Below are 115,343 nucleotides of genomic sequence, written 5' to 3' on the forward strand. Positions count from 1 at the left end.
ATGTTGAAAAAATACCTGAATTTCTTGAAGTTAATGTATCTAAAATGAATTGTGAAGATAAGCTATTTGTTAAAGATATCAAAATATCAAATGATGTAATAGTTACAACTGATCCTGATACATTATTAGCAGTTGTAAATCCTAGCTTATAAGTTTTAACAAAAGACTTACTATAAATAACATTTAAATACTTAATATATAAATAATTTTAAAATATAAATTAAGTGCATAAGGGGATGTAGTGAGATTTGTGTAAAAGCAAATCTACTACATCTTTTTTTGAATGGTTTTATGGTAGATTTGGAATAATATACTTATGAATATTAGAGGAGGATTACAAATGAGAGTACCAGATATAAATTATCAAGAAGAAATAAAGAAATGCAAAAGTATGGACGATGTTGTGGGTAAGAATGGGTTAATGCAAAGATTATTAAAAGATGTTATGCAACAACTACTTGAAGCTGAAATGGAAGAACATTTAGGTAGAGAAAAATATGAGAGAACCGATAACGATAGTGACAAGAATTATAGAAATGGGTATTCAAAAAAAGATGTTAGAAGCAGCTACGGGGAGATACCTATAGATATTCCTAGAGATAGAAAATCAGAGTTTGAACCAAGAACTATAAGAAAATATGAAACTGATTGTAATGAATTAGATAAAAAAATAATTGGTTTATATGCTCGTGGAATGTCTACAAGAGACATTCAATCCGAACTGGAAGAATTATATGGAATAGATGTATCTCCATCAATGATATCTAAAATAACAGATAAAGTAATGATTGCAGCTGCTGAATGGCAAAATAGAATGTTAGATCCTGTGTATCCTATAGTTTATATGGATGCTATTCATTTTAAAGTGAGAGACGAACATAGAATAGTTACAAAGGCTGCTTATATTTGCATGGGTGTTGATATGGAAGGCTATAAAGATATATTAGGAATATGGATTGGCGAAGCCGAAGGAGCAAAATTTTGGCTTAGCGTTTGTAATGATTTAAATAATCGTGGTGTTAAAGACATATTAATTGCATGTATGGACGGTTTAAGAGGATTACCAGATGCTATTAAAGCTGTTTTTCCAAAAGTATGTATTCAAAATTGCATAATACATCAAATAAGAAATTCAATGAAATATGTATCATATAAAAATAGAAAAGAATTTATGAAAGACTTAAAACTGGTGTATAAAGCAGATACAGAGGAGATAGCGCTAACGCAGCTCGATAGGCTAAAGAATAAATGGGATGATGTTTATAGTACTGTAATAGATTCATGGTATGAAAATTGGGATAGATTGTCTACATATTTTTCATATACTAAAGAAATTAGAAAAATGATTTACACTACTAATGCACTAGAAGGATTTAATAGGCAATTAAGAAAATTCACTAAAATTAGAACAGTATTTCCAACAGATGATTCTTTGCGAAAATCATTATATTTAGCAACAGATCAAGTTATGAAAAAATGGACTTCACCAATAGCTAATTGGGGAATAACTCTTTTAAAATTAGAAATAATGTTCAAAGATAGAATCGAGGAAGCGTTAGCAATATAGCTTGTACTTATTAGAAAATTACAGTATATAATACTTATTTTAGTGCATACTAAAATTATGAAACCACGTAGTTTTAGTATTTGTAAAAATATTAAAAATATAACTGGAAACATAATTTCCAGTTATACAATATATTAAAATATTTAATTTACACAAATTATTCTACATTCTCGTGCATAATAATAGACCAAATATTTCTATATATTTTTTTAAACTAAGTAGATATTTTTAACTATTGCTAATCATATTTACTTATTTAACATAATATAAGTTATATATTGGTCTATTATATTTTCTTACTTCTTGTGTACTATAATTATCTTTAAAAACATAACTTTAAGTAAAAATATCTCTACATTTTTACTAATATTTCATTTATTGCTTCACTTATTCTCATTCTTTCATCATAAACCCATTTAACATCAAACTTTAAATTAAATATTTTAGAGAATGAATAATACATATTAACCTTTTGATAATATATTTCTAAATCTTCTAAATTCCCTGTATAACATTCTGGTGCAAATACCTCTTCTTGTTTATTAATAAATACTTCATCTACATAATTTAAGAATGTCTCCATTAACTCATCCCTTGAAACATCAAAAGGTACTTTTAATAAATCCCATTGTTCCTCTTCTTTTAATTTGTATTTTTTAATTTTATTCAAAATCAAAATATATTCACTAATATCCATTTTAGTATAATAATCTAATTTTTCTTCTCTTGTACTCCAAAGAGCTAGCTTTTCATTTAAAGGTAAACTTTTTATTTGTAATATTGCCTCTGATGGACCAATTACAGCTTCTCTTATAATATTATCTTTAACTTCTAATTTAGATTTAATAAAATCTGCAGTTCCACCAACTCCTGCAATATATCCAACATCATATATACCTATTCTTCCTGCTCTTCCACCAACTTGTTTTACTTCTTGTGAAGTTAATTCCCTTACTTCTTCTCCATCAAATTTTCTTATACTCATGAATATAATTCTTCTTATAGGTAAATTAACGCCCATTCCTATAGCATCAGTTGTTACAAGAACTTTTGTTTCCTTATTTACAAATTGTTCATACTGCATTCTTCTAACTTCTGGTGGTAAATCCCCATATATTACACTGGTTTTTATTCCTTTTCTTGAATAATCCTCTGCTATTTCTAAAACTCTCTTTTTTGAAAATACTACAATAGCATCTCCCTCTTTAACATCATTATAATTGAAATTCTTATATTCAACTTCAAGTGGAATTGATCTTTTATATTCCTTTATCTCGTATTCATCATTACAATCACGTATCATTTTTTCTAATATATATTTTGCATTAGCAGCGCCACATATGTGAATTTCATCACATTGTAATCCTAATACCGCTTTACTCCAAGCCATTCCTCTATGAGTATCACTAATCATTTGAATTTCATCAATTACAGCTATATCATAGTGTTCTTTTAAATTAACTTTCTCTATAGTACATGAAACATGAGTTGAATTAATATTTATTATTTCTTCTTCTCCTGTTAATAAATCGCAAACTACTCCTTCTTTATTTAGTTTTTCAAAATTCTCTAATGCAAGAATTCTAAGAGGTGATAAATAAACTCCATTTTTTGCTTTTTTAAGACGTTCTATTGCATTATAAGTTTTTCCAGTATTAGTATCCCCTAAGTGGATATAAAATTTTCTTTTCATATGTCTAGCATGATTATATTCATCTTTAGGATTATCAGGGAACTTTTCTTCAAATTCTTTAGCCACTAACTTTGGTATATGCATTTTAGTTAAAACAGTCATTAAACCTTGATTTAAAAAGTTATTATAATTACCACGTATTACTTGATAAAAATCAAAATTTGTATTATTTTTCTTATTATAATAATCAAGCATTCTCTTTGAAACATATTCTAATACTTCTTCATATCTCTCATAAACTTCTTTAAAACCTTTTAACCCTTGATTTTCAAACTCCTTAAGATGTCTTAACTTTTTCCTAATAGCACTCTCATGTTCTATTAATGCTCCTGGCTTTGAATGTTCTACTATCTCTTCTATTTGATTTATTTGCCCTTTATATTTCTTAAATTCTCTTTGTGCTGCATTTTTTTTCATTAAAAAACCTCCAAAAATATACTTAAGAATTTATTTTCTTTGTATTTTCAATATATTTTTTTAATTTAGTTCTTTACTTCAACTTATGTTTTTAATTAAAAATTGCTTAAGCATATGAAAATAAATAACAAGTGAAAAATGCCACAGATGTTTTGTGAAATACAATGACTTAAGTTCTGCAAATAGTTGTGCTATTAATATATTCCAAGAAATAAGTAGTTCACAAAATAAACTATCATACTGACTAGTTATTTATTTGAATGTGCCTCAAAACATAATATATTTTTATTATATCACAATTATATATTTCCTTAGGCTAAGCCTATGCTAGTATGATGATTCTAAATTCTATTTTAAACTAATAAACTTTTGTTATTCATATATATAATTCCCTTAAATCAACTTTAATTATTAAATTTTTTAAAGCAAATTATTTGAGATTGTTTTGTAAAGTATTTGTAACAAACTTTGGTAAATTATGAATTAATATAATATTATAGAAATAAATAAAAAGCAAACAATTGAGAGGATGATACCATGAAAAGAAATTATATAAAAAAAATCATATTAGCAAGTTTAACACTAGTAATGAGTACATGTTTATTTTTAACTACTGGTGAAAAAGCCATTGCTTCTACTATAGATACAAATAGTTCTAAAGTACAAGTAATAGAAACTAACTCTTCTAATAATTCATCATACTTAGAGGAAGATGTTAAATTAGCTAATTTTAAAACTGAAACTAATAATGAAAAAATTAATATTATAAATGAAAGAATTAATAATGATATTAACTTATTAGAATATAATATGAAAACTGAGAGTAAAAAATATTTTGATATGTTTTCAAAAGAATTTACAACTTATCCATATGTATTAAATGTAAATTACAAGTTAACTGATCAATCACAATCATTAACAAGTTTATATATGGACATTTATTCATATACTGGCGGTGCTCATGGAAATACCTTAAGAAATGCATATACAATAGATAACAATACAAAAGATTTATTATCTTTAAATAATTTATTTGTTAATGGATATAACTATAAGAAAATAATAAATAGTGAAATATTAAAACAAATCACTAGTAATCCTGAAAATTTCTTTATTTCATCAAAAAACTTTGAAGGAATTAATGATAATGCAAATTTCTATATAAATGGAGATAATCTTGTAATATATTATCAACAATATGAAATAGCACCTTATTGTGTTGGAATACCTGAATTTAAAATTCCTTTAAAATTATTTGGCGAAAATTATATATATTATAATTCTATAACTAAATAAGCCACTACGTTACACTTTTTAGTTAAGATTGAATAGATGAGAGTTAGAGCTAAGGCTTAGGGTACCATTGACTTCCTAAAAATATATATTTTAAAATTCTAATACAGAATTTTTTCCTTAACTCTATACTCTCATCTAATATTTTACTTTGTTAAATTTAATATTCTACAATCTAATTAAAAAATCTATAATAAATGAACTGCATACTATAAATTTTTAGCCTAAACCTACTTATTTTTTACCTTGAACCTCTTTAATTTATCACATGTTTTTGTGCAATAATTGAAGCACAGAATGTAATTCTTTAGCTTCTATTTGTCCAGGTGCTGACGCTTTTTTAGAAGATCCAAAAGTCAAGCAAGATCCAAAAATTTCTCCTGAAATTCTACTTATAACTCCAATACTATTCATTGACATTGTTATTATAGGATTGTTTGGATACTTTTCTTTCATTTCATTTGTAGCACAAAGTAAAGTTAAAACATCACTTTCACTATTAGGCATAACTGCTATTTTAGGTAAGTCAGCCTTTAATTCAATCATTCTAAGCAATCTGGAAACTATTTCTTCTTTATGTGGTGTCTTATTAAAATCATGATTTGAAATAACAACTTTTATATTATTTTTATGACAAACATCTACTATTTCATTTATAACTTTATCTCCAATAAATAACTCAACATCAATTAAATCAGCTAATTTAGTTTTAGCTATTTCTGAATTTAATTTTATATAGTACTCAATAGAAACTTCTTTTTCTCCACCTTCAACCTTATTCCTAAAAGTAAAAAGAATAGGTATATTAATTAAAATCTCAGTTAATCTTAAAAGAGTACTTTTTACTTTTTCTATTTCTAAAACATCTTTAAAAAAATCAACACGCCACTCTACTATATCTATATTTAAGTTTGTTAAAATTCTAGCCTCTTCTAATACTTCTTTAATATTCTTCCCTACAATAGGTACACATATTTTAGGTACACCTTCACCTATTTTTACATTCTTTACTTGTACTACCTTCTTCATATTTGTTGCCCCCATATTTTCTCTATTCTATTAAATTACATAATTTTTATAAAATATAATAATTTAATATTTGTTTAGTATTTTTGATACTTTTGTTCCCATATTTTCTCCATTTAAATTATTATTTATCACTTCTATATATTTATCTTCAGAATTAACTATAGTTATTAATTCTTTATTGTCTTCTAACATTTTCACATTAAATTTCTTAATACTCTCTAAATTAAATTTATCAGTATGAACAACATCATATAATGAGCCCCATATAGTATATGATAACTGCTCTAAATATATATTTTTATCTGTAATAGTTAATCTATACTTATTACAAATTCCTGCAATAGGACATAAAAATAAGTTGATCATTAAACTTTTAACTTGTGTTAACTTACTACTTTTAGTATAACATCTTATTGTTGCTATTAAATTTTCATTAGCCTCTAAATTTAATTCTTGTTCCATAAATACTTCCCCCACAAAATCTACCATTCTATAATTATAAAAATTAAATCATATGAAAATAAATAACAAGTCAAAGATGCTAATTATTTATTTGAATGTACTTAAAATAGTTATTATCTTAAACTTATTCCTCTGCGTATCTCTTTAATATCTCAATAATTATATTTGTACAAATATCCATCCCCTCAACTGTTATATGCTCATATTCTCCATGGAATGCATATCCCCCTGTTCCAAGGTTAGGACATGGGAGTCCCATATAACTCAATCTAGCTCCATCAGTTCCACCTCTAATTGGTTCAACAACTGGTGTCACGTTTAAACCCTTCATTGCTTCCACAGCATTATCTATTAAATGAAAACATGGTTTTACAAGCTCAATCATATTTCTATATTGTTCTTTTAATATAACTTTTACTGTTCCTTCTCCATATTTTTCATTAAGAAGTTTTTCAGCTAATTTCATAATAGATTTTTTAACTTCAAATTTTTCTGCATCATGATCACGTAAAATATATTCCATACTAGCTTTATCTGTGTTTCCACTTAATTTTTCTAAATAGTAAAATCCTTCATACCCTTCTGTGTACTCAGGTTTTTCACAATTTGGTAACATAGAATTGAATTCTATAGCTACATTTAAAGCATTTATCATAGTATTTTTAGCACTTCCTGGATGAACAGATACCCCATTTATTTCTACCTTTGCACCTGCAGCATTAAAGTTTTCATATGCTATTTCACCTTCTATTCCACCATCAATTGTATAAGCAAAATCTGCTTTAAAATTTTTAACATCAAAAAGATCTGCCCCTTTACCCACTTCTTCATCTGGCGTAAATCCTACACAAATCTTTCCATGAGGTATATTTTCATTAATTATAATTTCACATGCAGTAAGTATTTCAGCAATTCCTGCTTTATCATCAGCTCCAAGTAATGTTGTTCCATCTGTTGTAATAAGTGTTCTTCCCTCTAAAGTTTTCAAATGTGGAAATCTTTCTGGAGATAAAACACTATTATTTCCTTTTAAAATAACATCTTTACCATCATAATTTTCAATTAATTGTGGTTTTACATTTTCTCCACATGCTGATGGTGCTGTATCCATATGAGCTATAAGCCCTATGCTTTTTCTATCTTCATAACCTTTAGTTGCTGGAATAACTCCATAAACATAGCAATTTTCATCACATCTTACATTTTCAAAACCCATATCTTTCATTTCTTCTACAAGTAAATTAGCTAAATCAAATTGTCTTTTTGTTGTTGGATGTGATGAAGAGTTTTCATCTGATGTGGTATGCACCTTTACATATTTTAAAAAACGTTCATAAGCTTTCATTTAAATTACCTCTTTCTTATAAATTTATTTTTAATATTTAATAAATTATATCTATTCACTATAGATTCTCAATTAATCTTATTAAATTTTCAATCTTTAAAAACTAAATATTAATTTTATCCTATTAGTATTTAGTTAAGATTTACTGTATGCCGATTTAGAAATTTCAATGCTCATAAAATGTTCATCATAATAAACATTAATATTCTCTAATTTTTCTTCTAATATCATTGAAGATTTACCAAAGCAGAATTTTGTATTTGGATAAGCAACAACTGCACTTATCCTTCCCTTTCTTGGCACTTTTAAAGTAGTAAGTACACAAGCCGTGCTACCTATTATTCCAGTACTTATATTTCCTTCTGCTTCTAGTACTCCCCCTCTAGCTACCGAATCTGACTTAGTAAATATTATATCTTTCATAGCATTTAAGTAAGATGTATATTCTCCATTACCATTTATTATTATATTTCCTGTAGATTTTATATAACAATCCTGGCAATAATTTATTCTTACATCTAAAGGTACTATCATACTTTCATTATAATATTCTAACTCATTTTCTAATACATTATTAAAATTATTTAACTCTTTAATAGAATTTAAATTACACATTCCATTCATTAAAACTTTATCTCTAATTAAATCTACCAATTTATTATACCGTATTTTATTCTTTATATTAGTAGATACTATATCTAACGATAACTTCTTGAAATCTTTAAATTTATCATCTATTACCAAATTCAAAGTTGTTCTGAAGTCAAATTTCATTTTTTCTAAATTAACTTGTTTCATAATATTGATTAGAAATTCAATATTATGTTTATATAAAATTAAAAGTTCAGAATAATCTTTTTTTTGTAAGTCAATTTGTCCACATAATATTTTAGAATTAATTGCACTTCCTAGTATATTAATTTCACCACCAGTGACTACCTTTGAAGTATTAACATTATGACTAACATCTAAAGCTCCTCCAGCATTAACACTCATATGATCATCAACACTATTATAAACTTCAATATCTCCATAAAAAGTAATATTACAGGTTTCCATATTTACACTTTCTACAGAATATACAGGATTCACTCCAATACTTCTATTTAAGATATGAGCTTTACCATCTATTAATGCTATAACATTATTTCCTTCTATCTTGCATCCATTAGATGTTTTTATGGGTTCATTTCTTATATACCTCTTTTTTTTAACTTGTCCAAATACATTCATCCCATTTTTACCTTGAGTCTCAGGGATTATTTCTGCTATTTTATCTCCTGCTTTTACATTTGAAATTCTAAATAAATTTTTATAATCTACTCTTTCTTTCGAATCTGGATCTGGAAAAAACATTTTTGTTGGTATAAATAATGGTTTTATTTCTGCTGGTACATCATCTACTGCTTCATCTCCATTAGCAACAATAATTTTTTCCCCATTACTTTCTGTTGCAATTTTTAAAGCTTCTTCATTAATTCCATATTTTACTCCTTTTTGTTTTAGTATATCTTTTAATTCATTTATGCTAAAAAATTCTGGATATTCTTCTTTTAATACCTCTGTAGCCAAAACTAAATTTAAAGAACATTGTTTATCTTTAAGTGTATATTCTATTTTGGGTACATAATTTACTACTACAAATGCTTTCATTTTATCTTTTGATATATCAACTATAACTTCCTTTTTTGCTTCTGTACTTACATTTTTGCATTCTATTTCATCACTTACTTTAACTTTATAAATATTATTTGCCTTACAAAGTTTCTTATTTATATACACTTCTACATTTTCACATACTTTTATGGTTATAGGTTGATATTCTATAGAACTTAGATCTTTATCAACCGTATCTACTATTACTATTTCCCCATTAACAACTTTAGCTCCAAATTCCATACTCTATTAATCCCCCAATTAATATTAATTTTACTAATGAACTTATTTATTGTATTATATCAAAAATTTAACATAACATTAATTATTTATACATATAAAAATATTATTAATCATATATTAAATCATATAAAGTTAAATTTTTTAATATTGAGAGGTTAAATAATTATGGAATTAATGTATGTTAAGTATAAAAATAATATGAAAACAACTACTATAAAAAGTAATAATAAATTAATCCAAACTAAATCAAAAGTAATACCTTTAAAAAATAAGAATAAATCTGTAAATAAAAAAACTCCATATAATAATATATCTATAAATAAAATAGTAAATGACGATAAAATAAATGCAGAAATAACTAATTTCTTTTTTAATACTGTTCATAAAAATTATTTGCGTAATAGAAAAAACTACTAATGGTGTGACTTATGATCATTTTTTATTCTTTACTGATACTCATGATGCCTCTATAAATAGCAATCCATCTTTGAATTCTCTGATATGCTACTCCAAGGCTTCGTGCTACTTCTTCAAAACTAACTACATTATTTAATATATTTTGAACAATTATCAATTTCACATCATTAGAAATTTTTATTGACATAAAAAATACTCCTCCTTATGATAGACATTTTTATTATTTCATGTGTCTACCATAGGAGGAGCATATCAATCTATTATTATTTAGATATAGTTTAACTTTTTTCTTATTCTGTTAATTAATAATTTGGTTCATCTAAATATATATATCCATATAAATCTTGTATATTATATAATTCTCTATATTTAAATAATGATCCATGCCAAGATGATTCTGATATATATACCTTACCATTTTCTATTTTTTCAACTACTGCAACATGTCCATATCCACCTGAACCTGCTAAAGAAGACTTCCATACTGCTAAAGCTCCAACTTTAGGTTTATTTCCAGTCTTATATTTTCCTGTTTTAAGATTGGCTTGCCACCACTCATATCCATTTCCTGTAAAATTTACATCAATTGGAGCTTTTCCTGTAAGCTCCCATATACGTCCCCATGCATACCATGTACAATTTCCTATTATTGGACTTCCATCACTTTTAAAAAATGGTGGTGAAAGCTTTATTTTGTAAAATATATTATTATTAGAATAATAATATTTATTATCTAAAGATGGCGGTACTGTTCTTTCTTCTCCAAATTCTACATTGAAATCATCTTTATTATTTTCTTCTATTTCTTCTTCGTTATCTTTTTGTATTTCTTCTTCGTTGTTTTCTTTTATCTCTTCTTCAACATTTTCATCAAAATTATTGTTAGTATCTTCATCAAAATTATCATCTTCAGTATTTATAAATTTTATCCACTCACAACTTGACCATCCTGTTAAATCTTTATATGAAATTTTATAGAAACCATCCACCTCATTTCCTATAACCTGTACTTTACTTTTTCTAGGAATAGTTCCTAATATTTCAGATGAAATTGATGGTTCTTTTCTTATATTCAACGGTGCACTTTCTGTTAAAACATATCCTTCTTTAATTTCTTCATTGCTTGTCCCATCGCTTTCTATTGAACCAGATATTTCTTTACTTATCAATTTCCCATATTCTGAGAAATCATATGACTCACCATCAATTACTAATTTTTCTGTTATCATTTCACCATTAGAGTTAAAATAGTAAATATCTCCATTATGATCTAACCACCCTGTATACATTGATCCATCATTTGATAAATAGTACCACTTTTCATTCATATCCTTTAACCATCCTGTAGACATAACACCACAGCTTGATAGATAATACCATTTATTATTATCTTTTAACCAACCTATATCCATTGATCCACGTGTAGATAAATGATACCATTTATTATCACTTTCTTTAAACCAGCCTACTTGCATAGTACCACTAGTATCTAAGTAATACCATTTATTATTATCATGTAGCCAACCCGTACTCATAATTCCATTAGAATCAAAATGATACCAATTATTATCTATGTTTTTCCATCCAGTTACTTTAATATTATTTTCAATCCAATTCCATTTATCTTTTGAATCCTTTTGCCATACAGCATATGCAGTAACAGAATTTAAACTTAAAAACATGGTAATTGTTAGAGATGTAAGTATTATCTTTTTTAGATATCTTTTTTTCACCTATTTTTTCTCCCCTTAAGTCAATTATTAATATATGTTGTCATTTGTATTAAAATATATAATATTATTTTTAATAATTTAATATGTCAAAAATAATTATATCATATATTATAGAAATCTTTGAGTTACTTTCCATAATATTTTAATTATTTTTAAACTTTTCATTAATATTTTTACATAATTTTTTATAATATTTATACATAATTTTTTATAATATTTATACAATACTTTTTTAATTAAATTTAAACTATCATTTTAATATATATTTTTATAATATATTAAAATATCTCTTTTAATAATTCATTAATTAACATAAAAGTGTTTTTATTATAATATTTTCCTAAATATTATAATATGCTATACTAAAATTGTTATAAACTGATTTAATTTTTATATTATTAAAAACACTATTATTTACTTATATAGATTTATTTATGTGAAAGAGAGGACTATATATGGATAAACTTGTTCAACAAGCAGAGATGTTCGCAAAAAAAATAGTACATACTTACTTTATAGAAAAAGATTTTAAAACTATACTTGGAAATATTGATGAGAGCAATATCTCTTGGATAAGAACAGGTTCGAAAGATATTCGTAATAATATAAATGAAGATTTAGATATTTTTCATCTTGAAAAAGAAAGTTGTAATTTAAAATTTCAAATTGAAAAAGAAATCTATGATAGTACCATTATTTCTGATGATGTTATTCTAGTATTAGGGAAAATCACTTATAGAAGCTACCTAAAAAGTAAAAAATTAATTAAAATCCCTACTCGATTAACTTTATTGTGCAAATTAATAAATAATGAATTTAAAATTTGTCATATTCATAATGCTGTTGTAAATGTCCCACAAAAATATGATGAATTTTTTCCTGAAACCCTAGAAAAATACACTTACAATCTTCTACAAAAAATTCTAGAAGAGAAAACTATTCAAATTGAACATATAACAAATAGCATAGATGGTGGGATTGCTACTATATCTTGTGATAATTTTTTTTCAATTAATTATGCAAATGATGGTTTCTATAAATTAATAGGTTATACTCGTGAAGAATTTAAAATTTTAATGGAAAATCAATTTATTAAAATACTTAATAAGGATGATATTCTTAAATTAAATGACCAATTATTAAATAACTCATCTATTAATAATAATATAAAATTTGAAATTAAAATACAGAAAAAAAATGGAGAAATAATATGGATTTTATTAAGTGGAAATAAATTTTTTACTGAAGATAACTTTGTTGAATTTATTTGTATACTTGTTGACATTACAGAATTCAAACAAATTCAACATGATTTAGAATTAGAAAAAAAACGTTATAAAATAATCGCTGAACAATCAAATAATATATTGTTTGATTATGATATTCAGACTTGCAAAATGGTATATTCAATTAAATATACTACAATTACAGGAAAAGATTATAATGTTCCTAATTTTATATATGAAACTCTAAAAAGTAATTTAATCTATAAAGATGATGTACCTAAATTTTTAAGATTAATAAGATTACTTTCTTCTGGGAAAGATTTTATATCAATTGATATTAGAATTAATACTGTTGATGGTAGTTTCAAATGGTTTAGAATTCAAGCTACTGTATTATTTGAAGAAAAAGAACCAATTAAAGCAATTGGAAATATAGTAAATATAGATAAAGAGAAACGAGAAACTGAAGCTTTAAAATTAAAAGCTAAACTTGATCCCCTTACTAAAGTTTATAACAAAGTAGTTACTAAGTCTTTAATTAAACAATACATAAGCACATCGGGTAAAGAAAAATGTCATTGTCTTATGATTATTGATATTGATAATTTTAAAGCTGTAAATGATAATCTTGGACACATGTTTGGTGATTCAGTTCTTTCTGAAGTTTCATCTAGCATAAAAAAAGTTTTTAAAGAGTCTGATATAATAGGCCGTATTGGTGGAGATGAATTTGTAATTTTTATAAAAAATATTAATTCATATGAACTAATATCTGAAAAAGCTAATGAACTTTGTGAAAGTTTCAAAAAGATATATACTGGTGAAAATAATAATTTTATAATTTCTTGTAGTATAGGTATATCTATGTACCCTACTCATGGTATTACATATGATGAGTTATTTAAGAAAGCAGATATGGCTCTATACAGTTCAAAAAACAATGGTAAAAATAAGTTTGAATTTTATTGTAATAAATTAGATTCTTTTAGCAAAAGCAAAAATCATTTTCTTAATTATTACACTGAAAATGAAAGTTATAAAAGATTTAGTCATATATTTGAAAATGACTTTTGTAATTATGTTTTTGACATAATATCAGAAACTAAAGATGTGAATAGCGCTATAAATTTAATTTTAGCTAAAATAGGTACTTCATTTAAATTAAGTCGTATAAGTATATTAGAAACTTCTAATAATGATAGTATTCTTGGTGTAACTTATGAATGGTGTGATAAAAATATTCTATCTTCAAAACATATTATGCAAAACTTAGAATTTAATAATTGGAAAACTTATTTGAATAATTTTTATTATGGAAAAAATCTTAATTGTTCTAATATTTATACTTATAATTTACCAAATAAACTAGAAAAAATATATGAAGACCTTAAAAATAAGTCTATTTTTCAAAGTCCAATTCTTGATAATGGTAAATTTAAAGGTTGTGTTTGTTTTGATATTTGCTATGAAAATCATATATGGACAGATTTTGAAATTGAATCTTTTACATCTATAACTAAAATAATAAGTTCCTATCTATTAAATATGCGTACTAAAGAACTTTTAGAAGATGAAAGATTATTAACTCAAGCAGTAGCTAAAAATCAAAGTTTATATACTTATATGTTAGAACCAGATTCATATAAACTCATATATTTAAGTCCTAATACTAAAGATTTATATCCTAATGCCAAAGTTGGTGAAGTGTGCTATAAATCCATTGGAAAAAATGATAAACCTTGTAAATATTGTCCCCTTCCTGAACTTTATAAAAACAAACAAAAAAGTAGTACAATAGAATTTTACAATGATTCTTTTGATGGCTGGATTAGCTCTACTGCTTCTGAAATAAATTTATCATTAGATAGAAAAGCTAACTTAATTTGTTTTTCTAATGTCACTAGTTTTATTGACAGGATAACATCAAAAGATTCATTAACAGGAGTTCTTACTTTATCTAAATTTGAAGTAATTGCAAAAAATTTATTAACAAGTATATCTAATACAAAATTTGCTCTTATTTATTGTGATATTAATAGATTTAAATATATAAATGAAACTTCAGGACATGCTATTGGCAATAAAGTTTTAATTTACTTTGCAAATTTTGTTTCTTCATTTTTAGATAGTGATGAGCTCATTTGTAGAGCTTCTGCTGATAACTTTATTTTGCTATTAAAATATGACAATTTAAAAAATTTAAAAAATAGGTTTAAAATCTTTAATGAAAACTTTATTGAGGCTCAAAAAAATTATTTTAATAATTTAAAAATTCCAATTATCTGTGGAGTATATTTAATACATTCAAATGATACGGATTTATCTTTAATAATAGATAGTGCTAATATTGCAAGAAAAACTATTAAAGGTTCTCATAAGAGTCGATATGCTTTATATGATCATAAGCTACATTTAAAAATTACTAAAGAAAAAGAAATTGAAAATTTAATGTTTTCTTCATTAGATAATAATGAATTTTTAGTATATTTACAACCAAAAATTGATCTTTTAACGAAAAAAATAGTTGGTGCAGAAGCATTAGTGCGGTGGATGAGTCCAAACAAAAAACTTATACCTCCAAATGACTTTATTCCTCTATTTGAAAAAAACGGCTTTATAACGGAATTAGACTTTTATGTATATGAAGAGATTTTTAAAAAAATGAACTCTTGGATAAATTCTGGTAAAAAAGTTATCCCTATATCTTTAAATGTTTCTAGAGTTCATATAAATGACATTGATTTTATCCCAAGATTAAAGAAATTAACTAAAAAATATAATGTTCCAACTAATTTAATAGAACTTGAATTAACTGAAAGTATCTTCTTTGATGATATTAAAGCCTTACTTAAAGCAATCACTAGTTTAAAATCTCTTGGATTTACTTGTTCTATTGATGATTTTGGTTCTGGATATTCTTCGTTAAATCTTTTAAAAGATTTACCTATTGATGTACTAAAATTAGATAAAGAATTTTTTCCTAATTCATCTATAAATTTCAAAGAAAAAGTAATAATATCTAATATAGTTAAAATGGCTCAAGATTTAAATATAGTAGTACTTTCTGAGGGCATTGAAACAAAAGAACAGGCAGACTTTTTAACAGAGATTGGTTGTAATATGGCTCAAGGATTTCTTTTTGATAAACCTATGCCTATAGATATATTTGAACAAAAACTTTGGAGCTAGATAAAAATATATGAAAGTGGTTACACCACATTTTAGGTGAAAGTTGAGAGTTATAGTAAAAACGTTAAGTTTTTTAAAAATATATTTTAAATTCTATTTTTAAAATTTTTACTTAACTCTCAATTGTTCATTCTTAGTTCTTAATTAATATTTAATTCATTTGATTTTCAAAATTTAAAACTCTTATAAGTTCCCACAAAATAAAAACACCTTTCTATAATCAAAAAATTAAGTTCTATAATTTACATAAAACTAATTTTCTCCTAAATGAACTTAAAGCACAATGAAAAAAATAGTAAGTCTATCTGCCAGTATATTTTCTCTCATGCTACGTGAACAAAATCCCATAATAGGTCCACTATGATAATACTTTATCTCCTTGCCTACTAAAAAATATTCATAGTAGTTTTGAACTTGTTATTTTATTTCATATGCCTAATTAAAATTCACTTTTATCATTGATAAATTGCACGTTAATAATAACATGTAAATATAATGAATTAATGGATTTATTATGTTTGTATACTATTACTTAATAAAAAGAGAGGAAATAATATGAGTAAACTTAAAGATAAAATAACTTTTTTATTAAACCCAATATTAAATAAGTTTTTAATAAAATTGTTTTATAATTCTAATCTTTGTGGATTAGCATTAATTAATTTTAATAATTCTTTTGATATATATTATGCTAACCCTGAATTTTTCAAGATTCTAACACTAAAAAAAGATAAACTTAATAAAGATTACAAAAATGACATTCTTTCTATTATTCACCAAGATGATATTCATTTATTCAATGATATTTTCTTAACTAAACATAATGTTGGAGATAATATTAAAATTGAATTTAGAGTTAATTTTAATGATGATAAATTTAATTGGTTACTTTTAATTGGACGTTGTATATGTAATAAAAATAATAATTGTCAATTTATATGTATTCTTAATGACATAACAGAAAACAAAAATATTCAACAAAAATTAGAACTAGAAAATTTAAAATTAAAAGTACAATTAGATCCATTAACTAAATTATATAATAAAACTGCTAGCAAAATTCTAATTGAGGATTCAATTAAACTTAATTCTTCTAATTCCTATGCTCTTATGATAATTGATATTGATAATTTTAAGTGTATAAATGATAATCTAGGTCATATGTTTGGTGATGAAATTCTTTTAAAAGTATCTAAAACTTTAAAATCTTGCTTTAATAATTGTGATATTATAGGACGCATAGGTGGAGATGAATTTATAGTATTCCATAAAAATTTTAACACTATTGAAAATCTATCTAACAAAGCATATGAAATATGCAATTCCATGAAAAAAATAAATATAGATTTAAATCATAATATTTCTTGTAGCATAGGTATATCAGTTTTTCCAAATGACGGTGATAACTATTATGAACTTTTTGAAAAGTCCGATCATGCCCTTTACTTAGCTAAAAGATACGGCAAAGATTGTTTTGAACTTTATGATAAGAATAAAATGGACATTTTTAAAGAAAGTGATATTTTTAATTTCCACTCAAAAAATAATTTATATAATAGATATAATAATACTTTTAGAAATAAATTACTCTCTTATTCTTTTGATATATTATCAGAAAGTGATAATATAGATGAAGATATAGTATTAATTCTTTCAAAAATAGGTGAATATTTTAATTTAAGCAGAATAAGCATACTTCTATATTCAAATGAAAATCATAATTTTATAATTACACATGAATGGTGTAATTGTAAAACAGAATGCTATGAAGATGAATTTAAAAATCTATTTTTCAATGATTGGATTTATTATTTTTCTAAGTTTAATGATGATGGAGTATTTATTTGTAATGATTATTATAGCCTTAACTTACCTGAAAAAAATAAAACTCTATATAATAAGCTTAATGTAAAATCTTTTTTACAATGTCTAATAAAAAACAATGGACAAATTGAAGGTTCTATTAATTATTATAATTGCTGTGAAAAACATTTTTGGACAACAAATGAAATGAAATTATTTACTTCAATAACTAAAGTAATAACTTCCTATTTATTAAAAATACGTGCTACTAAATATCTGGAAAAAGAAAAACTTTTTTTCCAATCAATAACAAACTCCCAAAATCTATATACCTATGTTTTAAAAGACAATAGTCATGAATTATTATATATGAGTCCAAACCTAAAAAATATATTTTCAAATGCAAAATGTGGTGAAATTTGTTACAAAACTTTTTTTAACAGCCATATTCCGTGTATGCATTGTCCATTATCTAAATTAAATAAAAATACACCTAATAATACAGTTGAATTTTTCCATCCTATCCTAGAAACTTGGATTAGTTTAACGGCTTCAAAAATAAAATTACCAAATAATACTAACGCAAAATTAATTTATTTTTCAGATATAACAAATTTCTTAGATAGAATCATCTCTAAAGATTCTTTAACAGGTTTAATTACATTGCCTAAATTTGAAGTTATGGCAAGTGAATTATTAAATAAAACTAATAATAAATATGCCTTAATCTATTCTGATTTTGATAAATTTAAATATATAAATGAAACTGCTGGATATTCTGTTGGAAATAAAGTTTTATTTAAATTTTCTTATATCATTTCTAAATCCATCTATAAAGATGAATTAGTATGTAGACCTTCTGCTGATAATTTTTTAAGTTTAATAAAATATAAAGATATTGATAGTTTAAAAAGTAGACTCATAGAATTTAATGATCAGATCATAAAGCTTCAAAAAGAAGAATTCAACCACTTAAAGATTTCTATAATTAGTGGAATTTATTTGGTAAACAACGTAAATGATACCTTAATTTCAATGATTGATAAAGCAAATGTAGCTAGAAAAACTATTAAAGGTTCACATAAAAGCCAATTTGCTTTTTATGATTCTAAACTTCATATAAAATCTACCAAAGAAAAAAAGATAGAAAATCGAATGATGGATGCATTAGAAAACAAAGAATTCACTATTTATTTACAGCCTAAAATAAATCTATCTAATAAAAAATTAGTTGGTGCTGAAGCTCTTGTCCGCTGGATTGCCCCTAATAATACAGTATTCTACCCTGCAGATTTTATTCCATTATTTGAAAAAAACGGCTTTATAACTGAATTAGATTTTTATGTATATGAAGAAGTTTTTAAAATGTTAAAAAATTGGATAGATAATAAATTAAAGATTATTCCTATATCTATAAATATTTCAAGAGCTCATATAAATAGTGATAATTTCATATCAAGACTAACCTCTTTAATAAAAAAATATGATATTCCAATGAACTTAATAGAATTAGAGCTTACAGAAACTATTTTTCTCGATAATATAAAACAAGTTTTACAAGTCGTAAGAGAATTAAAAAATCTTGGTTTTACTTTTTCAATAGATGATTTTGGAGCTGGATATTCTTCATTGAATATTTTAAAAGAATTACCTATAGATGTATTAAAACTGGATAAAAGTTTTTTCCCTAAAAATACTATAAGTAACAAAGATAAAATAATAGTAACTAATATTGTGAAAATGGCAAAAGAACTCAAAATAAATGTCTTATGTGAAGGAGTAGAAACACAAGAGCAAGTAAACTTTTTAAATGAAATTAAGTGTGATATGGTTCAAGGATACTTCTTTTCAAAACCTATTCCTATAAATAAATTTAAAGAAGAATTCATTCTAAATATGTAATAAAGTTAATTTACCAATTTACTTTAAAATATAAAATTTAAATCCTATAAGATAAAATCAGGGCTCATCTTATAGGATTTTTGTATTTAATAAAATTCTAATATAGTAACTGATATAATAAATATAAAAAATCAACTACAATATTACTTAATAATAAATATCTTTAAATTCTGTTTTTTCTATACTATAATTACTTATACAGAATTTTTAGGAGGAATATACTAAATGCAAAAACTTCTTAGTAAAATGCGACAAGCAATAAATGATTTTGATATGATACAAGATGGTGATAAAATAGCAGTTGGACTTTCTGGTGGAAAAGATAGCCTAACTCTACTACATCTTTTAAACACATATAAAAAATTTTCGCCACAAAAATTTGATCTTATAGCAATTACTTTAAATCCTGGAGATGTAGATAACTCACCACTACATACTTTATGTAAAGACTTGAATATGCCTTTTTATGAAATACAAACTGATATAAAAAAAATTGTATTTGATTTAAGAAAAGAAAAAAATCCTTGTTCTTTATGTGCAAACCTTAGACGTGGTGCATTAAATGATAATGCTGAAAAATTAGGTTGTAATAAAGTAGCACTTGGACATCATAAAGATGATGCTCTAGAAACACTTATGTTGTCAATGTGTTATGAAGGAAGAATTAATTGTTTTTCACCAAAAACAGTTATGCACAAAAATACAATAACCTTAATAAGACCTATGATTTACATAGAAGAACAAAAAATTAAAACAGTTGTTAAAAAATATAATTTCCCTGTTATAAAAAACCCTTGTCCTGCTGATGGTAAGACTAAAAGACAAGATATTAAAGAATTAATTAGTGATCTAAATAGTAAAATACCTTGTTTTAAGAAAAACCTTTTTGGTTGTTTAAACAATTCTGATCAACTTTTTATTTGGGATAAAGAAATGATTAAGTAAAGAGATGTATGTTTAAAAGCATACATCTTTTATAATATATATAACTAAATAATAATTACTATTAATATATTTATCTCAATAATAAAAATGAGTTATAATAAAATTATAGTACTAATATATATTTATTTAGTTAAACTATAGATATTATATTTAAATATTTAAGGAGTATATAATATATGATTTTTGATAAAAACACACGAATAGTTGAATTTATAAAGCGTCCTAACAGATTTCAGGGATATGTTGTTGTTGATGGGAAAGAAGAATTAGTACATGTACCAAACACCGGAAGATGTAAAGAAATATTAATTCCTGGTTGCAAAGCATTAATAAGAGAAGAAAATGGTGCACATCGAAAAACTAGATTTAGCTTAATTGGGGCTTACAAAGATGATACCTTAGTAAATATTGATTCACAAATACCAAATAAAGTTGTTGAAGAAGCTCTTATTAATAAGAAAATTAAAGGTTTAGAAAATTATACAAAAATCTATAGAGAAAAAACTTTTGGAAACAGTAGATTTGATTTTAAATTAGAAGATTCTTTAAATAATCAGTATTACTTAGAAGTAAAAGGAGTTACATTAGAGGAAAATGGATTTTGCAGATTTCCTGATGCTCCTACTGAAAGAGGTACAAAACATTTACTTGAGTTAATAGAAGTAAAAAATAATAATATTGGCGCTGGTGTTATTTTTTTAATACAGTTAGAGGGAGTAAAAAGTTTTTCTCCTAATGATGATACTGATCCTAAGTTTGCCAATGCCCTTAAAAAAGCTAAATCTAAAGGTGTAGATATTTTTGTATATGAATGTACAGTTAGTGAAACTCATATAGAATTATCAAAACCTGTTGAGCTAAAATTATAAAAGAGCAGCTTCTATCACTGCTCTTTTTAATTTAAATATAAGTTGCTTATTTATCTGAATTATTTTTTAATGTACCTTGAATATATATAGCTATTGAATCACTTCTATTTGTTAAAACTACTAAATTATCTATATATCATTACTAAGAACTCTCTTTTTTAAATCAAGCACTTTTTCTTGAATTAGTTTAGCTGTTTTTATAAATTCTTTATAAGATTTTCCTGTAGGATCTTCTAATCCCCAATCTTCTGTATGTTTAGCTGGAAGATATGGACACACTACATTACAACCCATCTTTATTACTATGTCTACTTTAGGTATATCATTTAATAATTTTGACTTTTGGGTTTTATTCATGTCTATATTATATAATTCTTTAATTATTTTTACCGCATCTTGATTTATTTTAGGGCTAACTTCTGTTCCTGCTGAATAGCTCTCAAATATATCGCCACAATAAAGTTTTCCTAAAGCCTCTGCCATTTGTGATCTACACGAATTATGTACACATATAAAAGCAACTTTTATTTTCATAATTTATTCCTACTCCTTTATAATTACTTACTATCTTTAGATTTCAATAAATCTTTGCAAATACAATTATCTGTTTCTGTAACTATATTCATTAAAAATAAAACAAGTTTATTACAATTAGTAATATTTAATTTATAATGATTCCAAATTCCTTCTTTTCTACACTCTACTAGTCCACATTCTATTAAAACTTTCATATGATGTGATAATGTTGGTTGTGTAAATTTAAAACTTTCTAATATATTGCAAGCACATTTTTCTCCACAAGAAAGAAGATCTAATATTTTTATTCTATTTGGATCACTTAATGCTTTAAATATTTTAGAATTTCTTTCATATACTGTATCCATAATATTAAAGAACCCCTCCTAATATAGATATCTGTCTATATATAGATTAATATAATTTATATATAACGTCAATAATTATCTCATTTGTATCTTTTTCCTTTTATTTTATGTTATGTTATAATTAAATTAATATGGAATTATAAGTATTAATTTAATTATAATGTATATAAATGCTAAGGAGATGTTAATGTTGATACTACTTTTAATAATAATCACTTTATTAAGTACCATATATAACTATAAAAAAACTACTAATAAATTAAATAAACAAAATAAATATTTTGATAAAAATAATTTTTTATTATTAGAAATAATTAATACAGCACTATATATGTTATTGATAATTTTTATTATTAAATTTAATCCAAGTAAAACACTTGTATTTTTAGCCTTTGTATTTTTTTTCATATGGTATTTAATATATATATCTATTAGAGATAAAACTTTAAATAATAAGTAATTACAAAAAAGGAGGATATCATTTGCTTAAAATAGCATATTTAGCAGATTATAAAGAAAATTCAAAAACAATAATAAATTGGCTTTGGAGTGAATTTGGTAACGAAACTAATCATGATTTTTATGAAATTATTATAAAACATAGTTTTAAAAAAAATACCCTTCCATTAACTTTTATAGCACTTCTAGACAATGAGTTAGTTGGTACTATTAGTTTGTGGAGAACAGATTTAATAAGTAGACAAGATTTATATCCATGGTTATCAGCATTATACGTTAAAGAAGAATATAGAAATCAAAATATAGGAAAAAAACTTCAGAATTTCGTATTAAATTATTGCAAAAATAATGGTTTTTCTAATTTATTTTTATATACAACTCTTGATAATTATTATGAAAAAACCGGTTGGAAATATTTTGAAGATGGCATCAGATATTCAGGTCAACATATTAAAATATATAAAAAAGAGTTATAAGAAAATCTTATAACTCTAAAAATCACAAACTATTATCTGTTATTTCTTTCTTTTTTAGCTCTTCTACAAGCTCCACATCTTACTGGATCATTTTCAAATCCTTTTTCTTTGTAGAATTCTTGTTCTCCTACTGTAAAAGTGAATTCTTGACCACAGTCTTTACATACGATTATTTTATCTTCCATTTTAAAATTCCTCCTTTTTATTTAAAGATTACTACTGACTCATATAATTCTCTAAAAGGAGAAATGTACTTATCTTGACGAAATCTTTATATATTACTTATATAGTATAACATCATTAATATTATATTGCAACATTTTTTATTGAAATTTATATAAAATTTTAACATAATTAAAAAATGTTATATTTTTCTAGATATACATAATAAAAAATCACCCCATTATGTAAAATCATCTACTATAATGGGGTGTATTGGATGTTTATTTATTAACTTTTATTGATTTTTTTAATATAGCAAGTATTATCATACCAACTACTGCTCCTGCTACTATTGCTGCAATATATCCAAGAGGATTACTTATAACTGGTATAACAAATACCCCACCGTGTGGTGCCCTTAAAGCACAGTTAAAGAACATTGATAATCCACCAGCTACTGCTGAACCAACTATACATGCCGGTATTACTCTTAATGGATCTGCTGCTGCAAATGGTATTGCACCTTCTGTAATGAAAGATAATCCCATTATATAGTTTGTGATACCTGATTGTCTTTCTCTTGCTGTAAATTTATTTTTAAAGAATGTTGTACATAGAGCTATTGCAAGTGGTGGAACCATACCACCAGCCATAACAGCTGCCATTATCTCAAAGTTTCCACTTGCAAGTGATGCTGTACCAAATACATAAGCTGCTTTATTTACAGGACCACCCATATCAACTGACATCATTCCACCTAATACTATTCCTAAAAGAACTTTACTTGTTCCACCCATTGAGTTAAGTCCATCTGTAATCATAGTATTTAAAGCTCCAACTGGAGGATTAACAGCAAATATTATAATTCCTCCAATTAATAATATTCCAAAAAATGGATATAACAACACTGGTTTTAACCCCTCTAAACTGTCAGGTAATTTATCAAATAATTTTTTTAATAAAACAACTAAATAACCAGCAATAAATCCAGCAAGTAATGCTCCTAAGAATCCTGATCCACCTTTATTAGCTAAAGCTCCTCCAACAAATCCTACTGCTAAAGCTGGTCTATCTCCAATACTCATTGCAATAAATCCTGCAAGTACTGGAAGCATAAAGTCAAATGCTGTTCCACCTACTGTTTTAAAGAATGCAGCAATCGGTGTATTCATACCAAAATTACTTGGATCAATACTGTAATCATCAAAAAGGAATGCTAATGCTATTAATATTCCTCCACCTATTACAAATGGTAACATATGTGATACTCCATTCATAAGATGTTTATATATTTGACGGCCAATACTTTCATTTTCTATATTTTCTTTTTCCGAAACATTACCACCACTATGATGATATATAGGAGCATTTCCACTTATAGCTTCATTTATTAATTCTTCTGCTTTGTGTATTCCATCAGCAACCTTAGTTTTTATAACTCTTTTGCCATCAAATCTGCTCATTTCAACATTTTTATCTGCTGCAACAATGATACATTCTGCTTCTTCAATTTCTTTTTGAGTTAAAACATTTTTAGCTCCTCCTGAACCATTTGTTTCAACCTTTATTGCAACGCCTAGATCTTTTCCTTTATTTTCAAGGCTTTCTGCTGCCATATATGTATGTGCTATTCCTGTTGGACATGCTGTAACAGCTAAAACTCTATATCCATCATTAGATGTTTTTTTAGGTTCTTCAGCTTCTTCTGGAAATTTTTCGCTTTCTTTTTCATCTATAAGTTTTAAAAATTTATCTTTATCTGTACAATTAACTAAACTATTTCTAAATTCTTCATCCATTAATATAGTAGATAGTCTAGCTAAAACTTCTAAATGTAAATTATCACTATTATCAGGAACTGCAATCATAAAAAATAATTTTGCTGGTTGACCATCTAATGAATCATAATCCACCCCATTTTTACATACAGCAGCTGCTAATGAAGCTCTTTTTACAGCACTAGTTTTTCCATGAGGTATAGCAATACCATCACCAATACCTGTTGTGCTTTGTGCTTCTCTTGCTATAATAGCCTTTTTATACTCCTCTTTATTATTTAAATTTCCTGTTTTGTCCATTAAATTTACTAACTCTTTAATACATTCTTCTTTTGAAGAAGGAGTAAAGTTTAATTCAATACCTTGTTTTTTTAATAAGTCAACTATTCTCATTAAATATTCCCCCCATTTTTACATTTTAGATAATAATTTTTCTACTTCTTGTTTTGTGGCCAATTTATCAGAAAATGCACTAGCACTACCCGTTGCAATTCCCATCTTAAATGCTTCATATATATCTTTATTTTTACTATATCCAGCTAAAAATCCTGCTACCATAGAATCTCCAGCACCTACCGAATTTTTTAGTATTCCTTTTGGTACCTCTCTCTTTACTGGTTCACCATTTTCAGGTAATAATATAGCACCATCACCGGCCATAGAAATAAGTACATTTTTAGCTCCCATTTCTTGAAGTTTTTTACCATAAGTTATTATATCCTCATCATTTTTTAATTCCACATTAAACATTTCTGCTAATTCATGATGATTAGGCTTTATTAAAAATGGTTTATACTTTAACACCTTTAATAATAGATCTTTAGTTGCATCAACTATAAATTCTACGTTTTTATCTAGTAAATTTTTCATTATATTTTCATAAATATCATCTGGCACACTATTAGGTATACTACCTGATAATATTAAGTAATCATCTTCTTTCAAATTAGAAAGTTTTCCATACAACTTCTTTAAATCATCATTTGTTATTTCAGGACCAGAACCGTTTATTTCTGTTTCTCCATCACTTTTTAATTTTACATTTATTCTTGATATTCCATTTTTTAATTTTATAAAATCACAATCAACACCATGAGCTTTAACTTGTGTTTCTATTTCATTTCCTGTAAATCCAGCAATATATCCTAATGCTGTATTTTCTACGCCTAAATTATTTAAAACTATAGAAACATTTATTCCTTTTCCTCCGGCATAAACCTGTTCATTATCACTTCTATTTAATGAATCTACTTTAAAATTATCAACTTTTACTATATAATCCAATGAAGGATTAAGTGTTATTGTGTTAATCATTCTTTCTTCACCTCTATTATATTAGTATCATATACTCTCTCTGTATTTTTTATTCTATTTGTAATTACTTCTGCATCTTTTATTGCTGCAAATGTTATAAAGCTAACTTCATTTAATTTAGATTCATCACATAGAACAAATGCTTTATTGCATCTTTTTATAGCTTCTGATTTTACCATAGCCTCATTTATATCTGGAGTTGTATACCCATTTTCATTTGTCACACCATTTGTTCCAAAGAAACCTTTTGTAAAATTATACTTTTTTAAATGTTCAATACTTATGGGACCAACAATTGCTTCTGTAACTGTTTTTAATTCCCCACCTAATATTAATGTTCTTATGTTTTTTTCTAATAATTTCTTAGCATGAACTATAGCATTTGTAACAACTATAATATCTTTTGCTTCTATAAATTGTATTAACGCTTCAGTTGTTGTTCCAGCATCTAAATAAATTAGTTCTCCATCTTCTATTAAACTTGCTGCATATTTTGCTATTTCAATTTTTTTATCTGTATTTAGTGATTTTCTTACATTTACCTTATAATCATGCTTTGCTGTCTCCGTTGTTATTAGAGTAGCTCCTCCATGAATTTTTTTAAGTAATCCCTCATTATGAAGATTATTTAAATCTCTTCTAACTGTAGATTCAGAAGCATCTAATAATTTAACCAGTTCCACAACTGAAATTATTCCCTTAGCTTTTAATTCTTGAAGGATTATATTGTATCTCTCTTCTGTAAACATTCTCACCACTCCACATCTCTATAATAAACTATTCTTTTGTAAAAATCAATCATTTTCAGTCAAAATAATTTAAATTCATTCAAAAAACATTATTTTTGTACCAAAAAGAGGTTCTTTTTCTTTTATTTTCAATATTAATGACTGTTTATGATCATTTTTAATATATATATAACTAATTTAAACCATATTTACTAAGATTTTTTTCATTCACTCATATTATATTCACTCATAATATAATATCATTTTTAGAAATTTTTTCAAATTTATTATATTATCTATAATAATTATTTAATAAGACAATATAATTATTTTTATATCTTTTTTCAATATTTATTTAAATTTAATTTAAAATCAAATTATTTATTTCATGTAATTTTAAAATCCTATATTTTTAATAATAAAAGGGATATATCCAGTTAATATTGATATATCCCTTTTTAAAATTATATATTTATTTTTATCTATAATTTTATTTTAATAATAAATTTTTCTTATCTCTATTCTAATAATTAAATATATCTGTTCAATTTCCCATTTATTAGAAAGTTATATATTTCATTTTCATCTAAGTATACATCCCCTATAAGGCCATGAGCTCTGTAAAATTCTTTATAATTATGAAAATCTGATCCTGCTGTATAAAGTAGATGTTTTCTTTTAGCTACTTCTAAAAAATATTCCGTATCTTTTTCTGTATTACTAAAATACTTAGCTTCTAATCCGTCAAAATCTAATTCTATGATTTTTTTAAAATCAGTTCTATTTATAAGTACTGGATGTGCAAGCACAACAGTTGCTCCAAAAAACTTTAATAGTTTTATACCTGAATCTACCGATAATTTATCTGATTTATCAAATCCTATATATTTTCCTAAGATTTTTTTTATATTCCCTATTTTATGATTCTTAACATCTTTTAAAATTTTAATAAGAAGCTCATCTTTATAACTATCATCCTTAAAATATCCTAATATATGAACTCTTCTTCCATTTTCATATTTAGTTGAAAGTTCTACTCCAGGAATCACTTTAACTCCAATATTTTCTCCCTCTAATACAGCTTCATCTATACCACCTGTATTATTATGATCTGTTAATGCAATTATATCAACGCCTCTTTTTTTAGCAAAATTAACAACTTGTTTAGGGGTACAACCACCATCTGAAGATGTTGAATGAATATGAAAATCTCCCTTTTTATACATGTTTAACTCCTTTAAAATGTTATACCACATTTTTATTGTATGAAATTTATAACTCAATAGTTATTATATATATAATCTTAAAATTAAGTCACTATACACTTAGCTCTCCATTTTCCTCTTCTCCACCTAATATAAAATATTAAACCTCTTAAACACTCATCACACATCATAGCAAGCCAAATGCCTACAAGTCCCATTTTAAATACTATTCCAAAAACATATGAAAGACCTGTAGCTACAATCCACATTGATAAAACACCAATAAATATTGGATATTTAATATCTCCTGCTGCTTGCATACCTCTTATTATGACAAGATTAAAAGCTCTTCCAAATTCTAAAAATATATCTATAAACAATACCTTCTTTCCTAAATTTAAAATTTCAGGATTTGAAGTAAATACTCTTAATAAATTATCACTAAATAAAAATAATAGTATTGATACTATAACTGAAACAAAAGCTGCTGGCTTTAATGTTTGCAAAACTTTTTTATAAGCTTCCTCTTCATCATTTCCTCCTATAAGATATCCAATTCTTATTTGATTACCTTGAGATACTGCTGATCCATATATAAATGAAAACCAAGCTAATATACCAACGTAAGCCTTGGTTGCAATGGAGCTTGTCCCCATTATATTTATAAATGTTAATATTACCATCTGAGAAAGATTATATGATACAGATTCTCCACCTGATGGCAATCCTATATTCATTAATTTTTTAAAAATTTCTTTTGGAAATGGATTTAAATATTTAAAAGATACTTGTTGTTTTATATTATGTTTAAATATGTATATTATAAACATAACACCTACAAATCTACTTACTACACTTGATATAGCAACTCCTTCTACTCCTAGTTTTGGTATACCAAAAGCTCCACTTATAAATAAAAAGTTTCCTAATATATTAATTACATTAAATACTGCTGAAACATACATTCCTTGCTTCATAAGTCCATTACTTCGTAATATAGCAGAATAAGTCATAAATATAGCTTGAAGAAATATTCCACCACCTATTATACTTATATACATTTTAGCATTACGTAATAATTCATCCGGCATTTGTAACCATTTAAAAAATATCCCATTAAAGCACAATAGTATAATACTAATTAAAATACTAAATGCCAAATTAGAAAATATAGCTACAGAATATATTTCGGAAACCTTTTCATAATTTTCAGCACCTAAATATTGAGATACTAAAATAGTTGTAGCCATTGTAATAATACTAAAAGTAATAAGTAAGAAATTCATAATTTGATTTACATTTCCTACTGCTGCAACAGCATTTTCTGATACCCTACTTAACATAAGTTGATCTACATTACTTACAAGCATTTGTAAAATAAGTTCTATAAAAATTGGCCATGTTAATTTAAACAAAGAATTTATGCTCTTATTTTTTTGTTCTAATACATTTATACCACTCATTTTTCTCTCCTTTATACATTTTTTCGCAAAACAAAACATGCTGAAGATTTAAATAAATCATCACCATGTTTTATATTACAATTCTTAATATCATTAATCAATAAAAATATATAATAATTTAAGTAATATTATAAAAGCATATTTAAATCTATATTAATATTTTTTTAAGCATCTGCCTTTTCCAGCGTATGTGATAAAAATCTGGCAGACACTATATTTTCTTTTTTACATATATAATCAATATCATTTATCTTTTATATAAATATAAATTCCCATTTTTAGGTGTATGTATCATTTTTCCTTTAAATCCTCTTTTCTTTAATTGTTTTTGAAGAGTGTACATAAAAAATCCATGTGTAACTATTAAAATATTTTCTGACTTTTCTTCCTTCGCTGCTTTCTCTAAAAAATCTAAGAAATCTTTAGCATTTAACTCAGTATTTCTCTTTAGCTCCTCTTGTGATGAATGATTAAAATACCATGCAAACCTTGCACTTATAGCCCAAAACCAAAATGGCAACTTAAAATTAGTATTAAATATAGGGCTTATTGGAACTTCCCTTATTAAATCACTTTGAATCACTTCGTCAGTATATATATCCTTAGCAGTGGTTATTGCTCTACTTAATGTGCTACAATAACATTTATCCCAATGAATATTTTGAAGTTCTACATCATTTCTTATAACTTCACTAGTATCATACGCCATTTCCCAATCTTTAAATTGTTTTGATGTCATAAGAAATCTTCTTTTATAATCAACTTTAAAGTGCCTTACAAGTCCAATTCTCATATCATCCCTCCATTCCTAATAACCATCAATTTACTTAGCCATCATTTTTTAATTTATGTAATCCATTTAAAATTATAAACACTATTTAATTAACATATCCATCTTTAAAAATATGTTTATTTATATATAGATACGTTTTTTATTTAAAGATAAATATACTGTTCTTATATCATTTATTAATATTTCCCCAAAGTGTTAAATTTTATAGTTTATTATACATCAAAATCTTTAATAATTTAAATTTTTATATAATTATTTCTTTATTCTTCAAATCCTCTAATGACTTTAAAACAAAATATTATAACAATTATTCTCGAATTTAAGAATTATATAATTTTCCGTACAATAAAAAAGTGTTTCAAAACATATTTGAAACACAAAGTTAAAATATAAAATTTTATAATAAACTACTACTATTCTTCATCCTGTTCATGTTTATAATGAACGTGTAATAGTTCTTTTAAACGTCCCTTTAGTAATCCATTATACAAAGATATTATTACTGGATTCTCTTGACTTCTTTTTATTTGCGTAACCTTATCGACTTTATAAAGACCGTTAGCTCTTTTGTACTTACCTTCTTTTAAACTAAATGGTTGTCCCGCTCCACCTATACATCCTCCTGGGCAGGCCATAACTTCCACAAAATCAAAATGTTCTTTTCTACTTTGAATTTTATTTATTAACTTTTCAGCATTAGCAAGACCACTTACTACTCCTATACGTAATTTTTTTTCTCTAAATGAAACTTCACAAACTTTTAATCCTTCTATTCCACGAACACCTATAAATTCAATTTCTTTTAATGCTTTTGAACTCTTATCTTCTATAACTCCACGAATTACAGCTTCAGTTACTCCACCTGTAATTCCAAATATGACCCCAGCTCCTGAATATAAAGAAAATGGCATATCTGAAGATTCTGGTTCAATCTTATCAAATTGAAAACCCGCTTCCTTAATCATTCTGCATAATTCTGTTGTCGTAATTACATAATCAATATCTTTGATTCCATCTCTTATAAACTCTTCTCTAGCTGCTTCTGCTTTTTTAGCAGTACATGGCATAATGGCTACTGATATTGTTTCCTTTTCTTCTAAAATATCTTTTTCTTTAAAATATTCTTTTATCAGTGATCCAAACATTTGCATAGGGGATTTACATGTTGATACATATTTCATAAGTTTTGGATGCTTGTTTTCTACATATTTAACCCAAGCTGGGCAACAAGAAGTAAATAAAGGAAATTTATCACTACCCGATTCCAACTTTTCTAACAATTCATTAGATTCTTCTATTATCGTCATATCTGCTGTTAAAGAAGTATCATATATCTCATCAAAACCTAATTTTCTCATTGCAGCTACTATTTTATCCATAACATTTTCACCAGGCTTTATTCCAAATTCTTCACCTAATGCAACTCTTACAGCTGGTGCAACTTGAGCCACTACCCTTTTTTTAGGATTATATAATTCTTTCCATACAGATTTTATGTCACTTTTTACAACGATGGCACCTGTTGGACATACACTTGCACACTGTCCACAATTTACACAATCTGTTTCTCCCAAACATTTATCAAATGCAGTAGTTACAACCATTTTTGCTCCACGATATGCAAAATCAATTGCTCCAACATTTTGTATTTCATTACACATTCTAACACAATCACCACATAATATACATTTACTTGGATCACGTATTATTGATTTAGAAGAAGTATCTAATTCTATTTTCTCATTTTTATTTTTAAATCTAATATTTTTCACACCAAAACGTAAAGCTAACTCTTGAAGTTTGCATTTCCCACTTTTTTCACACACAGTACAATCTCTACAATGTGATGCTAATAAAAGTTCTAGTATCATTTTACGATGTTTATGAAGCTTAGGTGTATTTGTTTTTATTGACATTTTATCTTTAGGCGGTGTAGAACAAGAAGCTATAATTCCTCCCCACTCATCTTCAACTACACACATTCTACAAGCTCCATAAATGGACAAATCAGAATAATAACAAAATGTAGGTAAATCAATTCCAACTTTTCTAACCAAATCCAGAATATTTTTTTCATTATCAAATTCTACCTTGTTACCATCAATTATCATATATTTTGACATAACATTATACCTTCCTTCCATTAATTCATACATTGTAAATTATTTAAACCATTTGTATTGCTTTAAATGCACATCCTTCCATACATGCGCCACATTTAATGCATTTAGATTTATCAATGGTATAAGGTTTCTTTATTTCCCCTGTAATAGCTCCAGCAGGACAGATTCTAGCACATTTAGAACATCCTTTACATTTGTCTTTATTTATTTCATAAGACATTAAAGCTTTGCATACTCCCCCTGGACATTTTTTATCTACAACGTGTGCTATATATTCATCTCTAAAATATTTCAAGGTACTTTTTACTGGTAATGATGCACTTTTTCCAAGACCACAAAGTGCCGTTTCAGATATGGTATCTGATAATTCTTCTAACATATCAAGATGCTCTAGTGTACCTCTTCCTTCTACAATATCAGTTAAAATTTCTAACATTCTCTTTGTACCTTCTCTACAAGGTATACATTTTCCACAGGATTCATTTTGAGTAAAATTCATAAAGAAACGTGCTACTTCTACCATACAGCTTTTATTATTCATTACAACTAGTCCACCACTACCTATCATAGCACCAACTTTCTTTAACGAATCAAAATCTAGTGGTAATTCTAAATGATTTTCACCAACACAAAGACATCCTCCTGATGGACCGCCAATTTGAACTGCTTTAAATTTTCCCTCTTTTACCCCTCCACCAATGTCAAATATTATTTCTTTTAATTTTGTTCCCATGGGAACTTCTATTAATCCTGTATGTTTTACATTTCCAGTAAGTGCAAAAGCCTTAGTTCCATAATTTTTTTCAGTACCAATATTCTTATACCATTTTGCTCCTTTATTTATTATGCTTGGAACATTACAGAACGTTTCAACGTTATTTAATACTGTTGGTTTTTCAAATAAGCCTTTTTCAACAGTTCTTGGTGGTTTAACTCTTGGCATACCTCTATTACCTTCTATAGATGCTGTAAGAGCACTACCTTCACCACAAACAAATGCTCCTGCTCCTTGACTTATATGTAAGTCAAAGTCAAATCCAGAATTTAAAATATTATCACCTAAAAATCCCGTTTTAATAGCTTGTTCTATAGCCATTTGTAGCCTTTTAACTGCAAGAGGATATTCAGCACGAACATATATATAACCATGATGTGATTTAGTTGCAATTCCAGCTATAATCATTCCTTCAATTACTCTATGTGGATCACCTTCCATCATACTTCTATCCATAAAAGCTCCTGGATCACCTTCATCACCATTGCACACTATATATTTTTCTTTTTCAGACTGTTTTAATACTTGAGACCATTTTCTTCCTGTTTGAAAACCACCCCCACCTCTTCCACGAAGATATGATTCAGATATTTCATTTACAATTTCTTCTGGTGTCATATCAAAAAGTGCTTTAGCAACAGCAGTATAACCATCAACAGCTAAATATTCTTCAATAGATTCTGCATTTATGTGACCACAATGTTCTAAAGCAATACGTGTTTGTTTTGCATAAAAAGGAATTTCTTCTTGCTTGCCATAACTTTTATCTTCATTTTTATAAATAAGACGTTCTATTATTTCATTTGATATTATGCTTCTTTCAACAATTTCTTCACAATCTTCTAGTTTAACCTTTATATATAGTATTCCCTCTGGTTCTATTCTCAAAAGAGGACCCATTTCACAAAATCCATGACATCCACTCTTTTTTAAACCAATACTATCATTATGTGGTTCTTCTTCTAATGAAATACTTATTTCAAGACCTCTTTGTTCTATTAATTCTTTCAATTTATCATATATTTTTAATGAACCACTAGCTACACATCCTGTACCACCACAAATTAATATTCGCTTAGCTTGTTTACCTAAAACCAACTTATATTTTTGTATTGAAGAATTCAACTCTTCTCTAGTATTAATTCTCATTAGTTGCTTCCTCCTTTAATTGTTTTATTAAATCTCTAGCTTTTTGCTTAGTCATACTAGGATACACTATATCGTTTACAGTACAAGCAGGTGCTAACCCACATGCCCCTAGGCAAGATACAGTTTCAACTGTAAAAAGCATATCATCTGTTGTAATCTTATTTTCTGAAAGCCCTAATATTTTTCTAAACTCCTCTAATATAGGTATAGAGCCTCTTACATGACATGCCGTTCCATCACAAATTTTTATTACATGTCTACCTTTAGGTTGCAACGAAAAGTTTTCATAAAAGGTTGCTACACCATATATTTTTGCTTCACTTATATCTAGTTTTTTTGCAATATAACATAGTGCTTCTTTTGGTAAATAACGATATTTTTTTTGAACTTCTTGCATTATTGCAATGACTGATGACTTTTGATAATTATGATAAGCTACAATGTTATTTAATTCTTTCATTTCTTCTTCCTTTAATATCATTTGTCCACCCCCACATTTTGTTAATTATTATAAATAAAAAAATGATTAAATAATATGGTTATACATATCAAATCACTTTTATAATCAGAATTATATATTATTTATATTTCAAATATACTCCTATCTGTTTAATCTTTATCACTCTATATTTTTATGATAGTTATTTATTCCATTATACATATTAAAACATATAATTTACTTATTTGTAAAATATATTTAATATTTCTTATACACTCATTTTATCTAATTCATATAAATTTTATCCTATTTCATTATTTACTATCACCTTATTAGTATAAAAAGTTAATTATAAGAAGAATATATTATAAAGATATAAAATTACATTAAAAGGTGACGTGTATGAATATATATTTAACTTTAACATTAATTCTTTTTATTATTAATTTTATATGTGCAATTTCTTTGGTATTTATTGAAAAAAGAGATACAACAGCTATATGGGCCTGGTTATTAATTCTATTTGTTTTTCCCTTTTTAGGATTTATTCTTTATTTATCTTTTGGTCAAAATATATCAAAGAAAAAGATTTTTAGCAAAAAAGCTGTTATCGATAAAAACAAAATAACAAAATTAATAAATGATTTAAATAAAAATATAAATAATGAAGTTGCCGAAGAATACTTAGATCTCATAAAAATGAATTTCTATACTAACTATAGTATCTATACAAAAGAAAATAAAATAAAAACTTATATCAATGGTAAAGAAAAATTTGAAGATTTATTTGAAGATATTAAAAATGCAAAATCTTTTATAAATATCGAATACTATATCTTTAGATTTGATACTCTTGGTTCTAAACTAATAAATTTGCTTAAACAAAAAGTTAATGATGGAATTGAAGTTAGATTATTAGTAGATGGAATGGGGTCTAAATGCTTAACAAAAAAACAAATTAAATATATTAAATCTTGTGGTTTAAAATTTTCAGTTTTTTTTCCAAATATAGCACCATATATTAATCTTAGATTAAATTATAGAAATCATAGAAAAATAGTAATTATTGATGGAGATATAGGTTATGTAGGTGGATTTAATGTTGGTGATGAATATATCAATAGAGGTAAACAATTTTCCTTTTGGAGAGATACTCATATAAGAATTTTAGGATCTGCTGTTATAGAATTAAATAAACGTTTTGCTCTTGATTGGGAATATGCTGCTAAAGAAAATATTTATGAAATTCAATTAAAGACAATCAATACTTCTTTTAAAGGAGATGTTGGAATACAAATAGTTTCATCTGGACCTGATAATATGGAGGAATATATAAAGAATTCTTATTTGAAAATTATAACAAATGCTAAAAAGTATATATTTATACAAACTCCTTATTTAGTTCTTGATCATCCTATGATTGAAGCTTTAAAAATCGCCTCATTTTGTGGAGTTGATGTAAGAATAATGGTTCCAAATAAGGCTGATCATTTTTTTATGGGTTGGGCATTAAGTGCTTCAATCGATAGTCTTATTAAATCTGGCATTAAATTTTACAAATATAAAAATGGCTTTATTCACTCCAAAACCATTGTTTCAGATAGTTCAGTATGTAGTATTGGTACTGCTAATTTAGATATAAGAAGTTTTAAACTTAATTTTGAAATTAATGCTCTAATTTATAATTCTGATATAGCTAAAAATTATGAAAATATATTTATAAAAGATCAAGAGAAATGTAAATTACTCACAATAAAAGAGTATGAAAATAGAGGATACAAAACTAAAATTTTAGAATCTATTTCTAGGTTAATCTCTCCAATTCTTTGATAATAAAAAAAATTTAATTATTTTTTTATTATTTTTTCTAAAATTTATGTTAAACTATATTTTATTATATTGTAATAACGATACAAATTTTAGAAAGGTGACTAAAAATGAAGATTGATATTGATAAAAAATTATTTAAATATGGATTATATACTGCTATTACAGCGATAACTATATATGTTGCATTTGCTATTTTGTTTAATATGGGTAATATTTTAGAAACTATCTTTAACATTATAGTTAAAATAACTTCATTAATCAAACCATTAATAATAGGAATTTTAATTACATATATTTTATTTCCTCTTACTAGAAGTATAGAAAATTTTCTAAAAAATAATAATATCTATAAGATAAAAAATACTGGTACTTGTCGTGCTTTAAGTGTTATATTTTCTTATCTTTCAATAATAGGAATAATACTTGGACTTCTTTGTGGAATTTACTTTATGATTGGTGGACAATTATCAAAAAATATTAGTATTTCTAATATAGTAGAATATATATCTACTTATTTAAATACACATTCATTTTCTAATTCATCAATTAGTTTAGCATTAGCAAACTTACCATTTTTAGATGCTTGGAAAAATCACATAGTAGAAATAGTTAATTTTATTCAGAATTATATTACAAATAATATAGGAAAAATGGCTTCTTTTGCAGTATCTATAGGAAGTAGTGTTGCTACCTTCTTTATTGCCCTAGTTATAAGTATTTACTTACTAAAAGATTATGAATATTTTATTAATCTTTGGCAAAAACTTTATTACTTAATTTTTAGAAATAGTCATTTTGGTAAAAAAACAAATTATATATTTGCAACAATTCATGAAGTATTTGGAAAATTTATTCGTGGTCAGTTATTAGAAGCTTTCTTTGTAGGAGTACTTTCAGCCATAGCTTTATCTATAGTTAGAATAGATTATTCATTTGTTATAGGTATAATAGTTGGTTTGTCTAATCTCATTCCGTATATTGGTCCAATAGTAGGTACTATTTTAGCTGCTATAATGGGATTATTAAGTGGAACACCTATAAAAATAGTTTATGCCATTATTGCAATGATTATTGTACAACAAATAGATAATAATCTTTTGGCACCCAAAATAGTTGGAAATAGCGTAGGTCTACATCCAGTATTTACTATGCTTGCAATATTAATAGGTGGTAATATAGGTGGATTATTTGGAATGCTTTTAGCTGTACCTTTAGCTGCTTCATTTAAAGTATTATTAAATAATTGGTATACTAATTATATGAGAAAAGAAAACTTAAAACAAAATAAAAATCTATAATTAATAAAAGAGATATCGTAATTTTAATAGATATCTCTTTTTCGTACTTAATTATTTAAGATTAAATAAAATTCTTGCTACCAAAATAAGATAGTTTAAATAAACAAATTTTAATCTTATAAATTTTCTTCATAGAATGTGAACACATTATTTAAATAACCCCTTAATAGCTCATCTCTTTCTCTGAAAAGACCATGCTTGGAACCTTCATAAAATATCTTATTACAATCTTTTGCATATTTTTTAAATTTATTTTGTCCACCTGATTTTACAAAATCATCTTTATCAGCTTGCATTAGCATTACAGGAATTTCAACTTTTGATGCATTATCTTTAGATGTAATTTCTTCAGTTGCATATATTGATGCTTGAAGCCAATTATATGAAGCACCACCTCTTTGCAAATCTTCATTATTTTTTACTATATTATAATAATATCTATATCTAGCATCTGATGACGTATCAGAACCCTTTAAATCATAAATTCCTTTATATTTTCCTTCACCTGCAATATATCTATCACCAAATGACAATGCTACACTTGTGTTTGCTATTAATTTAACTATAAATTCAGGTACTTTACCAGTATTTATTTCTAACATAGGTGAAGTTAAAACTACTGCATGAAAATACTCTGGATATTCTTCTAAAAACTTACTTCCAATGCCACCCCCCATTGAATGTGCAAATAAAAATATTTTTTTACCATTAGATTTAGGAATAACAACTTCGTCCATTAATTCTTTTAAATCTAAAACATAATTTTCAAAATCTTTTACATTTATTTGACTCTTATCTTTAACTCCAAGAGAACCAGATCTTCCATGCCCCCTATGCTCTAGTCCAAAAACTGAATATCCTTGATTCAAAAAATAATAAATTATCTCATTATACTTTTCTAATGATTCAGAAAATCCATGACTTATAACAATATTAGCCTTAGAATTATTTGACTTATACATTTCATAATATATATTAACACCATCTTGCCCTGGTATATAACCTGTCTCTTTTATATTATCAATATATGGTTCTACTATTTCTTTCATTTTATCTTCATAATTATTTTCTGATACATATATATCATTTAATGAATCCTTATCAAAAGCAAAAACTTGTTGATATGGTAATTCAAAATATAAAGTTATTAACACCATAATAGTAAAAATAGCAACTGTTCTTTTAATATTTTTGCACATTAAAATTCCCCTTTTCACTAATTATTTTTAGTTATAACTAAAATGTAATCGATTACTTTAATTGTAAACTTAATTTCTATATTTAACAATATTAAAATAAATTTTTATAAAATTCCCATTAAAATTATATTTAAAATTCTAAATTAATAGAAATTCCTTTTTATTTTAATAATTAAATTTCATTTGTAGTTTTATGTATTATTATTCATTTAAATAATTAATTGTATTATATTTCAAAAATTATTTTTTAGTTTTTTATTACATTTTTTCTATTTTTATATGTATAAAATTTAAATATAAGTTAATAATTTAAATATCATAACAATCTTCTCAATATATATTTGAAATAGTACTTTGTTTAATAAATATTTTTTATTAATACTAAGTACTATTTTTTATTTTAGTACCACATAAATCGAAAGAACCCAATTAAAGTACTAATATACTAATAAAGCAACATATATTTTTAATAATTATATTGTTTTAAAAACTAAAAATATTATTATTTTGTTTGTATACTTTATCATAAACATTATTTCTAAAATATATAAATTCATTCTCACTTATATTATATGGATATGTCATTATTTTTAGTGGTAATAGTTCATTTCCTACTTGCAATGGTAATTGAACATACTCAAAATCATTTAAATAAAATCCTAATCTCTTATAAAATTCTATTCTACGTATGCTTATAGCATCATTTGGATATTCTACCTCTAAATAGATGGGCTTATTAAAATTTTTTATATACTCTTTTAACATTTTTGTACCTAACCCATTACCTCTTAAACTTATATCTACTGCAAAATGTTCTATAAAATTAAATTTATCAAATTCCCATGTTGCTATAAATCCTAATACCTTATCATTACCATTCTTTATTCCATATACTTTATATAAAATTTCACTAAATATTTCTTTTTGTCCTTTACGACTTCTTCTTTCTATATTAGGAAAAGACTTATCCAATAAGTCAAAGAAGCTATCAAAATCCTTTTGTTCAATTATTTCTAATTTCCTATGCATAATTTTCTCCTCCATTAAACTAAGAACCCATTTAATATTAAGACTCTGCTTTAGAATATTATTTTGCCTATTGCATATATCAACACATATTTAAAATAGAGCCATTATTTTATATCCTAAATAGATAGTATTACTTTTAATTATACTTTAATAATACTTTTGTGGCAAAATTTTGATTTTACTTTAACGATTATTAAATAGATTTTCTTTTTATTCTTTAGGTTTTATTTCTTAATCTTTAAGTAAAAATATAATCTAAATTATTCACAAATTTAACAAAATATAATTTCCTAAATAAAAAATCTTATATGCTTTGAGCATATAAGATTTTTAAATTATATATTACATATTTAATTTTTTAGTTTAATTTCAGATAAAATATAAGATAAATTGAAACCAAACTTAAGATGCTTGTTTACTATTATAATAATTATAAATATAAAATGGTATTCCTATAAGCATTAATATAAATCCCCACATTGCTGTTTCTGCTCCAGAACCATAAATAGTCCATATAGAATATATAAAAGCTAAAAGTGGTAGAATTGACTTTTTTATGAATATTTTAAAAGTAAACTTTTGTTCTTCTCTAAACATAAGCATTATTTCTGAACTTACTGCTAATAAATAAACAGGTAAAAATGATAATGTTGCTAATATAGTTATAAAGGTAAAGGCAGATACCATACTCTTTTGATAATTCATTATAAGTAATATATTTACTAATACTGAACCAGCTATTAAAGAGTTTACCGGTGTCCCATATTTAGGATGTAACTTTCCAAAAAACTTTGGGAAAACACCATCAACTCCAGCAGCATATGAAACTCTAGCTGTTGATAATAACCATCCAATTGTTGTTCCTAAAATACATATTACAACTGCAATTGTTAGCCCTTTACCAATTGAACTTCCAAATATGTTTGTTAATATCTGTGTAAGCGGTGCTGAGCTAGTTGAAAGCTGTATATTTGACATAGCTCCCATACTTCCAACACTGATTAATATGTAAATAATAGATGCTATTATAATTCCATATATTGTACTCTTTTTAACATTTTTTTCTGGATCTCTTATTTCTCCTGCTGTAATTGTAGAACTTTCTAATCCAACAAATGCCCAAAGTGTTGATGTTGCTGCTAAGGGAATTGTACTTAATCCCTTATTTTCCGGCATAAGTGGTATTAAATTAATTTTATCAAAATTAAAAAAAGCAAATATTATAAATAATCCAAAAAAAGCGATTTTAAATACAGTAGCAAAAGTTTGAATTTTTCCTGCTTTTTTAACACCAACTATATTTATAATAGTAAAAATCCATAAAAGAGAACTAGTATATATTATAGATATTATTGGATTTTGAAGTGCAGGTATAATAGATGCACTATAACTAGACAACGCTACTATAATTGCAGCATTTCCAATCCAAGATCCATTCCAATATAACCAAGCACTTAAAAATCCAGTAAATTCTCCAAATGCTTCTTTAGTATATTGATACGCCCCTCCAGTAGCTGGGTATTTAGAACCCAAATTTGCAAAGGAAAGTGCTATTAATATAGAACCTATAGTTGTTATAATCCATGCTATTATTGTTGCTAATGGACCAGATACTTGAGCAAGGGTTGCTGGCAACATAAATACTCCTGAACCAATCATATTTCCACACACAAGCATGGTAGCCATAAATAGACTAATTTCTTTCTTCAAATTGTTATTTTCCATTTTTTCCTCCTAATGCTGGACTAAAATTACAATATAAAATTTAACCTTTAACATTGTAATTTTATCAACTTATCATCATTTGTCAATGTAATATCTAATGTTTTCATAAAAATCCATAATTTAATATTATTAAAAAAACTATTTTTATGATATATTTTGTATTTTTATAATATTTGAATTTGTAATTTGATTAATAGTTCATAAATTATATAGTATATTTATAAATTTCTGTTTATTGACAATTTACACAATATATTTAAAAGTAAATCAACTAATCTTCTTTTTTTCCATATTTATCATATAAAAGAATTCCTGTCCACTCGCATAAAAAACCTAATACCACACCTAAAAACAATGATGGCAGTAGCTTCATCCAGTCCCCATTAGCTGCAAATGTTGAAAAAGATCCTACAAAAGCTCCTGGTATAAATTTAAGTATGGTAATTTTAGATTGTATACATAAAAAAAATGTTATAATTATTGTCATAATAACTCCGGCTTGTGGAAATCCTAAGATAGCTGACATTTTTATACTTAACATTGCCCAAAATACTCCACTTAAATTTGTACATATAGCACTTTTAAATCCTTCTTTTTTACCGCCTGCTGCAAAAAATGTAGTACACCCTGCAAAACCAGCCCAAGCAATTAATCCAGTCATATCAGCACCTATCATCCATGCACCACAAAGTATTGCTGTGGTTAATGATAATGAAAATAATGAACTCATTATTATTCCCTCCTAATTAATATTATTTATAATTTCAATTTATATTTTTTCATAAAATCACGTAATAATATAAATTCATATTATTATAAAAATAGCTGTGTTTAATCTTAACAGATTTTTGACACAGCTATTATTATAAATGAATGATTTAAAAATTTATAGAATTATTTCTCTTTCTTTTCCATTATTTTTGAATTTTATTTCGCCTTTGCTTATAGCTGTAACTGGACATACAAGTGCACATAAATGACATCCAACACATCTATCTTTGTTTACCTGTGGTTTTCTTTCTTCTTCATTCCACTTTATAGCTTGATGTGCGCCATCATAGCATGAAATGTAGCATCTACCACAACCTAAACATTTTTCTTCATCTATTTTTGGATAAACTATATAGTCTCGATCTAAATCTTCTGCTGGAATAATATTTTTAACTGCTATTCCAACCATATCTTCTAATTTTTCAAATCCATGTTCATCCATAAAGTGAGATAATCCACTTATCATATCTTCTACTATTCTATATCCATATTGCATTACTGAAGTAGTTACTTGAAGATTGCTTGAACCTAATAAGATAAATTCTAAAGCATCTTCCCATGTTTCTATACCCCCAATTCCACTTATGGGAACATCTTTTAATTTTTTATTTTTCACAAGTTCATATATAAATCTTAAAGCTATTGGTTTAACAGCTTTTCCAGAATATCCCGAAACAGATGATTTAGCATTAACAACTGGTTTTGCAGTCATTGAATTTATATCAATACTAGTTATACTTTTTACAGTATTAATAGTTGCAAGTCCTGTTGCTCCACCTTCTATAGATGCAATAGCAGGTACTGACATATCTCCTATATTAGGAGTCATTTTCGCTAATATTGGCAAATGAGTTCCTCTTCTAGTTGCTTCACAATATTTCTTAACAAGTTCTGGATTTTGACCTACGTCAGATCCCATGTCATGACTTGTCATTTGAGGGCATGAAAAGTTACATTCTATCATGTCAGCTCCCGCTTCAGTTACAAGTTTAGCTAGTTCTTCCCATTCCTTTTCATTTTGTCCCATTATTGATGCAACTACAACTTTTGTAGGATAATTTTCTTTTAACCTTCTTAAATCATCTAAATTTTGCTCTAGTGAATGATCTGATATCTGCTCCATATTTTTAAACCCAACAAATGAAGTTGCTTCTTTTCTTAAAGCATCAAAACGTGGAGAAACTTCATTTGGCATAAAGAATCCTATAGTTTTAAACATTACTCCTGCCCATCCTGCTTCAAAAGCCTTAGCACACATCTCATAACAATTTCCTACTGGTGATGATGATAAGAAAAATGGATTTTCACATTTTACTCCGCAAAATTCTATTGATAAGTCTTTGATAATACCCATTATCTAGTACCTTCCTTTCCGTTTAAGTATTTATCTATTTTTTCTGCTGCTTCTTTTCCTAATTTAAGTGCATAAACAACTGTTTTATCACCATCGACTATATCTCCACAAGCAAATATCCATTTAATGTCAGTTGAATACTCTTTAACTTCTATAATTCCTTTATCATTAAGATTTACATTAGCTATTGAAGTTACGTCATCTTGTTCTTGTCCAATTGCAAATATAACATTTTCTGCTGGTATGTCTAAATTAGAATTATCAAACATTCCAACCCCTTTAAATCTTGATACCTTTCCATTTTCACCAATAATTTCATAAGGTTTAATTCCTGTAAATATAGGTATATTTAAATCAATTACTTCTTGAATACTCTTTCTCTCAGCTGGCATTTTTTCTATAGTTCTTCTATAAACTATTTTTACATCTTCTGAACCTAAATTTTTAGCTGTTATTGCACAATCTATAGCAACATCTCCCCCACCAATAACCGTAATTTTATTGCCTAAATTATATTTTCCTGTTGATTTTACTTCTTCTAAAAAATAAATACCATTTATTACACCATTTAAGTCTGAACCTTTTATTTTAATATCTTTACTTTTTTGCATTCCACATGCAATTAAAAATGCTTTGTACCCTTCTTTCTTTAAAGAATCTATTGTAATATCTTTTCCTATATTAACATTTGTTTTAAATTTTACTCCTATTTTCTTTATATAATCTATTTCATTATCTACAACTTCTTGTGGCAATCTTTCTTCTGGTATTCCATAAGTTAACCAACCGCCTAAATTTTCTCTTTTTTCAAATACTGTTACATTATATCCTAATTGTGCAAGCTTAGTTGCTGCTGCTAATCCACTTGGGCCTGAACCAATTATAGCAACTTTTTCTTTAATTAATTCTACTTTTTTTAATACTTCTAAACCTAATACTTTTTCATAATCAGTTAAATATCTTTGAAGCTTAGCAATTTCTATAGGTTTATCTATACCTGTTCTACTACAAGCTCCTTCACAATATTTTTTGGTAGGACATACTCTTGCACACACACCACCAAGTATGTTATTTTCTCTTATTGTCTCAACAGCACCTTTTAAATTTCTAAAACGAAGTGAACGAATAAATTTAGCAGGATTCGTGCCAATTGGGCAAGCTTGTGAACATGGTGCATCATAACATAATAAACATCTTGAAGATTCCTCTATAGCAAATACAGAATTGATTACTTCTTCATTGTTTTTTTTCATTTTATTATTTTTATACAAAATTATCCCCCCTAAGTTATGTGTTAAAAATATAATTTCAAAATTTAATCAATATTATTGAATAATAATACAATGTGGTAATTATATCATAAATAAATTCATTGTTTTACTTTGCACATTCATATTATGTTAATGTTTACATTGACTATTTGTTAAAATTGTTAATTTTTTGAAATTATTTTATAATTTCATTTTTATAAATACATTACATTTATTTATTTCATATTTTTATATATTTTATAAAATGTTTTAACTAAAACAAAACTATCTATTAAAACAATAAGTATGTTATTCTAATAGATAGTTTATTTTAATTTTTACTAATTATATAAATAATTTGTATATCATATAAATTACCATTTTATTTTAGTTATATTATTAATATTTAAAGCTCTTCCTATTACTACATTTAAATTATTATAATTAAATTTTATTTATTATATAGAGTAAACTATTGTTTTCTATTTATAGCAGAATAATATGCTATCCCTAGACCTATTGCTGCTACTATTATAATTGTTAAAAACATATAGCCTCACCTCCGAAAATTTTTACATTTCTAATTTTATAGAAATATATTAATTATCCTTAGTTTCTCCAATAAAGATAAATATATTTATAATAATTATTATATTTAGTTCCTCACTATTATCAGTATATAAATACTGATTTATTGTAAAATAATCGTAATCACTATAAAAAATTAACATTTATAAACTTCTTATAAACACTTACATGATTAAAATTAAAAAAAATCTATATGTTTGTTCTTTCCCATTTAACAAACATATAGATTACACTAAGTATTTGAGTTATTTTGTTCTTTTTATTAAAATTCTTCACCAAACAATATAAATTTTAATTAACTATTCATAAATAATACAATTAACCTTTTATCTTTCAGTACCTTTTTGGCTAATCTTTAAATTTTCTTCATTGTCTTTGCTATTTAATGTACTATTTTCACAATTATTTTTTTTATCATCTAAATTCATATTATTTTTATCTTCTGAATTACCATCATCTAAATCATCATCTTCTGAATTAGCATCATCTAAATTGCCATCTTTTGAATTACTATCCTCTGGTTTTATTTCCTCATCTGGCGGTAATACTATTTCAGGTTTTGTTTCTGGAATTTCTTCTTCATCTTTTTTTATTTCTATATCTTTTTTATCTTCTACTGGTTTTTGAACTTCTGGTGTTATTTCCTTTATTGGTTCTTCAACTTTATCTTTTTTAGGAATCACATTATTATCTAATGTTTCTTCAGCCTTATCAATATATTTATCCTTTGATAGATTATTGTTTATTTCTGGGTTTTCTTTAATTTCATCATCAGCTTTCCAATAAATACAATTTTCTTTATCTTTTATTAAAGATGTAATCTCTTTAACTGGTATTTCTTCAATTCTAGATTTTACATTTTCATCAGCTGAAAGTGAAGCTTCATATCTTCCTAAACTTATCCCTTTAGTTTTAGCTTCTTCTACAGCTTTCTTGTTTCCTTTAACAATAGCTACATTTTCAGTTTTAAAATTTGTTTGAATAGCATCTTTTATTTCATTTTCATAATTTTTATCTTCTCCCTCATCTAGTAAGGCAAAAGCAACTAACACTTCCCCTGTGTCACTTAAATATTTCTTTTCTACTAAAATATTTTTTATTTTTTCTATACCATCATTTATTTCCAAACCCTTTATAGATGAAAAATCAATACTTTTACCATCTGCATTAATCCCTTCAACTGACACTATTCTTTTCTTATTGTTAACTTCTATTTGAATACTTGGATTTATATCTAAACTCACTACAGCATATGCTTTACTAGAGCTTAATGGTTGGAAAAATGTGAATATAAGTAAAAATAACGCGGCAAAAGTTCCAAAAGTTTTAAATAAACTCATTTTATTAACACTTCTATTTTGATTAATATTAACCAAATCTTCTTCAAAATAAAAGATTTTTTGACCTAATTTCATACCATCTTTTACTTTTATACTTTGAATTCCACCACCATCATTCATTACTATAGCATAATCTTTTTTTATTTCCATTATTATTCCTCTGCTCACTATTATCACCTACTTCCTAATCCAATTTTTTAGTGTATTGAGATTTTTCTTAAATATTATTACTACTGAAATTATAAACTTCTTACTTCGTTTAATTACTTTTTCAGTAACAGAAAATCTAAGTACTACCTTTTTAATCGGCAATCTCTTTTTAACCTCCATAAAAGTTGTTAATTCTTCTACTTCACTTATTTTCTTTCCTAAATTAATAGCATTTTCTCTTGTTGCTCTTTGTTTTGGCGCCTCTTCAACTAAATCTTCAAAAGTAAAACCATATGACATTATTTCTGACTTTAATATATTTATGTCATCTACTAATAATCCGTTATCTTCCTCTTCTAAATATTCATCCTGAATTTCTATTCCTTTTTCAACAAGTTCCTCAAGAGATGAGCATGAATATTTATTCTGACTTTTCAAGTAATTTTTAATTCTACTTGATATAACAAGCTTTGCAAAAGGTAAAAAGTATCCTTTATTTTTCTCATATCTTTCAACAGCCTCACAAAATGCAAGCAATGCAATACTTAGTTCTTCATCATTTTCACAAGACACATATCTACCAGTAACATCAGATATACTTTTTATTATAAAAGGCATATGTTGATCTATCAGTTGATTTATATCAAGGTCTTGTCCAATATTTAAATCTTCTAAAACACATTCGAGCATATTTAAGCTCCCTTCCTGTTCATTATTATATACAAAAAATATTATTATTTTCGGTACTTTTTATTTCTAAATAAATAAAATTTTCTAAAATATAATACATTGTATTACTTCATAATTATATATTACCATATATTTTTTAACAAAGAAAATAATAAAACTTCTAATTTATAAGCGTTAATTTTAATTAAATTAAAATCAAATATAATATTTAACTATTTATATATAAAGCTTAATAATTTTTATTAATGTATAAATCCTACATTCCTTTAAGTTTAATTAAACCTAATTTTATTATTTTAATACTAAAAATAAAAAATATAGAAATTAAACTTTTAATTAAAAGATCTAACTCCTATATTTTTTACTAATCTATCTTATAATAAATATTATGTATTATAATTTTAATAACTCTATTAATGCTTCCATATTCATCTTATTTACTAATCCATCTTCTTTTAACTCTCCTGTTATTACATCTTCTATTAATTCTTTTTTATCTTCTTGAAGCAATAATATCTTTTCTTCTATACTTTCCTTAGTTATTAATTTAATTACTTGAACTATATTTCTCTGTCCTATTCTATGAGCTCTATCTGTAGCCTGATCTTCTATAGCTGGATTCCACCAAGGATCAAAATGTATTACCATATCTGCTGAAGTTAAATTTAATCCTGTTCCACCAGCTTTTAAAGATATTAAAAATAACTTTATATCTTGATTATTATTAAACTCATGTACAAGTTTAATTCTATCTTTAGGTGAAGTACTCCCATCTAAATATAAATATGAAATTTGTTCATATTTAAGTTCATTGCAGATTTTATTTAAAACAGATGTAAATTGAGAAAAAAGAAGTATTTTGTGATTATTATTTATAGCTTTTTTTATTAAATCTTTAGCTATATTGATCTTTCCACTTCCTCCATCATAATTTTCAACAATTATTGATGGATCTAAGCATAATTGCCTAAGTCTTGTTAAATACGAAAATAAAGTTATCTTATTATTTCCATTATCAATTTCTTTCAACTTCTTTTGTATTTCTTTAATATATGTTTTATATAACTTCTTTTGATTTTCAGTCATTTCTACAAAAAATTTATTTTCTATTTTATCAGGTAATTCCTTTATGACGTCCTTTTTTAATCTTCTTAATATATAAGGACTTATCATAACTTTTAATTCTTGTTTAGATAATTCATTATTATTTATGAATCTTTTAGAAAACTCATCTTTACTAAAAAGATATCCTGGCATTATAAAGTCAAATAAAGACCATAAATCAGTTAAATTATTTTCTACTGGTGTTCCTGTTAAAGCAAATCTATTTTTAGCTTTTAACCCTTTCACAATTTCTGTTACCTTAGCCTTTGGATTATTTATGTTTTGTGCTTCATCTATTATTAAATAATCACTTTCCGTATTCTTATACTTTAAATAGTCATTTCGTAAAGTCCCATATGTGGTAATTAACACATCATATTTTTCTTTGTTATTTAATGTCTTATTTCTTAATTTTAAATCACCATGTATAATACCCACTTTTAAACTTGGTGCAAATTTTTTAAATTCATCAGCCCAATTATATATTAATGATGTTGGTGTTATAACCATTGATTTCTTATTTTGTTCAGAAAGTAAAAATGAAATTACTTGAATTGTCTTACCAAGTCCCATTTCATCAGCAAGTATACCTCCAAACCCTAGCCTACTTAAATTTTTAAGCCATTTATATCCTTTTACTTGATATCCCCTTAAAGTAGCATTAAGGTTTATTGGAATAACTATTTTTTCTTCATTTATATTTTCTAATTTATCTACAGCCTCTTTTAATATTTCTCTACCAATAACATTATGTCTTTTATCATTTAATTTTTCATTTAAATAATATAGCTTACAATTATCAATCTTATACAAGTTATCTGCACTTATTATATCTATATTTAAACTTTCTACAATTCTAAAGAAATTTTCCATATCTTTATCTTCTAAATCAACAAAACTTTCATCATTAAGTTTTATGTAACTTTTTTTATCTTTCCAAGCTATATACATTTTATTTAAATCATTTCTATTAAAGTCATCTAATGAGAATTCAAGATAAGTATGTTGTTCATTACCTCTTTTTAAATTATAATTAATAAATGAACCATTAAATAAGTTAAAAGCTCTTTCTTCCCCTAAATTACTTACCATTCCTATTTGTTTAATCTTATCTAATCCATTTTTTAAAAATTCATAGTATTCATCATCATTTCCTTGGAATATAAACTCCCCATTTCTATAAAAAAACCTTAATTTATTCATTTCACTTTCTACATTTCTAACTTTTCTAGATCTTTTAATGATTATATTAGAATTTATATTTTCATGAGCATAATCTAATTCTAAATCTTCTCTAATTATTTTAACTTTAATACTTTTAGTATAACTATTTATTGAATGGAATTTAAAATTTATTAAACCATCTAAATCATCAATAATTTCTTTATCTATATTAACCTCAGAAGTTATATTATTTAAAGTTTCTATTATTTTATTTAACTCTCGTATATCAATATCTTTCTGTAGAATGATTTTTCCATATTTCTTTAAATCCTTATAAAAATTAATATAAATTTTTAATTGATTCATAGGTGGTATATATATATTTCTATCAAATAAAAATGAATTCATTTTTTTATTTAATGGTATAGGAAAATTTTTTTTAGTTGTTATTATATAATTCTCTCTTACCTTTTTTATTGTAAAACTAATTGGTAACGGAGCTGTTTTTACATCACATAAATAATTTTGATAATTAAATTTAAACTTTATTCTCTTTTCACACATAATATTTAAAAATCTTCTTATGTTTGCTGGAAATAACCTTATACTACTATCAAACAACTTTCCTCTACAAACGCTTAAATATTCTTCTAAAAATTCTATTATTTTTTTATCTTTTTCACTAAAATAATATTTTTTTTCACAATAAATAAGACCTCTAGCTATATAAAAATCTTCTTTATTTATATAACTCTCTATAAACTCTTTTATATTAACTAAATATTTTGTTTTATCACCTATAAAAAAACTTGTTTCAAAATAATTTCCATTTTTATCTTTTACTTCATTTAGTACTACATCTATTTCTAAAAGTTCTTTATTGTTTTCTTCATTTAATATATATTTAGAATGTGTTTTTTTTATAGTCTCTATATTACTCTTTTTATTTTGTTTTTTTACTTTATCAAAAAATGTTAAAACTATAGCTGATAAGTGCTCACAAAAAATTATATCATTTATATTTTCATTATACTTTTCTTCATGACATTCACACTTTGCTAATATAACTTTTCCACTTTTCAAATCTATTCTTAAATGTGGATTATATTCCTTACATTTTTCTCCTTTTATTTTTCCATATATATTATATGAATTTTTAAACTTTTTTCCATTAAGTCTAGATATCATTTTATTTTTTATAATATCTTTACCTTTTACCAAACTTATTTTGGATATACTTTTTAGTAATTGTAATTCTAAATCTAATAATTTCAAATTATCACCTACCGAATAAAAAAGCTCAGAGACTCTTAAAAGATCCTCTAAGCTTAAAAATATAATTTACTTATACAAGAATATCACATTTATAATTTTATATCAAGTTATTGGATATGTTTCTAGTTTTTGATTAACACATACCTCCATTTCCCCCACCACCGCCTCCGCAGGCATTCATATTGTTATTATTATTCATATTATTTTTATTATTTGAATTTCTTCGTGCATAATTAGATGCAAATTCCATAACTTTAGATTGAAGTTTATTTAAACTTTCTAAATATTCTATGTTATTCGGTTCTATTTCAGTAGCTGTTTTTAAATATGATAAAGCTGTATCAAACCAACCTTTTTGCACTGCTATAAATCCTTGTAAATAATTCCATTCAGCTGATTTTCTATCATCTACAACATTAAGTTTAGCTTCTGCTTCTAAAAAATTATTATTTTCAATTAAGTATCTAACCTCTTTATATAAATTTCCATTAATAAGTACATCATAGGCTATATTTATATCTCTGAAATTCCCTTGATTGTATTGATCTTGATCATCCTCTTTATAACTTGCTACTATTTCTTTATATCTTTCCTTTATATCTTCTTCACTAGCACCTTCATTTAATCCTAAAACTTTATATGGATTCAAATTAATAACACTCCTCTAAAAATTTCTTTATTCCTTAATATTAAATATATTTTTAATATTTAATATTATTACATTATAAATTCTTATTACTTATTAATTAATTTGTTTATTGATGCTAATTTTCTATATGTGCAAATTCTTAATTTAGTTTAAATAATATTTTTTTAATATTACTGCACGTATTGATTCATATTTTATAAATGAAGGAAGTTGTTTCTTTATTGCACTTATCTTCTCATATCCTATTTTTTCACATACATCAATAATTTGAACTTCTTCCTCTTTATTATATAAATCTTCTAAATTTAAATTAAAGTTAATTTCTCCAAATTCTTTTATATAGTCTGTAACATATCCTAAAATAGTTGAAATTGAAATTTCTATTTCTTCAAATATTTCAGATAGTTTTTTCCCTTCTTTCAACATATCAATTGCAATTTCATTATCTTCTCTGTGCTCTCCATCAATAATTACATTTCTTTTTTTTCTATTAATCCATGTTACCTCAATATGATTTTCTAAAATATAATCATTGACTGTAAAAATCAGCTTTTCTCCACATAATTCAATTTTCTTTGGTCCAACCCCACTTATATCTTTTAATTGATCAATAGTTCTAGGATATCTACCACTTATTTCTTTTAGAGATTTTTTTGACATTATCATCTTTGGAATTGTATTTTCTTTCTTTGCTATTTCATTTCTTAAGCTATCTAATCTATCAAATAACTTTTCATCACTATTAACCTCTAAATGAATATTTTCCATTTTAATTTCTTCTTGTTTTTTTGTTTTATCAGATAATTCAATATTATTATCTTTTACAAATTTTTTTATTTCACTTTCAAATCTTTCTCCATATTTTTTATATTTTATTTCTCCTACTCCAGATATATTGAGCATATCTTCTTTATTCATTGGATATTTAGCTGACATTTCTTTTAATGTGGCATCTCCAAATATAACATATGGAGGTACACCATTTTCTATAGAGAATTCTCTTCTTATTTCCTTAAGAATAGAATATAATTTATTATCTTCTTTAGCCTTCTTTTCAACTTTAAATTCTTTAAATATAACCTTTTCTTGTGATTTTAAAACTTTCATGGAATTCTGATTCAAACCTAAAACCGGATATGTTCCATTAACAACTGATATGTACCTATGAGATATTAATGTATTTATAAAATTTTTAAGTTCTTCATTTGAATAATCTTTCATAATCCCATATGTTGATAGTTCATTAAACTTAAATTGTAATACTTTTTTATTTTTAGATCCTCTTAATACATCCATAAGCATTCCTGTACCAAATTTATTTTTCATTCTATATATACATGAAAGTACTTTTTGAGCATCGATAGTTTTATCAACTAATTCTCCTTCATTTAAACAATTGCTACAATTTTCACATTCATGACCATAATTTTCTCCAAAATAATCTAATATATATTTTCTATAACATTCATTTGTATATACAAAATCAGTCATCTCATTAAGTTTTCTATATTGATTATTCTTTCTTTCAAAATTTTCAATAGATTGTTCTATTAAATACTTTTGTATTTGAACATCTTGAGGTGAAAATAATAATATACATTCGCTCTTATCCCCATCTCTTCCTGCTCTACCTATTTCCTGATAATATCCCTCTATATTTTTAGGCATATTATAATGAACTACAAATCTTATATTCGGTTTATCTATTCCCATTCCAAATGCATTAGTTGCTACCATAATGCCACTTTTATCATATATAAAATCTTCTTGATTTTTATTCCTATCTTTTTCTGATAACCCTGCATGATATTTAGTAGCTGAAAATCCATTATAATTTAATTCTTCATATATTTTATCAACTTCTTTTCTAGTTGCTGCATAAATTATACCTGAAGATTCTTTATTGTTGTTTATATAATTATATAAATAATTTTTTTTATCTCCTGATTTTATTACATTTATAAATAAATTTTCCCTATCGAATCCTGTAATAAAAACTTTAGCATTATTTAAATTGAGAAGTTTTATGATATCTTCTCTTACTTCTTCTGAAGCTGTAGCTGTAAATGCAGTAATTATAGGTCTATTTTTAAGTAATTTAATAAATCCCACTATCTTGGTATAGCTTGTTCTAAAATCATGTCCCCATTGAGAAATACAATGTGCTTCATCTATTGCAATTTGAGATATATCACATTCTGAAATAACATTTAAGAAATTAAGTGATTCTAATCTTTCTGGAGCTATGTATAATATTTTACACTTTCCATTTTTTATATTTTCTATAACATTATTTTCTTCAATACCACTTATTGAACTATTAATAAATTCTCCTTGTATCCCCATATCTTTTAAACTATCTACCTGATCTTTCATTAAAGAAATAAGTGGTGAAATAACAATTGTTAATCCTTTAAATATAAGTGCCGGAATTTGATAACAAATTGATTTTCCACCACCTGTTGGCATTATAGCTAATGTATCATTTCCTTCTAAAATAGTTGAAATTATATTTTCTTGCCCTTTTCTAAAAGACTTATATCCATAATACTTTTCTAAAAGTGATAATTCTTTACTTTTCATTTAAACAAATCTCCTTAAACCCTTCTTTTATTTAATATTTTGTAGATAAACTTATATACTACTAATATAAATTTAACATATTAATATTTAATTAAAATAATATATTTATTCTAAATACTTTCCTAACTATAAAGTATTTAATCATTTAATAATATTAAATATTTTATATGTAACCTTAAAATAAATCTTCATCTATAAAAATATCTATATTAATCTTTTATGTTATATATCAATACCTATTATTATATTATAAATTCTCAATTAATGCTTAACAAACCTATACTTATTATAAAAAAGGAATTAACTTTAAATATTCTTTAGTTAATTCCTCCATTATATTAATCTTTGATTATTAAATTCCAATATATTTAGTTATTAATTTTCTCTATACTTTTTAATTTGGGTTTTCCTTCTTTAGGGACATAAATATATATCTTTACAAGTTCAGCTTTTAATTTATAAGTATCACTTATTGATCCACATATAAATATATAGTTTGTCCCTTCTTTAACCTGACTACTAACTGTTATAGGTGTAAATTTTCTTTTTAAATTTTCTTCAAGAGCTGTCTCAAGAACTTCCCTATCTTGCTTTCTTACATATTTATGAACATTCCATCCATCAAAATGTTTATCCATCTCAACACCTCCATAATGTTTTTTATAAAAAATAACTTTTATTTAATATCTACAAATCATTCTCTCTTATTATATTGTTTAAAAAGTTGATTTGTGTATACTGCTGCACCTGTAACCAAAACACCCTGTATCGCTGAATTTACACTAAACCCCAATAAGAACATCGCACTAGTTATTCCAATAATTAACAAAATGAATGGAATAAATTTGTTAGGAATACTTTCAGTCCCCCTAATTATCATACCTACTATATAAAGTGCTGGAATTAAAATTAATGCATTTTCTGATATATAAGTCATAAAATCCATAAAACCCCTCCTAACTTTTTTAATTTTTAACTAGGAATAGCATTCTAATTTAAACTTTATTTTCTTACATATAATATGAATAAATTCTTTTCTTTGTACACACAACAAAAAACTAAATTAAAGATTTATAATTTAGTTTTTTATGTATACTATTATTTATTACTTTTATTATATAGTTAACCTTAAAAATTATAATTTTCTTATTTGATTTATATGTGAAAGAAGAATCTAAAACAGTATATTTTTTTCATTTATATTAATTATTAATATATTTAAAGGTGGTGTTTTATTAAAACACCACCTTTTCTATTCTTTTAATCATCACTACATGCACAAAAACTATGCTGTAAATCTACATATTCTTGCCAACTTAAATTTTTTAAATATTTGTCATAATGACATTCATTACAAAAATACCCTACCTTGTTTTCCAAATATTCATTATCTAATTCTTTTTTACAGTAAAAACATTGTTTTTCCAAATTATCACCCCTAGTTATAATATATTAAATTATCAAATTAGTAATAATATAAAATCTCTCTATTATATTTTAACCATTTATTGTGAATTATATGAGTAAATTATAACATATATTACTAAAAAAAGTCATCAATTCAAATTTCTTAATCTTATTTTAAGAAAAATAAATCAATGACTTTTTATAAACTTTATTTAATTTAGAATATTTTTCAGTGACTTGTAATTACGAATTTTAAACTAATACATTTGTATCATAGTAAAATTAATTTGAGAATGTTTGTGTTCCCATATATTTATTATTGTCTTTATCGTAAATAACACCTATACCAACTTTGTTATATGCAGGATTCATCATATTGTCTCTATGACCTTTTGAATTCCACCATTGGTTAAATAATTCTACTGGATCATAAGTATTGTATGCAATATTTTCACCAGTTGTATTATATTTATATCCTATTGCTTGTAACCAGTTTGTCCACTTAGTTCCGTCTGGATTTGTGTGATCAAAGTAATTATATTGAATCATATGGTTACTCTTATATCTAGCAACTTTTAATAAAGTATTATCCATAGTTAATGGTTGTAAACCAGCTTGTACTCTTTTTTCATTCATTAATTGAAGAATCTTATTTTCTGCATTACTTTGTATGCTTATAGAATATTTTTCTGGTAATTTGCTTAATCCTGATACATTTACAGAATCACCACTTGTAGGTTGCACATTTTCTTCCTTATCTACTGGTTTTTCTGGTGCAGTTGTACCTTCATTTACATTAGTGTTTGGAGTTGTTACATCATTTGATCCATTGTTGTCTTCTGTTACATTTGGAACTGTTATGTCATCTTTTCCTTTATTATCTTCTGATGTATTTGGAATTGTTGTATCATTTGATCCATTATTATTTTCTACTACAGTTGTGTCATTTGATCCATTATTAACTTCTGGTGCTGTTGTATCAGCTGAATCATTATTAGCTATTACTGAATCATTAAGTTTAGTTGGACGTTTCACCCACCCAAATTGTAAATTACAGCTTGTCTTATTATTTTTTATATAATTATTTAAATAATCTTCTAATTTTATTTCTCCATTTGAACCTAAGCAGAACCAAGTACCATAAACTTTGCTCCAACTTTTAGTAATATTACAATTATTATTTTTTCCTGCTGCGGATACCCCTAATGGATTTAGGCTTGTAATTGTTGCTACTGCTACAACGCCTCCTATTATTCTTCTTAAAAAAGCTTTCTTCATTAGTTTCTCTCCCTCGCTATTTATTTTTGGATGTATATGTAAATTTCAACATATGCCTTTTTATTAAAGGCTTTTTCATATATTCAAATTTGTTGCAACATCCTTGTCTCCTATACTAACATATATACGACATTTTTCAACCAATGAATAAGAGCTTTTAAACAGATTAGCGCCTTTTTATTATAGGATTCTTTAATAATTCTAAAGAATGCTTGTTTGTTTTATGTAGTTTTATATATTTTATTAAAAAATAAATATAAAATTTTAGCAAATTTTGTATTTATTTTTATATTGTAAAATGGCTATATTACTTATTCATTTAGTAATATAGCCATTTTAATCTTCACATTTTTATTGTTGAGACGCTAATTTTTTATAATTATTATATCTTTCTAAAGCATCCTCTTCAGTCTTTTTTAATAACTCTTCTGATGACTCTGGGAATACCTTAGCAAGTGAAGCGTATCTAACTTCACCCATTAAAAATTCTCTAAAGTTTCCTTTTGGTTCCTTTGAATCTAACGAAAATGGATTCTTTGTTCCTTTTAATGTAGGATTATATCTATATAAAGTCCAATATCCACATTCAACTGCTTTTCTTTCTTCTTCTTGAGAGTTTGACATTCCAACCTTTATTCCATGACTTATACATGGTGCATAAGCAATTATTAATGATGGTCCATCATAACTTTCAGCTTCCAATATAGCTTTAAGTGCTTGATTTTTATCTGCCCCTATGGCTATTTGAGCTACATACACATATCCATAAGTCATTGCAATCATTCCTAAATCTTTCTTTTTAGTTTTCTTACCTGAAGCAGCAAATTTAGCAATAGCAGCTGTTGGTGTAGATTTAGACGCTTGACCTCCAGTATTTGAATATATCTCTGTATCAAATATTAATATATTAACATTTTCTCCAGATGAAATAACATGATCAAGTCCACCATAACCTATATCATAGCCCCAACCATCTCCACCAAATATCCATTGAGATCTATTAACTAAAAAGTCTTTATCATTTAATATAACTTTAGCAAGTTCATTATTTTCTTTTTCAAGAACCTCTACAACTTTGTTGGCTCTTTCTCTAGTTCCTTCTCCACAATCTTTATTATCTAACCATTCTTTTAATACTGATTTTACATCTTCACCCATATCTGAATTTAGTGCTTTTTCTATATTATGCGCTATTCTTTCTCTAATAGCTTTAACTCCTAAGTACATTCCATAACCAAATTCAGCATTATCTTCAAATAAAGAATTAGCCCATGCTGGACCATATCCCTCTTGATTTTTAGTATAAGCTGTAGCAGGACCTCCTGCTGACCAAATTGATGAACAACCAGTTGCATTTGCTATCATCATTCTTGGTCCAAATAATTGTGTTACAAGCTTAGCATATGCAGGTTCTCCACATCCTGCACAAGCTCCTGAATATTCAAGAAGTGGAGTTTCAAATTGACTTCCTTTTACGGTATTTTTATTCATAGGATTTTTATTTACAACTTTTTTAATTGTATAATCCCATACTTCTATTTGATCATGTTGAGATTCTTGTGGTCTCATAATCAACGCTTTGCCTGGTGCAGGACAAACTTCAGCACAATTTCCACATCCTGTACAATCAAGTGGGGTTATTCCTATTGAATAATATAATTTTTCTTCACTCTTTAATCCCTTTGGTTCAACAAGTTTAATAGCTGAAGGTGCTTTTACTTTTTCTTCTTCATTTAGTAAAAATGGTCTTATTGTAGCATGTGGACATACATAAGAACATTGATTACATTGTATGCATTTATCAGGTAACCATTCTGGAACATTTACAGCAATTCCTCTTTTTTCATAAGCAGTAGTTCCAGCCATAAATGTACCATCTTCAATATTATGTTTAACGAAAGTAGAAACTGGTAAAGAGTCTCCTTCTAATCTATTCATAGGATTTACTATTTCTTTTATAAATTCAGGTAAATCTTCATTATTCTCTTTCTTTTCATCAATAGAGTTTTTCCATCCAAATGGTATTTCTATTTTTACTATACCTTCAAGTCCTGCATCAATAGCGTCATTATTCATTCTAACTACTTTTTCACCTTTTTTACCATATGAATTTACAACTGCTTCTTTCAGATATTTAACTGCATCTTCAACTGGTATTATATTGGTTATTTTAAAGAATGCTGCTTGCATTATCATATTTATTCTTCCACCCAGACCAATTTCTTGAGCTATTTTAATAGCATTGATTATATAAAATTCTATATTGTTTTCAGCAATAAATCTCTTCATACCGGCTGGTAATTTCTCATCTAACTCATCTTTATCCCATATAGTATTTAATAAAAATCTTCCATTCTTCTTTAATCCCTTTAATACATTGTATTTATAGACATACGATTGATTGTGACATGCAATAAAATCTGCATTGTCTATTAGATATCTTGATTTTATAGGTTCTTTTCCAAATCTTAAATGAGAAACTGTTATACCACCAGATTTTTTAGAATCATAGTCAAAATATCCTTGGGCATACATATCAGTATGATCACCTATAATTTTTATAGCACTCTTATTAGCTCCTACTGTACCATCTGATCCTAATCCCCAGAACTTACAAGAAGTAGTTCCCTCTGGAATTGCATTAATATCTCTATGCAACTTTAATGATGTATTAGTTAAATCATCAGTTATTCCTATAGTAAATCCATTCTTAGGTTCATCATTAAGCAAGTTATCAAAAACAGCAGCAATATGTGAAGGTGTTGGATCTTTAGAACCTAAACCAAATCTTCCACCAACAACTATAGGAGCATCTTTTTTACCATATAAACTTCTAACTACATCTAAATATAATGGCTCCCCTATTGAACCTGGCTCTTTTGTCCTATCTAAAACTGCAATTTTCTCAACTGTTTTTGGTATAACTTTTAATAATCTTTCAATTGAAAATGGTCTATACAGTCTAACTTTTACTAAACCTACTTTTTGTTTATTATTGTTTAAATAATCAACTGTTTCTTCTATTACATCATTAACTGATCCCATTGCTATTATTATTCTATCAGCATCCTTTGCTCCATAATAATCAAAGCAATGATATTCTCTACCTATAAGTTTAGTTATCTCACTCATGTATTCTTCTACAATAGATGGAATATCATTATAAGCTTTATTTACGGCTTCTCTTGTTTGGAAATATATATCTGGATTTTGAGCTGTACCTCTAGTTACTGGATGGTTAGGATTTAATGAATTTTTTCTAAATTCGTCAATAGCATTATAATCAACTAATTTAGCTAATTCATCCTGCTCAATCACTTCAATTTTTTGAATTTCATGAGATGTTCTGAATCCTTCAAAAAAATTAAGAAAAGGTATTTTCCCTTTTATAGCTGCTAAATGTGCAACTCCTGATAAATCCATAACTTCTTGTACAGAACTTTCTACAAGCATAGCAAATCCTGTTTGTCTTGCTGCCATAACATCTTGATGATCTCCAAAGATACTTAAAGAAGATGTAGCAAGTGCTCTAGAAGAAACATGCATAACGCAAGGTAATTTTTCTCCTGATATTTTATACATATTAGGAATCATAAGTAGTAACCCTTGTGATGCTGTATATGTTGTAGTTAATGCACCAGCTTGAAGTGAACCATGTGTAGCACCTGCAGCACCTGCTTCTGATTGCATTTCAACTATTTTAACAGGTTCTCCAAATATATTTTTTCTTCCTTGAGATGCCCATTCATCAACATGTTCTGCCATTGGTGATGATGGGGTTATTGGATAAATAGCTGCTACTTCTGTAAATCCATAAGATATATGAGCCGCAGCAGTATTTCCGTCCATTGTTTTAGTTCTTCTCATCTTTTCTACCTCTTTTGCTTAATTATTTCTTTAATGTAATATCCTAGCACTATATTTATAAATTAAAATAGTGCTAAATTAAAACATATAAATTTCTTAAAAAACTAATTTTTAACCTATGTATTCTCTAATAGTATTTGAAAAAAAATTAAGTATTATGTACATTTTTAAACTTATAAAAATAATAGAAAATAATGATTTTTATTATTACAATTAAAATATGATATAATTTATGTTAATTCAAGAAAATATATATTATTAGGAGGTACTCCTTAATGAAAAATTTATTTAAACATCCCTTAACTATAAGTTCTAGACAAACATTGATAGATATAACTTCATATATTAAAGAAGATATTAAACTTAGCAATATAAAAGACGGTATTGTTTTAGTATATTGCCCTCATACAACTGCAGGTATTACAGTAAATGAAAATGCTGATCCTGATGTAATTCATGATTTGATATATGGATTTGAAAAAGTATACCCAACAAAAGATAGTAAATATAAACATTTTGAAGGTAATTCCCATGCCCATATGAAATCTTCAACTATGGGAACTTCTCAATCTTTTATACTTAATGATGGTAATTTAATACTTGGGACATGGCAAGGTATTTATTTCTGCGAATTTGATGGGCCTAGAAATAGATCATTTTATGTTAAAATTTTAGAAGGATAATATGAAAAAGTATTTAAAATAGTTGTTATGTTTTAACATGATGTTGATATTATAGTATATAGCTCTTGTACAGAGAAATTTACTTTAATGATTCTAAAAAGCAAATTTAATGCCAATGCGCTCTTATACTAAAATATCAACATTTATTCAAAACAGATCCAAAATAATTAAATACCTTTTTATTTTATTAAGTTACTTGACTTGTGCATTGATTTAAGAAAATTTACCATTGGTTTATAATTCATATTTTACCAAAAGAAAAATTATATAAAAAAGTAGCATATAAACCTCAAACATGCTAGATTTATTGTTGCAAAACTAAAACCTAAGGAGATTTATATGCCGACAACAATATTAAACCAAAACGAATTTATTAGCAACTATATTTTAGAGTTAAATATTCCATATTCTTCTGCGTTAAAGAATCATATGGTAAATTTAACATCTGGAATAATCGTAACCGAAGGAAATAAGACTATTTCTTCAGCTTACAATAAGATTACATCTAACCGACACAGAAGTACTGGTTCAAGATTCCTAAGTTCATATTCATGGAATCATGAATATGTTACGGAAGAATGCATATTTCATGCAATCTCTGAAATTTCCAATACTTGTGAAGATAGTGATGTTGGATTCCTAATTATTGATGATACCTTGAGTAAGAAAAATACTTCAAGTAAAAAAATTGAAGGTTTAGATTTTCACAATTCTCATGCTGATGGTAACAAACCGAAGTGGTCTCACTGCTTAGTTACATCCCACTATAAGATTAATGATTATTCTATACCTCTGAATTTCAAACAATATCACCGAAAGGAATCTAGTAAAAAGCTATCTAAAAAATTTCTAGATAAAAATGAACTTGCAATGGAACTAATAAATGAATTTGCTCCTGCAACTAAAAACAACTATTTATTAGTTGATTCATGGTATACTTCAGCAAAAATTTTGCTTCACGGTTTAATAAATGGTTGTCACACTATCGGTAGAATAAAATCTAACAGAGTGATATATCCTGCTGGCATTAAAACAAATGTAAAAGAGTTTTCTTCATACATTAGAACTAATGAAACTAGCTTAGTTACCGCTAGTAACAACAAGTACTACGTTTATAGATATGAAGGAAAACTCAACGATATAGAAAATGCCGTTGTACTTATAAGCTGGACTAAAAGTGATTTATCTGATAAGCCAGCATTCATTATAAGTACTGATGTTTCACTTGATAATAAAACAATAATTTCATACTCCGAAAAGCGTTGGGATATTGAAGTAAGTTATAGATATCATAAAACAGCTCTTGGTTTTGATGAATTTCAAATTCAATCTTTAGAATCAATACATAGATATTGGAGTATGATATTTTTAACGTATACTTTCCTTGAGCTTTTCAGAGTTAAATAAGGTAAATTATATAAATTGAAAAATATCGGTGAAGTAATATTACACTTCCGAAACAACTATTTGGTAAAAATAGTTGCTTTTGCACATGAATGTGCAGATAACGGGATTAATCTAGAGTCTGCTATTTCCAAATTAGGACTAGTAGCTTAAATTTTTCCTATTTTCTGCACAAGTATAGTAAGTTATTAAAATTATAATGCTAAGACTCTAACTACATTTTCAACACATCTTTCTAAGTTTTCTTTTCCTAATATCAATGCTTCATCCATATTCGTAATACCTGTTAATATTCCAAATATAGAATCAATTCCTTCAGAATACAAAGACTCTACTTCTTTTCCAATTTTTCCCGCAAAAGCTATTGTTTTAACATTTTCTCTTTTAGCTATTTTAGCTACTCCAATAGGAGTTTTCCCAAAGATTGTTTGAGAATCTATACTTCCCTCTCCCGTAAATAAAAAGTCTGCTCCTTTTACTTTTTCACTTAAATTAGTATGCTTTATAACCAAATCAATTCCTCTTTTTAATTTTCCATTTAAAAATGCTAATAGTGCTGCTCCAAGCCCACCAGCAGCTCCTGCACCTTTAGTATATGCAATATCTTTTCCTAAACATTTTTTTATAACTTCTGCATAATGCAATAAATTTTCATCTAATTCTTTAACCATTTTTGGTGTTGCACCCTTTTGAGGACCAAAAATTGCTGAAGCTCCATTTTCTCCTATTAGAGGATTGGTAACATCACAAGCAACTTCAATTATAACCTCCTTTAATCTGCAATCTAAATTTGATAAATCTATATTTTCAAGGTTATTTAAAGAACCACCACCAAAAGGAATTTCTTTTCCATTATAATCTGAAAGTTTTCCACCTAATGCTTGAATCATTCCCGCTCCTCCATCATTTGTAGCACTTCCACCAATTCCTATAATGATATGTTTTATTCCTTTATCTAAAGCTGCTTTTATAAGCTCTCCCGTACCATAAGTTGTAGTTATAATAGGATTACGTTCTTCTCTTTTTATTAATTGTATTCCACTAGCTGTTGCCATTTCTATTACTGCTGTACTTTTATTTCCAAGTACTCCAAAACAAGCATTAACTTTTTTACCTAAAGGTCCTAATACTTCTACCTCACATATTTGTCCATTTGTTGATTCTACTAATGCTTCTACAGTTCCTTCCCCTCCATCTGCCATTGGAACCTTTATGCATTCTGCTTTAGGCATAACTTTTTTTATTCCTCTTTCCATAGCTTCACATGCTTCTTTTGAGGTCATACTTTCTTTAAATGAATCTGGTGCTAATATAAATTTCATATCTAATTCCTCCATAAATCAGTTAACTTTAATATTTAATAGTAATAATCTAAATTATTATTCCAAGCACTTTAATTAATAAAATAATTATGATAAATCATACTATTGCTTTATATAGGATAAGCTTTAATCTTTAATTCATGTTCATATTTATACTTCCACATGTTGAATAAAAAAGCTTCCATTATGATTTTTTTGTGTACATTGATTTATATGTAATTTATGGTATAATTTTAATTGGTATTTTATAGTATAACATAATTATAGGGGGAATTTTAAAATGAAAATTAAAAATTGGACAATTGAAGTTGATGGTCTGTCGCATACTATTGGCTATAAATCAGGATTCAGAAATTATATAATAGTTGATGGTGAACGCCAAAAAGTAAAATCTTCTAATGCATTTATTAATGTAATTGATTATTCTATTAACTTTGGTGATACCGAATGTAAATTAGTGGTTATTGGTAACAAAGTTGATTTAGCTGTCAATGGTACTTTTTTAGATAGTAATAAACCTTATGTACCAATAGATTCAACTCCTTCTTGGATTTGGGTACTTGTAGGTATAAGTACATTAGGTGGTGTATTAGTTGCTGGAATTTTAGGTTGTTTAATTGGTTTATTAATGAGTATGTTATATATTCAATTTGGACTTCAAAAGAAAAACAGTGCAGTAATTGGGTGGTTTGTATTTTGTAGCTTTTTACAACTATTAATTTTATTTGCTTTACATTCTTTATTAAGTTAATTTTGAAAGGTAAAAATACATAATTATGAATAATGAGTTTAACAATATAAAATCTGCTTCAACAAAAGTGGTTATAAAAAATAACTATTCAAGAAAAAAAAATGGGAAATCTATTGTTTCATTAGTTTTTGGAATTATTTCATTAGTTTTTTTCTGGAGTTTTATTTTCCCAATTATTGCAGGATTTCTTGGTATAATAATTGGCATTATTAGTCTGATTAAAAAATATGATAGTGTAAAATTAAGTATCTGCGGTATTGTTACATCTATATTAGGATTCTTATTAAGCCTACTAACTAATTTTAGTTACATACTAATGTATTTGTCGTAAATTTATAAAGGAATAGAACTAAATTAAATTTTTAGTTCTATTCCTTTACCTTACAATATAAAATTTATTTTTTTATATACCTTTAACTATATGTTACTTTTGAAAATTAAACATTGATGGATCTATATTAGCTAATAATTTAGCTAATTCATCATTATTGATTATTCTCCATTCGCCATCCACTTTTTCTAAATGTATATCTTGAGTTCTTTCTGTTAATTTAACATTATCTAAACACTCACTTAACATACTATCATACATTTTTTCATTTTCTTCATCTGATTTATTAGTTCCTGAAAATGCAACTGAAATTGCCTTTTTAAAAAACTCGCCTATAACTGCTGCTAAATCTGGAGCAGTTGCAGTTACATTTACTACAGCAGAATCTCCTTCTATATTTTCAGAATTTATTTTATAAGTTAAGTTCTTCATAGAATCAAGTATTTTCTTTTCTGATTCATTAAATTTACCTTTATCTTCTCCTGCTTTTTCATCTTCTTTTTCTATATTTTTATTTAACAATTTAGAAAAATCTGCATTTTCACCTTTTTTAACTTGTTCTAAATAATTCTTCACAGTATTAGTGGGTGTCTTTTTTTCTGCACAACCACAAACTCCAGCTAATAACATAAATACTAGAGTAATAGAAAGTAGTTTCTTTAATTTTTTCACTATTATTTCCCCCTTAAATAACTTATATCATATTATATTAAAATTATTACATAATATGATATTACTTACTTTAATACCTAATTATTATATCATATAAAATAAAAATATATAATAAATATGTTAACTACCCTCTGAAAATCTATATAATAAGCATGTATCGAAAAAGTTATCTATGTATAACACATAGTCTCTTTTTATTAATATTTTTACTAATTTATAATAAATAATTTACTGATTTTTTGTAAAATTAAGAAGCTATAAAAATATTTCAATTCCTATAGCTTCTTAATTATTCTTTAACTTATATAATTATTGGCAAGTAGCTTTTAGGGATCAACTACTAAGAACCCTCTATTTTATAGTTACTATAAAATAGTTATAATTATTTTATCACTTCATTCACCTTTTCTTAAATTGCTACATAAAAAAAGGTTATAAGAAAATCTTATAACCTTTTAAATCATAAATTATCTTCTATTATTTTGTGCTTTCTTAGCTCTTCTACAAGCTACACATCTTACAGGTTCATTATCGAATCCTTTTTCTTTATAGAATTCTTGTTCTCCTACTGAAAATACGAATTCTTCTCCACAATCTCTACATACTAATGTCTTATCTTCCATATTAAATTCCTCCTTAATTTTAAAGACTAATATTGATTTATATAATTCTCTAAAAGGAGAAATCTACATATCTATAAAAAATCTTTTTTAACAATATATTTATTATAGCATATTTCTAATTTTATTACAACATTTATTTTTAATTTAATATCTAATATTTTTTGCTCTATGTTTATATGTATTTTGAAATGTTTTCATTTCACAATTCTACTTAATTTGCTCTACAGTGTCCAATTTATTTTCATATAATAAAAAACGTCGAGAAAAACCCGACGTTTTTACTTTTATCCGATAGCTACATTCGTAACACTCCTCTTCTTCAAGTAGGAGATAACCACTATACGCTTCTAGATAAGTTCAACTAAATTCAGCTGGAGTATAAAACTTCACCTGAAAAATTTCACTTTATAATCTAAATGAACTTTTAAGTGATACTATTCTATTAAATACTAACTTTTCATCAGTAGTATATTTTGAATCTACTGTAAAGAATCCATTTCTAATAAATTGGAACTTATCTTGTGACTTAGCATTTTCTACAGCTGTTGGCTCAATAAATCCTTGTAATACTTTTAGTGAGTTTGGATTTATTTGTTCTAAGAAATGCTTTCCTTCATTTTCTTCTACATCATCTAATATTAACGGTTCAAATAATCTAAATTCTGCTGATTTTGCTGCTTTAGCATCTACCCAGTGAATAGTTGCTTTTACCTTTCTTCCTTTAAATCCTGAACCTGATTTTGTTTCTGGATCATAAGTACAATGTATTTCTACGACTTCACCATTTTCATTTTTTATAACATCTGTACATTTAACAAAATATGCACCTTTTAACCTTACTTCATTTCCAGGGAATAATCTAAAATATTTCTTTACTGGAACCTCCATAAAATCTTCTTGTTCTATATATAACTCTCTTGAAAATGGTACAAGTCTCTTTCCTTTACTTTCATCCTTAGCGTTATTTTCTATTTCTAACATTTCTGTTTCACCTTCTGGATAGTTTGTAATAACTAATTTTAAAGGTTTCATAACAGCCATTGCTGATGATGCTTTTAATTGTAAATCTTCTCTTATAAAGTATTCTAACATTTGAGAATCTACTAATGAATTAGATTTAGCTACTCCTATTGCATTGCAAAAATTTCTTATAGATTCTGGTGTATATCCTCTTCTTCTTAATCCTGATATAGTAGGCATTCTTGGATCATCCCATCCATCAACTATTCCTTCATCAACTAATTGCTTTAATTTTCTTTTACTCATAACTGTATTAGTCATATTTAATCTTGCAAATTCAATTTGTCTAGGAACATTTTCCATTTCACATTCCTTTACAATCCAATCATATAAAGGTCTATGATCCTCAAACTCTAAAGTACATATTGAGTGTGTTATCCCTTCAATAGCATCTTCTATTGGATGTGCAAAATCATACATTGGATATATACACCATTTATCTTTTGTATTATGATGTTCTGCATGAGCAATTCTATAAATTATAGGATCTCTAAAATTTATATTTGGAGAAGCCATGTCTATTTTAGCTCTTAAAACTTTTTCTCCATCCTTGAATTCACCTTTCCTCATTCTTTCCAATAAGTCAAGATTTTCCTCAACGGTTCTATTTCTATAAGGACTTTCTTTTCCTGGTTCAGTTAAAGTTCCTCTATATTCTCTCATTTCTTCTGAAGTCAGATCACAAACATAAGCTAATCCCTTCTTGATTAAAAGAATAGCTTTTTCATACATTGTGTCAAAATAATTTGATGCAAAGAATATTTCATCCCAGTTACCACCAAGCCATTTTACATCTTCTTTAATTGATTCAACATATTCAGTGTCTTCTTTAGTAGGATTTGTATCATCAAATCTTAAATTAAATTTTCCTTTAAACTCTTCTGCTAATCCTGAATTTAAAACTATTGACTTGGCATGCCCTATATGTAAATACCCATTTGGTTCTGGAGGGAAACGAGTTATTATTTTATTATGTTTTCCAGAATCTAAATCTTCAATAATTATATTTCTTATAAAGTTAGATGAATTAATTTCATTAGACATATTCTTACCTCTCCTATTAATTATTTTTACATCTAAAAGTAATTAGATACTTATTTATATATTTGCATTTATTTTCAATTATAATCTAATATACTAAAAATTTAAAATCGCTAAACCATTGTTTGGCATCGATTTTTTAGCCATGGACCATTTCCAAACATAATGCAGGAATAATGGTACGGCATATTATTATTTTTTATTCTTTAGTTGAAACTTATAAAACCTTTAAAATACAGTATTCTATAAGTTATCTACAAAGTTCTAGTAATATAGATTCCTAAAGAATAAAAAAATTCCACCTAAAAAGTTTCAATTTATATACTTATATTTCTAAAAACTTTTGAAATCTTTCTTTTACTTTATCTTGGCCTAATATATTCATAATAGTGTAAAGATCCGGTGTATTGCTTCTATGTGATATAGCTGCTCTTACTGCACCTGCAACATCTGAAATCATACCTTTATATTGATCTGGATTTGCTTTATAGTCTTTTCTTTTTGCACAGTATCCTAAATCTAAACCAATTGCTTTTAAATCTTCAAACCATTCTTCTTGACTAGCAGAATTAACATTATATTTATTCATATATACTTTTATTACTTCTTTTGCTGCTTCTAATGTTAATGTCTTTGGTAATTCAACTTGATTTACCTCTTCCTTGTAGAATAATTCATCAAAGAAATAGAATATTTTCTCTTTTACTTCATCCCACTTAGCATAATCTTTTCTTGGTTTTGGACCATCTTTATCTATATTAAATATTTCTTTACACATTTTCTCATTTTCTGTAACTAATTTATACATTTCTGCATCGAATTCTTTTGCCCAAGCTACATAGTTATCGTAAACTACATCTGCTTTCATTTTACAAATAACATTTTTACTTACATCATGTAATTTTACTATATCAAATAAAGCTCCTGATTTACTCATCTTGTCTAAATCTACTGGGAACTCATGATAATCAGCTGTAGGATTTTCTGCTCTCCACTCTTCGAAAGTTGAGTTTATGATATTTAATAAATATTCAATAACTGAAACCGTTGGATATCCAACTTCCTTATAATAAGAAACAGCAGCTTCAGCATCTTTTCTCTTTGATAATTTTCTCTTTGAACCATTATCACTTTTCATTATTGTTGGAATATGAGCATATTCTGGTCTTTTAAAACCTAACATTTCAAATAATTGAATGTGTATAGGTAATGATGATAGCCACTCTTCACCTCTTATAACATGAGTAGTTCTCATTAAAGAATCATCTATAGCATGTGCAAAGTGATATGTTGGTAATCCATCACCTTTTATTATGACAATATCTTGATTATTTTCTGGGAATGATATATGTCCTTTTATTAAATCATATAATTCAACTCTATTTTCTATATTTCCTGGTGATTTTAATCTTAATATATACTCCTCACCTGCTTCTATTTTAGCTATAGCTTCTTCTGGAGTTAAATTTCTATACTTAGCATATTTGCCATAATATCCTGGTGTTAATTTTTCAGCTAATTGTTTTTCTCTTAAAGCTGTTAATTCCTCAACAGTGCAAAAACATGGATAAGCTAATCCTTTAGCAACTAAATCCTTAGCAAAAGTCTTATATATTTCCGCTCTTTGACTTTGTCTATATGGACCATATTCACCTTTAAAAGTTTCTTGTCCTGTCATACCTTCATTAAAATACATTCCAAAGTTATGCATTGTTTGAATTGTGTCTTCAATTGCACCTTCAACTTCTCTTTTTTGATCTGTATCCTCTATTCTCAAATAGAAAATACCTTCACTTTGACTTGCTAATCTTTCATTTACTAAAGCTGCAAATACTCCTCCAATATGTTGAAAACCTGTTGGTGATGGGGCATATCTAACAACCTTTGCACCTTCTTTTAAATTTCTCTTTGGATATTTTTTAATATAATATTCTGGTGTCTTATCAACACTTGGAAATATTATATTTGCTAATTTTTCTAAACTCATTCTTATTCCTCCTAAAAAAACTATATAAATATAAAAACTTTCGTCCTAAAACCTTAGGACGAAAGTTAATTCCGCGTTACCACCTAAATTGATTAAGTAAACTTAATCCACTCATTATCTCTATATGGGGAGAATACCCTAAACCTACTATGCAATAAAGCTTTCAGTTTAAACTCCAGAGCTTCTTTCTATAGAATCAAATATTAGGCTTACACTACTCCTAACTCGCTTTAAATCAATGTCTATATACTCTTCTCTTTCAACGCAATTATCAATATTATTCTTTATAAAATATAGTATTATTATACATATACCACTTATTATTGTAAATAGTATATTTCATTTATATTTATAAATGCTTATATAAATAATAACCTAATTTAATTATGGTATTATTCATTATTTATTTTTTCACCACTCAAACTAAACTTATTATAATATTCATTAAAATATATAACGATTATAACGCTTTATTCAAACTAAATTTTAATTTTTAATTATCAATATTTTCTATAAATATAAGTAACAAAAAATCCTCTATCCTCTTCACTTTCAATATACTTAATTAAATTAAAAGACTTATTAATATATTGAAAATCCTCTTGTTGAATCAAATCCTGATTTCTAATTTTAGAATCTACTGGATGTTTATGTCCAAAACCACAAATAAACAAAATGCCTCCCTCTGTTATCTGATTTTCAATATCTAGAAATTGCTTCTTATTTAATCTATAATGATTGATTAAAACATTATCAAATATTCCAATATTCTTTAAAGAATTTGATACACTTAAATCAATTTGCCTCGTATTTACAAAATAATTACTTCTTTTAGCAAAATTCCTCAAACGTTCTAATGCTTTACTGCTAAAATCAACTCCTGTTACTTTAAAACCATTTTCAAGTAAATATAAAGCATTTCTGCCATCACCACATGCTATATCAAGAACAGAACCTTTTTTGAAACATGTTAAGTTTTCAACTATTGATCTTTCAGGACTTAATACATTATCACTTCTACTGGCAAATTTATCATCCCAGTATTTTTTATTTCCTATGTACTCCATCTTCTAACCTCCAACTGATATATACAATAAATTTACTATTATGAATCAATCATAGCATATTTTGTAAATATTATATTATTCAATTTTTAACAACAAATTTTTATTAATAACTATATAAAATATATAGATACTAATATTTATTATAAATAAATTTCTTTTTATGCTAAAATTTACATATGGTAAATCAAGGAAGGAATAAGTGAAATGATAAAGATAAAATTTAAAAAAATCCTAGCAAGTTTATTAATAGTAACCTCAATATTAACATTAACTCCTATAGACGCAAGTGCTTCGTGGAAACAAAATAGCATAGGTTGGTGGTATACAATAGATAATTCGTGGGCTACAGGTTGGATGAAAATCCATGGAAGATGGTATTATTTTTATTCTAATGGCTATATGGCTCATGACACCATAATTGATGGTTTTAAATTAGGTTCTGATGGTGCATGGATAATTACTCAACCTAAAACATCAACAATCAACTCAAATGAGAAAATTATTGATATTACTGTTGAAACTACCCAAGAATTTGTTAATGCCATAGGTTCTAACAAAAGAATTTTCTTAAAACCAGGAGTATATAATCTAACGAATATTAAACAAATCAATAACACAGATAATTCAGTTGTATGGGAAACTGTAGCAGATGGAAAAGAATTAAATATTCAGGGTATTAATAATTTAACTATTGAAGGATTAGAAGCAGGAAAAGTAGAAATAAAAACAACTCCTCGTTATGCTAATATAATGAATTTTACTAATTCTAGCAATATTACTATAAAAAATATTATTGCTGGTCATACACCAGCACCATATGAATGTAATGCAGGAGTAATTAAATTTAGTAATAGTAATGATATTTCAATAATGAATTCAAAATTATATGGCTGTGGAAGTATAGGTTTAGACTTAAATGATGTAAAGAGATTTCAATCGTCAAACTGTAAAATAGATCATTGTTCTTTAAGGGCAATACAAATTTATAATTCTCAAGATATTAAATTTACAGAAAATAAAATACTTAACCATGAAGCTTATAGTAATATAATAATGATAGATAAAACAAAAGATGTTAAATTTGAAAAATGTGAATTAGCAGATAATAATAATTTTGGTTGGAGTTTTATTGAGGCATCCGGTAAATCAAATATCTTACTAAATAAATGTATAATAAAAAACAATTCAAAGCCAGCAAACTCAAAATTCAATACTGATAAAATATATTTCTTTGATACTATTGATTACTTTGGAATTGGTGACAGCAAAATAACGGTAAAAGATTCAGAAATAAGTAATAATAAATGTGATTATTTACTTGATGATAATAAAAACGTGAAATTACAAAATTGCAATATTAATAATAACACTTGGAAATAGATTGTTATATATCTAGAGAATGTAGAATAATTTGTGTAAATTAAATATTTTAATATATTGTATAACTGGAAATTATGTTTCCAGTTATATTTTTAATATTTTTACAAATACTAAAACTACGTGGTTTCATAATTTTAGTATGCACTAAAATAAGTATTATATACTGTAATTTTCTAATAAGTACAAGCTATATTGCTAACGCTTCCTCGATTCTATCTTTGAACATTATTTCTAATTTTAAAAGAGTTATTCCCCAATTAGCTATTGGTGAAGTCCATTTTTTCATAACTTGATCTGTTGCTAAATATAATGATTTTCGCAAAGAATCATCTGTTGGAAATACTGTTCTAATTTTAGTGAATTTTCTTAATTGCCTATTAAATCCTTCTAGTGCATTAGTAGTGTAAATCATTTTTCTAATTTCTTTAGTATATGAAAAATATGTAGACAATCTATCCCAATTTTCATACCATGAATCTATTACAGTACTATAAACATCATCCCATTTATTCTTTAGCCTATCGAGCTGCGTTAGCGCTATCTCCTCTGTATCTGCTTTATATACCAGTTTTAAGTCTTTCATAAATTCTTTTCTATTTTTATATGATACATATTTCATTGAATTTCTTATTTGATGTATTATGCAATTTTGAATACATACTTTTGGAAAAACAGCTTTAATAGCATCTGGTAATCCTCTTAAACCGTCCATACATGCAATTAATATGTCTTTAACACCACGATTATTTAAATCATTACAAACGCTAAGCCAAAATTTTGCTCCTTCGGCTTCGCCAATCCATATTCCTAATATATCTTTATAGCCTTCCATATCAACACCCATGCAAATATAAGCAGCCTTTGTAACTATTCTATGTTCGTCTCTCACTTTAAAAATGAATAGCATCCATATAAACTATAGGATACACAGGATCTAACATTCTATTTTGCCATTCAGCAGCTGCAATCATTACTTTATCTGTTATTTTAGATATCATTGATGGAGATACATCTATTCCATATAATTCTTCCAGTTCGGATTGAATGTCTCTTGTAGACATTCCACGAGCATATAAACCAATTATTTTTTTATCTAATTCATTACAATCAGTTTCATATTTTCTTATAGTTCTTGGTTCAAACTCTGATTTTCTATCTCTAGGAATATCTATAGGTATCTCCCCGTAGCTGCTTCTAACATCTTTTTTTGAATACCCATTTCTATAATTCTTGTCACTATCGTTATCGGTTCTCTCATATTTTTCTCTACCTAAATGTTCTTCCATTTCAGCTTCAAGTAGTTGTTGCATAACATCTTTTAATAATCTTTGCATTAACCCATTCTTACCCACAACATCGTCCATACTTTTGCATTTCTTTATTTCTTCTTGATAATTTATATCTGGTACTCTCATTTGTAATCCTCCTCTAATATTCATAAGTATATTATTCCAAATCTACCATAAAACCATTCAAAAAAAGATGTAGTAGATTTGCTTTTACACAAATCTCACTACATCCCCTATATCTAATTTGGGAGACGAAATATGTCTCCCTTTATTCAAATTATGCTTTATTTTGTATTATTCTTTAACATAGCTTCTGTTTACATACCTAATTAAAATTCAATTTTATAAAGTAAAAACTAAATCGTTATTGGTTGAAAGCTCTTCATTATAACAATATCCATCTAAATCAAATCTTTTTAAATCTTTTATATTATTAATTTTATTTTTCATTATGAATGAAGTCATAAGTCCACGAGCTTTTTTAGCTTTCATAGTTATAATTTTATATGTACCATTTCTATATTCTTTAAATATAGGAGTAATAATATTTATTGATGTATCTAATTTATCTATTCCTTCTATTGATTTAAAGTATTCATAAGAAGCTAAATTTATTAATATATTATCACCTGTTGATTTTATATCTTTTATTATTTTATATTTTAATTTATCTCCCCAATAATCATATAGATTTTTATAAATATCAAAAGAAATTTTAGTTCCCATTTCCAATCTATAAGGATTTATTCCATCAAATGGATTTAAAACACCATATAATCCTGATAAAATTCTTAAATGTTCATTCGTATAAAATAAGTCTTCAATATTAAAACTTCCCACATCAATTCCTTTAAAAACTTCTCCTTTAAAAGCTATTAAACATTGTCTTGCATTATTTAAAGATTCACTCCAAACTTGAAATCTATCTCTATTTAGTGAAGATAGTTTTTTACTTATAGTCATTAACTTTTCTAATGAATAAGAGTCATATGTCTTCAGTTCATTTACCAAGATTCTTGCTTCTTTAAGAAATTTAGGTTTTGTCATAGGTAATGTTTCATTTATTTTATTAAAATCCAGTGTTTTAGCTGGAGAAATAACTACTAACATATTTGTATCTCCTTAAAATAATTAGTTACAATTTTATTATAATAAATTCAATATTAATTATCAAATAATAATAATTTGAATTTGGTTTTATATTATTATATTTTAAGTTAAATTAATAATACATTATCGTTAAAAATGAGAAATTTGTCACAATTTATTTGTGTCAAATTAAATTATAAATTATAAATTAGTAAAGAGAAGTAATTTTAGCTAAAGGAGAATAAATGAGAAAAGAACCAAGAGATTGTATAGATGCTGGTACTGAATATTGTCCTTGCAAATTAGCAGAAACTGGTGAATGTTTGATATGTTCTCAGTTACAAGGGGAATGTTTTTGTGATTGTTTGAATTGGAAAGGAGTTTGCATATATCAAGAATTGTTTAATAATGGAAACAAGGCAAAGGAGGGTCGTAAAACCTATAATTGTCTAATTAAAGATATAATTAATTTTAATAATGAAGTTGTCATGATTAAATTTGAAGCACCTCATAAACTAGCTTTAGATTTGGTTAAACCAGGAAGTTATATATTTATAAGTCAAAATGAAAATAAATATTTTGATATACCTATTTCTATTATGGAGTCTGATATAGAAACAAATATATTAACAATATTAATAGAAATTAGAGGAATAAAAACAAAAGGCATTTTAGATTTAAAAGCAGAAGAAAACATAACTATTAGAGGTCCTTATTGGAACGGAGTTTTTGGGATCAAAAATATAAACGCTCAAAAAGAAGGTAAATCATTAGTATTAGCAAGAGGTATAGGGGTAGCTCCAATGATGCCAGTTATAAGAAAATTACTTTCTCAAGACAATGAAGTAAAAGTTGTTGTGGATAAAACACCACTTAAAGATAATTTTTCTAAAGAATTATTATCAAAATATTCTTTGGATATAAATGAAAATGAATTACTTGATAAAGGAAAACTTTCTGATCATTGCAAGGTTATTATAAAAGAAGCTTTGAAAGATGGAGTTAATTATATTCATATAGCTGGAGCTGATATTTTTACTTATGAAGTTATTGAATATTTAGATGAGTTAGATAGAAAAGATGTTTTGCTATCTTGTTGCAATAATTTTAAAATGTGTTGTGGTGAAGGAATTTGTGGAGCATGTACAGCAAGATTCTCTGGTCATAGAGTAAGAAGATTTTGTAAGGAGCAAGCTGATCCAAGAAGTATATTTGAAGGGAGAAGATTTATATGAAGGTTATTATCATTGGAGGAGGCTGGGCTGGATGTGCAGCAGCAATTAGTAGTAAAAAAGCAGGAGCCGATGTTGTTGTAATAGAAAAAACAGATCTTCTATTAGGTTTAGGTAACGTTGGTGGAATAATGCGAAACAATGGAAGATACACAGCATCAGAAGAACTTATTGCCTTAGGTGGTGGCGATTTAATTAAAATTACAGATAGAGTATCTACCCATAGAAATATAGATTTTCCAGGCCATAAACATGCTACTTTATACAATGTAAATCTTATAGAAGGTGAAGTAAGAAAGCATTTAATTTCATTAGGAATAGAAATTTTAACAGAAAGTAGAGTTAATGATGTTAATTTTGATGGAAGTAAAATTCATGGTGTTTATTTAAGTGATGGAACTTATATTGAAGGTGATGTTTTTATAGAAACAACAGGAACAACAGGACCTATGGGAAATTGTTTACGTTATGGCAATGGTTGTTCAATGTGTATTTTAAGATGTCCGGCATTTGGTCCTAGAATTAGTATTAGTCAAAGATGTGGCGTAGCTGATATTCAAGGTGAACGAGATGATGATGTATTAGGAGCATTTTCTGGATCTTGTAAATTAGCTAAAGAAAGTTTATCAGAAGATATTAGAAATAAGTTAGATAAAGATGGTGTTGTAGTATTACAAATTCCTAAAGAAGATATTAACTATGGAAAGCTAAGCACTAAAGTTTGTCAACAATATGCATTAAAAGAATTTGCGGAAAACGTAGTCCTTCTTGATACTGGACATGCAAAACTTATGACTACTTATTATCCTCTTGAAAAGCTAAGAAAAATAAAAGGATTAGAATATGCTAAATATGTTGATCCCTATGCAGGTAGTAAAGGAAATTCCATTAGATATTTATCAGTAGCACCTAGAACTAATGATTTAAAAGTTGTTGGAGTAGATAATTTATTCTGCGCTGGAGAAAAAAGTGGGCTTTTTGTTGGTCATACAGAAGCGATTTGTACTGGAACATTAGCGGGACATAATGCAGTAAGACTTATTATGGGTATGCCACTTTTAATATTACCTTCTTCTATTGTTGTAGGTGATATTATAAGTTTTGCAAATGAAAAAGCTAATACACGAGAAGGCAGAAAAAACAGATATACTTTTGCTGGAGCTGGTTATTTTAAGAGAATGCAAGAATTGGGTTTATATACAACTAATATTAATGAAATAAATGAACGTGTTAAAAAGGTTAATTTAGATAATATATTTGAGCAGAAATTATGTTAAAAAACATTGTATAACCAAATAGTCTGTTTAATCAAAGATAAATTTTACTTTGATTAATAACAGACTATTTTCTTTATCTATATTTAATTTTTATAAACTAACTCTTTAATATTGTGATTTTCAAATGCAACAGTTTCTAATATGTGATTATATATTTTTTGTGTTTGTGCCCATCTATCAGGACAATTTAATACAACTATAATTATGTCTTTACCTTCATGATTTACAGATGAAACAAGACATTTTCCAGCACCACCTGTATAACCAGTTTTTACTCCATTAGCTTCTGGAATAAGCCAAAGAATCTTATTTATATTATTATAGTCTCTTGTAAAATTATATTTTTCTTTACTAATTTTCTTTGAACCTACTATTTCTCTAAATAAATCATATTCCATTCCTTTAGCAGTCAAAATAGCTAAGTCATATGCTGATGAATAATGGCTATTACTATCTAACCCATGTGGAGATTCAAAATGTGAATCCACTATGCCAACTCCAGTTGCATAATGGTTCATTATTTTTGCAAATCCCTCAACCGAACCACCTAACGCTTCAGCTATAGCTATTGCTGCATCATTACCTGATTTAAACATTAAACCAAATGTAAGTTCCTTTAAACTTATTTCTTCTCCAGCTTTATAATGAACTTTTGATCCTCTTATTGAAGCTGCTTTTTTGCTTATAGTTACTTTTCTATCTAAATCTCCTTGTTCAATAGCAATAATAGCTGTAAGTATTTTAGTTGTACTTGCCATAGGTACTATTTCATATGCATTTTGTTCAAAAAGTACTTCTTTAGAATCTCTATCTAATGCTATAGCACATCTTGCATTCACTCTAAATTTATCTTTTGATTTGCTATCTGCTAAAGCAATTTTTGAGAAGAGTTGAAAAAACATAATGCTTAGTAACATTGTTATTACTATGTTATTTTTAATATTTTTTCTCATAACGCTCACCTTCTTAATTACTACTTAGATTTATTTTTCCTTAAAATTTTAATTTTAAACCTATATTTGAAAAAATAAGTTTTAATTTTAAATTATATGTCAATAATTATAGTATATTAAAAAATTGGAGATATATTTATGAAATTATTTTTTATTATATTAATAATACTAATTTTTATACCTATTCCATTAAAAATTAGTATTTACTATTCATCTGATAATTATTATGTAAAATTATATAAGTTTACTATAATATCAAAAGAAAAACTCAAAACTAAAAAACATAATCTAAATTCAAAATCTAAATCTACTAAAACTAAGAAAAAAAATTTAAATATTTCTAGTATGATACATAAAAAGTATTTAATTAAGCAATTATACAATTCAAAATATAAACCTAAAATAAATATAAAAGGTACTTTAGACTATAGTCTAAATGATGCTGCTCATACAGCAATATCTTATGGTATATTATCTCAAATTTCTCCTATATTTTATTTTGCTTTAGGTGTTTTATTTAAAATAAATAAATTTAAATTTAATATAAAGCCTCTATTTAAAAATAAATTTTTAGTAAAATTTGAAATTTCAAGTATAATTTTCATTTCTATTGTAAAAATTATATATGTATTGATTATTATATTTAAATCAATACTTTATTCTGAGGAGGTGAACCCCTGTATAGGGAAAAATTATGACAAATGAACAACCCGTTGAAAAATTAATGAAAAGTACGATGGAAAATCTTCGAGATATGATTGATGTAAACACAGTAATAGGTGATGCTGTTGAAACACGAGATGGTACTTATATAATTCCTGTTTCAAAATTAAGTTTTGGTTTTGCTTCTGGAGGATCTGAATATCCTTCATCAGATAAAAATTCTAATAGCGAATCAAGTTTTCCTTTTGGTGGAGGAAGTGGTGCTGGTGTTTCTGTTAAACCAGTTGCATTTTTAGTTGTTAGAGAAGATGGTATAAGAATGATTCCAGTTGATCAAAATACTACATACGATAGAATTGTTGATTCAGTTCCACAAGTCATAGATATGGCAAAAGATTTAATAAAAGAAATGAAAAATAAGAATAAAAGTGACAAAGATGGTAATAATACTAATATCGATCTTGATATCACTGAAAATTTAAATACATCTTCTAGTGATACTACAGACGATTAAAAATAACTCCTAATTTTTTTAATTTCATACACATTAATTTAAATGGGTGTATTAAAGTTATTTTAATACACCCATTTCTAGTAAACATTTTTTTATTATAGACATTAATGATATGTCACGTGCTGTTGATAGATGCCCCTCTGCTGGGAATCCATTACAATTTTTATTGGTAAAATATAATCTAATGTATTATCAAAGTTTTTATATTGTTAAATAAATTGAAATTAAATTTATGTAACATAAATTACAACTCTGTTTCTGATTCATATTCATTATCTTCTCCAAAAAAATCTAATGATGGAAGTTGATTTAAATCCTTAATTCCAAATTGTCTTAAAAATTCTTCTGTTGTTCCATATAAAATAGGTCTTCCTGGTACTTCTAATCTTCCTACTTCTTTAATAAGATCTCTTTCTATTAATCTTTGAATTGCACTTTCAGATTTTACTCCTCTTATCTCATCAATATCTATTCTTGTTATAGGTTGTTGATATGCTATTATTGATAAACTTTCTAATGACGCTTGTGATAATGATTGACGTTTGCTCTTTTTCAATAACTTTTGTATATAAATACTATTTTCAGGCTTTGTAACTAATTGATAAGAACCTTTAATAGATATAAGTTTTATTCCTCTTTCTTGAAGATCATATTCTTCTATCATTTCTTGTATAGTATTTTCAACAACCTTAAGTTCTTCTTCAATATAAATTGATAAATCCTTTGCTGTTAATGGTTCTCCACTTGCAAAAAGCAATGATTCAATTCTAGATTTTAAAGACTTCCTTTGAAATTCTTCTAAAAATTGAATTTGCAATGTACTATTCTTCTCCATCATTTGCTCTCCTTTCAATTAATATATTGTTGAAGTTATCATTTTGATATACTTTGATTTTTCTCAATTTTACCATTTCTAATAAAGCTAAAAAACTAACTATACATTCTAATTTACATTCACACTTATTCATTATTTCATAAAAATTACTTACTTTATTATTTTCAATAAGTTCTAAAAGATATTCTAGCTTGTCCTCAAGTTTATATTTATCTACATATATTCTCTTTTGAATAACATTAGATTTATTTTGTTTATTATTATATATTTCTAATAAATTATTATACATATTATACAATTCTAAAAGTGTCAAATTTTTAAATATATCATCATTATTAGGTAAATTAGTTTCTTCTATTATTTCTGGCTTTTTAGTATACACTTCTCCTGAATTAACATATCTATCTTTAAAAAATCCAGCCGCCTTTTTTATCTTTTTATATAAAATAAGTTTTTGGATAAGTTCTTCTTCTTGATCTTCTTCATTGTCTTCATCTTCATGTTTTTTAATTTTAGGTAATAACTGTTTAGATTTTATCTCTATTAATGTAGCTGCTACTACTATAAATTCTGATGTTATTTCTAAATCCATAACTTTCATCTCATCAATATATTTTAAATATTGGTTTGTTATTTTTGATATTTCTACATTATAAATATCCATTTTATTCTTCTTAATTAAATGAAGTAATAAATCAAATGGTCCTTCGAAATCTTTTATCTTTATCCTTGGAAAATCCATATATTCACTCACCTTTTTAGTATGGATATTAGTATTTTACTATCTTCCTTAAATAATATCAATTAAATATTTTTTTAACAAGTTTATTATATCTAATTCAATATTATTTTTATCATATAGCTTATTAGTAATAGAATTAAAAATATAAACTTGCAGATAGAGTTAATTAAAGCACATTCAAATAAATGACTAGTCAGTATGTTAATTTATTTTATGAACTACATATTCCTTAAAACATACTAACCGCATAACTATTATCAGAATTAAAGTCATTGCATTTCATAAAATATCTATCGCATCTTTGAATTGTTATTTATTTTCATATCCCTAAAAAAAGCTAGGTAATATATGAATTATTTAAATAGGTAAAAAATTTAATTAAGGGAAGTCAAAATAACTTCCCTTAACAATCTATTCTTTTATAAGTGCTATTTAAAAATACTCACCTGAATTTTTATTTTATACTCCTTTTTTAAATAAATTTTTTATATTATATTTTATATTATCAAATAAATTGCCTTTCTTTATATCTCTATCAGCATAAATATCTACTTCCCCTACTTTTTCTTCACCTAAATAGACTTCACATTTTCCAACTATATCTCCCATTTTATATTCGGATTTTAATTCATCAATAACTATTTTCTTTGTTATTTCTCCATTACTTCCTTTAGGTAATATTGCTGTTAAATCATCTTTTGCCTTTGCCATAAAGAATCTATCTGTTTGTTTATCCATAGGAACTTTTTCTACATCTTCATCTTTAGAAACTATCTTTTTGCCCTCATATTTAGAAAATCCATGATTCAATAGTATTCCTGCATCTCTATTTCTTATTTTATAAGTTGGTGCTCCCATTATTACTGTAAGCATTCTTACTCCATTTCTAATTGCAGTTGCAGAAATACAATATTTAGCCTCATTTGTAAAACCAGTTTTTAATCCATCACAACCTTCAAAAAATCTAACTAATTTATTATGATTTACTAGTTCTATTGGTGATTTTCTTCCTTCTGAAATAGAGTCCATATAAGTCCCTGTATATTTTAGTACAGTTGGATGTTTTAATAATTCAATAGACATTAATGATATATCACGTGCTGTTGATAGATGCCCCTCTGCTGGGAGTCCATTACAATTTTTAAATGTTGTATTTTTCATTCCAAGTTCTTGGGCTCTTTTGTTCATTAGTGTAACAAAATCCCCTTCCGTTCCTGCTAAATATTCCGCTAAAGCAACAGCTGCATCATTTCCAGATGCTATAGCAACACCTTTTAATAATTCTTCAACTGTTCTAACTTCACCTGTATCTAGTAACATTGTACTTCCACCCATTTTTTTTGCATTTTCACTACAAGTTACTTTATCATCTAATTTAATTTTTCCATTATCTATTGCTTCCATTGTAAGAAGCATTGTCATGATTTTAGTTACAGATGCTGGTGCAAACTTCTCATCTGTATTCTTTTCATACACAACTTTTCCTGTTGTTGGTTCAATCAATAATGCTGATTTCGCTTCTATATTCATTCCATCAGATTTTACTTCATCTTCTAATATAGTTGCATTTACAGTTTCTATTGGTATTAATATAACAGTTAAAATAAAAACTAATGTAAAAGATATAATTTTTTTTATATTATTTTTCATCAGTCTTCCTCCCTTCAAAATTAGTGTTACCAAAATTATAAATAATATTAGGCATATTCGAATAAATAACTAGTCAGTATACCAGTTTATTTTGTGAACTAATTCTTCCTTAGAGCCTACTAATATCACAAATATCACCAGAACTCATTATTGTATTTCAGAAAATATCTGTAATGTCTTTCACTTGTTATTTACTTTCATATACCTTATTATAAAACTATAAAATCCCTTATTATATAAACAAGATTATTTGACTATTTTTTATTTGATTTTACCAAAATAAAACTGATACTTATATTCAAAGTACCAGCTTATTTATTATTAATATAATGAAAATGATAGAATCTATATCTGTATAAAAATAAAACTTCCACCTTCTTTTCGTCCAATAAAAATTTTAATGAGAATTGGATGACAAAATGGTGGAAATTTATTAAAATTGTCTATATTCTATTTTAAATCTAACTATTTAAACACATATAAAATCAAGCTCTAGGATGAGTATTCATATATATAAAATTTATTTTATCATTATTAATAATTTCATAATAAGTATCCATATATGTTAATACTTGATTTCCAAGTAACTTTTGTACTGCTCTTACATTTGCACCATTTTGAAGTAAATGTACTGCAAATGAATGTCTAAAAGTATTTAAATTTACATCTTTATCTATACGAGCTTTTTTAGAATATTCTTTAACTATTCTCCAAATCCCTTGCCTTGTTAATTTATTTCCATTTAAATTAACAAATAAATTAGGAACTCCACATTGAGCTATTTTATATCTCATACTAAGGTATTCATTTAATGCTTTACAAGCACTTCTACCTATTGGTATTAATCTTTCATAATTTTTACTATCTGTACATCTTACAAAGTGTAATTCTAAGTTTACATCATCTACATTTAAAGATATTAATTCAGATACTTTCATTCCTGTAGCATACATAAGCTCTAATAATGCATTATCTCTAATTCCCTTTGGACAATCTTTCTCTACTGTTTTAATTATTTTATCCACTTCATCTACAGTTAAAATTTGCGGTAACTTTCTACTATTTTTAGAACTTTTATATTCTATCTTTGGTACCTCACTTATTAATGATTGACTTTTTAAATAAGAGTAAAAACTTCTAAGACTTATAACTATTCTGTTTACAGATCTTTCAGATTTTCCTGATTCTAATAAATGCTGAATATATGCCATAACTGTTAATTTATCACTTTTATAAACATCTATACCTTTTTTATCTAAAAACTTAAGATATAATGTCACATCTGTTACATAAGCATATATAGTATTTTCACTTTTTCCACTATCAAATAAATATTCCTTATAGTCATTTATACTATCTACCATTATTCTCTCCTATACCATTGATTATGAATTAATATTCGACAAAATTATCATTTTTCCTCTTAAATTAAGATTTATATCTTAAGTTTATAACTTTCTACATATGTTTCTTAATTATAAAACTAATAAAATTTAGTAACCACAAATTTTATAAAATTAGGTGACACATAAGTTTCTATAATAGCTGCTAATATAAATAATCCAAATATCACAATTAATTTATTTCCTAATGTATTAAAAAAAGGATCATTTAAATTAGTTCTTTTAAAAAACCTACTTTTAAATTTTTGACTTGATATAGCTAATGCTATAACACTTAATGCTATAAAACAAGGAATATAGATTAAATTTTGAGGAATCACAGATACTAAAGCTAGTCCAATACCTTTACCCTGAAAAGTTGTTATAATAAACGTAAAAGTATATCCCAACGTAAATCCTTTAAACATATCTAAAATTAATATGAATGGTATTCCAAAAAAAGTAAAACCAAACAAGAATATAGGTATAATTAGAAACATATTCTTTTTTATAACATTAATTAACAAATTTTCATAATTAATAGGTGTGTCACCTATTGATGATGTAAAACTCGAAAAATAATTTAACAAATCACTTCGATTAGATTCGCTCATGTACTTTACTACATAAAGCCCAAAAGATATACCTATGCAAAACATTATTAATACCATAAAAAAATATACTTTCTTATCCTCAAAGGTTCGACCAAGCTTATTAACCATATAATTCACCACTTATTCCTCCTTAAGTTACTCTACTTTATACTATGTTTATTTTTTCCATATTATTCATAGTACTTAATAAAATATATGTCAAATAAAATTTTCCAAACTTTAATAATAACTCTCTTAAACCTTGATTATATCTATATTTTCATAATATTTAATCACAAAAAAATAGACGACTTATAATAAGCCATCTAAAAAATTTTTATTATTTTTTTATCCAAATAGAATATGATCTATTATTTACTTTAAAAATACCGTTTCCATCATTGTCTATAATAACTTCTTCTCTATAATTTCCTGTTATATCAACAAAAGTAGTATTAACATTATTAGCTCCTACAAACATTTTTTTAGTTCCTTCATTACTATTACTTATTAATACAGCTATACCTGAATTAATATGTTGTAAATCTCCTTGTCTAGTCCATCCAATTAAATTTTTATCATCAAAATAATCACATTGTTCACCATAAGCATATTCTTTTCTAACTTTTAAAATAATATCTAATTGAGATTTAAAACCTTTAAATCCCTTTTCAGGAATTCCATAATAATCACCATAAAATACACATGGATATCCTTCATTTCTTGTTAATATAAAAGTATATGCTATTAATTTAAACCAAGGTTTTACCCAAGATTCAAGTGACTGTCCTGGTTCAGTATCATGATTATCAACAAAAGTTACTGAAATTTTTTCATCGTATTCTAATAAAGTGTTTTGCATTAAAGTTCTTAAATCAAAATTTTCTTCCTGATTACTTGCATCAAAAAATTTATAATGAAGTGGAGCATCAAACAATGACATTACATTTTGAGATTTACTTATATAATATTTTAATTTATTTATATCACCACACCAATATTCTCCAACAGCAAATATATGTTCACCTTTTTTACTTCTAATATAATTAATCCATTCTGTAAAAAAGTCAAATTTTATATGTTTAATTGCATCTAATCTAAAACCATCTACATTACATTGGTCTATACACCAAATTCCCCATCTTTTAAGTTCTTCTACAACATCTCTACTATCTATATCTAAATCTGCACACATTAAAAAATCAAAGTTTCCATTTTCGTTATCTACATCTTGTTCCCACTCTTTACCAACAAATTTATATATACCATTTTGTTTTGTCGAATCATCAAAATCAACTCCATCAAAATCTTTTGCACTCCACTTATATGAAGAATATTTTTCATTTCTACCTGGAAAATTAAATACAGTAAATGCCTTTATATCTTTTTCTTCACTTATAATATTATTTCTATTATTACTATCTACTAATTGAGCCTTTACTAATTCACTATCATCAGCACCAGCTTTATGATTAAATACAGTATCTGCATATATTTTTATATTATTATTATGTGCTTCATTTATGGCATCTAAATATTGGGCTTTTGTACCATATTTAGTCCTTATAGTTCCTTTTTGATCAAATTCTCCTAAATCATATAAATCATAAGCTCCATACCCTACATCATTAATTCCATTTACTGCTTTATATGCTGGTGGAAGCCATAAAGCAGTAATTCCCTTTTCACTTAACTCTTTAGAATTTTCTTTTACTTTAATCCACAATGAACCATCATTAGGATAATACCATTCAAAATACTGCATCATAGTTTCATTATTTTGTATAACATTTCTATCACTTATTTTTTTATCTTCTGTATAGAATTCATCTATGTCTTGATCTTGTTTTAATTTTAAATACATTATTCCTCCTATTGCTACAAATAATATTATTGCCAAAATAATACATAACATCATTATTAAACTCTCCTTAATTTATCTAATTTATACTTCGGTAACGATTCCAATTACAATATTTTTTTAAGATAGGAATTACCCTATCCTAAAAGTATTGTCATTTATTTCCATCCTAAAATAAAAGCTTTCTCATTAATTCTTATTGAATGCCCATTAAACTTTTCTATTAAAATTTCTTCCATCTCATCTACTATTCTATAACTAATCTTTTTTATTCCATCTGCTGAACCTATACGTTCAATTCCATCATACCAAATTACTTTATCTTCATCTACAAATAACTTATTTCTAATTTTTTTATACTTAAATATATTTATTGCTATTTTACTAAAGGATATTTTTTCTGCTATTCTAAAAATAACTATATCAATAGTATCCCTTATTAAAAATTCCTCACACTTATCTTTAATGTCATATAAAATTTTTATAGCTTTAATCCCTTCATCTAAGGTAAAACTACTCTTATTTTTCAACTTATTTATTTCTTCTATAATTTTTTCTTGATCATACTTTTTTGAATCCATGATCCAATCCCCCTCCTTCATAAATTCTCAAACAATTTAAATTCTCAATTACAAAACATAATAGAAGTGTTATACTCATATGGTAAAGGTTTCTATATTGCATGTCAATATTATTTTAGGTACACTAAATTAAGATAATAACTTTACTATTTTAGAAAATATTTTTTTATAAAACTTTACTTTTCAAATAAAATTTACACATATATTTAATGAGGTGATAATATTGAATATTTATATTACAAATGAACATTTTTATGAAACTTGGTTTTGTTTTAATGAAGGAGATGAAAAAGAAAATCTTATAGAACTCAAAGATAGAATTTCAGCTTCAATATATACATATTTTAATGAAGAAATAGATGAAATTGAATATGTTGCAATAAAACCAGAAGAATTTAATTTACTATCATATCCTTATTCTTGGTGTGATAAACCAATAATATTATTTTCTACCATAGGTATTGAATTATCTGATGAAGTCATTATAAAAGGTAATTCTAGCTTTGATGGAAAAGCCCCCAAAGGTTATCCCAATTCTAAAATTCAATTAGAAGACTTAACTGAAAGTATAATAAGATGTGCTTGCTTATCTATTAATGAATTAATTACGTATGCTAAATACCGTTGGTGTGAAAATATGGGCTTTGATTATTTATTTACAGATGAAGCACTATATATAGAAGAAAAGATTCAACTTGGAAAAGCTAAAGCTGAAAATCTATATGATGAACAAAGCTATATACACTATTTTGATGATATTGAATAAATTTAGAGTTTTTTAACTTTTTCTAAGTAAATATTTCAATGCATTAAGTAGTTCATTTATATAAAAAATTATATGTACATATAATTTCTTATTATCATATATTATTGTGACTCTCTTTTGTGGAGGTATAAATGAACTATAAGAATTATGATAATATTACTAATACCTGTAGTGAACATAAAAATACTAAAAAGAATAACAATACAGATAATATAGAAACATATCTTAAAAATTTAGATATTACTTTACCTAATCTCGAAAAAATAGGTGCTGCCTTAGTATCTATAGGTTATTCTATATTTTTAAGTGCAGCAAATTTAGATATAGCTGATGCGCTAGACATAAATAATTCTGAAATATCTCCTTTTAGTATTTTCCTATCAGGACAGAAATTAATTTACAATTTTATTAATAGTTTCGTCTAAAAGATTAGATGAACAAATACTTAGAAAAGATATTCTTAATGAAAAAATTGATATAAAATCATTTTTTTATATCAAAATTTCATATTTACTAAGTATTTATGCTAATATTATTAGACTACAGGCTTTTATTCAATTAGAAAATAGCAATACCAATAAAAATTCTACAGAATAATATAACTTTAAAATACCTCTAATAAAACCATTAATTAGAGGTATTCTTATAAAATTTAATTATCTGCTATACATTTTTTTATCTCCTTATACTCTTTTAATTTTGCATATTTTTAATTATCCTTTTACTATATTTTATTTAAGAATTAAGCTTTCGTTAAAATATTTAGATGAAAATATTTTTTTAAAGACGAGCTGATTTATTATGACCTTTATAATAATAATGAACTTATAATAACATTACTTTCATATAGAAATTAAAATGAATTGATTTTTTAGTTAATGGATTCTAAATAAAATAAAGCTAGGATTTAATTATTATTAAATCCTAGCTTAATTTAGAAACAAGTGTACTTATGGGGACTTTAAAATTATTTTCGGAGTAATCCCCAAATATTATTGTTAAAATCATTGCCCATGAGAATCACCTCTTTCATTTACTATTATGTACATTATTAAATTAAATATACATAAAAATAAAACTATATATTCCACAATAAATTCCCTATTAATGATGATGGTTTTACTATTATTTTCAATTTATAATTAAACTACTCACCTACTAAAGTAGGTGGATTTAAGGTATAAATACCTTAGACTGAAAGTCAATGCTCTTTAAGGATTAATCCTTCTGAAAGGACATTAGCTAAAGCAACCTAAAGAGCATTGACTAAAACTCATTCTTCTATCTTAAATATATTTTCGTTATTATTAAGTTCTTGACTTTCTATATATCTTTTTATTGTTTCTTCTGTAACACTTCCAACTGTTGCACAAAAGTATCCTCGTGCCCATAAATGCTGCCCCCAGTATCTCTTTTTTAATTCTGGAAATTCATCTTGTATTAATCTTGATGATCTACCTTTCAAATATTGCACAATTTTACTGGGAGCGATGCTCGGAGAACATCCCAAAAGCATATGCACATGATCTTTTCCAATACTTCCTCTAACAATTGTAATTTGCCTTGCTTCACAGCCTTGTCTTATTAATTCTCTTAATCTAGATGATATATGCTTATTTAATACTTTATATCTATATTTTGTTACCCATATTACATGATATTTTATATCATATACCGTATGACTTCTTTTATTATATTCCTCCATACTAATCACATCCTTTTTAATTAGTATGGTCACATTTATAATTTCTTAAAAGGCTAAAAGCTGATACCGTCTAAAGACGGTGGTTTTAAACCACGCGAATAGAAAATAAAAATGTTGTAAGCTAAATTAAATAATCTTACTTATTAACTATTTACTAGTGCATATTAATTATACCATATTATGTATATGTAATTCTTGAAAATAATAAACACCTCCAATATATCAAGATAAACTCAATATATTAGTGGTGTTATTTTTAACATATTTATAGATATAAAATCTATACTTCTAGGACTATTTCTAGTTAGTTTATCGGCTTAGGATTTTTCTAAACTCGCTATTTTTCTAGCTTTAAGAAACCTTATTTTTTAAGCGAAGCTTATCAGCAATTATTGCGATAAATTCACTATTTGTAGGCTTACCTTTATCATTATGGATTGTGTATCCAAATAGCTTGTTTATAGCTTCAAGCCTTGATATAACTAGGTTTTCTTTATATTAAAATGTAAATTAAACTTTATATTAATTATATATTTTTACTCATAATATATTGGTTTAATCTTAAAATTCTTTATTGCTATAATGATATACCTTTTTTACATTATTTACAACCATTTTATTAAATTTTTTTAGAAATTTCATCTATCTTATTTTCAATAACAGTTATTTTAGTATCCATATTAGATATTAAAGATTTATTTGTTAATACTAATTCTTGATTAGTTTGTGTTACTTTATCTAAAGTTAAAGATATTTTATCCCACATTTTATAAATAAAAAATCCCATTACCACACAACAGGTAACAGGAAATCCAAAGTTTTGTATTAAATTGTTTATATCCATTTATTTACCTCCTATCTTTTACTTACTATCGCTATTTTACTTGCAACCTTTTTATCTCCTACATACGCATATAAAGTAAATTCACTATCACTATACACAGGTTGTCCTAATAAAGTTATTGTTCCATTACTTTGACCAATCACTTTGACAGTATCACATTGAATATCAATAGGATCAACTTCTAATCTACTATTATCAATCATAGGACTTATAGTAAAAGTTGCTTGTGTTTTTTGTTTAAATTTATCTACACCTTCAATTATATAATCTATTTGAGCAACTTTATTTACTTTTACATTAATTGTTTTTGTTATTCCTTCCCAATAAATACTAATTGTAGTAGAACCCTCCTTAAAGCCATTAACATCTCCATTTTCGCTAATTGTGACAATTGAACTATCTGCAATAGTATAATTACAAGTAGGGTCTTTTACTTCAATTCCATTTTTCATACAAATTGCTTTTAGTTGTATGGTAGAACCAACATCTAATTGTATATCGTTACAATTTATAGAGAACTCGTCTGCCTTTTCTACATTTATATTAATACTATCTTTTACACCGTTATAAAATACATTTATTATTGTAGAACCTTCTGTAATTGCTTTAACAACTCCATTTTCTACAACACTGATAATATTAATATTATCACTTATATATGTAATAGTTGGGTTTTGGTCTATTTCTCCATCTTTTGTACAAATACAATCTAATTTAACAGTTTGTCCTACCTTTATATTAATAGAATTAGTATTATTAATATTTATTGTATATGTATGTTTTTCAATTACATTATTAAATTTAGTATAAACCTTATAAACTCCTTCGGTTGTATTATCTATACTAACTATTTTATAATAAGCGTTATTCCAATAAATATAATGATTATATTTAACTTTATCCAACATTATAAATTCATATTGGTCTTGTAATTCTATGAACATATTACTATTTTGTACAGCTTGATTTTTGTATTTAACAATAGCTTTTTTATCATAATCTATATTGCTATCTGTATTTTTACTTATTGCAACAGGCTGTCCATAATCAGCTATAGATTTTTTTATTACATTATATATAGTTTTATTATTATCCATTCGTAAGGGTCAAAAATTCGACGCATAGCAATTATAATTCCATAATGATAAAATAAACCCAATAGAAGTGGAAAATGCTTCTGTTGGGTTTGAAAATTTAATATTATATTTAGTAGTAGTTATTTACCAACCTTAATGCGCAACACGTCGGGAAGAGCCTTTGACCAAGGCATATAATTATTTAAAGTTTCTTTTTCTTTAGACTCTGTATTAGCTAACATATCAAATAAATATACTAAATATTTTTCTACTATTAAACCGTTGGCTTTAGCGGTTTCAATTATGCTATAAATTAAAGCACTTGATTTTGCACCTTTTGCTGTATTTGAGAAAAGCCAGTTTTTTCTACCAATAACAAATGGTTTTATTGCTCTTTCAGCTCCATTATTATCTATTTCTAAAGATCCGTCTTCTAAAAGTGTTTTCATATCAGATAGAAGCTTTCTAGTATAGTCAAGAGCTTTACCTAACGGACTTTTTGGAAGAGCATTTTTTATTTCTCTCTCCACATATTCTTGAAATTCATTAAGAATTGGCGCTGACTTTTTAAGCCTTATTTTATATCGTTTTTTATAGTAATCTTCGTCCTTGCTATAAGTTTCCCTTAAGTCTTTTTCTATTTTATAAAGTTTTTCACAATAATTAAACCCTATTATAGCACGTGATTTTTTTAGGGCTTCTTCATCTAAGTTTACTATTATTTCATGATATTTTCTTCGGATATGAGCTAGGCAATATAATCGTTTCACATTTTCGACTCTATTATATCCGGTATACCCATCTGTTTGAAGATATCCTGAAAATCCTTTCAAAAATTCTTTAGGACAAGAGCTAGATCTTGTATTCTGATAGTCATATAAAATAATTGGATCTTTTAAAGCTCCAGATTTATATAACCACATATATTTCTTGGACTTTGAATCCTTACCGCTATCATTAATAACCTGAACGGTAGTCTCATCAGCTTGTATATAATTTTTCTTTAAAAGTTGTTCTTTCATAATATCATATACAACTTGAAGTTCAGTAGCACTATTCATTATCCAATTAGATAATGTTTGTCTTGAAAGATTTGCACCTAGCATCTTAAAGTAGGTTTCTAATCTATATAAAGGCATTGCATGCTGATACTTCATATTTATGACATGAGCTACTAATTCATTTGATGCCATACTTTTATAAAATATAGTATTAGGTAATTTTGTTGAAATTATGTTTGCAACACCTGCTTCCGCTTCGCAAGATTTGCAAGCATAACTATATGTAATATGTTCTTCTATATAAAGTTTTGCTGGTATGTATTTTAATACTTCCTTTGATTTACGTCCAATAACAACTAAAGAATTATTACATTTGCTGCATATTGCTTCATTTTCTTCAAGCTTATGTTCAACAATGATTCTTTCTAAATTTGCTAAATTATCTTTCTTGCCAATGTGTTTAGATGACTTAGTTCTTGTATAAGCAATTTCCTCCATTGTTGGCTCAGCCATTTTAAAGTCACAGTTATTTTCAGCATCGTCAAAAAGAGACATTTGATTAGAATCTACCTGTTCACTAGATTTTCCAAATATCTTTCTATTTTTATTAAGAATTTGACCTTTCAAAAATGCTAATTCAGTTTTAAGATTTTGAATTTCTGAATCTTTTAACTCAATTTCTCTTTCCATTTTCGAAATCAATAACTGTGTTTTTTCATCAAGTTGATTGTTTAAATTTAAGCCATCCATTTTGTTACCTCTCAACAATTTTTATAGGTATATTATACCATAAAACCCTTGATTTTAGAAGAGCTTGCTCACTTTTAAATCAAGAGTTTCTATTTGTAATTTCAAATGTTTTAGTAACAATTTTTTTCTTTTATAGGCTTAAATTTTGATGTAGTTCTAACTTCATATCCTTTAAGTAGCCAACTTAATTCTTCTTTATTTACTTTCATTGCTTCTTCTTTAGTCATAGGCCATTTCAACCTATTATTTTCAAGTCTATGATAATATAGCCAAAAACCTTCATCAAAATGTAATATTTTTAATCTATTCATCGACCTGTTACAGAAGACAAATAGAGCTTTTTCAAAGGGATCTAACTTTAACTGTGTTTGAACGATCATAACTAAACCATCTATACTTTTTCGTAAATCTGTTATACCACAAGCTAAATATACAGTATCTACTTTATCTATATTAAGCATGTTTTACTAAATTCCCTAAGTATATTTGATAACAAAGCTATTTCATTAGCCGGTATAAATATTTTAGCTTTGCCAATTTCTATCTTAATCTCAGTAGCTGATTTAATATTATTAGTTACTGTTAATATATTTGTATTATTGTTTTCTAAAGCTATAGCTTGAAATGTCGTATTATTCTCTTTCTCAAATTTCTTTCTGTAATAGTAAAACTGACTTCTACTAATACTATTTTCTTTACAGAAACTATCTAACGTCCCTTCGTAAGAAGAAAACTTCTCTACAAGTTCTCTCCATTTCACATCTGTTCCTTTTTTAACCATAACAATTCCTCCTTGTTATATTTTAATGCAATTTTAACAAGAAGGTTTGGTATTATCTAGACAGTAATTTTTTTACGCTTACATCCATTCTTGCACCTCCTAACGATTAAAAAATATTGGTCTTATATTTCCTTGCTTTTCTTCTTGTTCTTCCTTTAAATCTAATATTTTCTTATTTATGTTATATATCCTTTGTGCAAGATACTTACTTGCTTGGTCTATACTTGTTATATCTTTAGTATCAATTTTTCTCATTATATCAACGTCATTACTAAGTGTTTCCAAAATAGCGATAACAGTTTCAAGTAAATTTATTTGATTATCTTTTTTAACATAATTGCTTGTAGCAAGTAAGTTATTCTCTTCTAAGAATACCTTGTATTCATTATCTGTATAATATTCTTTGTTACTTAGTTCTAGTTTTAATCTTTCCAAATTATTCATTTAATCATTTCCTTTCTTTTTCTAATTTAAGCGTCGTCAAATTTGAATACGCTAGATAGATATTTATTGAATTAGTAATAGATTGGTAATATAATATTATTAAAGATATCTTTGTTGGTGTTGATATCTTTTCAAGATGTTTAGGTTTCTTTGAAAACAAACTTTAAAAGGGATTTTATAGGAAGGAGAAGTATTTCCTCCCTATAAGTTAGTGTTTAATTATCTTATCAAACAGTGTGAATAAGCCGTTTATAATTGTTATAATAAGATTAATTATTGTTAAGATTGTGATAAACGTTATTTTATCTTTCTTAACTTTCCCTTTTTTAGTTTGTTTTTTGTGTTTCAATTACTTTGTAAATACCTCTACTTACCCCCTAATAATTTTTTATCAAAGTTATAATTTTAGTCTATTTTTTACTGTTCTAAACTGTTCTTATTTATCCCATTTTGTACCCATATCATACCTAGATTATCCCATATTGTACTTTATGTACATTTTTAAATTAAAAGCTATTTTTATCTGTGGGTGGTTTTTGTATTAGATAAACGCCCTCAATTATAAAAGGGGTAATGCACTTTTTACCTTATTTTTTGATAAATTATTTCCCAACCTTAATATTACTGGGACTTTTTTTATCCCTATTACAGTATAATTTATTTCGGGAAATAAAGTTTTCTCGCTATAATGATTCCACTAAATAACTATTTAGTTGAACCCAAAATATATTACAGAATGGCTCTATTACTGGGTTTACGGTTAATAATAGGTTAATATCTTTAAATATTTAATAATTTCGCATATGTATTGCATAAAACAATTGAATAATTCATGTATAAAAGAGTAAATATACATTGTTTTTTGTATAAATACTCTTTTTTTATTTCCCTGTTTTTTAAGTATTTTTGAGTTATCTAATTGATATGTATTATCAGTTAATATTTATTCTATATTAGTTATATTTGTTCATTTTCTGAACTATATAGGTTAAAAATAGTGTTTGTACTAAGTAGTCTAAAAATAGTGTATTTATTGATATTGATTATCACTAAACATCTACACATTAATTACTACACTAACACAAAATAAATGAAGAAATACAAGAGTACAATTTTGCACCGTTGCATTTAAACGCATAGCTTAATTATTCTCTATCGGTTCTATCTGAACTATTAGAATTATTCTTTATTCTTTCTAATTCCATAATCTTATCACTTGTCAATGGTGATTGTTCTATAATACTTTCAAGACTTATAGCGTTCATATCAAACTGTTTCTTTAGATTGTCTAATAACTCACTTGCATTTTGTGGTCTACTATAGTTGAATGTTACATTAATATATTCTTCTTTATTCTCTATTCCTATTAACTTTCTAATAACATTAAATCTTTTGTTTAATCCTTCTCTCATAACTCTTTCATTTAACATTGCATACACATCAGCTAATGAATATAACATCTTTAATGATACTTCTGATACATTAGCTATATTACCATTACCACCTAATATAGAAGGTAAATAACTACACATATTTAAATGATTTTGAATAGTATCTAAATAATATTTAATAGAGTTATAGTCCATTTCTGAACTGACATATTTCATGTCACCCCCACCCTCTAATCCGACGTTATAACCTACACCATCTGCGTCCATACTACCATCTATTCTTTCTTGTCCTGTAGTAAATAATATTGGACTTAAAGATAATGTATATATACTATCTCCCATCTTAGATAATAAATCTTCTAATTCATCTAAAATTGGTATTATATTAACAAGTAATCCTTCTCCTTCCCTATAATCATAATCATTAAGAGTTTTATAATGTATAGGTAGTCCACTAATATTATTATATTGTTCTGTTATATGTAGTGTTCCTCCTTCGTTGCTCCAACAAGTAACACTCTCCTTTGTATAAATATTATAATAACTTATATGTTCTAAGTTGCACCAATATTCTATAAACGCTACATATTCTCCATCATCTGCAAATACTGGATATGCACATTCATTATCTATTATCTTACTTGTAATATTATCTCCATCTTTATATATGTATTCGTAGCTATCTCCAAACTTAATTAATTTATCTGCAATACTAAAATCTATATTATTATATCCACCATAGTTATATATGTTTTGCATTTCCTTACACAACTTTTCACTTCCTGTTAAAGATATTGGTTGTCCACATAAATATGTACTATGGAAGTTACAAATAGTCTTTGCATTAGATAATATTAATTTTTTAACCTTATATTCTTGTTCTTTATATTTAATATCTTTCCTATTTAATACTGTATGTTGCCCATGTAGATAATTTATAATATCATATGTTTTAGCAATTCTATTACTATTATTGCCTTTTTTTATTTCCTCTGTAAACCATAATGTATTATTTTTATAAACAATTTCTATATATTTTTCTAAATTCATATTTATCATTTCCTTTCATTTATTATTTTTTAATTTTGTTCGACAGGGGCAAAATTGAGCTGATCGAATATAATTCACTTTGGAATTTAAATAAAATAATCACTCACCACAAAATCGTGGTTAATTGTCCCAAATTGGACACCAATGTCGAATTTGAATAATTTATCTAGTGTCTGAATTTCTGACACTGCGAATTTTGCGTTTTCTAAAACTCAAGGATGTTTTGTCCTTTAGTATCTATTGTTTTTTCACCTTTTCCCGTTCGGTCAATGTTGACGGAACGGGAACATCTCTTGATTTAATCCAAGTTGTTTGGCTATATCTTTTTGATTAATAGTGCCATTGGCACTAGTTTCTGTACCATCATATCTTTTTGAGTAGTGCCAAGTTGTACATTGTCCGACTTGGCAAATTGATTACCTCTATTCCCTCCATGTTTAATGTCATATACGTCTTCTAAGGTTTTGATAATTCTTATAAACTTAAAACAGGTGGTTTTTATTCACCCGTTTTTAAGGGTTCGTCATAATGACTAACCTACACCGTTCGCCATCATGTCGAGTACCTATCTCCATTTATAATAAATTCTTGATTTAACTCCACTTAGTGCAAGTGCTGTACTCATTACCAAATCATCATGAAAACCGTTCATAGCTCCCATAGAATTATTATCTTTTATTTCAAACACTTTCATTTCTTCTAATGTATCAATACTATTTATACATATTTGTCCTTTATCAAAACATTCTACTAAATCATTTATGATTAGTCCTTTTGTCTTAGAATTAGTATCAAAGCCAATTCTCCATTTAACCTTATTAAATTCATCAAACGCCTTATATTTAGCCATGTTAGCGTATTTATAAGTGTGTCTTAATCTCTCTATTACTGTATTACCTGCACTAGCTGTTTCAATAGTTAGATAAGCCTTATTATAATATCTTCCAATTTCGTTTATACACTCTGCGAAAGCGTAAGCCTTAATCTTATTATCCTTAAACATAGCAACTTCTTGTCCATCTTTGTCTAATACAACAAAACAAGAATAATCTTTTCCTACACCTTCTGAACAATCGACACCTATATAATATCTTTGTCCCTCAATTGGTTTTTTGTACATAAAAAAAGACTTACCATAATACTTTTTCAGTATTGGTAAATCATCAACTTCATTTTTCTTTAAATATTTATTTTTGTTTAGTTGCAATACTCTTAAAACATTAGTTATTCTTTCATTATCAAATACAGAATGACCACTTGTTACAAAAGCCATTGTATCAGTTAATGGAAATTCTTGATTAAATTGGTCAATAGAACTATTTTGTATTTTCATTCTACGCCAACATAAAATATCTAAAGTCATTCCTTCTACATTATCAAGGAGGTCTTTTTCTTCCCTCGTTAAATCATCTGTACCAAAATAATGTCCATTAATATTTTTAAATATATTCTTGTATTTCTTATATTCATCCATAAACATACAACTTGTATCTATGTAATTATAAAAGAAACATTTATAAGCGTTCTCTTGCCTTTTAGCCTTATTATATAATATGTTATAGTGGTTTAATCCATTAGCTGTACTTTCAATTATCAAGTTACCGTTAGCCTGTATAGCTTGTTCGATTGCAAGTAATTGTTTTTCAGCTACATCACTTTTAACAAATGCAAATTCTGATATATGACATAATTTCAAAGTATTTCCCCTTGACTTATCTGTATGTCCCATAGTAGAACAACTAATAATACTACCATTTATAAGTTGTAATTCTGCTCTATTGTTTCTTATAAGTTTTAATTTTATACCATTTGGTAAGCTATTATATATATTCTTTAATTTATTAAATATTGCTCTTGTACTTTCGTCATTGTGGCTTAACATCATGCACGTTGAGTTAGGCTGAGTTACTGCATAATAAATAGCGAGTCCACAAATAGCCACGCTCATGCCACCTTGCCTAGCTTTAAGAATTATATTATAACTATCTAAATTTTTAATAAAATCTTTTTGCATGGGATTAAGTATAAATGGAACAACTTTACCATTCTTGTCTGTTATCTTTAGAAAATTTTGTATAAATAGAACTGGATTATTCCATACTTTTTTTAATTTTTCTGCGTTATTCACTCAAGGACACTCCCTCCATAAGTTTCTCTAATTCATTTATTTTGTCCCCAAAGAAATCACTCTCACTAAATTTAACTATCCAGTTTGCACTATTTACATCACCTTCAAGTGCTTTTTCTAACATCTTGTTATATATCTTTACTAAGTTAAAATCCTTTTGTAGTTTAGTTACTTCAATTAAAGCTTTTTGAACATCTTCTCTTTCTAAATAATTTTTAATTCCTTCTTTATATGTACATTTAACACCTATATTTTTACTTATATTATCCCATTCACTTTCCTTTGCACCATCAAGATACCATTTTACAAAGTACCATAACTTTTTATTATCCAATATGTCAATTATATTATTTTGTATTGTATTAGTTTTCTTTGCCATTCTCTATCATCTCCTTGAACTCTTCACAATTTTTAATGTATTTCTCATATGTTTTATTCATTTCTGCATTTACTAAAGCTAATTCTATAGCTAGTTTTTTATCAATTTCGTAAAATTCTTTATTATATTTAATTTTATTTCTTAAAGATATATTATTCATTACAAGTATTACAACTCCATATACAAGTAAAATATTTATTAAATTTATCATAATTCATCAATTCCTTTCTTTTTTTGTTCTATTTATATGTACGTTTGAATATACTTTATAACGTAGTAGACGTGTCTAAGTAGTAATAAAGTAATATAGCCATTCTATACACATTTATAATAATTAGTTAATTCTATAGAAAATTAGTTAAAAATATATATTCTTAGTGAGCAAAGCGAACTAAATAGTAAAGCCCTTAGTAGGGCGTTCCCCATCTTTAGTGGGGATTACTAAAGGGTATGAACAATTAGAAAGTGCAAAATTGTGCTATGTTAATATATAATTACACCCTTAGTTAATCTTACTAGCGTAAGAACGCCCTCAAGGGCTTTACCTTTTATCCTCCAAAGTCGGATAAGAACTATATTTTTTTATTTATTGTTTATTTATTTTTAATAAGGGTACAACAGTAGACAACTAATAATATATATATAGGTGTCTAGTAATGTACCCCTATTATTATGTATGTACTAAATTAAATTTATAAAATAATTTGCTATGTTCTTGTTATAAACTTCTTTTATTAGTTTTACTATGTCTAAAGATAATTTATATCCTTTCTTTAGTTTGTATTTTCTAACATAATATACAAATTTATTTTTTATTACTTCTCGTCTTATCCCTATACTATCTTCTAACATTTCTAATTCTTGTTTATTTATTTTATCTGTTTTATATTTTTGTATAGCTCTAGTTTTACTATTTGCTATTCTAGTATTTTTAGCAAAAGAGTTATATTCCCAAATATCGGTGTTCCTATAAGTTTCCTTTGTATCTTCCCAATAATCTATAGCAATATACCATTTACCATCTTGAGACAGAATATTATTTGCTAACATTTTATTATCCCATTTTGTTATTGTATGTATATTTACTCCAACTAACTTACTTAATAATTCAGTTGTAAGTGGTCTATCTAAATTTGCAAGTCTATATAAGTAATATTTACAAAACTTTTTAAATTCTCTAGTTCCAAACATATAATATATAATATTGTTTAAAATTTCTTTGTTATCATCTTCCTTTTCTAATTCATAATAGACTTGTCTACCTTCCTTTACTTGTCCTAATATTTTATATCCTCTATCTTGTAGCCTTTGTTTAAGGCTTCCTCTTTTCTTTATTTGCTTTAAATTATTTGCATTTACTCCTAATATATTTGCTAATTCTATGTTATTTATTCTCATTATTTTTTATCCTCCATACCATTTTATCTTTGACTTTAACTTACTTTGACTTTAGTCTACAAAACTAACTACACCACTATTCCTATATGTAAGTGCAATATTAAATATTTTTTTGTTGTATTTTCCCTCTAATCTTTCTTTGCTGTAGATAGTATCAAAAATTCTACTTTCTAAAGTCCTTTTTAATTTAAATTGTTCTTTTGTTAGTTCTACATTAAAACCCCATATTTCACTTAGCTTGTCTAAATCTAAATTAGTTTCTAAATATCCATCTTTATTTACCCATATGGATTTATTCTTATAATATTTTTGGTCAAATCGTTCTATTTCAAATAGATTTTTTTGTATAAATTCAGCTAAGAAATCATATCCTAGCAAGTGTAAATTCTTTTTCCCTTGTTCTACAAATCTTGAATTTTTAAATGGTTGATATAATCCATCAATTCCACATAAAGCAATAAGTTCATTATGTGTCCAATTTTGTATATCTACCTCATAATAAGATAACATTGTAATAAATGTACTTATACAAAATTTTTGTGTATAATTGTTCTTATTTATATTATTTATTACATTCATATTTGCACTTAAAGTATTATAATTAGCTTCATGGCTTCCGATATGCACCACATGATTATCCCACGCTCTAACATTTTTATTTATACTAAAATCTAATGCAATTGTATTTTTTACTTTATTAGTTGCATTGTCTGTACAATATAAATATTGTTTTCCTGTCTTTTCTCCATAATATCCTTTATAAGCTCTATCTTTAGAACTATTTATAAAGTATTTACATTCACGCTTATAATTTAATTTTTGCATTTGATAACACATTAAAGCGTCTATATCATCACTCATTAAAATTTCAAATTTTGTTGTTATATCCTCGCACCAGCAAGGGAATTTTTCCTTTATCTCTTTTTTCATAATTAGATTTAATTAATCTAACTATCATTTCCTTAATATTTTTAATTTTTATAATTATTATTTTCATAATTTTTACTCTCCTATTTCTTATTTTTGTAACTCGGTTAAACCGATTTTATTACATTCTTATTTTTTCTCTCTAAACACCTTTTTTATTATGAATTTATTCTTTTGTTTCTCTTTAACTCTCTCCTAAACGTACAATATGTACAATTAAAGAAAGATAGATAAATTAATTAAAATTCACCTACCTTTATATTCTTTATTTTTATTTTTATTTATTGTTTTGAGGTCGTTTAAAACGTCCTGTAATCTACCCTTTTTCTTTTCTTCTCCTAGCTTGTATATAATATTTAATATTTCTTCTAGTCTTTCTTGAGTTGCTCCAACATTACCGTTATTATTTTCAATCATACTAATATAATTCCTACTAACTCCTAATGCGTCTGCAACATTGGTTTGACTAAGTTTATATATAGTTCTTGTATAAGCTATCCTTTCCCTAAGTGTCATTTTCCATTCACCTCCTTTGACCGTTCGTCATTATGACTAACCTTAATTTAATTACACTTTGCATTAAAAAATAAGGGAAGGTTCAAAGTGAACCCACCCATATACTAATTAAGCTATAGTTTTTTTAACTACTGTAACACCATCTTTTTGAATAAGACCTATTACAAATATTTCGTCTGTTAATACTGTTGTAGCCTTAATTTCACTTTCTCTTTTTAACTCTATATCAAGACCATCTTTCTTATCTTTAAATCCTAATGCACCCTTTTTAAGTATAAAAGTAATACATTCATTTTTTGTAGTGTCGTATGTTCCTACATCACTTAAAACAACTGGTACACCTCTAAATAGTCCTACTACACCATTTCTAATTATTCCGTTATTATCCTTAGAATATGTAACATCTGTAGATATAAAACCCTTCATTTCGTAAAAAGAAGGTAATAATCTTGGATTTATGATAATAGCTTCAAATGAGTCTGTGTCTTGTTCATCAGACCATAAAGCAAAAGCTCCATGTAGTTCCTGTTCTGTTACTGCGTCTGCACTTGCTGTTGCAAACTTATTAACTGTATTTGCTAATATATCTTCTACACATTCTTTATCTTTTGCTCTTGCAAATATTCTAGCTTGTTGCATTACTGCATTTTCTAAAAAGTTTCCTTTTCCTGTTAAAGCGTCTATATCGTAGATTAAAACACCCTTAGAATAATGTTTAATAGTTTTTTTGGTAGAATTTTGCTTTAATTCTTCTGTATTTATCTTTCCACCTCTTTCTAATATTTCTGCCTCTCCTAATGCACAAAATTGAGGAAATGTTACACTGTCCCCTTCTTGTGCAAAGTTATCTAATTCTCCTAAATCCTTTGCATAATTAGATATTTTAACTAATCCTTTTACCTTTTCTGTTACCATATCTGCGTAAACGCTTGGTACTATAATGTTTGTGTTTTCCATAATATAAATTCCTTCTTTCTTTCTAAATAATTTTTTGTATAATAAAAGCTCCCCTTAAATTAAAGGAAGCCATTATTTGCTTAATATATCGTATAATTGTTTATTTGTATTATATAAATTTGTTCTTTCCATTAATCCCATCTTATTAAAGTCCTCCTTTGTGATGTTGCCACCAATAGGATTATGGTTACTTGGTTTATAATTATTTGTTTGTTTTCCTACTATATCTGCAAATTCATTTAAATAAGTTTCTAAATCTTCTACCCCTTGCGTATTTAAATACGTTGCTAGTTTAGAGCTTAAACCCTTACTTTCTAAATTTTTAGATAGTTCAAATTGTAGTTTTTCCTTTTTAAAATCTTCCATTTCCTTTTTTAATGCAAGTTGTTTAGGGTTATCTTCTTTGGGAAGTTTACTTTCTAGTTCTTTAATTTGTTTATTATACTTAGTTCGGATTTTATCTCCCTCGCTTTGCATAATAGCTTGTACTCCTTGCATTTGTTCTTCGTTTAAATTTAATTCTGTTAATTCCATATTACATCTTCCTTCCATTTAGTTTATAGCGTTTATTTGCCCTCAAATGAGTTCAAATGACTATACCCTAGTATTTATACCTTTTATATATAAAGCTCTGTATGAGCCTTTAAACGCACTTTAAAGCCTATAGTTTATTGTGCATAGGCAACACTTTAAAAGTCCAGTTTGAACATTCAAACCGAGGGACGTTTTATCCCTTCGTCAAGCGTGATTCTTCCTAGTTAGTTTTCATTTTTATAAAGGCTAATGGATTTGAACCATATCAACTAACAAATTACCGAAAAATAATAAGCAAATTAGAATTAGTGTATATATAAAAAACCCGATACCAAAACAGTACCGAGTTAATTAGCTTTAATTATTTAATTCTTTCCTTTAAAAATTGTTCTAGTTTTAACTCCAATGTTGGAGCTAGTTGTCTTTCTCTTTTTAAAAATAAAGATATTGTATTTCTACTAACACCTATATTCTTTGCAATAAATTGTTGCGTAGTGCCATAAAATTCTATTAAATATTTACATTGTTCTATTAATTCTGTTTGGCTCATACGCCCCACATTCCTTTCATTTTAATTTTATATGTTACATCTGTAACTAAAAATATATATAACTATTATTTCCTTCCATAATTACCACACGAACTTTTTAAAAAATATCACCTTCAAACACGCATGAATACTGGATTTGCAGATATTCTCTGAACGCTATGAATTTTTATTATTGTTAATATCAACCGTTGCAAGATTTTATACTTCCCTTGAGTAAAATCTTAAAAAACTCTTATAACCTAGTCACACCAACAGTTTCAAGGATTTTTATTGTAAAAGTCGAGTGATGTAATACCCTTCAAATACGCATGAATACTGGGTTTGGAGTGATTTTACTTTGCGTTACACTTTTCTTTGTTTCTAAAATTTTGAACTCTTATCTTTGTATTTTCTCTTTTTATTTCTTTTTGACATTTATCACAATATGTTTGGTTGTTAGTTTTTAATTTAAATCTTTCTTCTTTTCCATTTATACATTTTCAAAATCCTCACAAACGGCATGGTTAAGCCATTTGTGTATATTGGGTTAAAATTGTAATCACCTTCAAACACGCATGAATACTGGGTTTAGAGTGATTTTACTTTGGTGGTTGTTTTTCTTTTTTTATTATATTTTTTATATTTTTCTAATTCTTTTTCTTTTGCACATTTATTACAATATGTTTGTTTTACCCTACCATACATAGGAAACGGGTAACTCTGTAAACTGTTGATATGACTTAGTTTTAAGGGTTATGTTTTAAATTTTCATTAAATTTTTAGCTATTTTTGAGTAGTTTAACGTGTCGTTCTCTGCGACACCAAGTGGACAGAACCATTTGGGTCTTAGCTAAAACTGAGGACGGTGTAGTTTCTCCTCCATTATAAGAAAATAATGCAATACCTCCCTAGATGGCTATTTTACTAGTGTGACAAACATTTAACTTTGTTTTCATTCTTAGCTCTATGTTTATTTACACAGAATAAAAATCTATTCCCTCCTATAGGTAGACCCCTATAGGTAGCTTAAATATAGTGTTACCAACCGTTTGTTGATATAATATTATTTTGTATCGTGACTTTTTAAGTGGATTTATAACATTTTAAATTATCTAAAGTGCATATGGTGCATAATTGTGCAACTCACTCGTCACTTTGGAAGCCATACCACTCCTACCCTTCCTATCGTCAAGGCAAAAACCTAGCTTAAATAGGGCTTTAACCCTATACTGTTTGCCTAGTCTTGCTTGATTTACTATAGGTTATACTTCCGTTAGTATCGGTCATTTACCGTATCTAATAACTTATAGTGTATTACTCCTAAGTGTCTTACCAAAGGTTGTTTTATCTCTCCTATCTCTTATCCTCTATACTGTCTTATCTTTTAGTTTGAGTAAGTAATTTCTTAAGTTATACACTTGACTTTGAGTAATGCCAAGGAATATTGTTTGGGAATTTGTTATTTGGAAGTAACTTTAAGTTATTACTAAAAGTTTAAGATTAAGTATTTACTTTAAAGCTAAGTTAGATATACTTCCTAGGGGATTTGGAAAACGGCTTATCTCCCTCCCTCCCAAAATTCAAAATATTTATAAAATACTCTGAATTTTAAGAAGACGTAAATTGAATACTTCCCTTTTTCATGTGGTATCCGTATTACACCACCATAACCTCACGATTACGGTTATCTATCCATAAGACTTTTATGTCTTAAACTCCCTTATTAGTGTCTTTATAAAGATTTTAGATACTCCCTCTAGCTTTCGCTAACACTGTTACTCCTTAATAATAAGTTTTTTGCCCACAATGCAATCGCCAACACCGACCTTATCACGTGGGCGTATTTCCATCTAACGTATAACAAACAGGTGCTTATCCAACTAATAATAGTCCTTTCTATAAATGATATGATAAGAATGTAAGGAAACGATCATATAAGAATGTACAAATTAGTTTGAATAAATTATAATTACTCAAGATTTATTGGGGGTAATTATGATTATAAAAACTAATATTTATTCAGAAATTAAAATTAATACTTTAGAAGATCTTCATAAACTAAAGCCAATTATGGAGGTAAACAATTTGAAAGTAAATAAAAGCCAAATAGCTAGGGAACTTGGTGTTGATCCTCGAACCGTAGGCAAATATTTAAATGGATATGTCAAACCTACCACTAGAAACTGCAAATCTAAGATAGAAGCTTTTAATCCTATTATAAAAGAGCTTCTTGGTAAAGATTCAATTCAAGTATTTTATTACAAGCGCATTTTATGGCAATATCTTAAAGATAATCATGGACTAGATTGCGCTCAATCTTCGTTTAGAAGATACATTTCTAAGCACTCAGAATTTAATGAGTATTTTACTAGTAGGAAAAAAGGACATATATCAAATACTTCGTCTATCAGGTATGAGACTAAAAAAGGACAACAAGCTCAATTGGATTGGAAAGAAAATATAGAATTTATTTTAACTACAGGTGAAGTCATTAATATAAATGTTTTTGTGTTAATCCTTTCATACTCAAGATTTAGAGTATATAAATTATCTATTGATAAAACACAAGACGTACTACTTTCCTTTTTAGATGAGTCATTTGAAACATTTGGAGGAGTACCTGAAGAATTACTCACAGATAACATGAAAACTGTTATGGATGAAGCTAGAACCAATTATTCTAAAGGAAAAGTAAATAATACATTTCAACAATTTGCAGATGACTATGGATTTAAGGTCCGTCCCTGCATAGCAGGAAGACCGAATACAAAAGCTAAAGTTGAAGCTCCTATGAAACTATTAGATGAAATAAGAGCATATAATGGAACCTTAGATTATGAAGGTCTGTATAAGCTCGTTTCAGATTTAAACAATAGAATTAATAGTACATGCCATACGTCAACTGGCAAAATACCTATATTGCATTTAAAAAAAGAAAAAGATTTCTTATCTGAACTGCCTAAAGAACAGATAAGAAATCACTACAAAATAATCACCACAAGTGTTAAAGTAAATTACCAAAGCATGATTTCATATAAATCAAACCAATATTCTGTCCCACCAGAATACATAGGCAAAAAACTAAAACTTCAAGTTTATGATGATCAACTACATGTGTATTATAACATAAGTTTAGTTACTATTCATAAAATACAAAATCAGAAGTTAAACTATCATACTGATCATTATGCTGAAATCATTGCTTTAACATTTAATAAAAATTCATATGAAATGATAGAAAAAGCTAAAAATAATTTGAAAATGATAGGAGAAGTATATCAAAATGAATAGTACATATACACAACTTATAAATAATTTAGAATATTTGAAGATGAAGCAAATGATTACTCATTTGGACGAAGTTATTGATTTTACAACAAAGAATAATTTGTCTTTTGTTGATGCTCTTATTAAGCTTACAGCTCATGAAATTGACTATAAAGAAGCAAACATGATTAAATCTATGGTTAAGGTTGGAGCGTTTCCACATCAAAAAGAAATTAAGGACTTTGATTTTAATTTTCAACCTGGAATTAATAAAGATCAAATATTAGATTTTTTAACACTACGTTTTTTAGAATCACAAGAAAACATTGTATTTTTAGGTTCTAGTGGTGTTGGTAAAACACATCTTGCGACTTCTATCGGAATCGCGGCTGCAAAGCGCCGTTACAGTACTTATTTTATTAAGTGCAATGATTTGTTGCAACAGCTAAAGCGAGCAAATTTAGAGAATAGATTAGATGCTAGACTTAAGCACTTTAGTAAATATAAGCTTCTTATTATTGATGAATTAGGTTATTTACCTATAGATAAAGAGGATTCAAAATTATTCTTCCAATTAATCGACATGAGATATGAGAAAAAAAGTACCATCTTAACCACCAACATAAATTTTAATTCTTGGGATGATATTTTTTTTGATGCTGTTATAGCTAGTGCTATCTTAGATAGAGTTTTACATCACGCCCATGTTGTTACAATTAATGGAAAGTCGTATAGACTAAAAGATCATTTTAAGCAAGACGAAGATTAAAAAAACTACATTCTTAAATGATCGAAAAGTTACATTCATGGGTTGACATTTATACTTTCCACAACTGTGAGTTTTTTATTGTGTTATTCCTTTAACCACGCTAACCTATACTTTTTAGTTAGCAATGTTTTCAAAGGACTTTGCTAAAATTACAATGGCGAAAAATATCTCTTTTGTAAAAAAGTGTATAGGAAATAAAGCCTTGCAATCTCCATTTTTTTCGATTACAATATAGTTATCTATTGTGTTGTAATCTTGAGAGAGATTGCAAAAGTTTTATTAAAACGATATTCAGTTTTAGTAACTGGTACTTTTGTTGAGTATCAGTTATTTTTTTATTTAAATTATTAATTCCTTAAATTCTCTAATGGAGAATATCTCTGATAACATTTTCTTAAATCTTCATCTTGTAAATCTAAATACGCCTTTTCAGTTACGGTAACTGAACTATGTCCTAATAATCTTGATAATGTATAAATATCACCTTTAGAAGCAAGTAAAAATCTTCTAGCAAAGTTATTTCTCAAAGAATGAGGTGTAATTAATTTATTAATCTTTGCTCTTTTTAGGTAAACTCTAAAATTTCTTTCAAAATTGTTATTAGCTAAATATGAATTAGTTCTTTGTGTAGGAAATAACAGTTCTGTTTCTTGTATACTATCCTTATATTTAAGCCAACGTTGTAATATTTTACTCATATTGTTAGAATAGAAAACTACTCTATCTTTTTTACCTTTATTTATTTCAGCAGGTATAAGTATTGTTCTTCTTACTATGTCTATATCATTAATAGTTAAATGGAGAGTTTCCGACAATCTCATACCAGTATCAAAAATTAAATTTATTACCGTATAATCTCTAAATTCATGAAACTTTGTACAATCAATATACCTTATTAATTTTTTATATTCTTCATCTGTTAATTGCTCTTTACTTTTCCTTTCTGTTTTTATAAATTTACATTTGTGTATATCATTATCTTGTAAATTATTATCTTGTAAAAAACTAGCAAACGCTTTTATATTTCTTAAATAATTATTTAGTGTGGAATTACTTATCTCTTTTCCTATATCAGTTCTTTTATCTATATTAGCCTTTTTTGCCCCTTCTTCTGTTGCACTAAAAGAATATTTCCCCCTATCTTTAGTAAATTGTATATATTCTTCTACAATCTTTTTATTTAACTTAGATATATCTGTTATTTGTTTTTCTTCTTCCATATATTGTGCAAACAATGTAAGAGTCTGATAATAAGATTTAATTGTCTTACTACTTAAATTTTTATATTTGCAATATTCTATATAGATAACTATAATATCTTTAATATCTTGTTTTTTTGTAATTTTAGGCAATAAAAAAACACCTCCAAATATATCAAGATAAACTCAATATATTAGAGATGTTATATAATTTGTATTTATTGTTATTAATCTACATTTTCATATATCTTTTTATTAATTTATTGCTATCATCAATGAAAAGAATGGCTTAACCAAGCCTTTTAAGAAACCTTATTTTTTAAGCGAAGCTTATCAGCAATTATTGCGATAAATTCACTATTTGTAGGCTTACCTTTATCATTATGGATTGTGTATCCAAATAGCTTGTTTATAGCTTCTATTTGTCCTCTGCCCCACGCTACTTCTATAGCATGTCTTATAGCTCTTTCTACTCTTGAAGCTGTTGTATTATACTTCTTAGCTATTGATGGATATAATTCTTTTGTTACTGCTGATAATAATTCTATATCATTAACAACCATAGTTATAGCTTCTCTTAAATACATATATCCTTTTATATGAGCTGGTACTCCAATTTCATGTATAATATTTGTTATTTCTGTTTCTAAATCTAAAGTTCCTTTAGGTTCTTGAGACTCACTAGTATAAGAAATCATCGGTTGAGATGATGTTCTTCTTACATTTTGAGTTTCACTTTCATTACTAAACATTTCTCTTATTCTTTTTGTAAACACTTCCATATCAAATGGCTTTACAGTATAATAATCTGCTCCTAATGTTATCGCTTGTTGTGTAATCTTATCTTGACCTACGGCAGATAATATTATAATCTTAGGCATCTTTTCTAAATTCATAGTATTTAATTTTTCTAAAACACCTAAACCATCTAAATGAGGCATTATTATATCTAGAATTAACAAATCCGGTTTCTTCTCTATTATTAAGTCTATAGCTTCTCTACCATCTTTTGCTATCCCAGTTACTATTATATTTCTTTGATTTAATAAATAATCATTTAAAATACTACAAAATTCCTTATTATCATCAGCAATAAGTACAGATATTTTTTTATCTTCCATGCTTTTCCTCTCCTTCATAAACCTAATTATGTTAATATTAAAATCATAATCTCTATAACATTATAAACTACTTTTAATAGTAAACTTATCACATTAAAATAATTCTATACTCATTAATAAAAATCCTTTTTTTGCTTCATTACGTTATAGTGATATGTATATTGTTGTTTTTTATCTTTATTATAGATAAAAAACAACAACTAAATTATAACATGAATTAATCAAATATAACATTAATTGTTATATTTAATTTATATTCCACTATTTGTAAATTATAACCTTATTTTTAATATAAGTAAATAGTTTTGTAGAAAATAGTTTGTAAAACTCATTATTTTTTTATGATAAAAGCACTAATTTTAAAAATTAGTGCTTTTATCAGTACATTTTTATTTTATTATTTCTGCATCTTTTAACATCCATTCTATATATATTCCATAACCTGTATCTGGCTTATTTATTAACACGTGAGTTACTGCTCCCACGATTTTATTATTTTGAATAATAGGACTTCCACTCATTCCTTGAACTATGCCACCAGTTTTTTCTAGTAATACAGGATCTGTAACTTTTATCACCATACTTTTAGGACCTGGTGTATTTTGTTCTAAAAGTCTAACTATTTCTATTTCATATTCTTTTGGACCTGATTCATCAATAGTCGTAATTATGCTAGCTTTTCCTTCACATATTTCATTTCTAAATCCTACTTTCATTGGCTTTGTATCATTTTTTAAAATATTAGTATTTTCTACTGTTCCAAAAATTCCACTCTCCGTATTACTTTTTATTTTTCCACTTACATTGTTTTCATTTATAAATATTCCTTTAAGTTCTCCTGGAGAACCTTTTTCACCTCTTCTTAAACTTATTATTGAAGATTCTAACAAATCACCTTTTTTTATTAAAAATGTTTCATTTGTATCACAATCTGTAATAGGATGGCCTAATGCACCGAATTTCTTTGATTCCTTATCTATAAATGTTATTGTTCCTACACCCGCTGTAGAGTCTCTAATCCATAATCCTAATTTATAATCTGAATTTTCCTCTTTTTTAAGCTCTACTTCTCTAGTAATATTTTGATTATTTCTTAAAACATCCATTTTGATTTTGCTATTTTTGCAATCTTTTATTATATTAACCAAATCTTTGCAATCTTCAACATCTTCTCCATTAATTTTTAATATTATATCTCCTAATTGAATTCCACCCAACTTTCCCGGACTTTCCTCTGCAACATTATTAATCTCTATATTAGAATATCCAACTACTAAAACACCTTTGGTGGATACTCTAACACCTACACTATTTCCACCTGGATAAACCTCCAAATTTTTCACTTTTTGGACTTCTAGGGATTTTACTGGTATTACTCCTAATAATTTCACCTGATATTTATTGTCATAATCTTTAATTTTATTTATTGTACTTCCTATAGGAAGCATTGAAGATACTGGTATATCTTTGTTGGTATATATTATATTGGGAATACCTTTTAAATATATACTAGTTATTAAAACCAGAATCAAGATTGGAGCTGTAATTAAACTAATAACTTTTAATATTTTCTTCTTCATAATTTCCCTCCTCCTTTGCTTCTGATTTTAATTTCCCCATGAGACAAGCCTATTATGCTGTATTAACATTGTTATAAAAGTTAAAAATTTTTAGTTCATACTAAATTTTTTATAAATATATTTTTATTGTTATATAAAAAAGTAGCTACGTCATACTTTTTAGTTGCGAGTGGATAATTGATAATTGAGAGTTTCGGTTCAACGTTTTAAGACTTTCTAAAAATACATATTTTAAAATTCCATAAGGAATTTTATCCTTAACTCTCAACTTTCCACTATCAATTCTCAACTTACCTATTCTCTCCACTTTTCACTCTGCACTCTTAATTGATATTTAAAATAGTAGTACGCACTATGATTATTTTTTATTCTTTAGGTTTATTTCTTAGATTTTAAGCAAAATATAACATAAATTATCTACATATTCTTTAGAAATATAATTTTCTAAAGAATAAAAAAAATAAAATCATGTATTACATGATTTTATTTTTACCAAAATATATTACTATATGTATTAATTTTTAAATTTCTGATTTTTTTATTTCTGCAATTTTTATCATTTCTTTAACATTATTTAATGTTGCTTCTGTAACTTCATCTCCACCAAGCATTCTACCAATTTGATATTCCTTTTCTTCTTTTGTTAGTACTCTTATATTAGTAAATGTCTTATTATCCTTTACAGCTTTCGACACAAAATAATGATGATCTGATAAAACAGCTATTTGTGGAAGATGTGTTATACATAAAACTTGATGACTTTTAGAAACTTGATACATTTTTTCACCAACTCTTTGAGCTACAACTCCACTTATACCAGTATCTATTTCATCAAAAATTAAAGTTGCTATATTGTCTTTGTCAGCAAAAACACACTTTAATGCAAGCATTATTCTTGAAAGTTCTCCACCTGATAATATTTTTTCTAATGGCATAAGTGGTTCTCCAGGATTTGTTGAAATCATAAAGCACACTTCATCAAATCCTCTTGCATTAAATTTTTCTTCTCTTTTTATACTTATTTCCATAGTAGATTTTTCAAGACCTACAAAACTAAGTTCATTTAAAATCTTTTCCTTTAATTCATAACTCTTCTCAAGTCTTAATTCATGAAGTTTTAATGCTACTTTTTCCATTTTATCTATAATTTCTTGTTTCTCTACATTTAATTTTTCAATTATCTTTTCAGCATTTATAAGAT

The 115,343-nt window shown here is 26.0% G+C and carries 93 protein-coding genes, 3 pseudogenes and 1 other annotated feature (2 of these 97 only partly in view); of the genes and pseudogenes, 23 read left to right on the forward strand and 73 right to left on the reverse strand.

What is annotated here, in order from left to right; all coding sequences use genetic code 11:
• Both BGI42_RS08830 and BGI42_RS08835 read left to right on the forward strand, forming a co-directional pair.
• Positions 1–152: the 3' end of a 50S ribosomal protein L25 gene (locus BGI42_RS08830; RefSeq protein ID WP_069679963.1), read on the forward strand. The gene continues 394 nt to the left of window position 1, outside the view; only the last 152 of its 546 coding nucleotides appear in the window; its start codon lies off the left edge, out of view; its stop codon occupies positions 150–152.
• A 188-nt stretch (positions 153–340) separates the two neighbouring features.
• Positions 341–1,567: an IS256 family transposase gene (locus BGI42_RS08835; protein ID WP_069678411.1), complete on the forward strand. Its 1,227-nt coding sequence runs from the start codon at positions 341–343 to the stop codon at positions 1,565–1,567.
• 352 nt (positions 1,568–1,919) lie between these two features.
• Here BGI42_RS08835 and BGI42_RS08840 read toward each other — a convergent pair whose 3' ends face one another.
• Positions 1,920–3,677: a helicase-related protein gene (locus BGI42_RS08840; RefSeq protein ID WP_069679964.1), complete on the reverse strand. Its 1,758-nt coding sequence runs from the start codon at positions 3,675–3,677 to the stop codon at positions 1,920–1,922.
• Positions 3,678–4,214: 537 nt separating this feature from the next.
• Between BGI42_RS08840 and BGI42_RS08845 the strand changes: the two genes are divergently transcribed.
• Entirely contained in the window at positions 4,215–4,973 is a 759-nt protein-coding gene (locus BGI42_RS08845; RefSeq protein ID WP_069679965.1) for a DUF3298 and DUF4163 domain-containing protein, read from the forward strand.
• A 261-nt stretch (positions 4,974–5,234) separates the two neighbouring features.
• Here BGI42_RS08845 and aroD read toward each other — a convergent pair whose 3' ends face one another.
• The 4 genes from aroD to BGI42_RS08865 form a co-directional block, all read right to left on the reverse strand.
• Positions 5,235–5,999: a type I 3-dehydroquinate dehydratase gene (aroD, locus tag BGI42_RS08850; protein WP_069679966.1), complete on the reverse strand. Its 765-nt coding sequence runs from the start codon at positions 5,997–5,999 to the stop codon at positions 5,235–5,237.
• Positions 6,000–6,062: 63 nt separating this feature from the next.
• Positions 6,063–6,461, reverse strand: coding sequence for a hypothetical protein (locus BGI42_RS16075; RefSeq protein WP_069679967.1), 399 nt, complete (start codon positions 6,459–6,461; stop codon positions 6,063–6,065).
• Positions 6,462–6,585: 124 nt separating this feature from the next.
• Positions 6,586–7,806 (reverse strand): peptidase T, encoded by a 1,221-nt coding sequence (gene pepT, locus BGI42_RS08860; RefSeq protein ID WP_069679968.1) that lies wholly within the window; start codon positions 7,804–7,806, stop codon positions 6,586–6,588.
• 135 nt (positions 7,807–7,941) lie between these two features.
• Complete coding sequence (locus BGI42_RS08865) at positions 7,942–9,705, reverse strand: FapA family protein (protein ID WP_069679969.1); 1,764 nt, start codon at positions 9,703–9,705, stop codon at positions 7,942–7,944.
• Between the two features lie 165 nt (positions 9,706–9,870).
• Between BGI42_RS08865 and BGI42_RS08870 the strand changes: the two genes are divergently transcribed.
• Complete coding sequence (locus BGI42_RS08870; RefSeq protein WP_069679970.1) at positions 9,871–10,122, forward strand: hypothetical protein; 252 nt, start codon at positions 9,871–9,873, stop codon at positions 10,120–10,122.
• A 22-nt stretch (positions 10,123–10,144) separates the two neighbouring features.
• On the opposite strand, the gene BGI42_RS15970 is transcribed toward BGI42_RS08870, so the two are convergent.
• On the reverse strand, positions 10,145–10,309 hold the full coding sequence (locus tag BGI42_RS15970; protein WP_125461018.1) for a transposase: 165 nt from the start codon (positions 10,307–10,309) through the stop codon (positions 10,145–10,147).
• A 115-nt stretch (positions 10,310–10,424) separates the two neighbouring features.
• Complete coding sequence (locus tag BGI42_RS08875; RefSeq protein WP_069679971.1) at positions 10,425–11,855, reverse strand: CHAP domain-containing protein; 1,431 nt, start codon at positions 11,853–11,855, stop codon at positions 10,425–10,427.
• A gap of 455 nt (positions 11,856–12,310) precedes the next feature.
• Between BGI42_RS08875 and BGI42_RS08880 the strand changes: the two genes are divergently transcribed.
• The 4 genes from BGI42_RS08880 (at position 12,311) to sfsA (ending at position 21,789) form a co-directional block, all read left to right on the forward strand.
• Entirely contained in the window at positions 12,311–16,270 is a 3,960-nt protein-coding gene (locus BGI42_RS08880) for a bifunctional diguanylate cyclase/phosphodiesterase (RefSeq protein ID WP_192875368.1), read from the forward strand.
• A 555-nt stretch (positions 16,271–16,825) separates the two neighbouring features.
• Complete coding sequence (locus BGI42_RS08885; protein ID WP_069679972.1) at positions 16,826–19,975, forward strand: EAL domain-containing protein; 3,150 nt, start codon at positions 16,826–16,828, stop codon at positions 19,973–19,975.
• Between the two features lie 225 nt (positions 19,976–20,200).
• Positions 20,201–20,920: a tRNA 2-thiocytidine biosynthesis TtcA family protein gene (locus BGI42_RS08890; protein WP_069679973.1), complete on the forward strand. Its 720-nt coding sequence runs from the start codon at positions 20,201–20,203 to the stop codon at positions 20,918–20,920.
• Positions 20,921–21,096: 176 nt separating this feature from the next.
• Complete coding sequence (sfsA, locus tag BGI42_RS08895) at positions 21,097–21,789, forward strand: DNA/RNA nuclease SfsA (protein WP_069679974.1); 693 nt, start codon at positions 21,097–21,099, stop codon at positions 21,787–21,789.
• Positions 21,790–21,918: 129 nt separating this feature from the next.
• Here sfsA and BGI42_RS08900 read toward each other — a convergent pair whose 3' ends face one another.
• Together BGI42_RS08900 and BGI42_RS08905 are read right to left on the reverse strand one after the other, a co-directional pair.
• Entirely contained in the window at positions 21,919–22,323 is a 405-nt protein-coding gene (locus BGI42_RS08900; protein ID WP_069679975.1) for an arsenate reductase ArsC, read from the reverse strand.
• A gap of 23 nt (positions 22,324–22,346) precedes the next feature.
• On the reverse strand, positions 22,347–22,673 hold the full coding sequence (locus BGI42_RS08905; RefSeq protein WP_069679976.1) for an ArsR/SmtB family transcription factor: 327 nt from the start codon (positions 22,671–22,673) through the stop codon (positions 22,347–22,349).
• A gap of 482 nt (positions 22,674–23,155) precedes the next feature.
• On the opposite strand from BGI42_RS08905, the gene BGI42_RS08915 reads away from it, so the two are divergent.
• Positions 23,156–23,608: a GNAT family N-acetyltransferase gene (locus BGI42_RS08915; RefSeq protein ID WP_069679978.1), complete on the forward strand. Its 453-nt coding sequence runs from the start codon at positions 23,156–23,158 to the stop codon at positions 23,606–23,608.
• Positions 23,609–23,640: 32 nt separating this feature from the next.
• Here the strand turns inward: BGI42_RS08915 and BGI42_RS08920 are convergent, their stop codons facing one another.
• From BGI42_RS08920 to BGI42_RS08965, 10 genes are all read right to left on the reverse strand, one after another.
• Complete coding sequence (locus BGI42_RS08920; RefSeq protein ID WP_069679979.1) at positions 23,641–23,793, reverse strand: zinc-ribbon domain-containing protein; 153 nt, start codon at positions 23,791–23,793, stop codon at positions 23,641–23,643.
• Positions 23,794–24,051: 258 nt separating this feature from the next.
• Complete coding sequence (locus tag BGI42_RS08925) at positions 24,052–25,941, reverse strand: PTS fructose transporter subunit IIABC (protein WP_069679980.1); 1,890 nt, start codon at positions 25,939–25,941, stop codon at positions 24,052–24,054.
• Between the two features lie 18 nt (positions 25,942–25,959).
• Entirely contained in the window at positions 25,960–26,862 is a 903-nt protein-coding gene (gene pfkB / locus BGI42_RS08930) for a 1-phosphofructokinase (RefSeq protein ID WP_069679981.1), read from the reverse strand.
• Complete coding sequence (locus BGI42_RS08935) at positions 26,859–27,611, reverse strand: DeoR/GlpR family DNA-binding transcription regulator (RefSeq protein ID WP_069679982.1); 753 nt, start codon at positions 27,609–27,611, stop codon at positions 26,859–26,861. The genes pfkB and BGI42_RS08935 overlap by 4 nt, the downstream gene beginning before the upstream one ends.
• Before the next feature lie 509 nt (positions 27,612–28,120).
• Positions 28,121–28,816: a PHP domain-containing protein gene (locus BGI42_RS08940; protein ID WP_069679983.1), complete on the reverse strand. Its 696-nt coding sequence runs from the start codon at positions 28,814–28,816 to the stop codon at positions 28,121–28,123.
• Between the two features lie 83 nt (positions 28,817–28,899).
• On the reverse strand, positions 28,900–30,258 hold the full coding sequence (locus BGI42_RS08945; protein WP_069679984.1) for an MATE family efflux transporter: 1,359 nt from the start codon (positions 30,256–30,258) through the stop codon (positions 28,900–28,902).
• A 247-nt stretch (positions 30,259–30,505) separates the two neighbouring features.
• Positions 30,506–31,051 carry a phosphoglycerate mutase family protein gene (locus BGI42_RS08950; protein ID WP_069679985.1) on the reverse strand — a complete coding sequence of 182 codons (546 nt, stop codon included), beginning with the start codon at positions 31,049–31,051 and terminating at the stop codon, positions 30,506–30,508.
• A 413-nt stretch (positions 31,052–31,464) separates the two neighbouring features.
• Positions 31,465–33,174, reverse strand: a complete 1,710-nt coding sequence (locus BGI42_RS08955) for a [FeFe] hydrogenase, group A (protein WP_069679986.1) — start codon at positions 33,172–33,174, stop codon at positions 31,465–31,467.
• A 43-nt stretch (positions 33,175–33,217) separates the two neighbouring features.
• Positions 33,218–35,098, reverse strand: coding sequence for an NADH-quinone oxidoreductase subunit NuoF (locus tag BGI42_RS08960; protein ID WP_069679987.1), 1,881 nt, complete (start codon positions 35,096–35,098; stop codon positions 33,218–33,220).
• Positions 35,088–35,579 (reverse strand): NADH-quinone oxidoreductase subunit NuoE family protein, encoded by a 492-nt coding sequence (locus BGI42_RS08965; RefSeq protein ID WP_069679988.1) that lies wholly within the window; start codon positions 35,577–35,579, stop codon positions 35,088–35,090. The genes BGI42_RS08960 and BGI42_RS08965 overlap by 11 nt, the downstream gene beginning before the upstream one ends.
• A 360-nt stretch (positions 35,580–35,939) precedes the next feature.
• Between BGI42_RS08965 and cls the strand changes: the two genes are divergently transcribed.
• Together cls and BGI42_RS08975 are read left to right on the forward strand one after the other, a co-directional pair.
• Positions 35,940–37,367: a cardiolipin synthase gene (gene cls, locus BGI42_RS08970; RefSeq protein WP_069679989.1), complete on the forward strand. Its 1,428-nt coding sequence runs from the start codon at positions 35,940–35,942 to the stop codon at positions 37,365–37,367.
• 107 nt (positions 37,368–37,474) lie between these two features.
• Positions 37,475–38,665 carry an AI-2E family transporter gene (locus tag BGI42_RS08975; protein WP_069679990.1) on the forward strand — a complete coding sequence of 397 codons (1,191 nt, stop codon included), beginning with the start codon at positions 37,475–37,477 and terminating at the stop codon, positions 38,663–38,665.
• A 116-nt stretch (positions 38,666–38,781) separates the two neighbouring features.
• Here the strand turns inward: BGI42_RS08975 and BGI42_RS08980 are convergent, their stop codons facing one another.
• The 16 genes from BGI42_RS08980 to nifJ form a co-directional block, all read right to left on the reverse strand.
• A complete protein-coding gene (locus BGI42_RS08980) occupies positions 38,782–39,864 on the reverse strand; it encodes an alpha/beta fold hydrolase (RefSeq protein ID WP_069679991.1) in 1,083 nt (360 codons plus the stop codon).
• Positions 39,865–40,347: 483 nt separating this feature from the next.
• Positions 40,348–40,893, reverse strand: coding sequence for a GNAT family N-acetyltransferase (locus tag BGI42_RS08985; protein WP_069679992.1), 546 nt, complete (start codon positions 40,891–40,893; stop codon positions 40,348–40,350).
• A 402-nt stretch (positions 40,894–41,295) separates the two neighbouring features.
• Positions 41,296–42,618, reverse strand: a complete 1,323-nt coding sequence (locus BGI42_RS08990; protein WP_069679993.1) for an APC family permease — start codon at positions 42,616–42,618, stop codon at positions 41,296–41,298.
• 271 nt (positions 42,619–42,889) lie between these two features.
• Entirely contained in the window at positions 42,890–43,348 is a 459-nt protein-coding gene (locus tag BGI42_RS08995) for a DUF1097 domain-containing protein (protein WP_069679994.1), read from the reverse strand.
• A gap of 156 nt (positions 43,349–43,504) precedes the next feature.
• Positions 43,505–44,743: an NAD-dependent dihydropyrimidine dehydrogenase subunit PreA gene (preA, locus tag BGI42_RS09000; protein ID WP_069679995.1), complete on the reverse strand. Its 1,239-nt coding sequence runs from the start codon at positions 44,741–44,743 to the stop codon at positions 43,505–43,507.
• Complete coding sequence (locus tag BGI42_RS09005) at positions 44,743–45,996, reverse strand: FAD-dependent oxidoreductase (RefSeq protein ID WP_192875400.1); 1,254 nt, start codon at positions 45,994–45,996, stop codon at positions 44,743–44,745. Before BGI42_RS09005 ends, preA begins: the two co-directional genes overlap by 1 nt.
• 911 nt (positions 45,997–46,907) lie before the next feature.
• Entirely contained in the window at positions 46,908–48,071 is a 1,164-nt protein-coding gene (locus BGI42_RS09010; RefSeq protein ID WP_242984716.1) for an anti-sigma factor domain-containing protein, read from the reverse strand.
• 27 nt (positions 48,072–48,098) lie between these two features.
• Positions 48,099–48,761, reverse strand: coding sequence for an RNA polymerase sigma factor SigI (gene sigI, locus BGI42_RS09015; protein WP_069679997.1), 663 nt, complete (start codon positions 48,759–48,761; stop codon positions 48,099–48,101).
• Positions 48,762–49,154: 393 nt separating this feature from the next.
• A complete protein-coding gene (locus BGI42_RS09020) occupies positions 49,155–52,304 on the reverse strand; it encodes a DEAD/DEAH box helicase (protein ID WP_069679998.1) in 3,150 nt (1,049 codons plus the stop codon).
• A 133-nt stretch (positions 52,305–52,437) separates the two neighbouring features.
• Positions 52,438–52,953: a DnaJ domain-containing protein gene (locus tag BGI42_RS09025; RefSeq protein WP_069679999.1), complete on the reverse strand. Its 516-nt coding sequence runs from the start codon at positions 52,951–52,953 to the stop codon at positions 52,438–52,440.
• 144 nt (positions 52,954–53,097) lie between these two features.
• Positions 53,098–55,536 (reverse strand): DNA helicase RecQ, encoded by a 2,439-nt coding sequence (gene recQ / locus BGI42_RS09030; RefSeq protein WP_069680000.1) that lies wholly within the window; start codon positions 55,534–55,536, stop codon positions 53,098–53,100.
• Between the two features lie 368 nt (positions 55,537–55,904).
• Positions 55,905–56,174, reverse strand: a complete 270-nt coding sequence (locus BGI42_RS09035) for a hypothetical protein (protein WP_069680001.1) — start codon at positions 56,172–56,174, stop codon at positions 55,905–55,907.
• Positions 56,175–56,230: 56 nt separating this feature from the next.
• Positions 56,231–56,482: a phage holin family protein gene (locus BGI42_RS09040; protein ID WP_069680002.1), complete on the reverse strand. Its 252-nt coding sequence runs from the start codon at positions 56,480–56,482 to the stop codon at positions 56,231–56,233.
• A 314-nt stretch (positions 56,483–56,796) separates the two neighbouring features.
• A complete protein-coding gene (locus BGI42_RS16235; RefSeq protein ID WP_192875369.1) occupies positions 56,797–56,964 on the reverse strand; it encodes a hypothetical protein in 168 nt (55 codons plus the stop codon).
• Positions 56,965–57,225: 261 nt separating this feature from the next.
• Positions 57,226–58,221, reverse strand: a complete 996-nt coding sequence (locus BGI42_RS09045; protein ID WP_069680003.1) for a CAP domain-containing protein — start codon at positions 58,219–58,221, stop codon at positions 57,226–57,228.
• Between the two features lie 351 nt (positions 58,222–58,572).
• Entirely contained in the window at positions 58,573–62,088 is a 3,516-nt protein-coding gene (nifJ, locus tag BGI42_RS09050; protein ID WP_069680004.1) for a pyruvate:ferredoxin (flavodoxin) oxidoreductase, read from the reverse strand.
• Positions 62,089–62,363: 275 nt separating this feature from the next.
• Between nifJ and BGI42_RS09055 the strand changes: the two genes are divergently transcribed.
• Entirely contained in the window at positions 62,364–62,771 is a 408-nt protein-coding gene (locus tag BGI42_RS09055) for a secondary thiamine-phosphate synthase enzyme YjbQ (protein WP_069680005.1), read from the forward strand.
• Positions 62,772–63,110: 339 nt separating this feature from the next.
• Positions 63,111–64,328, forward strand: a pseudogene (locus BGI42_RS09060) (IS701 family transposase).
• A 41-nt stretch (positions 64,329–64,369) separates the two neighbouring features.
• Here the strand turns inward: BGI42_RS09060 and BGI42_RS09065 are convergent.
• Positions 64,370–65,497, reverse strand: a complete 1,128-nt coding sequence (locus tag BGI42_RS09065) for a glycerate kinase family protein (protein ID WP_069680006.1) — start codon at positions 65,495–65,497, stop codon at positions 64,370–64,372.
• Between the two features lie 280 nt (positions 65,498–65,777).
• Here BGI42_RS09065 and BGI42_RS09070 point away from each other — a divergent pair, with 280 nt between their 5' ends.
• Positions 65,778–66,248, forward strand: coding sequence for a hypothetical protein (locus BGI42_RS09070; RefSeq protein ID WP_242984717.1), 471 nt, complete (start codon positions 65,778–65,780; stop codon positions 66,246–66,248).
• 424 nt (positions 66,249–66,672) lie between these two features.
• Here the strand turns inward: BGI42_RS09070 and BGI42_RS09080 are convergent, their stop codons facing one another.
• The 5 genes from BGI42_RS09080 to BGI42_RS09100 all read right to left on the reverse strand — a co-directional run bounded on the left by BGI42_RS09080 (position 66,673) and on the right by BGI42_RS09100 (position 72,989).
• Positions 66,673–67,251, reverse strand: a complete 579-nt coding sequence (locus BGI42_RS09080; RefSeq protein ID WP_105165912.1) for a DUF4878 domain-containing protein — start codon at positions 67,249–67,251, stop codon at positions 66,673–66,675.
• 467 nt (positions 67,252–67,718) lie between these two features.
• The gene (locus BGI42_RS09085) at positions 67,719–67,874 is read right to left on the reverse strand and encodes a zinc-ribbon domain-containing protein (protein ID WP_069680008.1); all 156 of its coding nucleotides are present in this window, start codon (positions 67,872–67,874) and stop codon (positions 67,719–67,721) included.
• Positions 67,875–68,279: 405 nt separating this feature from the next.
• Positions 68,280–69,938, reverse strand: a complete 1,659-nt coding sequence (locus BGI42_RS09090) for a glutamine--tRNA ligase/YqeY domain fusion protein (protein WP_069680009.1) — start codon at positions 69,936–69,938, stop codon at positions 68,280–68,282.
• 322 nt (positions 69,939–70,260) lie between these two features.
• Positions 70,261–71,922: a glutamate--tRNA ligase gene (gene gltX / locus BGI42_RS09095; protein WP_069680010.1), complete on the reverse strand. Its 1,662-nt coding sequence runs from the start codon at positions 71,920–71,922 to the stop codon at positions 70,261–70,263.
• A 51-nt stretch (positions 71,923–71,973) separates the two neighbouring features.
• Positions 71,974–72,194, reverse strand: a binding site (T-box leader).
• A 228-nt stretch (positions 72,195–72,422) separates the two neighbouring features.
• Positions 72,423–72,989: a class I SAM-dependent methyltransferase gene (locus BGI42_RS09100; protein ID WP_069680011.1), complete on the reverse strand. Its 567-nt coding sequence runs from the start codon at positions 72,987–72,989 to the stop codon at positions 72,423–72,425.
• A 204-nt stretch (positions 72,990–73,193) separates the two neighbouring features.
• Between BGI42_RS09100 and BGI42_RS09105 the strand changes: the two genes are divergently transcribed.
• Positions 73,194–74,369 carry a right-handed parallel beta-helix repeat-containing protein gene (locus BGI42_RS09105; protein WP_069680012.1) on the forward strand — a complete coding sequence of 392 codons (1,176 nt, stop codon included), beginning with the start codon at positions 73,194–73,196 and terminating at the stop codon, positions 74,367–74,369.
• Between the two features lie 187 nt (positions 74,370–74,556).
• On the opposite strand, the pseudogene BGI42_RS09110 reads toward BGI42_RS09105, so the two are convergent.
• Positions 74,557–75,784, reverse strand: a pseudogene (locus BGI42_RS09110) (IS256 family transposase).
• A 216-nt stretch (positions 75,785–76,000) separates the two neighbouring features.
• On the reverse strand, positions 76,001–76,768 hold the full coding sequence (yaaA, locus tag BGI42_RS09115) for a peroxide stress protein YaaA (protein ID WP_069680013.1): 768 nt from the start codon (positions 76,766–76,768) through the stop codon (positions 76,001–76,003).
• A gap of 224 nt (positions 76,769–76,992) precedes the next feature.
• Here yaaA and BGI42_RS09120 point away from each other — a divergent pair, with 224 nt between their 5' ends.
• Both BGI42_RS09120 and BGI42_RS09125 read left to right on the forward strand, forming a co-directional pair.
• On the forward strand, positions 76,993–77,982 hold the full coding sequence (locus BGI42_RS09120) for a sulfide/dihydroorotate dehydrogenase-like FAD/NAD-binding protein (protein ID WP_069680014.1): 990 nt from the start codon (positions 76,993–76,995) through the stop codon (positions 77,980–77,982).
• Positions 77,979–79,256 (forward strand): FAD-dependent oxidoreductase, encoded by a 1,278-nt coding sequence (locus BGI42_RS09125; RefSeq protein ID WP_069680015.1) that lies wholly within the window; start codon positions 77,979–77,981, stop codon positions 79,254–79,256. The genes BGI42_RS09120 and BGI42_RS09125 overlap by 4 nt, the downstream gene beginning before the upstream one ends.
• An 83-nt stretch (positions 79,257–79,339) precedes the next feature.
• Here BGI42_RS09125 and BGI42_RS09130 read toward each other — a convergent pair whose 3' ends face one another.
• Positions 79,340–80,209, reverse strand: coding sequence for a D-alanyl-D-alanine carboxypeptidase family protein (locus tag BGI42_RS09130; protein ID WP_069680016.1), 870 nt, complete (start codon positions 80,207–80,209; stop codon positions 79,340–79,342).
• 138 nt (positions 80,210–80,347) lie between these two features.
• Between BGI42_RS09130 and BGI42_RS09135 the strand changes: the two genes are divergently transcribed.
• The gene (locus BGI42_RS09135; RefSeq protein WP_069680017.1) at positions 80,348–80,914 is read left to right on the forward strand and encodes a DUF2953 domain-containing protein; all 567 of its coding nucleotides are present in this window, start codon (positions 80,348–80,350) and stop codon (positions 80,912–80,914) included.
• Complete coding sequence (ytfJ, locus tag BGI42_RS09140) at positions 80,904–81,386, forward strand: GerW family sporulation protein (protein WP_069680018.1); 483 nt, start codon at positions 80,904–80,906, stop codon at positions 81,384–81,386. Before BGI42_RS09135 ends, ytfJ begins: the two co-directional genes overlap by 11 nt.
• Positions 81,387–81,630: 244 nt before the next feature.
• Here the strand turns inward: ytfJ and scpB are convergent, their stop codons facing one another.
• The 7 genes from scpB to BGI42_RS09175 all read right to left on the reverse strand — a co-directional run bounded on the left by scpB (position 81,631) and on the right by BGI42_RS09175 (position 89,030).
• Positions 81,631–82,224: an SMC-Scp complex subunit ScpB gene (gene scpB / locus BGI42_RS09145; RefSeq protein ID WP_069680019.1), complete on the reverse strand. Its 594-nt coding sequence runs from the start codon at positions 82,222–82,224 to the stop codon at positions 81,631–81,633.
• Positions 82,208–82,963, reverse strand: coding sequence for a segregation/condensation protein A (locus BGI42_RS09150; protein ID WP_069680020.1), 756 nt, complete (start codon positions 82,961–82,963; stop codon positions 82,208–82,210). Before BGI42_RS09150 ends, scpB begins: the two co-directional genes overlap by 17 nt.
• Positions 82,964–83,422: 459 nt before the next feature.
• Positions 83,423–84,613: a D-alanyl-D-alanine carboxypeptidase family protein gene (locus tag BGI42_RS09155; RefSeq protein WP_069680021.1), complete on the reverse strand. Its 1,191-nt coding sequence runs from the start codon at positions 84,611–84,613 to the stop codon at positions 83,423–83,425.
• 485 nt (positions 84,614–85,098) lie between these two features.
• A complete protein-coding gene (locus BGI42_RS09160) occupies positions 85,099–85,977 on the reverse strand; it encodes a tyrosine-type recombinase/integrase (RefSeq protein WP_069680022.1) in 879 nt (292 codons plus the stop codon).
• Positions 85,978–86,096: 119 nt separating this feature from the next.
• The gene (gene spoIIM / locus BGI42_RS09165) at positions 86,097–86,729 is read right to left on the reverse strand and encodes a stage II sporulation protein M (protein ID WP_084023868.1); all 633 of its coding nucleotides are present in this window, start codon (positions 86,727–86,729) and stop codon (positions 86,097–86,099) included.
• A gap of 199 nt (positions 86,730–86,928) precedes the next feature.
• A complete protein-coding gene (locus tag BGI42_RS09170; RefSeq protein ID WP_069681062.1) occupies positions 86,929–88,503 on the reverse strand; it encodes an alpha-amylase in 1,575 nt (524 codons plus the stop codon).
• A gap of 104 nt (positions 88,504–88,607) precedes the next feature.
• The gene (locus tag BGI42_RS09175) at positions 88,608–89,030 is read right to left on the reverse strand and encodes a hypothetical protein (protein WP_069680023.1); all 423 of its coding nucleotides are present in this window, start codon (positions 89,028–89,030) and stop codon (positions 88,608–88,610) included.
• Between the two features lie 214 nt (positions 89,031–89,244).
• Between BGI42_RS09175 and BGI42_RS09180 the strand changes: the two genes are divergently transcribed.
• On the forward strand, positions 89,245–89,796 hold the full coding sequence (locus BGI42_RS09180; RefSeq protein ID WP_242984718.1) for a hypothetical protein: 552 nt from the start codon (positions 89,245–89,247) through the stop codon (positions 89,794–89,796).
• Between the two features lie 131 nt (positions 89,797–89,927).
• Positions 89,928–90,221: a hypothetical protein gene (locus BGI42_RS16415; protein ID WP_242984719.1), complete on the forward strand. Its 294-nt coding sequence runs from the start codon at positions 89,928–89,930 to the stop codon at positions 90,219–90,221.
• An 848-nt stretch (positions 90,222–91,069) separates the two neighbouring features.
• On the opposite strand, the gene tnpA (BGI42_RS09190) is transcribed toward BGI42_RS16415, so the two are convergent.
• The 18 genes and pseudogenes from tnpA (BGI42_RS09190) to BGI42_RS09275 form a co-directional block, all read right to left on the reverse strand.
• A complete protein-coding gene (tnpA, locus tag BGI42_RS09190) occupies positions 91,070–91,501 on the reverse strand; it encodes an IS200/IS605 family transposase (protein ID WP_069679164.1) in 432 nt (143 codons plus the stop codon).
• A gap of 351 nt (positions 91,502–91,852) precedes the next feature.
• Positions 91,853–91,975 (reverse strand): annotated as a pseudogene (locus BGI42_RS09195) (sporulation initiation factor Spo0A C-terminal domain-containing protein); the annotation flags it as partial.
• 145 nt (positions 91,976–92,120) lie between these two features.
• Positions 92,121–92,345, reverse strand: a complete 225-nt coding sequence (locus tag BGI42_RS09200; protein WP_069680025.1) for an iduronate sulfatase — start codon at positions 92,343–92,345, stop codon at positions 92,121–92,123.
• A gap of 11 nt (positions 92,346–92,356) precedes the next feature.
• Complete coding sequence (locus BGI42_RS09205; RefSeq protein ID WP_069680026.1) at positions 92,357–93,442, reverse strand: Ig-like domain-containing protein; 1,086 nt, start codon at positions 93,440–93,442, stop codon at positions 92,357–92,359.
• A gap of 119 nt (positions 93,443–93,561) precedes the next feature.
• Entirely contained in the window at positions 93,562–95,172 is a 1,611-nt protein-coding gene (gene tnpC, locus BGI42_RS09210; protein ID WP_084023860.1) for an IS66 family transposase, read from the reverse strand.
• Positions 95,173–95,282: 110 nt separating this feature from the next.
• Positions 95,283–95,633, reverse strand: coding sequence for an IS66 family insertion sequence element accessory protein TnpB (gene tnpB / locus BGI42_RS09215; RefSeq protein ID WP_069679810.1), 351 nt, complete (start codon positions 95,631–95,633; stop codon positions 95,283–95,285).
• Complete coding sequence (tnpA, locus tag BGI42_RS09220; protein WP_069679809.1) at positions 95,621–95,953, reverse strand: IS66 family insertion sequence element accessory protein TnpA; 333 nt, start codon at positions 95,951–95,953, stop codon at positions 95,621–95,623. Before tnpA (BGI42_RS09220) ends, tnpB begins: the two co-directional genes overlap by 13 nt.
• Before the next feature lie 99 nt (positions 95,954–96,052).
• Positions 96,053–96,397, reverse strand: a complete 345-nt coding sequence (locus BGI42_RS09225; protein WP_069680027.1) for a hypothetical protein — start codon at positions 96,395–96,397, stop codon at positions 96,053–96,055.
• 1,145 nt (positions 96,398–97,542) lie between these two features.
• Positions 97,543–98,838, reverse strand: a complete 1,296-nt coding sequence (locus BGI42_RS09230; RefSeq protein ID WP_105165914.1) for a phage portal protein — start codon at positions 98,836–98,838, stop codon at positions 97,543–97,545.
• A gap of 565 nt (positions 98,839–99,403) precedes the next feature.
• Positions 99,404–100,966: a phage terminase large subunit family protein gene (locus BGI42_RS09235; protein ID WP_069680028.1), complete on the reverse strand. Its 1,563-nt coding sequence runs from the start codon at positions 100,964–100,966 to the stop codon at positions 99,404–99,406.
• Positions 100,959–101,345, reverse strand: a complete 387-nt coding sequence (locus BGI42_RS09240) for a hypothetical protein (RefSeq protein WP_069680029.1) — start codon at positions 101,343–101,345, stop codon at positions 100,959–100,961. The genes BGI42_RS09235 and BGI42_RS09240 overlap by 8 nt, the downstream gene beginning before the upstream one ends.
• Entirely contained in the window at positions 101,329–101,556 is a 228-nt protein-coding gene (locus BGI42_RS09245) for a hypothetical protein (protein WP_069680030.1), read from the reverse strand. The genes BGI42_RS09240 and BGI42_RS09245 overlap by 17 nt, the downstream gene beginning before the upstream one ends.
• Before the next feature lie 470 nt (positions 101,557–102,026).
• On the reverse strand, positions 102,027–102,743 hold the full coding sequence (locus tag BGI42_RS09250; protein WP_069680031.1) for a hypothetical protein: 717 nt from the start codon (positions 102,741–102,743) through the stop codon (positions 102,027–102,029).
• 51 nt (positions 102,744–102,794) lie between these two features.
• Positions 102,795–103,673, reverse strand: a complete 879-nt coding sequence (locus BGI42_RS09255) for a hypothetical protein (protein ID WP_125461019.1) — start codon at positions 103,671–103,673, stop codon at positions 102,795–102,797.
• A 243-nt stretch (positions 103,674–103,916) separates the two neighbouring features.
• Positions 103,917–104,186, reverse strand: a complete 270-nt coding sequence (locus tag BGI42_RS09260) for a helix-turn-helix domain-containing protein (RefSeq protein WP_069680033.1) — start codon at positions 104,184–104,186, stop codon at positions 103,917–103,919.
• Between the two features lie 108 nt (positions 104,187–104,294).
• The gene (locus BGI42_RS09265; RefSeq protein WP_069680034.1) at positions 104,295–105,143 is read right to left on the reverse strand and encodes a phage major capsid protein; all 849 of its coding nucleotides are present in this window, start codon (positions 105,141–105,143) and stop codon (positions 104,295–104,297) included.
• 72 nt (positions 105,144–105,215) lie between these two features.
• The gene (locus tag BGI42_RS09270) at positions 105,216–105,677 is read right to left on the reverse strand and encodes a hypothetical protein (RefSeq protein ID WP_069680035.1); all 462 of its coding nucleotides are present in this window, start codon (positions 105,675–105,677) and stop codon (positions 105,216–105,218) included.
• Positions 105,678–106,038: 361 nt separating this feature from the next.
• Positions 106,039–106,227 carry a sugar-binding transcriptional regulator gene (locus BGI42_RS09275; RefSeq protein WP_069680036.1) on the reverse strand — a complete coding sequence of 63 codons (189 nt, stop codon included), beginning with the start codon at positions 106,225–106,227 and terminating at the stop codon, positions 106,039–106,041.
• A gap of 1,974 nt (positions 106,228–108,201) precedes the next feature.
• Between BGI42_RS09275 and istA the strand changes: the two genes are divergently transcribed.
• Both istA and istB read left to right on the forward strand, forming a co-directional pair.
• On the forward strand, positions 108,202–109,497 hold the full coding sequence (gene istA, locus BGI42_RS09280; protein ID WP_069680037.1) for an IS21 family transposase: 1,296 nt from the start codon (positions 108,202–108,204) through the stop codon (positions 109,495–109,497).
• Complete coding sequence (gene istB / locus BGI42_RS09285; RefSeq protein ID WP_069679642.1) at positions 109,490–110,242, forward strand: IS21-like element helper ATPase IstB; 753 nt, start codon at positions 109,490–109,492, stop codon at positions 110,240–110,242. Before istA ends, istB begins: the two co-directional genes overlap by 8 nt.
• A 347-nt stretch (positions 110,243–110,589) precedes the next feature.
• Here istB and BGI42_RS09290 read toward each other — a convergent pair whose 3' ends face one another.
• The 4 genes from BGI42_RS09290 to recN all read right to left on the reverse strand — a co-directional run.
• Positions 110,590–111,594, reverse strand: a complete 1,005-nt coding sequence (locus tag BGI42_RS09290) for a tyrosine-type recombinase/integrase (RefSeq protein ID WP_069680038.1) — start codon at positions 111,592–111,594, stop codon at positions 110,590–110,592.
• A gap of 149 nt (positions 111,595–111,743) precedes the next feature.
• Positions 111,744–112,562, reverse strand: a complete 819-nt coding sequence (spo0A, locus tag BGI42_RS09295; protein ID WP_069680039.1) for a sporulation transcription factor Spo0A — start codon at positions 112,560–112,562, stop codon at positions 111,744–111,746.
• A gap of 389 nt (positions 112,563–112,951) precedes the next feature.
• Complete coding sequence (spoIVB, locus tag BGI42_RS09300) at positions 112,952–114,142, reverse strand: SpoIVB peptidase (protein ID WP_069680040.1); 1,191 nt, start codon at positions 114,140–114,142, stop codon at positions 112,952–112,954.
• Between the two features lie 521 nt (positions 114,143–114,663).
• Positions 114,664–115,343, reverse strand: the 3' end of a protein-coding gene (gene recN, locus BGI42_RS09305) for a DNA repair protein RecN (protein WP_069680041.1). 1,009 nt of this gene lie beyond the right edge of the window; 680 of the gene's 1,689 nt are visible here — the last part of the coding sequence; the start codon falls outside the window, past its right edge — the gene reads right to left on this strand; its stop codon occupies positions 114,664–114,666.

This window comes from Clostridium taeniosporum, from assembly GCF_001735765.2.
In the GTDB taxonomy this organism is placed as follows: domain Bacteria; phylum Bacillota; class Clostridia; order Clostridiales; family Clostridiaceae; genus Clostridium; species Clostridium taeniosporum.

Coding starts and splice junctions, on each gene's coding strand:
- BGI42_RS08985 (WP_069679992.1), bottom strand. CDS start 40,893: ATGCATAGGAAATTAGAAATAATTGAACAAAAGGATTTTGATAGCTTC.
- BGI42_RS09045 (WP_069680003.1), bottom strand. CDS start 58,221: ATGAAGAAAGCTTTTTTAAGAAGAATAATAGGAGGCGTTGTAGCAGTA.
- BGI42_RS09255 (WP_125461019.1), bottom strand. CDS start 103,673: ATGAAAAAAGAGATAAAGGAAAAATTCCCTTGCTGGTGCGAGGATATA.
- BGI42_RS09010 (WP_242984716.1), bottom strand. CDS start 48,071: ATGGAAATAAAAAAAGATTATGCTATAGTAATGAATGATGGTGGTGGA.
- BGI42_RS08900 (WP_069679975.1), bottom strand. CDS start 22,323: ATGAAAATAAAAGTTGCTTTTATATGTGTACATAATTCGTGTAGATCA.
- BGI42_RS09105 (WP_069680012.1), top strand. CDS start 73,194: ATGATAAAGATAAAATTTAAAAAAATCCTAGCAAGTTTATTAATAGTA.
- BGI42_RS08835 (WP_069678411.1), top strand. CDS start 341: ATGAGAGTACCAGATATAAATTATCAAGAAGAAATAAAGAAATGCAAA.
- BGI42_RS09085 (WP_069680008.1), bottom strand. CDS start 67,874: ATGGAAGATAAGACATTAGTATGTAGAGATTGTGGAGAAGAATTCGTA.
- BGI42_RS08965 (WP_069679988.1), bottom strand. CDS start 35,579: ATGATATTAAAGGAAGAAGAAATGAAAGAATTAAATAACATTGTAGCT.
- BGI42_RS09170 (WP_069681062.1), bottom strand. CDS start 88,503: ATGTTATGTATTATTTTGGCAATAATATTATTTGTAGCAATAGGAGGA.
- recQ (WP_069680000.1), bottom strand. CDS start 55,536: ATGAAAAGTAAAGAATTATCACTTTTAGAAAAGTATTATGGATATAAG.
- BGI42_RS08890 (WP_069679973.1), top strand. CDS start 20,201: ATGCAAAAACTTCTTAGTAAAATGCGACAAGCAATAAATGATTTTGAT.
- BGI42_RS08845 (WP_069679965.1), top strand. CDS start 4,215: ATGAAAAGAAATTATATAAAAAAAATCATATTAGCAAGTTTAACACTA.
- BGI42_RS08990 (WP_069679993.1), bottom strand. CDS start 42,618: ATGGAAAATAACAATTTGAAGAAAGAAATTAGTCTATTTATGGCTACC.
- BGI42_RS08885 (WP_069679972.1), top strand. CDS start 16,826: ATGAGTAAACTTAAAGATAAAATAACTTTTTTATTAAACCCAATATTA.
- BGI42_RS08935 (WP_069679982.1), bottom strand. CDS start 27,611: ATGTTTACAGAAGAGAGATACAATATAATCCTTCAAGAATTAAAAGCT.
- sigI (WP_069679997.1), bottom strand. CDS start 48,761: ATGCTCGAATGTGTTTTAGAAGATTTAAATATTGGACAAGACCTTGAT.
- BGI42_RS09120 (WP_069680014.1), top strand. CDS start 76,993: ATGAGAAAAGAACCAAGAGATTGTATAGATGCTGGTACTGAATATTGT.
- BGI42_RS09155 (WP_069680021.1), bottom strand. CDS start 84,613: ATGAAAAATAATATAAAAAAAATTATATCTTTTACATTAGTTTTTATT.
- preA (WP_069679995.1), bottom strand. CDS start 44,743: ATGGGTATTATCAAAGACTTATCAATAGAATTTTGCGGAGTAAAATGT.
- BGI42_RS08940 (WP_069679983.1), bottom strand. CDS start 28,816: ATGTATAAAAAGGGAGATTTTCATATTCATTCAACATCTTCAGATGGT.
- spo0A (WP_069680039.1), bottom strand. CDS start 112,562: ATGGAAGATAAAAAAATATCTGTACTTATTGCTGATGATAATAAGGAA.
- pfkB (WP_069679981.1), bottom strand. CDS start 26,862: ATGATTAACACAATAACACTTAATCCTTCATTGGATTATATAGTAAAA.
- BGI42_RS08960 (WP_069679987.1), bottom strand. CDS start 35,098: ATGAGAATTAATACTAGAGAAGAGTTGAATTCTTCAATACAAAAATAT.
- BGI42_RS16075 (WP_069679967.1), bottom strand. CDS start 6,461: ATGGAACAAGAATTAAATTTAGAGGCTAATGAAAATTTAATAGCAACA.
- BGI42_RS09265 (WP_069680034.1), bottom strand. CDS start 105,143: ATGGAAAACACAAACATTATAGTACCAAGCGTTTACGCAGATATGGTA.
- BGI42_RS09125 (WP_069680015.1), top strand. CDS start 77,979: ATGAAGGTTATTATCATTGGAGGAGGCTGGGCTGGATGTGCAGCAGCA.
- BGI42_RS16415 (WP_242984719.1), top strand. CDS start 89,928: ATGAACTATAAGAATTATGATAATATTACTAATACCTGTAGTGAACAT.
- BGI42_RS08955 (WP_069679986.1), bottom strand. CDS start 33,174: ATGTCAAAATATATGATAATTGATGGTAACAAGGTAGAATTTGATAAT.
- BGI42_RS08980 (WP_069679991.1), bottom strand. CDS start 39,864: ATGTGCAAAAATATTAAAAGAACAGTTGCTATTTTTACTATTATGGTG.
- tnpB (WP_069679810.1), bottom strand. CDS start 95,633: ATGCTTAATATAGATAAAGTAGATACTGTATATTTAGCTTGTGGTATA.
- BGI42_RS09250 (WP_069680031.1), bottom strand. CDS start 102,743: ATGAGAATAAATAACATAGAATTAGCAAATATATTAGGAGTAAATGCA.
- BGI42_RS08995 (WP_069679994.1), bottom strand. CDS start 43,348: ATGAGTTCATTATTTTCATTATCATTAACCACAGCAATACTTTGTGGT.
- BGI42_RS08925 (WP_069679980.1), bottom strand. CDS start 25,941: ATGAGAATAGTTGACTTATTAAAAAAACAAGGTATTGAATTAAACTTT.
- BGI42_RS09225 (WP_069680027.1), bottom strand. CDS start 96,397: ATGAATAATTTGGAAAGATTAAAACTAGAACTAAGTAACAAAGAATAT.
- yaaA (WP_069680013.1), bottom strand. CDS start 76,768: ATGTTAGTAGTTATTTCTCCAGCTAAAACACTGGATTTTAATAAAATA.
- BGI42_RS09175 (WP_069680023.1), bottom strand. CDS start 89,030: ATGGATTCAAAAAAGTATGATCAAGAAAAAATTATAGAAGAAATAAAT.
- istB (WP_069679642.1), top strand. CDS start 109,490: ATGAATAGTACATATACACAACTTATAAATAATTTAGAATATTTGAAG.
- BGI42_RS08945 (WP_069679984.1), bottom strand. CDS start 30,258: ATGAGTGGTATAAATGTATTAGAACAAAAAAATAAGAGCATAAATTCT.
- BGI42_RS09130 (WP_069680016.1), bottom strand. CDS start 80,209: ATGAGAAAAAATATTAAAAATAACATAGTAATAACAATGTTACTAAGC.
- spoIVB (WP_069680040.1), bottom strand. CDS start 114,142: ATGAAGAAGAAAATATTAAAAGTTATTAGTTTAATTACAGCTCCAATC.
- BGI42_RS09055 (WP_069680005.1), top strand. CDS start 62,364: ATGAAAAATTTATTTAAACATCCCTTAACTATAAGTTCTAGACAAACA.
- BGI42_RS09070 (WP_242984717.1), top strand. CDS start 65,778: ATGAAAATTAAAAATTGGACAATTGAAGTTGATGGTCTGTCGCATACT.
- nifJ (WP_069680004.1), bottom strand. CDS start 62,088: ATGAGAAGAACTAAAACAATGGACGGAAATACTGCTGCGGCTCATATA.
- BGI42_RS09200 (WP_069680025.1), bottom strand. CDS start 92,345: ATGGATATAAACAATTTAATACAAAACTTTGGATTTCCTGTTACCTGT.
- BGI42_RS09260 (WP_069680033.1), bottom strand. CDS start 104,186: ATGACACTTAGGGAAAGGATAGCTTATACAAGAACTATATATAAACTT.
- gltX (WP_069680010.1), bottom strand. CDS start 71,922: ATGAGTTTAGAAAAATTAGCAAATATAATATTTCCAAGTGTTGATAAG.
- BGI42_RS09135 (WP_069680017.1), top strand. CDS start 80,348: ATGAAATTATTTTTTATTATATTAATAATACTAATTTTTATACCTATT.
- BGI42_RS09270 (WP_069680035.1), bottom strand. CDS start 105,677: ATGGAATTAACAGAATTAAATTTAAACGAAGAACAAATGCAAGGAGTA.
- BGI42_RS08920 (WP_069679979.1), bottom strand. CDS start 23,793: ATGGAAGATAAAATAATCGTATGTAAAGACTGTGGTCAAGAATTCACT.
- BGI42_RS09035 (WP_069680001.1), bottom strand. CDS start 56,174: ATGGATAAACATTTTGATGGATGGAATGTTCATAAATATGTAAGAAAG.
- BGI42_RS08840 (WP_069679964.1), bottom strand. CDS start 3,677: ATGAAAAAAAATGCAGCACAAAGAGAATTTAAGAAATATAAAGGGCAA.
- BGI42_RS08870 (WP_069679970.1), top strand. CDS start 9,871: ATGGAATTAATGTATGTTAAGTATAAAAATAATATGAAAACAACTACT.
- BGI42_RS09240 (WP_069680029.1), bottom strand. CDS start 101,345: ATGGCAAAGAAAACTAATACAATACAAAATAATATAATTGACATATTG.
- aroD (WP_069679966.1), bottom strand. CDS start 5,999: ATGAAGAAGGTAGTACAAGTAAAGAATGTAAAAATAGGTGAAGGTGTA.
- BGI42_RS09090 (WP_069680009.1), bottom strand. CDS start 69,938: ATGTCTAATGAAATTAATTCATCTAACTTTATAAGAAATATAATTATT.
- sfsA (WP_069679974.1), top strand. CDS start 21,097: ATGATTTTTGATAAAAACACACGAATAGTTGAATTTATAAAGCGTCCT.
- BGI42_RS08880 (WP_192875368.1), top strand. CDS start 12,311: ATGGATAAACTTGTTCAACAAGCAGAGATGTTCGCAAAAAAAATAGTA.
- tnpA (WP_069679164.1), bottom strand. CDS start 91,501: ATGGAGGAATATAATAAAAGAAGTCATACGGTATATGATATAAAATAT.
- BGI42_RS09160 (WP_069680022.1), bottom strand. CDS start 85,977: ATGGTAGATAGTATAAATGACTATAAGGAATATTTATTTGATAGTGGA.
- BGI42_RS09065 (WP_069680006.1), bottom strand. CDS start 65,497: ATGAAATTTATATTAGCACCAGATTCATTTAAAGAAAGTATGACCTCA.
- scpB (WP_069680019.1), bottom strand. CDS start 82,224: ATGATGGAGAAGAATAGTACATTGCAAATTCAATTTTTAGAAGAATTT.
- tnpA (WP_069679809.1), bottom strand. CDS start 95,953: ATGGTTAAAAAAGGAACAGATGTGAAATGGAGAGAACTTGTAGAGAAG.
- BGI42_RS09245 (WP_069680030.1), bottom strand. CDS start 101,556: ATGATAAATTTAATAAATATTTTACTTGTATATGGAGTTGTAATACTT.
- BGI42_RS08950 (WP_069679985.1), bottom strand. CDS start 31,051: ATGAGAATTGGACTTGTAAGGCACTTTAAAGTTGATTATAAAAGAAGA.
- BGI42_RS15970 (WP_125461018.1), bottom strand. CDS start 10,309: ATGTCAATAAAAATTTCTAATGATGTGAAATTGATAATTGTTCAAAAT.
- pepT (WP_069679968.1), bottom strand. CDS start 7,806: ATGAAAGCTTATGAACGTTTTTTAAAATATGTAAAGGTGCATACCACA.
- ytfJ (WP_069680018.1), top strand. CDS start 80,904: ATGACAAATGAACAACCCGTTGAAAAATTAATGAAAAGTACGATGGAA.
- BGI42_RS09040 (WP_069680002.1), bottom strand. CDS start 56,482: ATGGATTTTATGACTTATATATCAGAAAATGCATTAATTTTAATTCCA.
- BGI42_RS09150 (WP_069680020.1), bottom strand. CDS start 82,963: ATGGATTTTCCAAGGATAAAGATAAAAGATTTCGAAGGACCATTTGAT.
- BGI42_RS08865 (WP_069679969.1), bottom strand. CDS start 9,705: ATGGAATTTGGAGCTAAAGTTGTTAATGGGGAAATAGTAATAGTAGAT.
- BGI42_RS08975 (WP_069679990.1), top strand. CDS start 37,475: ATGAAGATTGATATTGATAAAAAATTATTTAAATATGGATTATATACT.
- BGI42_RS09230 (WP_105165914.1), bottom strand. CDS start 98,838: ATGAATTTAGAAAAATATATAGAAATTGTTTATAAAAATAATACATTA.
- BGI42_RS08905 (WP_069679976.1), bottom strand. CDS start 22,673: ATGGATACAGTATATGAAAGAAATTCTAAAATATTTAAAGCATTAAGT.
- BGI42_RS09005 (WP_192875400.1), bottom strand. CDS start 45,996: ATGAAAAAAAACAATGAAGAAGTAATCAATTCTGTATTTGCTATAGAG.
- tnpC (WP_084023860.1), bottom strand. CDS start 95,172: ATGGATGGCTTAAATTTAAACAATCAACTTGATGAAAAAACACAGTTA.
- BGI42_RS09275 (WP_069680036.1), bottom strand. CDS start 106,227: ATGAGCCAAACAGAATTAATAGAACAATGTAAATATTTAATAGAATTT.
- BGI42_RS09100 (WP_069680011.1), bottom strand. CDS start 72,989: ATGGAGTACATAGGAAATAAAAAATACTGGGATGATAAATTTGCCAGT.
- BGI42_RS09205 (WP_069680026.1), bottom strand. CDS start 93,442: ATGGATAATAATAAAACTATATATAATGTAATAAAAAAATCTATAGCT.
- cls (WP_069679989.1), top strand. CDS start 35,940: ATGAATATATATTTAACTTTAACATTAATTCTTTTTATTATTAATTTT.
- istA (WP_069680037.1), top strand. CDS start 108,202: ATGATTATAAAAACTAATATTTATTCAGAAATTAAAATTAATACTTTA.